This is a genomic window from Planococcus citreus, from assembly GCF_003664125.1.
In the GTDB taxonomy this organism is placed as follows: Bacteria; Bacillota; Bacilli; order Bacillales_A; family Planococcaceae; genus Planococcus; species Planococcus citreus.
In genome coordinates this window covers 1-115343 of record NZ_RCCP01000002.1, presented here as the reverse complement: position 1 = coordinate 115343, position 115343 = coordinate 1, and the positions used below count along the sequence as shown (strand labels likewise).

General features: G+C 48.2%; 121 protein-coding genes, 1 pseudogene and 1 riboswitch (1 of these 123 running past the window's edge). Of the genes and pseudogenes, 73 read left to right on the top strand and 49 right to left on the bottom strand.

The features are described from left to right. Window positions 1-418, top strand: the 3' portion of a protein-coding gene (locus tag DFR62_RS08775; RefSeq protein ID WP_121299827.1) for a disulfide oxidoreductase. It extends 23 nt beyond the left edge of the window; the window shows 418 of its 441 coding nt (coding positions 24-441); its start codon lies off the left edge, out of view; its stop codon occupies window positions 416-418. A 682-nt stretch (window positions 419-1100) separates the two neighbouring features. Continuing rightward, the gene (locus DFR62_RS08765; RefSeq protein WP_121299823.1) at window positions 1101-2069 is read left to right on the top strand and encodes an arsenic resistance protein; all 969 of its coding nucleotides are present in this window, start codon (window positions 1101-1103) and stop codon (window positions 2067-2069) included. Window positions 2070-2495: 426 nt separating this feature from the next. Here DFR62_RS08765 and DFR62_RS08760 read toward each other — a convergent pair whose 3' ends face one another. Both DFR62_RS08760 and DFR62_RS08755 read right to left on the bottom strand, forming a co-directional pair. Then, window positions 2496-3344 (bottom strand): aldo/keto reductase, encoded by an 849-nt coding sequence (locus DFR62_RS08760; RefSeq protein ID WP_121299821.1) that lies wholly within the window; start codon window positions 3342-3344, stop codon window positions 2496-2498. A 72-nt stretch (window positions 3345-3416) separates the two neighbouring features. After that, on the bottom strand, window positions 3417-3848 hold the full coding sequence (locus DFR62_RS08755) for a MerR family transcriptional regulator (protein WP_121299819.1): 432 nt from the start codon (window positions 3846-3848) through the stop codon (window positions 3417-3419). Between the two features lie 339 nt (window positions 3849-4187). On the opposite strand from DFR62_RS08755, the gene DFR62_RS08750 reads away from it, so the two are divergent. Genes DFR62_RS08750 through DFR62_RS08740 form a run of 3 tightly spaced genes read left to right on the top strand, consistent with a single transcriptional unit; the run spans window position 4188 to window position 6805 of the window. Next, a complete protein-coding gene (locus DFR62_RS08750; RefSeq protein WP_121299817.1) occupies window positions 4188-4955 on the top strand; it encodes a cytochrome P460 family protein in 768 nt (255 codons plus the stop codon). 54 nt (window positions 4956-5009) lie between these two features. Next, complete coding sequence (locus DFR62_RS08745; protein ID WP_121299815.1) at window positions 5010-5708, top strand: DUF4405 domain-containing protein; 699 nt, start codon at window positions 5010-5012, stop codon at window positions 5706-5708. Between the two features lie 17 nt (window positions 5709-5725). Further along, window positions 5726-6805, top strand: coding sequence for an alpha/beta hydrolase (locus DFR62_RS08740; RefSeq protein WP_206662497.1), 1080 nt, complete (start codon window positions 5726-5728; stop codon window positions 6803-6805). A 153-nt stretch (window positions 6806-6958) separates the two neighbouring features. Here the strand turns inward: DFR62_RS08740 and DFR62_RS08735 are convergent, their stop codons facing one another. Continuing rightward, window positions 6959-7846, bottom strand: coding sequence for an AraC family transcriptional regulator (locus DFR62_RS08735; RefSeq protein WP_121299813.1), 888 nt, complete (start codon window positions 7844-7846; stop codon window positions 6959-6961). A gap of 169 nt (window positions 7847-8015) precedes the next feature. Between DFR62_RS08735 and DFR62_RS08730 the strand changes: the two genes are divergently transcribed. The 7 genes from DFR62_RS08730 (at window position 8016) to DFR62_RS08700 (ending at window position 14851) form a co-directional block, all read left to right on the top strand. Further along, entirely contained in the window at window positions 8016-8660 is a 645-nt protein-coding gene (locus DFR62_RS08730) for an NAD(P)H-binding protein (RefSeq protein WP_121299811.1), read from the top strand. Between the two features lie 122 nt (window positions 8661-8782). Beyond that, entirely contained in the window at window positions 8783-9709 is a 927-nt protein-coding gene (locus DFR62_RS08725; RefSeq protein WP_206662498.1) for an FAD:protein FMN transferase, read from the top strand. A gap of 72 nt (window positions 9710-9781) precedes the next feature. Continuing rightward, window positions 9782-10240 (top strand): FMN-binding protein, encoded by a 459-nt coding sequence (locus DFR62_RS08720; RefSeq protein ID WP_206662499.1) that lies wholly within the window; start codon window positions 9782-9784, stop codon window positions 10238-10240. A gap of 80 nt (window positions 10241-10320) precedes the next feature. After that, the gene (locus DFR62_RS08715; RefSeq protein WP_121299809.1) at window positions 10321-11487 is read left to right on the top strand and encodes an MFS transporter; all 1167 of its coding nucleotides are present in this window, start codon (window positions 10321-10323) and stop codon (window positions 11485-11487) included. Between the two features lie 33 nt (window positions 11488-11520). Then, window positions 11521-12372, top strand: a complete 852-nt coding sequence (locus DFR62_RS08710; RefSeq protein ID WP_121299807.1) for an aldo/keto reductase — start codon at window positions 11521-11523, stop codon at window positions 12370-12372. Window positions 12373-12944: 572 nt separating this feature from the next. Beyond that, window positions 12945-14267, top strand: a complete 1323-nt coding sequence (locus tag DFR62_RS08705) for a PQQ-dependent sugar dehydrogenase (protein ID WP_121299805.1) — start codon at window positions 12945-12947, stop codon at window positions 14265-14267. Window positions 14268-14566: 299 nt separating this feature from the next. Then, window positions 14567-14851, top strand: a complete 285-nt coding sequence (locus DFR62_RS08700) for a hypothetical protein (protein ID WP_121299803.1) — start codon at window positions 14567-14569, stop codon at window positions 14849-14851. An 85-nt stretch (window positions 14852-14936) separates the two neighbouring features. Here DFR62_RS08700 and DFR62_RS08695 read toward each other — a convergent pair whose 3' ends face one another. After that, window positions 14937-15647: a hypothetical protein gene (locus DFR62_RS08695; protein ID WP_121299801.1), complete on the bottom strand. Its 711-nt coding sequence runs from the start codon at window positions 15645-15647 to the stop codon at window positions 14937-14939. A gap of 300 nt (window positions 15648-15947) precedes the next feature. Here DFR62_RS08695 and DFR62_RS08690 point away from each other — a divergent pair, with 300 nt between their 5' ends. The 9 genes from DFR62_RS08690 (at window position 15948) to cls (ending at window position 22962) form a co-directional block, all read left to right on the top strand. Beyond that, the gene (locus DFR62_RS08690) at window positions 15948-16592 is read left to right on the top strand and encodes a nitroreductase family protein (protein ID WP_121299799.1); all 645 of its coding nucleotides are present in this window, start codon (window positions 15948-15950) and stop codon (window positions 16590-16592) included. 105 nt (window positions 16593-16697) lie between these two features. Next, entirely contained in the window at window positions 16698-17126 is a 429-nt protein-coding gene (locus tag DFR62_RS08685; protein WP_121299797.1) for a MarR family winged helix-turn-helix transcriptional regulator, read from the top strand. Window positions 17127-17155: 29 nt separating this feature from the next. Further along, window positions 17156-17452: a putative quinol monooxygenase gene (locus tag DFR62_RS08680; protein ID WP_121299796.1), complete on the top strand. Its 297-nt coding sequence runs from the start codon at window positions 17156-17158 to the stop codon at window positions 17450-17452. Between the two features lie 97 nt (window positions 17453-17549). After that, window positions 17550-17659: riboswitch (TPP riboswitch) on the top strand. Window positions 17660-17788: 129 nt separating this feature from the next. Beyond that, window positions 17789-18796, top strand: coding sequence for an ABC transporter substrate-binding protein (locus tag DFR62_RS08675; RefSeq protein ID WP_121299794.1), 1008 nt, complete (start codon window positions 17789-17791; stop codon window positions 18794-18796). Further along, window positions 18796-19089 (top strand): thiamine-binding protein, encoded by a 294-nt coding sequence (locus tag DFR62_RS08670; protein WP_121299792.1) that lies wholly within the window; start codon window positions 18796-18798, stop codon window positions 19087-19089. The genes DFR62_RS08675 and DFR62_RS08670 overlap by 1 nt, the downstream gene beginning before the upstream one ends. Beyond that, window positions 19089-19856, top strand: a complete 768-nt coding sequence (locus DFR62_RS08665) for an ABC transporter permease (RefSeq protein ID WP_425273631.1) — start codon at window positions 19089-19091, stop codon at window positions 19854-19856. Before DFR62_RS08670 ends, DFR62_RS08665 begins: the two co-directional genes overlap by 1 nt. Continuing rightward, window positions 19849-20592, top strand: coding sequence for an ABC transporter ATP-binding protein (locus tag DFR62_RS08660; protein WP_121299790.1), 744 nt, complete (start codon window positions 19849-19851; stop codon window positions 20590-20592). The genes DFR62_RS08665 and DFR62_RS08660 overlap by 8 nt, the downstream gene beginning before the upstream one ends. 56 nt (window positions 20593-20648) lie before the next feature. Next, entirely contained in the window at window positions 20649-21383 is a 735-nt protein-coding gene (locus tag DFR62_RS08655) for a YwaF family protein (RefSeq protein WP_121299788.1), read from the top strand. Window positions 21384-21510: 127 nt separating this feature from the next. Continuing rightward, window positions 21511-22962 (top strand): cardiolipin synthase, encoded by a 1452-nt coding sequence (gene cls / locus DFR62_RS08650; protein WP_121299786.1) that lies wholly within the window; start codon window positions 21511-21513, stop codon window positions 22960-22962. A 388-nt stretch (window positions 22963-23350) separates the two neighbouring features. Here cls and DFR62_RS08645 read toward each other — a convergent pair whose 3' ends face one another. Continuing rightward, entirely contained in the window at window positions 23351-24202 is an 852-nt protein-coding gene (locus DFR62_RS08645) for a MurR/RpiR family transcriptional regulator (protein WP_121299784.1), read from the bottom strand. A gap of 131 nt (window positions 24203-24333) precedes the next feature. Between DFR62_RS08645 and gnd the strand changes: the two genes are divergently transcribed. The 10 genes from gnd to DFR62_RS08590 all read left to right on the top strand — a co-directional run bounded on the left by gnd (window position 24334) and on the right by DFR62_RS08590 (window position 33756). After that, the gene (gnd, locus tag DFR62_RS08640) at window positions 24334-25215 is read left to right on the top strand and encodes a phosphogluconate dehydrogenase (NAD(+)-dependent, decarboxylating) (RefSeq protein WP_121299782.1); all 882 of its coding nucleotides are present in this window, start codon (window positions 24334-24336) and stop codon (window positions 25213-25215) included. A 31-nt stretch (window positions 25216-25246) separates the two neighbouring features. Beyond that, the gene (locus tag DFR62_RS08635) at window positions 25247-26590 is read left to right on the top strand and encodes a GntP family permease (RefSeq protein ID WP_121299780.1); all 1344 of its coding nucleotides are present in this window, start codon (window positions 25247-25249) and stop codon (window positions 26588-26590) included. Between the two features lie 63 nt (window positions 26591-26653). After that, window positions 26654-28198 (top strand): gluconokinase, encoded by a 1545-nt coding sequence (gntK, locus tag DFR62_RS08630; RefSeq protein ID WP_121299777.1) that lies wholly within the window; start codon window positions 26654-26656, stop codon window positions 28196-28198. Window positions 28199-28537: 339 nt separating this feature from the next. Beyond that, the gene (locus DFR62_RS08625) at window positions 28538-29425 is read left to right on the top strand and encodes a phosphotransferase family protein (protein WP_121299776.1); all 888 of its coding nucleotides are present in this window, start codon (window positions 28538-28540) and stop codon (window positions 29423-29425) included. A 63-nt stretch (window positions 29426-29488) separates the two neighbouring features. Beyond that, window positions 29489-30004, top strand: a complete 516-nt coding sequence (locus DFR62_RS08620; protein WP_121299774.1) for an NUDIX domain-containing protein — start codon at window positions 29489-29491, stop codon at window positions 30002-30004. 190 nt (window positions 30005-30194) lie between these two features. Then, a complete protein-coding gene (locus DFR62_RS17520) occupies window positions 30195-30485 on the top strand; it encodes a hypothetical protein (protein ID WP_121299769.1) in 291 nt (96 codons plus the stop codon). Then, window positions 30478-30936, top strand: a complete 459-nt coding sequence (locus tag DFR62_RS08605; protein ID WP_121299767.1) for a VOC family protein — start codon at window positions 30478-30480, stop codon at window positions 30934-30936. Before DFR62_RS17520 ends, DFR62_RS08605 begins: the two co-directional genes overlap by 8 nt. Before the next feature lie 44 nt (window positions 30937-30980). After that, window positions 30981-31466, top strand: a complete 486-nt coding sequence (locus tag DFR62_RS08600; protein ID WP_121299765.1) for an NUDIX hydrolase — start codon at window positions 30981-30983, stop codon at window positions 31464-31466. Between the two features lie 15 nt (window positions 31467-31481). Then, complete coding sequence (locus tag DFR62_RS08595) at window positions 31482-31847, top strand: cupin domain-containing protein (protein ID WP_121299762.1); 366 nt, start codon at window positions 31482-31484, stop codon at window positions 31845-31847. A gap of 82 nt (window positions 31848-31929) precedes the next feature. Beyond that, window positions 31930-33756 carry a beta/alpha barrel domain-containing protein gene (locus DFR62_RS08590; protein ID WP_121299760.1) on the top strand — a complete coding sequence of 609 codons (1827 nt, stop codon included), beginning with the start codon at window positions 31930-31932 and terminating at the stop codon, window positions 33754-33756. A 103-nt stretch (window positions 33757-33859) separates the two neighbouring features. Here DFR62_RS08590 and DFR62_RS08585 read toward each other — a convergent pair whose 3' ends face one another. The 5 genes from DFR62_RS08585 to DFR62_RS08565 form a co-directional block, all read right to left on the bottom strand. After that, window positions 33860-35233, bottom strand: a complete 1374-nt coding sequence (locus DFR62_RS08585; protein ID WP_121299758.1) for a vWA domain-containing protein — start codon at window positions 35231-35233, stop codon at window positions 33860-33862. 223 nt (window positions 35234-35456) lie between these two features. Further along, window positions 35457-35933, bottom strand: a complete 477-nt coding sequence (locus DFR62_RS08580; RefSeq protein ID WP_101190321.1) for a DUF948 domain-containing protein — start codon at window positions 35931-35933, stop codon at window positions 35457-35459. Between the two features lie 170 nt (window positions 35934-36103). Next, window positions 36104-36802: a Na-translocating system protein MpsC family protein gene (locus DFR62_RS08575; RefSeq protein ID WP_121299756.1), complete on the bottom strand. Its 699-nt coding sequence runs from the start codon at window positions 36800-36802 to the stop codon at window positions 36104-36106. 554 nt (window positions 36803-37356) lie between these two features. Beyond that, a complete protein-coding gene (locus tag DFR62_RS08570) occupies window positions 37357-38448 on the bottom strand; it encodes an FAD-dependent oxidoreductase (RefSeq protein WP_121299754.1) in 1092 nt (363 codons plus the stop codon). Between the two features lie 15 nt (window positions 38449-38463). Then, window positions 38464-39045 carry a CDP-alcohol phosphatidyltransferase family protein gene (locus DFR62_RS08565; RefSeq protein ID WP_121299752.1) on the bottom strand — a complete coding sequence of 194 codons (582 nt, stop codon included), beginning with the start codon at window positions 39043-39045 and terminating at the stop codon, window positions 38464-38466. Between the two features lie 186 nt (window positions 39046-39231). Between DFR62_RS08565 and DFR62_RS08560 the strand changes: the two genes are divergently transcribed. From DFR62_RS08560 to DFR62_RS08535, 6 genes are all read left to right on the top strand, one after another. After that, window positions 39232-41115, top strand: a complete 1884-nt coding sequence (locus tag DFR62_RS08560) for an FAD-dependent oxidoreductase (RefSeq protein ID WP_121299750.1) — start codon at window positions 39232-39234, stop codon at window positions 41113-41115. Beyond that, window positions 41112-41765, top strand: a complete 654-nt coding sequence (locus DFR62_RS08555) for a TVP38/TMEM64 family protein (RefSeq protein ID WP_121299748.1) — start codon at window positions 41112-41114, stop codon at window positions 41763-41765. Before DFR62_RS08560 ends, DFR62_RS08555 begins: the two co-directional genes overlap by 4 nt. 84 nt (window positions 41766-41849) lie before the next feature. Further along, entirely contained in the window at window positions 41850-43094 is a 1245-nt protein-coding gene (locus DFR62_RS08550; RefSeq protein WP_121299746.1) for an ABC transporter substrate-binding protein, read from the top strand. Beyond that, a complete protein-coding gene (locus tag DFR62_RS08545) occupies window positions 43078-43962 on the top strand; it encodes an ABC transporter permease (RefSeq protein ID WP_121299743.1) in 885 nt (294 codons plus the stop codon). The genes DFR62_RS08550 and DFR62_RS08545 overlap by 17 nt, the downstream gene beginning before the upstream one ends. Beyond that, on the top strand, window positions 43962-44789 hold the full coding sequence (locus DFR62_RS08540) for an ABC transporter permease (RefSeq protein ID WP_121299742.1): 828 nt from the start codon (window positions 43962-43964) through the stop codon (window positions 44787-44789). Before DFR62_RS08545 ends, DFR62_RS08540 begins: the two co-directional genes overlap by 1 nt. After that, a complete protein-coding gene (locus tag DFR62_RS08535) occupies window positions 44786-45853 on the top strand; it encodes an ABC transporter ATP-binding protein (RefSeq protein ID WP_121299740.1) in 1068 nt (355 codons plus the stop codon). Before DFR62_RS08540 ends, DFR62_RS08535 begins: the two co-directional genes overlap by 4 nt. A 498-nt stretch (window positions 45854-46351) precedes the next feature. Here the strand turns inward: DFR62_RS08535 and namA are convergent, their stop codons facing one another. Together namA and proC are read right to left on the bottom strand one after the other, a co-directional pair. Next, on the bottom strand, window positions 46352-47368 hold the full coding sequence (gene namA / locus DFR62_RS08530; RefSeq protein WP_121299738.1) for an NADPH dehydrogenase NamA: 1017 nt from the start codon (window positions 47366-47368) through the stop codon (window positions 46352-46354). Window positions 47369-47532: 164 nt separating this feature from the next. Then, window positions 47533-48336 carry a pyrroline-5-carboxylate reductase gene (proC, locus tag DFR62_RS08525; RefSeq protein WP_121299736.1) on the bottom strand — a complete coding sequence of 268 codons (804 nt, stop codon included), beginning with the start codon at window positions 48334-48336 and terminating at the stop codon, window positions 47533-47535. Between the two features lie 372 nt (window positions 48337-48708). On the opposite strand from proC, the gene DFR62_RS08520 reads away from it, so the two are divergent. From DFR62_RS08520 to DFR62_RS08490, 7 genes are all read left to right on the top strand, one after another. Then, the gene (locus tag DFR62_RS08520) at window positions 48709-49659 is read left to right on the top strand and encodes an MBL fold metallo-hydrolase (RefSeq protein WP_121299734.1); all 951 of its coding nucleotides are present in this window, start codon (window positions 48709-48711) and stop codon (window positions 49657-49659) included. Between the two features lie 87 nt (window positions 49660-49746). Then, entirely contained in the window at window positions 49747-50331 is a 585-nt protein-coding gene (locus DFR62_RS08515; protein WP_121299732.1) for a DUF3221 domain-containing protein, read from the top strand. A 221-nt stretch (window positions 50332-50552) separates the two neighbouring features. Continuing rightward, window positions 50553-51785, top strand: coding sequence for an argininosuccinate synthase (locus tag DFR62_RS08510; RefSeq protein WP_058380735.1), 1233 nt, complete (start codon window positions 50553-50555; stop codon window positions 51783-51785). Further along, window positions 51782-53155: an argininosuccinate lyase gene (gene argH, locus DFR62_RS08505; protein WP_121299730.1), complete on the top strand. Its 1374-nt coding sequence runs from the start codon at window positions 51782-51784 to the stop codon at window positions 53153-53155. Before DFR62_RS08510 ends, argH begins: the two co-directional genes overlap by 4 nt. 248 nt (window positions 53156-53403) lie before the next feature. Further along, window positions 53404-54114: a cytochrome c biogenesis CcdA family protein gene (locus tag DFR62_RS08500; RefSeq protein WP_121299728.1), complete on the top strand. Its 711-nt coding sequence runs from the start codon at window positions 53404-53406 to the stop codon at window positions 54112-54114. 15 nt (window positions 54115-54129) lie between these two features. Continuing rightward, window positions 54130-54453 (top strand): thioredoxin family protein, encoded by a 324-nt coding sequence (locus DFR62_RS08495; RefSeq protein ID WP_121299726.1) that lies wholly within the window; start codon window positions 54130-54132, stop codon window positions 54451-54453. After that, window positions 54446-54952 carry a CcdC family protein gene (locus tag DFR62_RS08490; protein WP_121299723.1) on the top strand — a complete coding sequence of 169 codons (507 nt, stop codon included), beginning with the start codon at window positions 54446-54448 and terminating at the stop codon, window positions 54950-54952. The genes DFR62_RS08495 and DFR62_RS08490 overlap by 8 nt, the downstream gene beginning before the upstream one ends. Before the next feature lie 20 nt (window positions 54953-54972). Here DFR62_RS08490 and DFR62_RS08485 read toward each other — a convergent pair whose 3' ends face one another. Then, on the bottom strand, window positions 54973-55407 hold the full coding sequence (locus DFR62_RS08485) for a DUF2621 domain-containing protein (RefSeq protein ID WP_083509134.1): 435 nt from the start codon (window positions 55405-55407) through the stop codon (window positions 54973-54975). A gap of 118 nt (window positions 55408-55525) precedes the next feature. Between DFR62_RS08485 and DFR62_RS08480 the strand changes: the two genes are divergently transcribed. The 4 genes from DFR62_RS08480 to DFR62_RS08465 all read left to right on the top strand — a co-directional run bounded on the left by DFR62_RS08480 (window position 55526) and on the right by DFR62_RS08465 (window position 56820). Beyond that, a complete protein-coding gene (locus tag DFR62_RS08480) occupies window positions 55526-55744 on the top strand; it encodes a DUF1659 domain-containing protein (protein ID WP_121299721.1) in 219 nt (72 codons plus the stop codon). An 18-nt stretch (window positions 55745-55762) separates the two neighbouring features. Next, window positions 55763-55978, top strand: a complete 216-nt coding sequence (locus DFR62_RS08475; RefSeq protein WP_121299719.1) for a DUF2922 domain-containing protein — start codon at window positions 55763-55765, stop codon at window positions 55976-55978. Window positions 55979-56038: 60 nt separating this feature from the next. Then, window positions 56039-56167, top strand: a complete 129-nt coding sequence (locus DFR62_RS08470) for a YvrJ family protein (protein WP_083509135.1) — start codon at window positions 56039-56041, stop codon at window positions 56165-56167. 95 nt (window positions 56168-56262) lie between these two features. Beyond that, a complete protein-coding gene (locus tag DFR62_RS08465) occupies window positions 56263-56820 on the top strand; it encodes an SCO family protein (RefSeq protein WP_121299717.1) in 558 nt (185 codons plus the stop codon). A gap of 46 nt (window positions 56821-56866) precedes the next feature. On the opposite strand, the gene mscL is transcribed toward DFR62_RS08465, so the two are convergent. After that, on the bottom strand, window positions 56867-57256 hold the full coding sequence (mscL, locus tag DFR62_RS08460; protein ID WP_121299715.1) for a large conductance mechanosensitive channel protein MscL: 390 nt from the start codon (window positions 57254-57256) through the stop codon (window positions 56867-56869). A gap of 148 nt (window positions 57257-57404) precedes the next feature. Between mscL and DFR62_RS08455 the strand changes: the two genes are divergently transcribed. Continuing rightward, complete coding sequence (locus DFR62_RS08455) at window positions 57405-58052, top strand: lytic transglycosylase domain-containing protein (RefSeq protein ID WP_121299713.1); 648 nt, start codon at window positions 57405-57407, stop codon at window positions 58050-58052. Window positions 58053-58335: 283 nt separating this feature from the next. Here the strand turns inward: DFR62_RS08455 and DFR62_RS08450 are convergent, their stop codons facing one another. From DFR62_RS08450 to DFR62_RS08440, 3 genes are all read right to left on the bottom strand, one after another. Further along, a complete protein-coding gene (locus DFR62_RS08450) occupies window positions 58336-58599 on the bottom strand; it encodes a GlsB/YeaQ/YmgE family stress response membrane protein (RefSeq protein WP_068869160.1) in 264 nt (87 codons plus the stop codon). 95 nt (window positions 58600-58694) lie between these two features. Further along, window positions 58695-59237: a cysteine hydrolase family protein gene (locus DFR62_RS08445; protein WP_121299700.1), complete on the bottom strand. Its 543-nt coding sequence runs from the start codon at window positions 59235-59237 to the stop codon at window positions 58695-58697. 339 nt (window positions 59238-59576) lie between these two features. After that, window positions 59577-60446: a site-specific integrase gene (locus DFR62_RS08440; protein WP_121299698.1), complete on the bottom strand. Its 870-nt coding sequence runs from the start codon at window positions 60444-60446 to the stop codon at window positions 59577-59579. Window positions 60447-60700: 254 nt separating this feature from the next. On the opposite strand from DFR62_RS08440, the gene DFR62_RS08435 reads away from it, so the two are divergent. The 4 genes from DFR62_RS08435 to DFR62_RS08420 all read left to right on the top strand — a co-directional run bounded on the left by DFR62_RS08435 (window position 60701) and on the right by DFR62_RS08420 (window position 64934). Then, window positions 60701-61204: a DinB family protein gene (locus tag DFR62_RS08435; protein ID WP_121300270.1), complete on the top strand. Its 504-nt coding sequence runs from the start codon at window positions 60701-60703 to the stop codon at window positions 61202-61204. A gap of 130 nt (window positions 61205-61334) precedes the next feature. Then, window positions 61335-64049, top strand: a complete 2715-nt coding sequence (gene acnA, locus DFR62_RS08430) for an aconitate hydratase AcnA (RefSeq protein ID WP_121299696.1) — start codon at window positions 61335-61337, stop codon at window positions 64047-64049. A 149-nt stretch (window positions 64050-64198) separates the two neighbouring features. Then, a complete protein-coding gene (locus DFR62_RS08425) occupies window positions 64199-64648 on the top strand; it encodes an acyl-CoA thioesterase (RefSeq protein ID WP_121299694.1) in 450 nt (149 codons plus the stop codon). Continuing rightward, window positions 64623-64934: a hypothetical protein gene (locus DFR62_RS08420; protein ID WP_121299692.1), complete on the top strand. Its 312-nt coding sequence runs from the start codon at window positions 64623-64625 to the stop codon at window positions 64932-64934. The genes DFR62_RS08425 and DFR62_RS08420 overlap by 26 nt, the downstream gene beginning before the upstream one ends. A 35-nt stretch (window positions 64935-64969) precedes the next feature. On the opposite strand, the gene DFR62_RS08415 is transcribed toward DFR62_RS08420, so the two are convergent. Both DFR62_RS08415 and plsY read right to left on the bottom strand, forming a co-directional pair. Next, complete coding sequence (locus DFR62_RS08415) at window positions 64970-65266, bottom strand: HesB/YadR/YfhF family protein (RefSeq protein WP_121299690.1); 297 nt, start codon at window positions 65264-65266, stop codon at window positions 64970-64972. Window positions 65267-65287: 21 nt separating this feature from the next. Then, window positions 65288-65878 carry a glycerol-3-phosphate 1-O-acyltransferase PlsY gene (gene plsY / locus DFR62_RS08410; RefSeq protein WP_121299688.1) on the bottom strand — a complete coding sequence of 197 codons (591 nt, stop codon included), beginning with the start codon at window positions 65876-65878 and terminating at the stop codon, window positions 65288-65290. A 129-nt stretch (window positions 65879-66007) separates the two neighbouring features. Between plsY and DFR62_RS08405 the strand changes: the two genes are divergently transcribed. The 5 genes from DFR62_RS08405 to DFR62_RS08385 all read left to right on the top strand — a co-directional run bounded on the left by DFR62_RS08405 (window position 66008) and on the right by DFR62_RS08385 (window position 73451). Further along, window positions 66008-66421: a CoA-binding protein gene (locus DFR62_RS08405; protein WP_121300268.1), complete on the top strand. Its 414-nt coding sequence runs from the start codon at window positions 66008-66010 to the stop codon at window positions 66419-66421. A gap of 117 nt (window positions 66422-66538) precedes the next feature. After that, window positions 66539-68509, top strand: a complete 1971-nt coding sequence (gene parE / locus DFR62_RS08400) for a DNA topoisomerase IV subunit B (RefSeq protein ID WP_101190344.1) — start codon at window positions 66539-66541, stop codon at window positions 68507-68509. Beyond that, window positions 68506-70932 (top strand): DNA topoisomerase IV subunit A, encoded by a 2427-nt coding sequence (gene parC, locus DFR62_RS08395; protein ID WP_121299686.1) that lies wholly within the window; start codon window positions 68506-68508, stop codon window positions 70930-70932. Before parE ends, parC begins: the two co-directional genes overlap by 4 nt. A 160-nt stretch (window positions 70933-71092) precedes the next feature. Continuing rightward, complete coding sequence (locus tag DFR62_RS08390) at window positions 71093-71656, top strand: GNAT family N-acetyltransferase (protein ID WP_121299684.1); 564 nt, start codon at window positions 71093-71095, stop codon at window positions 71654-71656. A gap of 199 nt (window positions 71657-71855) precedes the next feature. After that, window positions 71856-73451, top strand: coding sequence for a long-chain-fatty-acid--CoA ligase (locus DFR62_RS08385; protein WP_121299682.1), 1596 nt, complete (start codon window positions 71856-71858; stop codon window positions 73449-73451). A 47-nt stretch (window positions 73452-73498) separates the two neighbouring features. Here the strand turns inward: DFR62_RS08385 and DFR62_RS08380 are convergent, their stop codons facing one another. The 3 genes from DFR62_RS08380 to DFR62_RS08370 form a co-directional block, all read right to left on the bottom strand. Continuing rightward, window positions 73499-74047 carry a TVP38/TMEM64 family protein gene (locus DFR62_RS08380; RefSeq protein WP_121299680.1) on the bottom strand — a complete coding sequence of 183 codons (549 nt, stop codon included), beginning with the start codon at window positions 74045-74047 and terminating at the stop codon, window positions 73499-73501. Window positions 74048-74087: 40 nt separating this feature from the next. Further along, a complete protein-coding gene (locus DFR62_RS08375; protein ID WP_121299678.1) occupies window positions 74088-74873 on the bottom strand; it encodes an AraC family transcriptional regulator in 786 nt (261 codons plus the stop codon). A 252-nt stretch (window positions 74874-75125) separates the two neighbouring features. After that, window positions 75126-76385 carry a YeeE/YedE family protein gene (locus tag DFR62_RS08370; protein WP_121299676.1) on the bottom strand — a complete coding sequence of 420 codons (1260 nt, stop codon included), beginning with the start codon at window positions 76383-76385 and terminating at the stop codon, window positions 75126-75128. A 238-nt stretch (window positions 76386-76623) separates the two neighbouring features. On the opposite strand from DFR62_RS08370, the gene DFR62_RS08365 reads away from it, so the two are divergent. Together DFR62_RS08365 and DFR62_RS08360 are read left to right on the top strand one after the other, a co-directional pair. Continuing rightward, a complete protein-coding gene (locus DFR62_RS08365) occupies window positions 76624-77019 on the top strand; it encodes a VOC family protein (protein ID WP_121299674.1) in 396 nt (131 codons plus the stop codon). Window positions 77020-77232: 213 nt separating this feature from the next. Then, on the top strand, window positions 77233-78123 hold the full coding sequence (locus tag DFR62_RS08360; protein WP_121299672.1) for a DMT family transporter: 891 nt from the start codon (window positions 77233-77235) through the stop codon (window positions 78121-78123). Window positions 78124-78674: 551 nt separating this feature from the next. Here DFR62_RS08360 and DFR62_RS08355 read toward each other — a convergent pair. Continuing rightward, window positions 78675-79015, bottom strand: a pseudogene (locus tag DFR62_RS08355) (winged helix-turn-helix transcriptional regulator). A 135-nt stretch (window positions 79016-79150) separates the two neighbouring features. On the opposite strand from DFR62_RS08355, the gene DFR62_RS08350 reads away from it, so the two are divergent. Next, window positions 79151-80371 (top strand): MFS transporter, encoded by a 1221-nt coding sequence (locus tag DFR62_RS08350; protein WP_121299670.1) that lies wholly within the window; start codon window positions 79151-79153, stop codon window positions 80369-80371. A gap of 95 nt (window positions 80372-80466) precedes the next feature. Here the strand turns inward: DFR62_RS08350 and DFR62_RS08345 are convergent, their stop codons facing one another. Together DFR62_RS08345 and DFR62_RS08340 are read right to left on the bottom strand one after the other, a co-directional pair. Continuing rightward, window positions 80467-82479 carry an ABC1 kinase family protein gene (locus DFR62_RS08345; protein WP_121299668.1) on the bottom strand — a complete coding sequence of 671 codons (2013 nt, stop codon included), beginning with the start codon at window positions 82477-82479 and terminating at the stop codon, window positions 80467-80469. Window positions 82480-82721: 242 nt separating this feature from the next. After that, window positions 82722-83177, bottom strand: coding sequence for an SRPBCC family protein (locus tag DFR62_RS08340; protein WP_121299667.1), 456 nt, complete (start codon window positions 83175-83177; stop codon window positions 82722-82724). A gap of 106 nt (window positions 83178-83283) precedes the next feature. On the opposite strand from DFR62_RS08340, the gene DFR62_RS08335 reads away from it, so the two are divergent. Next, window positions 83284-83496 (top strand): hypothetical protein, encoded by a 213-nt coding sequence (locus DFR62_RS08335; RefSeq protein WP_121299665.1) that lies wholly within the window; start codon window positions 83284-83286, stop codon window positions 83494-83496. A gap of 67 nt (window positions 83497-83563) precedes the next feature. On the opposite strand, the gene DFR62_RS08330 is transcribed toward DFR62_RS08335, so the two are convergent. From DFR62_RS08330 to DFR62_RS08315, 4 genes are all read right to left on the bottom strand, one after another. Beyond that, window positions 83564-83908, bottom strand: coding sequence for a hypothetical protein (locus tag DFR62_RS08330; protein ID WP_121299663.1), 345 nt, complete (start codon window positions 83906-83908; stop codon window positions 83564-83566). Window positions 83909-83936: 28 nt separating this feature from the next. Beyond that, window positions 83937-84524 carry a histidine phosphatase family protein gene (locus DFR62_RS08325; protein ID WP_121299661.1) on the bottom strand — a complete coding sequence of 196 codons (588 nt, stop codon included), beginning with the start codon at window positions 84522-84524 and terminating at the stop codon, window positions 83937-83939. A gap of 48 nt (window positions 84525-84572) precedes the next feature. Then, complete coding sequence (locus DFR62_RS08320; RefSeq protein ID WP_058380702.1) at window positions 84573-84776, bottom strand: hypothetical protein; 204 nt, start codon at window positions 84774-84776, stop codon at window positions 84573-84575. 197 nt (window positions 84777-84973) lie between these two features. Then, window positions 84974-85339: a nuclear transport factor 2 family protein gene (locus tag DFR62_RS08315; RefSeq protein WP_121299659.1), complete on the bottom strand. Its 366-nt coding sequence runs from the start codon at window positions 85337-85339 to the stop codon at window positions 84974-84976. Between the two features lie 244 nt (window positions 85340-85583). Between DFR62_RS08315 and DFR62_RS08310 the strand changes: the two genes are divergently transcribed. After that, window positions 85584-85859, top strand: a complete 276-nt coding sequence (locus DFR62_RS08310) for an HPr family phosphocarrier protein (RefSeq protein ID WP_121299657.1) — start codon at window positions 85584-85586, stop codon at window positions 85857-85859. 90 nt (window positions 85860-85949) lie between these two features. Here DFR62_RS08310 and DFR62_RS08305 read toward each other — a convergent pair whose 3' ends face one another. Genes DFR62_RS08305 through DFR62_RS08295 form a run of 3 tightly spaced genes read right to left on the bottom strand, consistent with a single transcriptional unit; the run spans window position 85950 to window position 89556 of the window. After that, on the bottom strand, window positions 85950-87878 hold the full coding sequence (locus DFR62_RS08305; RefSeq protein WP_121299655.1) for a PTS fructose transporter subunit IIABC: 1929 nt from the start codon (window positions 87876-87878) through the stop codon (window positions 85950-85952). Further along, window positions 87875-88807, bottom strand: coding sequence for a 1-phosphofructokinase (gene pfkB, locus DFR62_RS08300; RefSeq protein ID WP_121299653.1), 933 nt, complete (start codon window positions 88805-88807; stop codon window positions 87875-87877). The genes DFR62_RS08305 and pfkB overlap by 4 nt, the downstream gene beginning before the upstream one ends. After that, window positions 88804-89556, bottom strand: coding sequence for a DeoR/GlpR family DNA-binding transcription regulator (locus DFR62_RS08295; RefSeq protein WP_121300266.1), 753 nt, complete (start codon window positions 89554-89556; stop codon window positions 88804-88806). The genes pfkB and DFR62_RS08295 overlap by 4 nt, the downstream gene beginning before the upstream one ends. Window positions 89557-89702: 146 nt before the next feature. Between DFR62_RS08295 and DFR62_RS08290 the strand changes: the two genes are divergently transcribed. Then, window positions 89703-89972, top strand: coding sequence for a phosphocarrier protein HPr (locus DFR62_RS08290; protein WP_101805477.1), 270 nt, complete (start codon window positions 89703-89705; stop codon window positions 89970-89972). Continuing rightward, window positions 89969-91681, top strand: coding sequence for a phosphoenolpyruvate--protein phosphotransferase (gene ptsP, locus DFR62_RS08285; protein WP_121299651.1), 1713 nt, complete (start codon window positions 89969-89971; stop codon window positions 91679-91681). The genes DFR62_RS08290 and ptsP overlap by 4 nt, the downstream gene beginning before the upstream one ends. A gap of 46 nt (window positions 91682-91727) precedes the next feature. Here the strand turns inward: ptsP and DFR62_RS08280 are convergent, their stop codons facing one another. From DFR62_RS08280 to DFR62_RS08270, 3 genes are all read right to left on the bottom strand, one after another. Beyond that, the gene (locus tag DFR62_RS08280) at window positions 91728-92450 is read right to left on the bottom strand and encodes a 3-ketoacyl-ACP reductase (RefSeq protein ID WP_121299649.1); all 723 of its coding nucleotides are present in this window, start codon (window positions 92448-92450) and stop codon (window positions 91728-91730) included. Between the two features lie 112 nt (window positions 92451-92562). Then, window positions 92563-93498: an MBL fold metallo-hydrolase gene (locus tag DFR62_RS08275; protein WP_121299647.1), complete on the bottom strand. Its 936-nt coding sequence runs from the start codon at window positions 93496-93498 to the stop codon at window positions 92563-92565. Between the two features lie 99 nt (window positions 93499-93597). Beyond that, the gene (locus DFR62_RS08270; RefSeq protein WP_232787263.1) at window positions 93598-94737 is read right to left on the bottom strand and encodes a M14 family zinc carboxypeptidase; all 1140 of its coding nucleotides are present in this window, start codon (window positions 94735-94737) and stop codon (window positions 93598-93600) included. 386 nt (window positions 94738-95123) lie between these two features. On the opposite strand from DFR62_RS08270, the gene DFR62_RS08265 reads away from it, so the two are divergent. The 4 genes from DFR62_RS08265 (at window position 95124) to DFR62_RS08250 (ending at window position 97904) form a co-directional block, all read left to right on the top strand. Next, complete coding sequence (locus DFR62_RS08265; RefSeq protein ID WP_101805480.1) at window positions 95124-95978, top strand: NAD(P)H-hydrate dehydratase; 855 nt, start codon at window positions 95124-95126, stop codon at window positions 95976-95978. 220 nt (window positions 95979-96198) lie between these two features. Further along, window positions 96199-96819, top strand: coding sequence for a hypothetical protein (locus tag DFR62_RS08260; RefSeq protein WP_121299644.1), 621 nt, complete (start codon window positions 96199-96201; stop codon window positions 96817-96819). Continuing rightward, window positions 96816-97388, top strand: a complete 573-nt coding sequence (locus tag DFR62_RS08255) for a peroxiredoxin family protein (RefSeq protein WP_121299642.1) — start codon at window positions 96816-96818, stop codon at window positions 97386-97388. Before DFR62_RS08260 ends, DFR62_RS08255 begins: the two co-directional genes overlap by 4 nt. A gap of 96 nt (window positions 97389-97484) precedes the next feature. Further along, window positions 97485-97904, top strand: a complete 420-nt coding sequence (locus DFR62_RS08250; protein WP_121299640.1) for a DUF2892 domain-containing protein — start codon at window positions 97485-97487, stop codon at window positions 97902-97904. Between the two features lie 36 nt (window positions 97905-97940). Here the strand turns inward: DFR62_RS08250 and DFR62_RS08245 are convergent, their stop codons facing one another. Together DFR62_RS08245 and DFR62_RS08240 are read right to left on the bottom strand one after the other, a co-directional pair. Next, the gene (locus DFR62_RS08245; protein WP_121299638.1) at window positions 97941-99035 is read right to left on the bottom strand and encodes an acyltransferase family protein; all 1095 of its coding nucleotides are present in this window, start codon (window positions 99033-99035) and stop codon (window positions 97941-97943) included. 211 nt (window positions 99036-99246) lie between these two features. Continuing rightward, window positions 99247-99936 carry an SGNH/GDSL hydrolase family protein gene (locus tag DFR62_RS08240; protein WP_121299636.1) on the bottom strand — a complete coding sequence of 230 codons (690 nt, stop codon included), beginning with the start codon at window positions 99934-99936 and terminating at the stop codon, window positions 99247-99249. A gap of 137 nt (window positions 99937-100073) precedes the next feature. Here DFR62_RS08240 and DFR62_RS08235 point away from each other — a divergent pair, with 137 nt between their 5' ends. Together DFR62_RS08235 and DFR62_RS08230 are read left to right on the top strand one after the other, a co-directional pair. Beyond that, on the top strand, window positions 100074-101075 hold the full coding sequence (locus DFR62_RS08235; protein WP_121299634.1) for an ion channel: 1002 nt from the start codon (window positions 100074-100076) through the stop codon (window positions 101073-101075). Between the two features lie 189 nt (window positions 101076-101264). Beyond that, on the top strand, window positions 101265-101996 hold the full coding sequence (locus DFR62_RS08230; protein WP_121299632.1) for a YqcI/YcgG family protein: 732 nt from the start codon (window positions 101265-101267) through the stop codon (window positions 101994-101996). 46 nt (window positions 101997-102042) lie between these two features. On the opposite strand, the gene DFR62_RS08225 is transcribed toward DFR62_RS08230, so the two are convergent. The 5 genes from DFR62_RS08225 to DFR62_RS08205 all read right to left on the bottom strand — a co-directional run bounded on the left by DFR62_RS08225 (window position 102043) and on the right by DFR62_RS08205 (window position 106128). After that, entirely contained in the window at window positions 102043-103026 is a 984-nt protein-coding gene (locus tag DFR62_RS08225) for a LacI family DNA-binding transcriptional regulator (protein WP_158290781.1), read from the bottom strand. 327 nt (window positions 103027-103353) lie between these two features. Continuing rightward, window positions 103354-104244: an HNH endonuclease gene (locus DFR62_RS08220; protein ID WP_121299629.1), complete on the bottom strand. Its 891-nt coding sequence runs from the start codon at window positions 104242-104244 to the stop codon at window positions 103354-103356. A gap of 123 nt (window positions 104245-104367) precedes the next feature. After that, on the bottom strand, window positions 104368-105150 hold the full coding sequence (locus DFR62_RS08215; protein WP_121299627.1) for a cytochrome c oxidase assembly protein: 783 nt from the start codon (window positions 105148-105150) through the stop codon (window positions 104368-104370). A 4-nt stretch (window positions 105151-105154) separates the two neighbouring features. Continuing rightward, a complete protein-coding gene (locus DFR62_RS08210) occupies window positions 105155-105634 on the bottom strand; it encodes a DUF2243 domain-containing protein (RefSeq protein ID WP_121299624.1) in 480 nt (159 codons plus the stop codon). A gap of 65 nt (window positions 105635-105699) precedes the next feature. Then, window positions 105700-106128 (bottom strand): Hsp20/alpha crystallin family protein, encoded by a 429-nt coding sequence (locus tag DFR62_RS08205; RefSeq protein WP_121299623.1) that lies wholly within the window; start codon window positions 106126-106128, stop codon window positions 105700-105702. Window positions 106129-106497: 369 nt separating this feature from the next. On the opposite strand from DFR62_RS08205, the gene DFR62_RS08200 reads away from it, so the two are divergent. Next, window positions 106498-106695, top strand: coding sequence for a hypothetical protein (locus DFR62_RS08200; RefSeq protein ID WP_058380680.1), 198 nt, complete (start codon window positions 106498-106500; stop codon window positions 106693-106695). Between the two features lie 95 nt (window positions 106696-106790). Here the strand turns inward: DFR62_RS08200 and DFR62_RS17360 are convergent, their stop codons facing one another. The 7 genes from DFR62_RS17360 to DFR62_RS08170 all read right to left on the bottom strand — a co-directional run bounded on the left by DFR62_RS17360 (window position 106791) and on the right by DFR62_RS08170 (window position 114723). Beyond that, window positions 106791-106952: a hypothetical protein gene (locus tag DFR62_RS17360; RefSeq protein WP_158290782.1), complete on the bottom strand. Its 162-nt coding sequence runs from the start codon at window positions 106950-106952 to the stop codon at window positions 106791-106793. A 193-nt stretch (window positions 106953-107145) separates the two neighbouring features. Next, window positions 107146-108660, bottom strand: a complete 1515-nt coding sequence (locus DFR62_RS08195; RefSeq protein WP_121299621.1) for an AbgT family transporter — start codon at window positions 108658-108660, stop codon at window positions 107146-107148. Window positions 108661-108681: 21 nt separating this feature from the next. Further along, window positions 108682-109995 (bottom strand): helix-turn-helix domain-containing protein, encoded by a 1314-nt coding sequence (locus tag DFR62_RS08190; protein WP_121299619.1) that lies wholly within the window; start codon window positions 109993-109995, stop codon window positions 108682-108684. Continuing rightward, window positions 109979-111226 carry a M20 family metallo-hydrolase gene (locus DFR62_RS08185; RefSeq protein ID WP_121299617.1) on the bottom strand — a complete coding sequence of 416 codons (1248 nt, stop codon included), beginning with the start codon at window positions 111224-111226 and terminating at the stop codon, window positions 109979-109981. Before DFR62_RS08185 ends, DFR62_RS08190 begins: the two co-directional genes overlap by 17 nt. Further along, window positions 111219-112532 carry an amidohydrolase gene (locus tag DFR62_RS08180; protein ID WP_121299614.1) on the bottom strand — a complete coding sequence of 438 codons (1314 nt, stop codon included), beginning with the start codon at window positions 112530-112532 and terminating at the stop codon, window positions 111219-111221. Before DFR62_RS08180 ends, DFR62_RS08185 begins: the two co-directional genes overlap by 8 nt. Before the next feature lie 11 nt (window positions 112533-112543). Continuing rightward, window positions 112544-113719 (bottom strand): M20 metallopeptidase family protein, encoded by a 1176-nt coding sequence (locus DFR62_RS08175; RefSeq protein ID WP_121299612.1) that lies wholly within the window; start codon window positions 113717-113719, stop codon window positions 112544-112546. A 212-nt stretch (window positions 113720-113931) separates the two neighbouring features. Further along, window positions 113932-114723, bottom strand: coding sequence for a hypothetical protein (locus DFR62_RS08170; RefSeq protein WP_121299609.1), 792 nt, complete (start codon window positions 114721-114723; stop codon window positions 113932-113934). Between the two features lie 459 nt (window positions 114724-115182). Here DFR62_RS08170 and DFR62_RS08165 point away from each other — a divergent pair. Next, window positions 115183-115343, top strand: a 161-nt coding sequence (locus DFR62_RS08165; RefSeq protein ID WP_279633936.1) for a citrate/2-methylcitrate synthase, incomplete at its 3' end; no start/stop codon positions are given.

Here is a 115343-nt window from a genome sequence, read left to right as displayed (position 1 = left end):
GGATAAAAGGGGCTTCTTGCTGTACGGGGCTTGGTTTGTCTCGTTAATTGCGACGCTCGGAAGCCTGTATTTTAGTGAAATCAAAGGGTTCATTCCATGTGATCTGTGCTGGTTCCAGCGGATTTTCATGTATCCCCTTGTTTTCATTTTGGGGATTGCCACGTTTCAGAACGATTGGAAGGTTGCCCGTTATGTTCTGCCACTATCTGTCATCGGGGGAAGCATCTCGGCCATGCATTACATGGAACAGAAAATACCAGGGTTTGGCGGGGTCCGGCCCTGTGTGAGCGGAGTTCCTTGCAGCGCAGAGTATATCAACTGGTTTGGGTTTATCACTATCCCTTTCCTTGCATTTGTTGCTTTTCTTTTGATTACGAGTGCGATGGTGTTGCTGATTGTGAAGAAAAAAGCAAATTAATATAGTAATTGATAGACAGTAAAAAGCGCTTTTCTCCGAATGAGAGAAGCGCTTTTCAAATTCCTTCATTTACTACCGTCTGTCTGTTAAAGATGCTTTCACGCTCTTCTGGTACTTGAATACTTTCGACCACAGATAGATGGCTAGGCCGATGAATAAGATAGGCATTTGCCAGCCAATTTTATCAGTTACTATAAAATCATATATGGACCAAATAAATAGAGCTCCACTATAAAAAAGAAAACCGATAGTAGAAGACCAATCTTTTGAGACATGTTTAGTTCGTGTCACCTATTCTCCTCCTTTTGATGTTGAAGTAGCTAAGTGCTCATCATTGATACGATATCAGAAGAAACACCAGCAAAAATTGAATGAATTGGTACGTGTCGTTCCTACACTTAACTTTAGTCTACCTGCCTAAGATATCAAACATTTTTTGATATATTGACGAATGAAGATCCTGAATGTATAGGATTTACGGCAAGTATAAAATGAATTTGGGTTTACGTGTTATGGGATTATCGGAAGCTGTATAAACACAAAGAGAGAGAAGAGGCTGTTCAAAGCTTGTTTTCTTTCTCTTTTGTTTGTAAAAGTGCTGGCTTAATTTTTTTGACTTAGTTAATCTTAAGAGGCAGTCGCTCATATAGTTAGTTTTCTCTTTCCGTAAAGGAGTGCCATCATGAACGTATTCGAAAAGTTTCAAACTGTTATCATTTTATCGGCAGTAGGAATCGGACTATTACTGGGACAGGTTGTTTTTTTTGAAACGTATGCAGAGTCTTTCATCGTTCCGTTTTTACTACTGATGCTTTACGGGTTATTTCTAAACATTCCATTGCAGCACTTGAAAGATGCTTTTGAAAATCGCAAGTTCTTAAATACCAGCATCTTTATCAATTTTATCTGGACACCTTTAGTAGCGTGGGGGCTGGGAGCTATCTTCCTTTCTGAGCATCCAGCTCTTTGGATTGGTTTTATCATGCTGATGGTGACGCCTTGTATCGACTGGTACTTGATGTTCACTTCCATAGCCAAAGGGAATATACCCTTGTCCACGTCTGTTTTACCGATTAATTTGATCCTTCAGGTAGTGCTTCTGCCCGTCTATCTATTCATTTTTGCTGGTACGATTCAATCCATTCCGTTATCGACCATTGGAGAAAGTATTCTATTGGTACTGGTAATTCCTTTCGCTCTTGCACACTTGACCCGTTATAGCTTGAGGAAGAAAAAAGCCTTCTTAAATAAGAAGTTGGTCCCTTTTTTCGCTACTGCACAAATCATTTTTTTAGCCATAGCAATCATGGCCATGTTCGCGTCGCAAGGAAATTATTTAATCAATAATCTTGAGGCCATTTCTGTACTAGTCATACCGGTGTTACTTTTCTTCGTTGTTAACTTCGTACTTGCCCAAACTGTAGGGAAAGCCATGAAATTTTCATACGAAGATACAGTGAGCCTAAGCCTTACCATCATTGCACGCAATTCGCCCGTTTCGTTAGCGATTGCGGTCATCGCCTTTCCGGATCAACCCTTGATTGCATTAGCCTTAGTCATTGGTCCACTTATTGAATTGCCCGTGTTAGCGATTGTTTCTCAAGCATTGCTCACTTTAAGGAAAAACAAGCCAGTAAATAATTTCAAATAGCTGTTTGCCGAAAAGCTGTTACTGGCATTTGAGGAATGTAGTGTTTGGCAATTAAGGGAATGCATGAATTACCGCATATTCAACGCTTTATACGGAGTGGCGGGTATGATAAGCTCGCGTGCTATGCAAAGTCACATAGCGCATTCCTTTGCGTGAAATCGTACCCGCAGAGGCTCCGTGTCAAGCGACATAGGGCAGAGAATTTATACATCTAACCGAATATTCTTAATTGCCATTATATACATTTCTTATCTGCCAAATACAGAAAAGCAGAGAGTGATTGGGAAGATAGCTAAGTTGAGTTAACATATGACCGCTTATCGGAAGTACGTTACTCAATGAAAATAGAAAAGCACAGCTAATTAAAATTTAGCTGTGCTTTTCTATATTGACAGAAAGGTTGCTGTTACTCTCTGTTATCAAGTATTAAAAATTTAGTTTGGCATCTGCCAGCATCTTGATCATATTCGGATCGGAGTGGGAGAAAAATTGGCTTTCGCCGATATTTAGGGTTGCAATGGCAGCTTTGTCTTCGTCTGTCAAACTGAAATCAAAGATATCGATATTCTCTGACATACGCTCCGGTTTGGTCGATTTCGCCAATACCACGATATCCTGTTCCATAAGCCAACGGACGATTACTTGGGCGACTGATTTCTGGTATTTCTGCCCGATTTCACTCAGTACTTCATTTTGGAAAATATTATTTTTCCCTTCTGCGAACGGTGCCCAAGCTTCAGGAACGATTCCTTCCGCCTTAATTGCTTCGATCGCTTCCGTTTGTTGGTTGAATGGATTAATCTCGATTTGGTTAATCGCAGGCTTGGTTTCATTAAACAAGGACAAGTCCACAACGCGATCTACAGCAAAGTTTGAGACGCCAATTGCCCGGACTTTTCCTGATTTTTGCAGCTCGTTCATCGCGCGCCATGCACCATAGACATCATTGTAGGGCTGATGAATCAATAACAGATCCACATAGTCCATACCAAGGCGGTCAAGCGAACCTTGGAAAGAATTCATGACGCCATCATACGAGACATTTTCTACCCAAATCTTAGTAGTGATGAAGAGTTCTTCGCGAGCTACACCTGAATTCTTAATGCCTGAACCAACTTCTGTTTCGTTTGCATACGCTTGTGCTGTATCAATATGACGGTATCCCGCCTGAATGGCATCAATCACAGCTTGTTCTGTTTCTGCAGGGGGAATCTGATATACGCCAAAACCGAGAATTGGAATTTCGACGTCGTTATTGAGCTTTACTGATTGCATAGTATTGCCTCCTTAAAGTTTTATTCCCCCTCACCTTAAACTATGGAGTGAACTCCATAGCAAGTCTTTTGTTTAACTTTTTGTATACTGTTTCATTTCCCAAAGTTTCTCAACGCTATCAGGTGTCAAATCGCCATTTTTGAATTGAGTCAAATGCTCATCGTACGTATCGAGCTTATATTTTAATAGAGCACGTATATCGGTCATTTCCTTGATTTTCTGATCAATTTCTTCTAATTGATCTTTCAGTATTTGTTTTTGAGCGCCGGCCACATTCTGCACTTCACTTAATTTGGCGAGGTCCGCAAATTCAATCAGCGATTCAATGGATAGTCCGGCTGAACGGAGGCTCTTGGCCAGAAAGATCCAATTCAAATCATTCGTCTGATAATTTCGGTAGCCATTTTCACCGCGGAGGACTGGAGGAATCACGCCGACACGTTCGTAATACCGGAGTGTATCAATCGACAGGCCAAACATTTCCGCCACTTGTTTACTGTTCATGGTATCGCCTTCCTTAGCTTTTGATAATTTCATCTTACACGCCATTATGGATATTCCCTATTCTTATGTTTTCCTTATGATCAGCTGTACATGGAAATGGAAGTTGAAATCCAAAGGCCGGCAAGCCTTCATATGACGTTTCTTACTTCGTTTGGTAATCACATAAGCCACTTTGACAGGATTAGGCAATCATGCAAGAGAAATGGGATAACGATTATTTTTCGCCTGCTGCATAATAGAAATGTCTATATATTAAAATATTTCAGTTCAGATAGAACAAACCGGAAAGTTATATGCTAAGTGGAATGAAAAAATACCAGCTGAAGAAGGAGACAATGTATGAAAAAATTTTTAGTTCAGCCTTTTATATTAGTGGCGCTCACGCTTGTCCTTATAGCGTGCAGTAATAGGGAGGAGCCAGTGGTCCCACAGGATTCGATGGGGGACGAGACACAAACTACTGACGCCCAAACTTCAGATTCTCAAAATAATCAGGAATCTTCCGCTACAAGCCTAATTCAGTTGCCTGAAAATTATGAGGAAGGTGTGCTCTATACGACTGTGACACGTGGAAGCGCTTTTGAGGAGTTGTTTACGAGCGAAGAAGCAATTGAAGCTGTTCAAAACGGAGAACCGGTGCCGAGCGGTACTGTCATGACGCTTAAGATTTATGAGGATGAAGTGCTCGATCGGATCTTTGTGATGGAAAAACGGGATGATTGGGACCCTGAAATTTTACCTGAACAGCGGAACGGGGAATGGGCTTACCAATCCTTCGATCCTGAAGGTGCCTTAAACGAAGGCGAAGATATTGGCCGGTGCATCTCTTGCCATGCGGGGCAGGAAAATGATGACTTTTTATACAAATTGGATGAAATGAAGACATATGACCTCGAAGCGCTTGCAGGACAGGAGGACAGTGCGGCCTTTCAATTCGCAGACAGCCACTCATCGGGATGGGGTGTGATGGAGGTTGATGCAGATTCAGGCCAAGCTCTGACACAGGTGGCACAGGGAGGAGAAAACCTTTTAACGAATGGTCCTGAATCGCAAAAAGTGGTACAAGATGTTCTTTTGCGGATGTATATCAATGGACTTGAAAGTTAAAAGAGCGCTCCTGATAGAGGCACCCGGCACTCAACAAAGGAAGAGGAGAATTTTGTGAATCGACTTATGATTTTTAGATTAAGCGTGGACCTTTCCATGACCGTGCTTATGGTAGTGGCAATGGCGTATCAAATTACGGGGAATATGATTCATGAAGTAGTTGGCATCTCACTTTTGGGTTTGTTTATTCTGCATAATTTTTTCAATCGAAAATGGTATAAGGCGATTTTCAAAGGGAAATATAATGCTCGTCGCATCCTAGGCGTTGCAGTTAATTTTCTTTTTCTCATATCGATAGCTGTGATTTTAATCAGTTCTGCGCCAATTTCCGCTGATGTTTTCCCTTTTCTTTCTTCTAGCAATGACATGATCTGGCGACAAATTCATGTTCTTACCTCTTACTGGGGCTTTATTTTTATGGCTGTCCACACCGGATTGTCCTGGGCCATGATTATCAATTCTGTAAGCAAAATGACGGACATTAAGCATGCAAGCCGCATGCGGACGATTGTGCTGCGTGTTTTGGCGGTAGTGATTGTTATTTATGGCGTGCAGGTTTCCGTGGAGAGAGATATAGGAGAGAAGCTAACGATCTATAATCCATTTGGTTGGGGTTATGATGATTCAGCCATGAGATTTATAATTGATTATCTATCCATCATGGGAATCTATATCAGTGGGACTCATTATGCAGTGAAGTTTATTCAAAAACAGAATAAGCGCAAGCTTACAAGCAGCACAACGAGCAAGTAAGGTAATGGGTGATTTGTATGGAAGATGGACGTGGTGGATACGTTTTTCTTATGGGGGTGTTCCAAATTAAGCTCAACAGCTTGTTTAACTTGTTTGCTTTATCGCTTATTTTAGTAATGGGAATCCCAGGATGCCAGGTTCAGCCAACCACAGATCCAAGTAAAACTGGATATGAGGAGGAATCTAACGATACTATGCAAAATGATACAGACAAAAAAGAGAATGAGCACTTGACTGTCGATGATTCTATCGGGGATTTACTGGCGCACCCAGCATTTCAAGGGTTTCAAAATCATTTGATGCCGCGGAATGACAGCAACTATGACGAAGCTATGCTCCTTCGTCATGTTGATGGGGTGTTGCCCTATCACAGTCATGTTAATCCCGATACAGTAGTTACTTCCCTTAACTATATGGTCGATGAGATGAATGCAGGTGAAAAAATATTCTATGATTTTTATTCAGAAGATCAAAAACAAGAGGATCAGAGCCTATCAAATACAGGGCTTTTCTTTTTCAGGGGCGATCCTGGAGCGCCTTTCGCTATTATTAGCCCTGGTGGCGGTTTTTCTTATGTCGGCTCACTCCACGAAGGGTTCCCCTATGCAATGGAATTGAGTAAGCGTGGATATAATGCGTTTGTATTAACCTACCGAGTCGGTGGAGAAGAAATTGCCACAGAAGATTTGATTGCAGCTATTTCATACATTGTAGAAAATGCTGAAGAGCTTGAAGTCTCTGTTAAGGATTATTCTGTGTGGGGAAGTTCGGCAGGAGCTAGAATGGCGGCAAATGCGGGGTCATTCAGGGCGAATGGATTTAGTCCTCCTGCTGCCGTTGTGATGGCGTATACAGCGCATCAGAATTTTACTGAAAGTGATCCACCTACATTTGTTACTGCAAGTAAATGCGATAGAATTGTCAACATAGAGGCAGTCAGAAATAGAGTGGCTAACTTAAGGGATGTAGGGATTGACGTTGAATATGTTGAGTTTGACAACGTCGGGCATGGATTTGGATTAGGGACAGGGACGGATGCTGAAGGATGGATTGAAAAAGCGATAGGTTTTTGGGAAATGCAGATGGAAGCTTCTTGATTACTAAAACGAAAAAGCACACCCAATTGCTAGTGCCGCTAGCAATTGGGTGTGCTTTTTTAGATTTGAGTCTTTGCCTGTCAATATGATGGTTTTGAAATGATTTACCCATTCTCTAAATCTTCTCAATGGATAGCATCTAGCGGAAACCCGTCACACCTCACTTCGAATGCGCTTTAAATCCTCTTTTGGTGGAAAGCCGAACATGCGAGAATATTCACGGCTGAATTGTGAGGGACTCTCATAGCCAATTCGAAAAGCAACATCAGTTGCTTCTGTTGCTTCCGTCACTAACAAGCGCCGGGCTTCCTGTAATCTTAATTGCTTTTGAAATTGAACGGGACTCATTGCAGTCACTTGTTTAAATTGCCTATGGAAGGAAGATACACTCAAATTCGCTATTTCCGCCAGATCTTCAATCCGGAACGGCTGATGGAAGTTCTTCATTATATATTGGATGGCATCGCTAATTTGATACGTCGAACTTTCTTCCAGTGCCATTTGTTTTAATGTCGCACCGTGTGGTCCTTGGAGAAGTCGGTAAAGTATTTCCTGCTTGATAAGGGGGGCCAGCGCCAGAATATCGTTCGGCTGGTCCAATAAACGGGCTAATCTGATAACAGCGTCCAATAAAGGACCATCAAGCGGAGTGACAGACATGCCTCGTTTCGCCTTTTCTTTTCGATTCACTTTTAATTGGGAAGCATGTAAAACTGCTAGTATTTCGTTGGATGTAAACTCAAGTTTGATTGCCAAATAGGGAGCGTCTGGAGTCCCCTCTATAACTTGACCGGTAATGGGTAAGTTAACAGATGTTAGAAGATACTCGGAAGGGCCATATATAAAGTTCTCGTGGGCAAGTATGATTTCCTTGGAACCTTGTGCAATGATGCACAGGGAAGGACTTTGGACGCCGTAATGGGGGCCGGTGACTTGGGAGAATCGAGTGAAAAATAAAGAAGGAATTTCAGTTTCCTGTTTGCCGTCTCCGTCGATGTGACGCTCAATCAGCTTTGTAAACTCATCTTGAAATCCAGACATAACAACCTCCTCATTTCTTTTCTTATTAGCCTCATTCTATAGGCTTCAAGCTGACAAGTAAATGAATGTGATAGGAATAGGCAATCATTTGCCATGAATGAGATATCGCTCGATTCACCATATGGGGCATAATTATCCTACGCATTACTGTTTATAAGGGGGAAGCAACATGAAAATTTTAGTTTTAGGTGCAGCTGGACAGATTGCCCGCATGTTAACACGAGAGGTACTCCATCAAACCAGTCATTCACTCGTTCTTTACGCAAGAAACGGGCGTGAGCGTTTAACACCTATTCATGACCTTCGGGAAATGGTGATTGATGGGGATTTTAAAGACAGAGATAAATTGATCGACGCAATGAAAGAGGTGGATCTTGTTTACGTTAATGACATGGGCGATGAAAAAGCAACCCAGGCAATTATGGATGCTATGCATGAAACAGGAGTGAGAAGAGTGATAGCAGCGTCGGTTCTTGGAATATATGACGAAGTGCCAGACACTTTCGGAGAATGGAATAAACGCATGATTGGTGGAAGTCCTAGAATGGATTCGCAGGTTGAATCTGCACGCATACTGGAAAATTCCAATTTAGAATATACGCTATTGAGATTAACATGGCTTTACAACGAAGCTGGAAATACGAACTACATGATTAGCCAAAAAGGGGAACCCTTTATCGGTGCGCAAGTGACGCGACAGGCCGTAACCCGGTTAATTATGGATATCATCGAAGAGGAAAGCGACAGATATCTTCGAACCAGCCTGGGTGTGAGCGAACCGGATACAGATTGGGACAAGCCTTCATTTTATTGAGAAAGACGAACAGTTCTTTAGGAAAATGTGAAGTTGGTCGAGCGTTTTCAAGTCTTTGGATGTATATATGTCAATTGAAGCAAATAAAATGAACGTCTGATGATCGGAAAGGAGGAAGTTGTTTGGAAGAATTTCGAAAAGACGCATCAGAAGGCAGCGGCGGTAATTTCATTTACAAATTTGATGCGATAGGAACCAAATGGGAGATTGAAACAAACGAACCGCTGGCAAGTCGATCGCAGGAAAGTATCCATAAACGTATCGAACTATTCGACTGTACGTACTCTCGTTTTCGATCAGATTCCCTAGTCTCTCAGATTGCTGATGCACCTCAAGGCGGCCGTTTTGAATTTCCAACCGATTCCATTGCCCTCTTCACCCTTTATGATCAGCTTTATACGCTGACAGAAGGGGCTGTTGATCCACTTGTGGGCCGTGACTTGGAACTTCTTGGGTATGATAAGACATATTCATTTAAACAGAAAGTAAATCCCGAACAACTTAAAGCTGAACCTGGAAAACGAGTTAGCTGGTCGAAGGATATCGTGCGAGAGGGGACATTACTCATCACGAAACGGCCACTGGTGATTGATGTTGGAGCAACTGGCAAGGGATACCTTGTAGACATCGTATCCGGTATTTTGAGAGAGGCTGGATTCACGGATTTTGTCGTGGATGGCAGTGGGGATCTTGTTCATTCTGGTGAATCCGCTTATCCGATCGGGCTTGAACATCCATTTGAGCCACAGCTGGTTATGGGTGTAGCTAATTTAAAAAATAGCGCCTTATGTGCTTCTGCAAATAACAGAAGAACCTGGGGAGAAGGATTGCATCATGTGCTAAATGCCCAGACCGGTATTCCGGTTCAGAACGTTGTGGCGACGTGGGCAATCGCACCCGATGCCATGACAGCCGATGGACTTGCAACAGCGCTTTTTTTTACCAGCGGAAAACAGTTGGCAGAGAAGTTCCACTTCTCATTTGTCCGTATGTTTGCTGACGGCAGGGCAGAGTACTCGCAAAACTTTGATGGTGAAATTTTCTTTTAGTGAGAAAAAAATTCAAAATTAATGCGGTTCAATTAATGTGATAAAGCACCTTCACAGGAAAGGGACGATCCTATGCCTTTATTAAATAAAAACATTGTTCTTACTCTCCTTGCGGGATCATATACTTCTTTGATTCTGTCATCCTGCTCACCATCAAGTTCGGATGATATACAACCGGCGCCCGACACCAATGAATCAGAACCCACAACCAGTCAAGATACAGATTATAGAGACGGCGTTTATGAGGCAACGGGTGAATATGGAAATCAGCCGTCGCACATCACCGTTACTGTGAATTTAGAAGATGATAAGATTACGGAAGTCGAAGTTGCTCCTCATGCGACAAACCCGACGTCACTCGACTTACAAGAGCGATTCGCAGAAGCAGTTCCAGCAGTGGTCGTGGGGAAAAATATTGATGAGGTGAACGTAGGGCGTCTGGCGGGTTCCAGCGGGACACCCAATGGATTCAATGATGCGATTAGGCAAATTAAAGAGCAAGCAGAGACTGAGGAAACACCAGCTGATTAATACTGCAACTGACAAAACTGCAAATAGAAAGATGGGAAACAAATCAACAAGGCAGTTTATATAGGGGATGAAACGGCATCATGAATAATACATGGAAAATTTATATATTAAGCTTAATCAGTTTTTTTGTCGGGACATCCCAGTTCGGAATTGTGGGAATGCTGGATAAAATCGCTGCCTCAATTGATGTTCCCGTGTCTACAGCCGGGCAATTGATTACTGCATTCGCACTGGGCAACGCAATCGGAGCGCCGATTGTGATTGTGGCCGTGTCAAAATGGAGCCTGCGCAAACAACTGCTTTTGGCTCTCGCCATTATATTTAGCGGAATCGTTTCGACGCTAGTGACTACAGAATTTCTTCCACTGATGGCGGCGCGTGTGTTGCTTGGAATCGGCACGGGGGTTTTCGTGGTGACGGCTTATGCTGCCTCAGCCAAACTTGCGTCTCCTGGAAAGCAAGGGAGTGCCATGGCGAACGTTGCATTGGGTTTTAGTTCCTCCCTTGTCATGGGTGTGCCAATAGGGCGTGTGATTGCATCCACTTATGATTGGAAGACCATCTTTTGGATTATTGGCATCTTAAGCATAGGCGCTTTGTTTGCTGTTGCTAAAATGATTCCGGATATGGAAAGCGAAGACTCTGTTCCTTTAAGCCAAAGATTGGCTCTTTTGAAAAGCCCACAGCTGGCACTTATGCTGTGCGTCACGTTCTTTGTCTTTCTTGGATTTTCAGTAATAGATACGTATATAACGCCTTATCTGGCAGCTATCCTGCCACAGACAGAACACGGGATAAGTGCCATCCTATTTGCGTTGGGCATTGGGAGTGTGGTGGGCTCTAAGTTCGGCGGACTATTGGCTGATCGCATTGGCACCTTCCGTACATTATTAGGAGCTATGAGCGTCCAAATGATTGCTTTACTTTTATTATCCGCTGATTTTAATTCGATCCTCATCAGTATCCCGCTATTGATGATTTGGGTAATAGCTTGCTGGACATTTGGTCCGACGCAAAATTTCAATTTGGTTTCTCTGGTGCCAGGAGCGTCCAGCATTGTCCTTAGTTTAAACAGTTCCTTCGTACAGCTAGGCTTTGCGGCAGGAGCTGGCATTGGTGGGATGGCAGTAGGAGGCATTTCTGTGACATCGATTACTTGGATAAGTGCAATCTCTGCTGCGTGTGCTCTCTTGCTCTTTATTAGCCTACATTTGTTCATTCATAAGAAATCGATAATCGAAAGCTGAATCTGCATCTATCAACAAACAGGAGGAACTCAAATGCAAAAAGTGATGCTAAATAACAAAGTGGAGATGCCTTTGCTTGGTTTCGGGGTATACCAGATTAAAGATGAAATGGAGTGCGAACAATCCGTCTACGAGGCCATAATGACAGGTTATCGCTTAATTGATACCGCTGCTTCTTATTTAAATGAAGAAGCAGTGGGGAGAGGCATTAAACGAAGCGGTGTGCCGAGAGAGGACCTATTCATTACGACAAAACTTTGGGTGGAGCATACAGGTTACGAACAGACAAAGAAAGCATTCTTTGATTCGCTTGAGAGATTGCAGCTTGATTATTTGGATCTGTATTTAATCCATCAGCCTTTTGGAGATATCTATGGTTCTTGGCGCGCGATGGAGGAATTGTACAAGGAAGGAAAAATCCGTGCCATTGGCGTTTCTAATTTCCATCCGGACCGGCTTGTAGACTTAATTGTGCACAATGAAATTTCGCCTGCCGTCAATCAAGTGGAAACCCACCCCTTCTGTCAGCAAATCGAAAGTCATCAGTTGATGAAAGATAATAATGTCCAAATAGAGTCCTGGGGGCCTTTTGCTGAAGGAAAAAATAGCATGTTTCAGAATGAAATATTGGTTTCAATTGCCCAAAAGTACAATAAATCTGTTGCTCAAGTAATCCTGCGTTGGTTGACACAAAGAGGTGTCGTGGCAATTCCAAAGTCCGTTCATAAAGATCGAATGGCCGAAAACTTTAATATTTTTGATTTTCAATTAAGTAAAGAAGATCTGGAAGCCATTGCGCGTTTGGATACGAAAGAAAGTCTGTTCTTTTCGCATCGTGACCCCGAGATTGTGAAGTGGATTGGGACGCGTAAGCTAGATATTTAGTCTAAATAAGGTCGACGAGTAGTCTTCAGTTAACATATTGCGAGATTATCGGAAGCTACAAAATAGAAAGGAGAGAAGAAGGCGGTAAGCCGAATCTTCTCTCCTTTTGCTATTATCTCCTAAAAAGTACATTTACGGCCATGCTTAATATGGAAACGCATTCGTGTATTCCATAGTTCTGATACTGTAATAAGTTCTGCATGGTGGCAAACACATCTTGATTCATTTTAAACGCATCCGCATAAACACGTAATAGAAATACCCACCTTTGTATTAACTGCCATTTTGTCCTGAATAAGCCCTGATCTTGAAATCATTATCGTAATCTTTGACACAACAAATACATGTTACACCGGTCGTAGAAGTGATTTCTTTATCATAGATTTCTTTTTTTCCTTTAATCATGAAAAAAATCATATTATTTTTCATTTCCAAATAATTATGATGACGTTATTTTCAAAGGTGTTTCATATATTACTTAGAAGATGGAATTTTTAACCAAGTTTTAATACTGGGGTTTTGGGGAAAGTAATATTTAGTGTGTCAAATAGAAAAAAAGGGGAGGAACACTAATGACGAAAAATTCGTGGTCAAGATTAATGTCCCTCACAGTTCTAAGTTCTGTGTTGGCTTTGGGAGCATGTGGCAATGAAGATGCTTCAGACGAAGAGTCAACGAATGACTCTGATGCTACAACAGAAGAAAGTACAGATGAGGGTGCTACAACAGAGGAAAGTGCAGACGAGGGCGCAAATGAAAGTGCAGAAACTGAACCCAAAGTCACTGAGTTTGAACCAGCATTTCCAGAACAAACTAGAGCACCTGCAGTAGAGACTGAAACGGAACTAGATGAGGAAGTTGTTGTTGATGGTCTTGGCGTGACTTGGGGTATGGTAGAGTTTGAACCAAACCGCTTACTTGTGACGCAAAGAGATGCAGCAGAACTTCTTATTGTAAACCTTGAAGATGGTTCTGTTTCAGATCCAATCGAAGGTACACCAGAAGTGAATAACTCAGGTCAAGGCGGTTTGCTTGATGTAGCCGTTGCACCTGATTTTGACGAATCAAGAGCAGTATTCATGACGTTTTCTCAAGATCTTGAAGACGGTACCGTCACTGCTGTCGGTAAAGGTGTGTTATCAGAAGATGAATCCTCACTTGAAGATTTTGAAGTCATCTTCCAAGCAACACCGGCATATGATGGCGACTTACACTATGGCGGTCGTATTATCTTCGATGAGGAGGGCAACCTATTCCTAACAACTGGTGAGCGTTCAGACGATCCAATTCGTGAACGTGCACAAGACTTGGACGCTTACTTAGGTAAAGTCATTCACATTACACAAGATGGAGAGCCAGTAGATTCAAATCCATTTGTCGAAGATGAAGACGCACTGGATGGTATTTACAGCTATGGTCACCGTAATATTCAAGGCATAGACTACAACCCTGAAACAGGAGACTTATGGATTGTTGAATTCGGTCCACAAGCTGGGGATGAACTGAATATCATTGAACCAGCGAACAACTATGGATGGCCAATTGTTTCTTATGGTATCGAGTACACTGGTGAATTAATCAATGATGGTATTTCAGAGCACGAAGCGCAAGGCTTTGTGGAACCAAGATATTATTGGGATCCAACAAGTGCACCAAGTGGTATGTCATTCTATGATAATGACGCAATCCCTGAATGGGAGAACAATTTGTTTATCGGTGGTTTAGCCCCGAACTATATTGTACGTGTCGTTATTGAAGATGACATCATCGTTGGAGAAGAACGACTATTGACTGATGAAGCTCAACGTTTCCGTGACATTCTTGTAACTGAAGATGGCGCGCTTATTGCGAGCACTGATGGCGGTCTGATTTACCAGATTACTGCAGCAGAATAATTTATTATTCTCTAAAAGCATCCACTCTCATATCAGCGTCATTAATTTGAGCGGTATGAAAATATTAAATAAGCAGGCATTCATGTATTCTCATGAATGCCTGTTTATTTGCTGTTTGAATAGATTGAAAGTGTAATGGCTGTAGGAGAAGGGGCTTGAAACCATCAGCAACTCTCATTGTCTTTTATGGTATAATTACCCAAATTACCAAGGGGTTATCGATTGCTTAAATACGAAAACATTTCATTAATAAGGTTATTTATGCTTCGTATTCAGTTTTATGAAGAGGAGGTTTCTTTATGAAATTAACCATCATACTTCTGCGTATTGTATACCTTCCTATAGCTGGACTTTTTATACTTCCCATATCTTATTGGTTTGCAGCTGGCTTCATCTCCGAATATGGACCGGAATCACCTGAAGTTATCTTTCCACTCTGGCTAATCCCCGCTGCAGTGTTCTTGCTCGGCGTCGTCATACAATGTTGGAAAAAGTATTTTTGGTTAGGAATAGGTATTACGGTGTTCTCGTTTATTTTGTTTTTTACAGACATCATTCCTTATAGAGCAATCAATCTGTTTTGAAATGATGGAACCGGTTTATGAAAAAGAGAAGCGAAACTAAACAAGCCCGGCTCAGTTCATAACTGTGCCGGGCTTATTTTGATATCTACCATTCGAACACAAATTTCAGTGTAATCGTAATCGCAGAGTATAGGATGACGGAAATAAGGAAAGTCGGGAAATGCGTGTCCTTTTCGCTCGGCAATTCGTGCTTGAATACGGTGAAGATCATGGCGCCGGAAACGAGCGAGAAGACGATCGATTTGAACAGCGGCGTCAGTTCAGTCGTCAAAGCGACAATCCAGCCGGCGACAATGCCGACAGCCAGTATATAACGACCGTATTTATTGTACTCCACAGGAAACTTCCGCCACGTATCATGGGCGACCGCCATGAAATGCGGACCGATCGCGACGCAGTAGAACAAAGCTTGAACCGCAGATACTTCAAATGACAGCACAGCGTAGGAAACCAGCGCGTTGTAGAAAGCATAGAACACGATGACTGACCAGAAAGTAGAAGTTTGGGAAATGTAATTTTGCTGGATGACGATTTGAATGCCGACAAACAAGACGACGCCGAGAAGGCCGACAAAATAGATTTCCGACTCCATCGTCAACTGTCGGTAAGGTTCTTCGATCGCCGCTTGCTGCTTATGAAGTGTAGGGAGCAGGTAGATGAAAATATACGAAACAGCAAGCCCGCCCGAAAACGAGAACCATTTTATTTGCTTCAGTTTATCTCGAGGCACCAGGACGCTCGCAAAGAAATGGATCAAGATAAATACTATGCCGATCAAGAATGGTATCAACAGCATGACCCAAGCCTCCTGTCAGATGAAATGATCTGATGAAATGGCGAGATTTTGTTAAATTAAAGAATGTTATAGATAACGTAAAATGATTTTCTATATTGTACTGCTTCGTTTAGAAATAATGAAGCCGCTTTTACATAATTTTAGCAAAAAAACTAATCGACTTGGCCTTGACGATTCGCTTTGTAAAACTTTCTGGTTGCATTTTTTCTTTAACGGGTTTATATTGTGTGAGGCATCAATTAATGATGGGTCAATTAATATTCCTCAAAACAATTAGGATAGAAAAAGGAGCAATTTATCATGAACACACTGCAAAACAAAAAAACCAATGATTTCAATGAAATCGTCAATGGACGCCGTTCCATTAAACAATACGATCCGGATGTGAAAATCAGCCGCGAGGAAATGACCGAAATCCTGGAACAGGCGTCCACGGCGCCTTCTTCCATCAATATGCAGCCTTGGCGTTTTGTCGTTATCGACAGCGCAGAAGGAAAAGAAAAGCTTGCGCCGCTGGCATCTTTCAACTTGGAAAAAGTAATGAGTGCATCAGCTGTCATCGCCGTGTTCGGCGACCTCAACAACATTGAGTATGCAGAAGAGATTTACGGAAAAGCTGTAGAACTCGGTTATATGCCGGAAGAAGTGAAAGAATTCCAAGTCGGCTACTTCAAACCTTTGTATGAAGGCATGTCCAATGAGCAGATGAAAGACATCGTGCTATTGGACTCAGGACTTGTGTCCATGCAATTGATGCTCGTTGCCCGTGCATTCGGCTACGACACCAACCCGATCGGTGGCTACGACAAGCAGAAGATCGCTGAGACGTTCGGCATGGACAAAGAGCGTTATGTGCCAGTCATGCTTCTCACGATTGGCAAAGCCGCCAACGAAGGCTTCCAGTCGTACCGCTTGCCGGTCGAGACGACCACGACCTGGAGCTAGCTAGCTGACCTTGAGTATTCGGGATTTATGTATTATATTTGACTGGTCAATGAATAGTGGGCACAGCTATCAATTGACTTCATCGATTATTAAGGAGGTCTTTCAATGCCGTGTTCATTTTCAAAGCAGGAACAAGTGCTGCACCAGTTTAAGGGCCTGACCAATCAGATCAGCCCGAAGTTCGAGCGTTGCACAGGCATCAGTGCGTCGCGCTATGAATTATTGTCCCAGCTTTATAAAGTTGACGAAATCAACCAGTCGACGCTTCAAAAATTGGTCAATATCGATAGCGCCGCGGTCACGCGCCATTTAAAGCAGCTTGAAGCGAGCGGCATGGTCACAAAGCGCAGAAATCCAGAGGATAACCGCGTGATTTTTGTCAGCCTGACCGATGAAGGCCGCGAGCGCATCATCGAATACCGGAAAGAGAATATGGGCTTCGTCAAGCAAATGCTCCATGATTTCACATCTGAGGAAGTGGATGCGCTTAGCGATATGCTCCGGCGCATGCAAGACAATATCGTTGATTATTAACAATACACATTAAAGGATGGCGAAATGAAATGATGATTATCCACGCACATTTGCAAGTAAAACCTGACCAAGAACAAGCGTTTTTAAATGAAAGCAAAATCTTGATCGAAGCGTCACGCCAAGAATCAGGCAATGTTCAATACGATTTGATGAAATCGGTTGAGCGAGAAGGCCATTACACGATGGTCGAAGTATGGAAAGATGCGCAAGCAATCGAAGCCCATAACGCGAGCGAGCATTTCACGGCATTTTCCCAAAAAGCAGCCGGATTCATGAGCGCGCCGATGGAACTGAAAGTCTATAGCGGTGAAGCTGTCCCAATGTAAGAAAAGCTTGTTTGTTTAAACGAGATATTAGGCAATGCTTGAACATCTTGGTGAACTGTGACAAGATAGACCTTGAAAGACAAATGCTAATTTCATAAAACACATGTGGGGGAATCGGTGTTGCCGATTGAGAGAATATCCGTGAGATATTGACCCTTGGAACCTGAACTGGCTAATACCAGCGGAGGGAACATATTCAAATCGGTCTATTCTGCGATGATATGCGCCCAAGGTTTCTATAACCTTGGGCGCTTTTTTGTATCCGCAATTGGATATGTCCCCTGACTCAGCTCCTGAAATCATCTTTTATGAATTCATTCAGAGGGGGAAAACAACATGAAAAAATGGACGATTGCCATTGCGCCGGTATTGCTGCTGGCGGCATGCACAGAAGAAGCAGAAAATCCGGGCAGCGATGTGGCGAATGAACAACAGGAATTACAAGAAGTGACGATGGTCTTGGATTGGACGCCAAATACCAATCACACCGGGTTGTATGTGGCACAGCAAAAGGGCTATTTTGAAGAGCAAGGGCTCGATGTCGAGATCATCTTGCCGGGTGAAGCGGGCGCCAATCAATTGGTCGCTTCAAACCAGGCGGAATTCGGCATCGGCGCACAGGAAAGCTTGACGGAAGCGAGAGTACAGGACATTCCAATCGTTTCGATCGCGGCGCTCATTCAGCACAACACGTCCGGATTTGCATCACCTAAAGACAAAGGAATTGAGTCGCCGAGCGATTACGAAGGAAAAACTTACGGCGGCTGGGGAGCGCCAGTCGAAAAAGCGGTGCTTGGGTCCATCATGGAACAGGAAGCGGCTGATGTGGAAAACGTCGACATCGTCAATATCGGCAATAGCGACTTTTTCACGGCGGTCGAACGCGACATTGATTTTGCGTGGATCTATTACGGCTGGACGGGCATTGAAGCCGAACTGCGCGGCGATGAATTGAACATGCAGTATTTGACGGACTACTCGGACAAACTGGATTATTACACACCGATCCTGATGACCAATGAAAACTTGATTGCAGAAGATCCGGAAACCGTTCGTGCATTCACCAAAGCAGTCTCGCAAGGCTATGAATTCGCCATCGATGAGCCTGAACAAGCAGCTGAGATCTTGATCGAAGCGGTCCCGGATTTGGATCCGGAACTGGTGAAAGCGAGCCAGGAATGGCTGTCGCCGAAGTATCAGGACGATGCAGCGAAATTCGGCGAACAACAAGAGCAAGTGTGGGCGGATTACGCTGCCTGGATGTTCGACAATGGTTTGCTCGATGAAGAACTGGACGTCGAGCAGGCATACACGAATGAATTTTTACCGGAGGAGGAAAACTGATGGGTAATGCATTATTAAGCATTCAAATCATCCCGAAAACGAAAAATGGGGAAGACGTCATTCCGTATGTGGACAAAGCGATCGCCGTCATTGAAAAGTCAGGCGTCCCGTACCAAGTCAATCCATTGGAGACGACGATGGAAGGGGATCTGGCGCAGTTGTTTTCGATCGTCGAGGAAATGAACGAGGCGATGATCGAAAACGGCAGCCCGAACGTCATTTCGCAAATCAAAGTGCTGTATCAGCCGAGCGGCGCATCGATGGATAAATTGACGGAGAAATACCGGCCGTGATGATTATGCGAAAAGGATGGAGACCAGTTCTGGTCCTCATCCTTTTATTGATCATCTGGCAAGTGCTTGTGCCGCTGTTTGAAGTACCAGAGTGGTTGCTTCCGACCCCTTATCAGATCGGGGTGGAAGCGATCAACAGTTGGCCAAACTACAGCGGGCATTTGTTTGCGACGATCCGGTTATCGATCCTCGGCTTTCTCATCGGATCGTCGATCGGCCTTGGCGTCGCGATAATCCTTCATCTCGTGCCGAAACTGCGGGAGACCTTTTATCCTTTGCTGATTTTATCGCAAAACATTCCGATCATCGTGTTGGCGCCGCTATTGGTCATTTGGTTCGGCTTTGGCTTATTGCCAAAACTGATCATCATCATTCTCGTGTGCTTTTTCCCGATCACCATCGCGGCACTTGACGGGTTCAGGCAGACGAGCGGCGAATTGCTGCATTATATGAAAATGGCAGGAGCCGACAGACGCCAGATTTTTTGGAAGCTCGAATGGCCGCATGCGATGCCGTCGATTTTCTCGGGCTTGAAAATAGCGGCGACCTATAGCGTCATGGGTGCCGTCATATCCGAATGGCTTGGGGCGCAGGAGGGCATCGGCGTCTATATGACGCTCGCCTCGTCGTCGTTCCGGACGACGCAAGTATTTGTCGCGATCTTGTTAATCATGTGCTTGAGCATGCTGTTTTTTGCAGCAATTGTGTTACTCGAAAAGCGGGTCATCCGCTGGAAAACGAGCGGGGGAGGGAATTCAAATGGCTGAATTGGCGATTGAGCAATTGACGAAAAGCTTTGACGGGACCGAAGTGCTGAAAGCGTTATCATTGAATATAGCAGACGATGAATTTGTCGCCGTGCTTGGCCCTTCCGGCAGCGGCAAAAGCACGTTATTTCATTTAATTGGCGGGCTTTATGAGCCGGATACAGGAACCATTCTATTGGGCGGCGAGAACATCAAAGGCCAAAAAGGCTCCGTCAGCTATATGCCGCAAAGCCCGTCACTGCTTCCGTGGCGCACCGTGCTGGACAATGTTTTGTTAGGGGCTGAAATCGCCGGTCACAAAGACCAGCAAGCAGCCATTCAAATGATGGAAAAAGCAGGACTGGCAGGGTACGAGCAATCGTATCCGCATCAATTGTCCGGCGGCATGAAGCAGCGCGCCGCCTTTATCCGTAGCCTCTTAAGCCCACAGCCGCTCATTTTGCTGGACGAGCCGTTTTCCGCACTCGATGAATTCACCCGTTCGGAAATGCAGAAATGGCTCCTTGATATTTGGCAGCATAATAAACGCTCGATTCTTTTCGTCACGCATAATATAGAAGAAGCTTTGTTTCTCGCAGACCGCATTCTGGTGTTATCGGAAAAACCTGCGCGTGTCGTCGCTGAGTTTAAAGTGGGTTTCGCGAGGCCGAGAGCAGAAGACATCACTTTGACAGAAGAGTTTCTGCAATACAAGAAGGACATTTATAAAGTGTTGAAGAAAGGGACAGGGGAATAAGGTTTTAAGCGCATATTGAAGTAGTTTTCGAACTGGATACAGAAGGAGGGGCAGCGATGGATACGTGGTTTGGTGCAAGATCCGATTATCCGTTCGAGCTTTTTTCCCTCAGCCATCTAATCGTATTGGCAATCGCCTTAACAGGATTCCTGTGCCTGGTCCTTTTAAGAGACAATTTCGCCGCAAAAGATGCCTTGTTCCAGCAATTGCGCTGGCTGCTGTTTCTTGTGCTGCTCATCTCTGAAGTGTCCTATCAGTATTGGGCCGTCAGCCACGAGTATTGGAGCTTCGATCGTTATATGCCGCTTCATTTATGCGGTGTCGCTTCTATCACCGCCATGATCGGCTTAGTCACTTTGCATCCATTTTGGATCCGCGTATCGTTTTTCCTCGGCATCGTGCCCGCGGCTTTGGCACTGGTGACGCCGGATATGCCGTATGATTACCAGCACTACCGGTTTTGGAAATTTTTTGTCCATCATACCGCCATCGCCTGGGCAAGTCTGTTTTTGGCTTTAGCTATGCCAAGTGCACTTACGTGGCGTTCGGTGTTTTCGGTTTATGGCCTTTTGCTCGTCTATGCCGCGTTCATCGGGTTCTGGGTCAATCCACAGACTGGCTCGAATTATCTTTACCTGTCGCAGCGGCCATCTACCGTCTCGCCCTTGGATTTTTTCGGGGATGGCGTTTGGTATTATATCAATTTATGCTTAGCTGCTTTTTTCTTATTTGCGGCTCAGTATGGGATATTCCGCTGGCTCTTTAAAAAAACAGCTTCTGAAGACAATTGAATCAGGTCATAAACTAGCTGCAGAGGACGGAAATGCTTCCGTTCCCGGCAGCTTTTTCGTTTTTCAATAGAGGACTATTTGCATATTTAGAGAATAGAAGGGGGACATAGCGAAAGGGGTGGCGGGGATGGATTGGGTAGTCGTACTGAGCTGGACATTGAACTCTTTGTTGCTGTTGAACATCGTGCTCGCGCTTGTCATTATCTTCAATGAAAGGCGGGATGCAGGGACTACTTGGGCATGGCTATTGATTTTGTTTTTCTTGCCGATTCTCGGGTTTATTGTCTATTTGTTTTTCGGCAGGCATTTGACCAACAACAACTTTTACAATCTGAGCGAAGACGAACAATCCTATTACACGCGGCAAGTCGATGCTCAAGTCCAGCGCATCCAGGCAGGGGAAACAGAATATGATGAAGAGCTGCTGAACAAATACGAGCAATTGCTGATCATGAATTTGCGGTCGTCCAAATCACTCGTCAGCTTCTACAACGAAACCCGGATATTCTCTGAAGGCAACGAGAAATTCGACACGATGATCCAAGACATCAGCAACGCGCAGGAAGAGGTCAATGTCCAATACTACATCATCAAACGGGATGCGCTCGGCCAGCGGCTATTCGATGCCTTGCTCGAACGTGCCAAAGCCGGAGTCAAGGTACGGCTTCTCTATGATGCAGTTGGGTCGAAGAGTTTAAAACAATCGGATTTCAAGGAATTGATCGAACATGGCGGCGAAGTGGAAATCTTTTTTCCGTCCAAATGGGGAATCAATTTCCGCCTCAATAACCGCAACCACCGGAAAGTGTGCATCATTGACGGGAAAATCGGATATATTGGCGGATTTAATGTCGGGACGGAATATTTGGGTGAAGTGGAGAAATTCGGCTATTGGCGCGATGTTCATTTGCGCATAGAAGGAGACGTCGTCCATCATATCCAAGACCGTTTTGTGCTGGATTGGAACTACGCCAACCAATACAAGAACCGAGACGACATCTTTTGTTTTCCACCTCACCAAATCAGACATTTCTCGCCGATGCAAATCGTCACGAGCGGGCCGAATTCGCACACAGAACATTTGAAAAACATGAAAATCAAAATGATTTCGTCGGCAAAACGTGAAATCTACATCCAGACACCGTATTTCATTCCTGATAAAAGTTTTATGGACGCCTGTAAGATGGCCTTGCTGAGCGGTGTCAAAATGCATATCATGATCCCCGGCAAGCCAGACCATCCATTTGTCATGTGGGGATCTTGGTCGTTCCTCGGCGAACTGCTCGATTACGGGGCGGACGTCTATTTATACGATCGTGGTTTTTTGCACTCTAAGACGCTGACGGTGGACGGCGAGATTTCAACCGTCGGGACCACGAATCTGGATGCCCGCAGCTTCCGCTTGAATTTCGAAATCAATACACTGGTGTTCAACCGCCGGATTGCGCTGGAACTCGAATCTCTATTCGAATCGGATATGGCCGATTGCCGCAAATTGACGAAAGAACTCTACGCACAGCGCGATTGGACCATCAAGCTGCGCGAAGGTTTTGCCCGCCTGTTGAGCCCGATTTTATAATTTGTGATAGTTACGTGTGGAATGTGGGTTGAAGAAGTCTCCTAATCCAGTACGAATTAAAATAGGATTGTTTTTTCTACATTCAAAATTCAATGATCTAACTAAGTATTTGGAGAAGCGTTCGCTCGTAAACCCTTCTGCTCAATAATGCTGCGCATTACTTTCGCAAAGATAATGTCTCCCGTAGGTCGACCTTATCTTTCCAGTGGTAAAGCGAGACGACCGAGACCCCGGAAGGCGCCTAGCGGCTGAGGAGGCTTGGGCGCGAGCCTACGGAAAGCGAGCGGTAAGCTTCGGAAATTACAACTTCTTACCTTTTTCGACAACCTGAAAAAGCTGAAACCACTTTAGGTTTCAGCTTTTTTTATTTGTCCAAAATCCCCAACGCCTACAAGCGCTTCTGCGACATGGCTTCGCGCATATGGCGCAGCGCCGTCTTGCCTTCGTCACCACGGGCGATCATGACGTTCGTGTAGAGCGCATCGATCAAGCTGAGCTGCGCGATGCGGGAAGCGAGGGCTTCTGAGCGGAAATCCGTTTCTTCCGACAAGGTATACAAAACAATATCCGCCTCTTTGGATAATGGCGATTTGGCGAAATTGGTCACGCAGACGATCGTCACTTCTTTTTCCTTCAAGACGTGAAGCACTTCGAGGACATCGCGCGTGCTGCCGGAGTGTGAGATGACAATGGCCACATCGCCTTTGGTGAGCTGGGATGCGGACATAAGTTGGAGATGGGCATCCATATTCATCGCCACATGAAGGCCGAGCCGGACGAATTTATGATAGCCGTCCATGGCGATCATCGCAGATCCGCCGTTTCCGAAAAACTCGATCTTGCGTGCAGACAGCACTGCTGCGACTGATTGTTTCAAGGCATCTTCGTCGATGATCTGCAAGGTATCTTCGAGTGTCTTGATATTGGAGCGGAATACTTTTTCTGCCACTGTTTTTACTTCGTCGCCTTCTTCGATCTGTTCATGGATGTCTTTTAATGGCGCGACAACTTCCGCAGCCAAGGCGATTTTGAACGCTTGGAAGCCTTTAAAGCCGAGGCGCTGGCAGAAGCGGAAGACGGTCGATTCTGCAAGCCCGAGCTCATCGGCAATTTGGTTGATCGTCAAATGGATGATGTTGCGGGGGTCATTTAAGATGTAATCGGCGATTTTCTTTTCCTTTTCACTGAAATTGCGGTAACTGCCACGGATGGCTGCCAATGCGAATTGTTGTTGTTTCATTCTGCCACGCCTCTTTCTGTTGCTTGAAGTTTTTTTATATTTCTATCATAACATGCTTGTATGCGGAAAAATATTTGATATACTGAATCCAATAAGGAAAAATATTCTTTTATTCTACAGGAGGTTTTAAAATGGAAATCGGAATTATCGGTTTGGGCAAGATGGGGAAGAACTTGGCACTCAATTTAACAGATCATGGCCACACAGTGGTAGGGCATGATGCAAACGCCTTGGAAGTAAGCGATTTCAAAGTGGCTGGATCGCTCGAAGAATTGGTGCAGAACCTTCAGGCGCCGCGTACGGTATGGTTGATGGTGCCGGCCGGAGAAATTACGGAATCGGTCATCGCACAATTGGTACCACTATTGGATAAAGGCGATACCATCATCGATGGAGGCAACTCGAACTATAAAGAATCAGTGCGCCGTGCAGATGAATTAAAAGAAAACGGAATTTATTTCTTCGATTGTGGAACAAGCGGCGGAACAGAAGGCGCACGCCACGGCATTTGCGCGATGATCGGCGGAGATGAAGAGAAATTTAACGACATCGAACCGCTCTTCCGTGACATTTCAGTCGAAGGCGGCTATCTATACGCTGGCAAACCAGGCAGCGGGCATTTCATGAAAATGATCCACAACGGCATCGAGTACGGCATGATGCAATCGATTGCTGAAGGATTTGATATCCTCCATAAGAGTGATTTCGATTATGACTATGAAAAAGTGGCCGGCGTCTGGAACAACGGCTCGATTATCAGTTCTTATTTGATGGGCTTGACGCAAAACGCCTTCTCGAAAGATGAAAAGCTGGATGGCATCAAAGGGGTTATGAACTCATCAGGTGAAGGGAAATGGACAGTGGAAACGGCACTCGACTTGAATGTGCCTGCACCGGTCATCACGATGTCGCTGATGATGCGCTACCGTTCTCTCGAAGATGACACGTTTACAGGAAAAGTGGTTGCGGCACTGCGCAACGAATTCGGCGGGCACGCAGTCGTCAAGAAATAAATTATTGCTTATCTGAAGAGGGGGAAATCACATGGATGGTTCAACATTAATTATCATCGCGGTCGCAAGCATTTTCGTATTGCTGTTTTTGGTCATGCGCACGAAATTGCACGCGTTCGTCGCGTTATTATTGGTAAGTTTACTGCTCGGCATCGCGGCGGGCATGCCGCTTGGGGATGTTATTCAATCGATTCAAAACGGCATGGGCGGAACACTTGGCTTTGTCGCAGTCGTCGTCGGCCTTGGCGCCATGTTCGGAAAAATGCTGGAAGTTTCCGGCGGTGCTGAACGCTTAGCAGCTACATTGATTGCGAAGTTCGGAGAAGATAAAGCACCGTGGGCACTTGGTGTGACAGGTTTCATCGTGGCCATTCCTGTATTTTTCGATGTCGGCTTCATCATTCTGGTGCCGATCGTCTATAGCTTGGCGAAAAAGACCGGAAAATCGCTTTTGCATTACGGGATTCCGCTATTGGCTGGTCTTGCAGTTACACATAGCTTCATCCCACCAACTCCGGGACCGATTGCCGTTGCGGAACTGGTCGGTGCAGAACTTGGTTGGGTCATCCTATTCGGGGTGCTTGCGGGGATTCCTTCCATGATTCTAGCAGGACCTGTTTTTGGACGCTACATAGGGAAGCGTATTCATTTGACGATTCCGGATTATATGGATATTAAAGAACAGGAATACGACAAAGAATTGCCAAGCTTCGGCATGATCATTTCCTTGATCTTGATTCCGCTTGTGTTGATCTTGTTCAACACCTTGTCAGCCGTCGTGTTGGATGAAGGGAACCAGATCCGTGAGATCTTGACTTTCCTTGGCCATCCATTCGTCGCCTTGACAATCGCTACAATCCTGACGTTTTTCTTCCTTGGCACACGCCGCGGCTATTCGCGCCAGGAAGTTCAAGACATTGCCACGAAAGCACTTGAACCTGCAGGGATCATTATCCTTGTCACAGGGGCTGGCGGTGTGTTTAAACAAGTACTGATCGACTCAGGTGTAGGCGATGTGCTCGGCCAAATGATGGGCGACTCTGCGCTTCCGCCGATTGTTTTGGCATTCTTGATCGCTTCGGCAGTCCGTGTCGCACAAGGTTCTGCTACCGTTTCCATGGTAACGGCTGCCGGATTGATCGCACCGCTTCTGGAAATTACCGGAACAACTGGCCCAGCACTTGGCTTGATCGTTATTTCCATCGCTGCCGGCGCTACGGTCTTGTCTCACGTAAACGATTCCGGCTTCTGGCTGGTTAACCGCTATTTTGGAATGAGCGTCAAAGACACCTTGAAATCCTGGACCATGATGGAAACCATCATCGGCCTCACCGGATTCGTGGTAGTATTGATTTTGAGTTTCTTTATTACATGATTTCAGAAAAAGAAAAAGGAATCTTTCCTTTTTCTTTTTCTGCTATAAGGAAGGAAGAAGAACATGCCTGAACAATCCTATTATTTAGGGGTCGACATAGGGACCACTTCCACAAAAGCCGTCCTATTCAATAAAGCGGGAGAAATCAAAGATAGCCATACGGTTTTCTATCCCTTGCACACACCGAACCAATTGACTGCCGAACAGGATCCGGAAGAAATTTTCCGCGCCGTCCTGACAGCTGTCCGGGAAACCTTGAGAAAAAGCGACATCAGCAAAGAGTCATTAAAGCTCTTGTCGTTCAGCTCGGCAATGCACAGCCTGATTGCGGTGGACGCTCAAGGAGAACTGTTGACCAATAGTATCACTTGGGCCGATACGAGAAGCTCGAAGCACGCGAAGCACATTAAAGAAAACTTGAACGGTCATGACATTTACTTGCGGACAGGTACGCCGATCCATGCGATGTCACCACTGTCGAAACTGTTGTGGCTGCAGGATGAAAAACCGGAGATCTGCCAAGCTACTGCGAAGTTCATCAGTATCAAGAGCTATATTTTCCACAAATTCTTCGGCGAATACGTCGAAGACCACTCGATCGCTTCTGCTACTGGCTTGTTCAATTTGGAACAGCTCGACTGGGACCAAGGCGCACTGGATGTATCTTGTGTCACGGCAGAGAAATTGCCGCGCCTCGTGCCGACGACTGAGCAATTTACAGGAGTCGCCCCGGAGTTCGCTGCGTTCATGGGCATTTCCGAAGACGTCCCTTTTGTCATTGGGGCGAGCGACGGCGTATTGGCCAATCTTGGCGTCAATGCCATCGATCCCGGAGTCATTGCGGTGACCATCGGAACGAGTGGCGCCATCCGCACGGTATCGCCAGTGCCGAAAACCGACCCGAAAGAGCGGACTTTCTGTTATGTATTGACGGAAAATCATTGGGTTATCGGCGGCCCGGTCAACAACGGGGGAATCATTTTGCGCTGGCTGCGCGATGAATTCGCGTCTTCTGAAGTAGAAACGGCAAAACGCCTCGGAATTGATACATACGATGTATTGACGAGGATCGCTGCCAACGTCAAACCGGGAGCCGACGGGCTATTGTTCCATCCATATTTGACAGGGGAACGGGCTCCGCTATGGGATGCCAATGCCAGAGGGTCGTTTTTCGGTCTCAGCATCCATCACCAGAAGCAACATATGATCCGCGCAGTTTTAGAAGGCATCGTCTTCAACTTGTATACCGTGCTACTTGCCGTTGAGGAATTGACAGGAGAGCCCGCACGCATTCAAGCGTCCGGCGGTTTTGCCCGCTCTGAGTTGTGGCGTCAGCTGTTGGCCGACGTCTTCGACAAGCCGGTCATCATCCCGGAAAGTTTTGAAAGTTCCTGTCTCGGTGCAGTGGTCCTCGGCATGTACGCCACAGGTGAGATCGAGGATTTCAGCATCGTCTCTGAAATGATCGGCAGCACCCATACGCATCATCCAGAAACGGAAGCGAGCAATATTTACCGTGAACTGCTTCCGATCTATATCCGCTTATCGCGTTTGCTGAAAGAAGAATACGAAAGCATTTCCGATTTCCAGCGCAAGCATATGAACTAACGATAAAACCCGAAGCCATTGCGCTTCGGGTTTTTCTAATCCGCCGATTAATTGATTATATAGTCGATCGATCTTTTGTGGAAAAATTCTGAAAACGAGACGAATCTTAAAGAGCTTTTGATATACTAATATTTACAAGTACAGGTGCTTGCTGGGATCACTTAATTAATGGCATCCGCAATGGTAGATATTATGAAACTCATTTTATTATTCGATTCACAAGCTGTCGGTAAAAATGGTCAATAAGTATTTAATGTTTTTAGAAAATCGCTAGCCGTCCTGTTAGATATCTGGACAAAAAGAAGTTTAAACATGACTAAGAACTGAGGTGGGTGATCCATGCTGAATCAGGTGTTAAAACAATTCAAGCTGCAAGTGATTTCCGTCGACGAAGTCGAAGATTCTTTCAGTTCAACGGTTTACAAATGCACCTTACAAAATGGCGAATCCGTCTTTTTGAAAATCCCGTATACCCGTGCGAAATATGAGCGCGAGCTGGCCGCCTATAAAATCCTCGCTGAACATGTCCCGATTCCAAAGCTGCTCGATCATTGGGCGGGTGACGATAGCTGTCCAGGGGCTTTTCTGCTGGCCGAACTGAAAGGAAAGCCTTTGTCCGCAACAGCTTCTCCGGAAATCGCCTATCAAATCGGCGCCATGCAAGCGTCTATGCATCAAATCAAACCTTCTAACACAACCGCACCTGTCGCCATACAAAATGAATTCCCCAATTGGCATGAATTTATCGAAAGGCAGTTTTACAGCTTCGCGGAAGATGTGAAAGAAGTATTGGATGAGGATTTATATATGGCTAGCATACGGAAGTTTGAGCAAATGAAAGGGGAGCTTCCAGCACCAGACGGGCCGAGTTTTGTCCATATGGATTTCCGGCCAGCCAATATCATTGTGGAGGAAGGTCGGGTTTCCGGCATGATCGATTTCGAAAGTGTGCGCTTCGGTTCGACGGAAATCGATTTCACTAAAATTCACCGTGATTTTTTAAAGTCGGATCCTGCCTTGTTGAGTTCTTTTCAGAAAGGCTATAACAGTATCCGGCCGATGATCGATTTACGAGCCGTTTTGCCTTTTTACCGGTTTATCGATGCCTTTAACAGCATCGGCTGGAGCCAGCGACGTGGACTGGAGAAGAATTTTGCATTCTATGAAGCCAATTTGCGCATTTTGAAAGATATGCTTCAGGGAGAGCAGCTCGAAAACAAAAGCTAAACTTTTAAAAATCCGGAAAAGCTGGAAAATGTCATATCTATCCGTTTGGAGGATGAGAGATTCGTGAGAAATCAAACTTATGTCATTTGGGATGGCCAGACTGTAAGCCTGACCTGGCAGCCCTATAAACCACTCAAAGAAAACGACATCGTGACAAGTGTTCATGGCTACTGCTTTCTAGATGAAAAACTTGTGCTTGTTCAAGTAAAAGGGCGAGGATTTAATGTTCCCGGCGGTCATGTGGAAAAAGGGGAAGAGCCTGAACAGGCATTGCGCCGTGAAATATACGAAGAGGCATACATAGAGGGCGATTTTACTTATATCGGTGCGATTAAAGTGGACCATTCAGAAAATAGGGGGTTTATGGAGAATGGAAAATACCCGAAAGTTGGATATCAACTATTCTACCGAATGGACATTACAAAGTGTTTTCCATTTTTGCGTCAATTCGAGACCACCGCGCGCATTTGGGTAGAGTCCGAAGAGGTTCCGTATGTGATGAATGATCATGAGTTAGCGCTATTAGTATTAAAAGAAGCAGTGGCGAGCAATCGAAAGCTGGTTTCAAATAGTGAGTAAGGAACAGCATTTACATAAAGAATTTATTGGTCTTTGTAAAAGCTTCAATAAAGAATTTCGCATCATTCCCGTTCTATATGGCTCTCTAGTTCTCGGAAAAGCCGCAAAAATGGATTTCTCTCCTCAAGATATTGATATGCTAGTTCCCTTCGTTTATCTCAATGAACAGTAGAGCGCGTTGGAAAACCTAATGGAACGGATCGGTTATTCGGTGATTGATTATCGGGAGCATGAATTTAGTGATGGCTATAACCAGGTGGGGTTTTCATTCATTGAGGATTTAGAGGTTTTTGCAGGGGTCGACCATAGAAGTTTGAAAAAAGTACTGGAAGATGGAGCGGAATATTACGCGTTAAGTTTGGATGATTATTTAAAAATATATACAAAATCATCTATAGACGGATACAGGAGAACCAAGAACCACGGAAAAGACTTGAGAAAAATAGATATTATAAAAAAGATAAAGGAGGCAAATCATTAATGGCCTTTACGAAGCGCATTTACCGGTCAGGGATTTAAAACGCTCCATTGAATTCTATACTAGTTTGGAATTGGAACTTGCTTATGAGACTCCGAAGCTCGCTTTCTTTTGGATTGTCAAAGGGCAAAGTTGGGTGGGCTTATGGGAAACGGATAAAGTGGAAACGCCTTATCATCCTTCGCTTCGCCATATCGCTTTTCATGTGGATATAGGAGCGATCCGCAACGCGAAGGTTTGGCTGGCCGACAGAGGAATCGAAGGGCGAACGGCTTTCGGTTTTTCACCGGAAGAACAACCAGTGATCTTGCCGAACCGGCCATATGCCCACGCAGCAGTTTATTTTCATGACCCGGATGGCAATTCACTGGAATTTATCGCACCGCTAGATTTCAAGGTTGAGGAAGAATTCGACATGATGTCTTTGGCACAATGGGATCAAAAGCACGTATAGAAAATGTTTAGCTGAGCAAGCAGAAAACTACGGGAGGGCATCACATGTTGAACTATATGTTGTGCTTGATTCGAAATGGTGATAAGATTCTGCTCCTGAACCGGGAGAAGCCGCCGCAGATGGGGATGTGGAATGGCGTCGGCGGAAAAATCGAGCCCGGCGAAACGCCGCTTGAAAGTGCCATCAGGGAAACCTTTGAAGAGACCGGCATTCGATTGACAGATATGCTGCATGCAGGAAATGTTCTTTTCACGAATGAAAGCAGCCGTCAAGGAATGTACTTGTTTATGGCGGATTTGCCGGAAACACAAGTTTTGGCTACGCCTCTCGGGACCCGAGAAGGCATATTGGATTGGAAGTCAATCGAGTGGATCCTGCAAAAAGACAATCGCGGGGTAGCCGCTAATTTACGTGCCTATCTGCCTTCGCTGCTAAAGGGTGATTTGAAATTGGAACATTGCTTCATTTATAAAAATAGGGAAATCGCTGAATACACAGCGGCAGCACTTTCAGAACCAATAAAAGCTTAGAGAGGAGTGGATTCAATGAATTTCAAGTCGATCAATTTCAATGAAAAACTTTTGAAATTCGACGATCTATGGTCGCCGAAAGTCATCGCAGAAATGAATGATTATCAATTCAAAACCGTGAAAGTGCAAGGGGATTTCGTCTGGCATAAGCATGAAGAAACTGATGAAGTGTTCATTGTGTTAGAAGGAGAACTAGCCATTGAATTTCGGGACGGAAAAGTGGAATTGAAAGCAGGCGAAATGTTTGTCGTTCCAAAAAATACAGAGCACAAGCCATTTGCGAAAACGCAAGCGAGCATCTTGCTGGTTGAACCTAAAAGCGTCGTCAATACAGGCGATATTCAAAGTGGGCAGACGGCAGAAAATGATGTGTGGATCTAAACGGGTTTTTCATGAAATTTACGCTTTCGTTGCGTAAAATGCGGTAAAATAACAGCATACTTTGTTTTAGGACGTGATTTTCTTGCCGGATTGGACTTATCATACGATGTTTGAACCCGCACTTTCCCGCTTGCCGGCAAAAACCGGGAGAGAATTTATCCATAAAGGCATGCATCGGATCGCCTCGATTCCCGGCGGAAGCAAACTCATCGAATATTTGGGGCACACGGCTCCAGCCAAGCAGCTGGAAGCGGAGATTTTCGGGTTCAAGATCGCCAACCCCGTCGGCTTGAGCGGGAAAATCGATCCCTTGCTTTCCGGAACCAAGGCATTCAGCCATTTGGGAACGGGCTTTATCGAGATCGGCCCGGTGTCGTGGGAGCCAGTGGAAGCAGGTTCGCCGGCATTCACCGACTCAAAAGATAAGTTGCTGTTTCCATACCATCTGGAATCACCCGGTCTCAAGCGAACGATCGAGAAGCTCGAGAAGCTAAAGCCGTTCAGTAAGCCGATTTTCATCCGGATAGGGAAAAGCGGTTCTTTTGAACAAACGCGTTCTTTATTGAACAAGCTGTCTGCATATGGAGAAGCTTTTATCATTGAAGAGCCGTTCAGCGAGGAGCAGCGGCAGTCTTTAAAAGAAGCAGTCGGCAGCAAGCCGCTATTATGTGCCAGTTCAGCGGATGAAATCGATTCAGCTGTTATGGGACTGGCAGCTAATGAAACATACATAGACGGAATCGTCATCGATGAACTGGGAATAGACACGGGCGAAGGCATAGAATATCCGATCGAACAAACTGGACTGCTGGCTGAACAAGTGTCTGCCATTCGGCAGCACAGTACAATTCCGATCATCGTCTCAGGCGGAATCGCTGAACCGAAAGACGCCCTGGCTTTATACGGGGCAGGAGCGGATTTGGTGATGCTCTCTAGCGGCTATGTCAGGACCGGCCCCGGTTTGCCGAAGCGCATCAATGAAGGATTGCTGGATCAACGAATAACGGCGCCTCCTGTGTACGATGGCTGGATTTGGCATTGGCTATTCGGATTGTTCATGTTCCTCGGCGGGGCAGTGGCAATGCTTGTCAGCATGACCATCGTCCTCATGCCCTATGACGAGGCATTTTTGAACTTATCGAGAGAAGAACTCATTGCGATCAATCCGAATATTTATCATTTCATGCAGCATGACCGGATGACCGTAGCCGGTACGATGGTTTCGGGCGGCATTCTCTATATGCAATTGGCAAGGCATGGTGTCCGTTACGGCCTAGAATGGGCAAAACGCGCGATTCACATCGCAGGGGTATTAGGGTTCCTCGGTATTTTATTATTTATCGGATTCGGTTATTTCGACTGGCTCCATGGCATTCTTTGGCTTGTTCTACTGCCATTTTTCTGGAAAGGCTACCAGGCATCCAAAAACCATAGCGAACATTCGTTTTCGCGCAACCGCACGAACCACCAAGCCTGGAAACGCAGCTTGTGGGGCCAGCTGGCGTTTGTCGCACTTGGATTTGCGCTCGCAGCAGCCGGGCTTGTCATTTCGACAATCGGCGTGAACGGCGTTTTCGTCCAAACTGACATCGCCTATATTTGCATGAGCCCTGAACAAATCGCTGCCATCAACGAACGGCTCATTCCTGTAATCGCGCATGACCGGGCGGGGCTTGGCAGCGCCTTGATCAGTGTGGGGCTGCTTGTGTTGATGCTCGCGTTATGGGGATTTCAGGAAGGGCAGCGATGGGTCTGGTACACGTTCCTGTTCGGCGGGCTGCCGGCGTTTGGGGCGGCTATTATCATTGGCTATACGAGCTTTATCCATATCCTGCCGGCATATGTAGCCTTATTGCTGTTCGCAAGTGGATTGATCTTGTACCGGAAATTCTTTTTTTACGAATCATAATTCAGCTCAAAAAAAGACAGCCAAGTGGCTGTCTTTTCATATTCCTGACCATTGTAAGTACCAAAGAAGTCAGCAGATTCGTAAATTTAAAAACGGCTACGTTTCAATCGCCGTCTTCCCGCAACTCTTCACGTTCTTCTTTTGCTTGATCCCGTGTTTCTTTTCTATGTTCATTGCCGCCACTGCGGAGTTCTTTGCGCAAATCCGTGGCAGTGTCTCTTGCAAATTGCCTCAAATCAATGGCCGTTGCACTAATCAACTTGCGAACTGCCGCCCCGTCGATTTTCGCGGTATCTTCCAATTCATAGGTCAGTTCTTTGAATCGGGTTTCTTCGTCATATGTCGCATTAATGAATTCGGTCTCCTGGTCGTACAATTCGTTGATTCGTTCGGTTTCGGATTTGTACACTTTATTTAGATTCTCGGATTCCCATTTGTACCATTCGTTAATGATTCTCGTCGTTTCCTTCTCAAAAAATGCTTTTAGCTCCTGGTCATTGCGCACGGTGGAATAAGTGCCGTCGCCAGCATCAGCTACCTCTTTCAATTGTTTCTGCCCATCATTTTCTACGTCGAAACCGATGATGTTGACAATCGCTTTTGCGCCGGACTGGTTCAATTGTTCCGCCTGTTTTACCGGGTTGCCATTGCACGTCTCCATGCCATCGCTCACCACATAGATCAAGTTTTCAGACTCGCCACTTGCTTGGTCACCAAAATGATTCTGTGCGGAGGCCAAAGCAGAGGCAAGGGGAGTCCAGCCGGCGGGTGAGAACGAATCGAGCGCAGCGGTGAACTGTTGTTCATCGAATTCGCCCAATTCGTACACTTCTTCAATCGCTTCGCAGGACTGTTCTTTATCCGCGGCTTTATCTGTCCCTTTATGGCCGTATACGGTGAGAGAGACATTTGCCGAGTCAGGCAGTCCACTAACGAAAGAACTGACTGTCTCTTTTGCGGATTGAATTTTAGGGATACCGCCGACATCGCCTGCCATGCTACCGCTGGAGTCAAAAAGAACTGCAATATTAACTTGTTGTTGTTCAGGCGATCCTTGTCCATTCACTTCGCCCGGCTGTGCGCTTGCCGATTCAAAAGACGTATCGACATTGGAGATAAATTCCTCGAATTCCCGGTAATCTTCGCCGGCCAGTGCCAGCATTTCCAAATAAACAGCTTCTGCTGATTGGTCTTCAGTCTGATCTGCCATTTGTTCCATCACGGCGTCTTTCTCATAGTGTTCACCGCTATACGGTGCATTTGCTAAGTCCAGCTTCAATCGCTCTTCAATCGTTGAAAATTGAAGCGAAGCCGTATTATCGCCTGTATTGTTTTCTGCAGCCGCATCTTCCGTGGCAGAAGGGGAGTCGCCGGCCGTTTCTTCTCCTTGCTGTGCATTGTCATCTGCTGCAGAGCAGCCTGCCAACCAGATAAGCGTTGCGGGAAGAATAAATAATTTGTTCATTTTTTTGATCATGTGTACAGAAGCACCTCCAGGTCAATGTGAAAAATCCATCAATGCCGCTAATAGAGTGGGCGGCGTATTTGTATAATGTAAATGGTAATATATTCATATTATCTTTTTATTAATTTGTATTGTCAAATTGAGTATGTATAAATAAACATCCGTTTAGTCGTAAAACATTAAAAAACCCCTTTCCGTAATCGAGACGGGAAGGGGTGAGCTGTTTGCAAAACAATTAATAGGTTTTGATTTGTTCTTTTCGGACGGTGGATTCTGGATTATAAGCTTGATCTTGGCTTTTCTTCTTATCCAAGTATTTCATCAAGCCGGCTGCGTTATTACTGTACTGGTTGACTTGGAAACGGTTGGCAGGGTCGTCTTCGACTTTTTTCGAAATGCCCGACGTGATGCTGCGGACCACCGAATTCATATCGATGACTGAATTGATCGTTCCTTTCGCCCCGTCGACCAGGACGGCCACTTTCTCGGATTTTTGTTGGATGTCTTCTTTCAATTCATTTGTCGTGTGCTGCAAATGAGTCGTTTCAAGCATCAGCTTGTCCATGCGGCCTTTCAAGTTATCTGCCGAACCTTTCATTTCTTTCATCGGCTCCTTGATGCCGGATAGCAGCATCACGACACCGACGACGGCGACGATCAGGCCAAGGACAATGATTCCTAGTGCTATGTAAAGCCAAATTATCGGGTCCATATAAACTTCCTCCTTTTTCGTTTGTGTATTAAGCCATACCCGTTTTAGGCAATCTTTAACACAAAACTAAGGAGAGCGTTTAATCTCGGCGGATCCAATTTTTTGGGGGAAAACTTTAAAGTTGTATGTACCAACCGCTTATTCATAGAGAAGATTTTGCTTTATTTCAATTACCGAGGGTCAGCGGATAGGATGAACGCAATGTATCCGACGTCTTGGCTGAAATTCCAGTCCATGAAAACTTCATCGATGTTCCTCTGTAAAGAGTGGTTCAAGGGGGCAGCTTTGAGAAGCTTCCGTTCAAGAGGGCGTTTGGTCAATTTGAGGATTTCAGAGAAGCCCCCCTCTATTAAAGCTTTTTCAATCCCTACCAAAATGCCGCTGCGCTTCAACAGCAATGTTCGATTGCTCATCCATAATGTCTCGATGCTGTCCGGTATGCGCCCGGCTTCTTCACTGACGCGTTCTACTTGTTTATGGAAAATGTCGCGCTCTCCATCTTCCGGCCACCCTAATGGATCTACGAGATGATCATCACACATCACGCCGATAAAGATGCCGCTTTTCAGCGCCAAGTTCCAATCGGCATATAACTCGGTGAATTCCAGCTGGGTGATAGTCAAAAGTTCACTTAAAATTTCAGGCTTCAAGGCATTGAACATGAAATCTCTTGTCTCCAATACGCGTTTGCCTTCTTCTTGGTCGAGTAAAATCTTTTCCATAGGACTGACAAACCCTCTGAAATGAATCGTGATATAGGGCCTTTTGATGGTGACGTAAACAGAAGCAGGCCCTTTTCCAAAATGCTGGCGGAGTAGGTTAGAAATATAGCCTGAAACTTCTGATTGAATTGGTCTTGCTTCCTGCATAATAACTGGCTCCTTCCCGGCACGCGACGGCCGGCTAGTTCTTTGCTTTTCACTCGCTCTTCTCAGCGTGCAAAAAAAATTTTTTTAACTGCAGTTCTTCATTCCGTTTAAATCTTTAGAGAAATCAAACAGAGGGAGGAGGCTTTATTGGGTAGAGGGAATGAGAAATCCAACTGTTGCTTGTATTCAACCGATTCAAACCGGGGATATGAAATAAAAAAAGACGCCAAAAAGAATGATTCATTCTCTTTGGCGTTATTCCCAGCTCTATTGTCAGGTATATACTCTGCGCAATTCCAATATGGCAGCCCGTGCTGCATTTTTACAGTTCCATTTAACTAACTGCAATGAAGCCCGCTAGATGTTCGCGGGAGATTATTCAACTACTGTATAAAGAATTATAGCGAGAAAGGGGGAAAATTTCAAGATGCTATTGCGGAAAGGCGCTTGCCTTCCGTACTGGGTAAAGAAGGCTTTCGAAAAGCAATGTTGAAAAGCCACTAGCGATTCCGGCATTCTGTTAGCTTTTCCCTATCATGGATGGAAAAAAGAGCTTATTTATAAATCGCTTGATAGGACTTCATGAACTTCTTGTCGATAAACTGCTTAAGTTTCCATGGGAGTTTGCCATGCATGCTCCAATGTCCATAAGTCAAGAACGCTTCGCCACCGCCCGTGGAGAGGATGGCGACATAGCGTTTTTGCGGAATGAAGGCCGATAATGGATTTCCATCGAGGAAATTCAGTAGATTGCCCCACAACACGGGGCCTTGGCGAACCGCATAGACGCCGTTTTTCGCAAGGTCCGGATAGCGGTCGATCGAGACGCAATCGCCGGCACCAAAGACTTCGGGGAAACGAATCGATTGAAGTGTCTCACTGACAGCCAAAAATCCGGCACGGTCGACCGGCATGCCTGAGCGCTCGAATAAGGCAGGGCTTTTCGGGCCAGTCAGCCAAAGCACGTCTGACTGGGGATAGGAGGCACCGTTGCTTGCAATGACGGACGTTTCGTCGATGTCTTCTATTTTTACATTTGTGAAAAAAGGCAGCGATTTTTTCCGTGCAATCGCCTCGAGTTTTCTGGAAGCGGCCGCTCCGTGAGCCGATAGCAGCTCACCAGAACTGAACAGTAACGTATCGGTAGGAAAATGCCGCCTCATTCGCCAGGCGTGTGTAGAGAAGGCCAATTCCACGCCCGATGCGCCGCCTCCAACAATGACGGGCTTGGCGGATTTTCGGAACTTCATTAATTGATCCGGAAAATGGTAATTGGGCTTGATTGGCGAGATGTGCTTCTTCAGCGCTTCCGGGCTATTCATCTGTGACCCGATGTCGAAGGACACTGCATCATAAGGATAGATCTCGCCATGTTGGCCCGTCAGTGTACGGGATTCCGGGTCGATGGCGCAGATGGTATCTTGATAGAAAGCCGCGCCGATTTTTTCAGCGAGCTGATTCAAGTCGATGCGGATCTCATCCAATCCGTAAACCTCTTCAGTGAATCCTGAAAACATCCCTGAATAATATTGATGCACCGCAGGCGAGATGAGCACCAATTGTACATCTTCCCGCGGCTTTTTTGCGAATTGTGCAAGGGCGTGCAAATGTGCATGGCCGCCCCCAACCAAGACGACAATTTTCATATTAAACACTCCAATCTAGGACAAAATCCGCTTGGCTTCGGCCATGCGCTGAAAAATGGTGAAAATCTGAACGGCGATAAACAAAAGGGTGATTGCCGTCAAATAAGGAGAAAAGACGATCATCAACGTAAACAAGATAAACCCTTCTGTCCGTTCCGCAAGCCCAGCTTGATAATAGAACGATTTCATCCCTTGTTTTTCGGACAATGCTCCGACGGTCAAGAAGACAGTCATGGCGACGATGATCGATGCGCTCAATAACAATAAAGCCCACATCGAATCCGGAAAGCGGAAGGCAAGGCCGAGGATAACGCTGATTTCCACCAATCGGTCAAAACTGATGTCGAGGAGCGTTCCCCAAGGAGAAGGTTTTGTTTTTCTCGCCATCGTCCCGTCGACTACATCCAAAAATCCGGATAGCCAAAGCGCAATGAGTGCCAAAACCGGCTGGTCCAGATAGATGAAGACACCCGATGACAGACCGATGGTAAATGCCGTCTTGGTCACGCCATCAGCTGTCCATCCTTTTTTTAATAAAAAATCGGCCGTCTTGTCAACAAACGGTTGTACATGTTTTCTGGCATATGTATCGAGCATATAATTCACCTTTTCATGTAAAAGATATTCTAAGTATAAAGCATATCACCGTTTACACCCCCCACAGAACTCTTTAGACTGAGAGGATTTTTTATAAGCAGACTATTCGAGGGTAAATAAGGGTAAGTGTATAGAAGTCTTTGTTAAGATATATTTAATTCAGGATTAAGAAAGGATTTGACGGATATGACCAAGAAGTATGATATCGCAATTATCGGAGCGGGAGCAGCAGGCCTAACAGCCGCTTTTACAGCCGCAGGATTTTCGAAAAAGACCGTGCTGATCGACAAGAATCTGCCAGGCGGGGAATGTACATGGTCCGGCTGCATCCCGAGCAAATCGCTCATCAATATCGCGAAGGAAGTCCATCACGCCAAAAAATATTCACCTGAGCTGAAAGTCGATACATCAGAAGTATTGAAAGATATTCAAAAAGTCATTCAAAAAGTATACGCCGGTGAATCGCCGGAAGTGCTGAAGGAATCCGGCATCGATTTTATCAACGCTTATGCCATATTTACTGGGCCGAACACCTTGGAAGTGGAAGGGGAAACGATTGAAGCGAAAAAAATCATCCTCTCCACTGGCTCCACTCCACTGGTGCCGCCGATTGATGGCTTGAGTGAAGTGGATTACCTAACCAATGAATCGATCTTCAAATTGGCCTCATTCCCGGAAACGATGACCATTCTCGGCGCAGGCCCGATCGGTGTCGAAATGAGCCAAGCGCTCAACCGTCTTGGCGTTAAAGTGACGCTGGTGGAAAAATCGGATCGCATCTTATCCAACGATGACGAAGAACTCGCGCTGATGATTCAGCAGCGGCTCATCGAAGAAGGCGTCACGATCCATGCTGGCGCAACAGCGGTAAAAGCTGCTCAACATGGCGGTCAAATTGAACTGACAGTCGAAAAAGACGGCAAGGAGATCACTGTTTCAAATGAAGGGCTTCTCGTTGCGCTCGGCCGCCAAGCGAATGTCTCCGGCTATAACCTGGAAACTGCCGGTGTCGAGTACGATAAGAAACGCATCCAAGTGGACGAACATATGGAAACGACCGCCAAAGGCATCTATGCCATCGGCGATGTCGTCGGCCCTTATCAACTATCGCATATGGCGAACGCCCAAGGCATTACCGCGACGCAGAACGCCATTTTGCCGATCAACCGCAAAATGAATTACGACCATGTGACCTGGTGTACATACACAGACCCGGAACTCGGCCACTCTGGCTTGTCCGAAGCACAGGCACGCGAACAATACGGCGATTCAATCCGCGTCTATGAACATGATTATGCGGATATCGACCGTGCCAATACGAAACAAGGCTCGATCGGCAAAGTGAAGATCGTTCTCGATAAAAAAGGCTATATTCTCGGGGCGAGCATTCTGGGCGATCGCGCTGGTGAAATCATCAGCCAAATCCAGACACTCAAAACACTTGGTATCAATATGGGTAAATTATCCAGTGTCATCCACCCATATCCGACCTATAGCGAAGTACTGGTGAAAATCGGCAAGAAAGTCTATGTCGATAACCTGCTCAACCAACCAGTCGTCAAAACCTTCAATAAAGCAAAAGCGGGCGAGTTGCCTGTCGAAAAAATCGGCTTGTACGGGGCTGCAGCAGCGGCAGGGCTCGGCATCGCCAATATGGCCATCCAAAATAACACCAAACCAAAACTTGGCGTTAAAAATGGCCGACTTAAGGAAATGCCTTCCACGCCTAATGCCGTTTCGTCGCAAACGACTGTACGGGACAAATTCGTTCCAGCATGGCCGTATAATGGCAGCAAAGAGCAAGCGAAAAAGAACTTGATCGGCATGTTGAAAGGCTATGAAGGCATCCGAATCGTACAAGTGAATAATGATTATGTTTATGCAATTGCCACGACTAAACTGATGAAATTCAAAGATGACATCGAATTTTACTTTAATGACGCAGCGCAGCAAATTGAATTCCGCTCCGCCTCACGCGTCGGTTATTCAGACCAAGGGCTTAACCGCAAGCGCTATGATGAGATGAGAAAACGTTATTCAAGTATTTCGACACACACCCGTAATTCATGAGTAAAAAGCGCATTGCTAAATGGCTGCTGGTGGCTGTGGCCATCGGCTTGGTCATCTGGCTCAGCCGTTCCGTTTTTGACGTGGAAGCGGAAGATCTTCGCAGCTGGATTTTATCGTTCGGGTTATGGGCGCCTGTCATTTACATTATCGTTTACACCATCAGGCCGCTGATTTTCTTCCCGGCCTCGGTGCTATCGATTGCCGGTGGCTTGGCTTTCGGTGCTTGGATGGGAACCTTTTACACCATCATTGGCGCGACTTTGGGGGCAATGCTGTCCTTTCTTGTCGCAAAGGTGGTCGGCAGAAGCATCGTTACAAAAGAGTGGACAGGAAACGCTGCCAAATTTCAGAGGCAAATGGAACAGAATGGCTTTTTGTATGTGCTGCTGTTCCGTTTGATCCCGGTCATCAATTTCGACTTGATCAGCTATATGGCGGCGATTGCCAAGGTGCGTTTCGCTTCGTTTGCCTTGGCGACTTTGATCGGCATCATTCCCGGAACCTTCGCCTATAATTTTCTCGGCAGCAGCTTTGTCAGCGGCAACCCGAAAATCATTGTAGCGGCGGTCGCCGTTTTCATTATCTTGACAGTCGTCCCGATTTTGATCCGCAACCGCTGGAATCAAAAAAACGGCAGCAAACCGGATTGATTGCTCGCGATAAGCGAGGCTCCCTGTTGATGCTTGATTGAAGATACAGAGAAGTAGCATAAAAGGAATTAGGAAGTGGAATTAATGAAAAAATATCCAATAGCGTCATTGGGCATTCTGGCACTCGCCTTGTCAGCTTGTTCATCCGGAGATGCAGGAAACGCAACCGATGCAGACAGCTTATTGACAGATGACTGGGGCGTTATTCAAGACGCGGCGCAAGGGCAGGAAGTCAATATGTACATGTGGGGCGGAAACGATAACATCAATACTTATTTGGATGAATGGGTCGCGCCGCGCATGAAAGAACAGCACGGCATCGAGTTGACCCGTGTGCCGATGAATGACGCGCAAGACATCATCAACCAATTGCTCGACGAAAAAATAGCTGGGAAAAGCGACGGCAGCATGGACATTATCTGGATCAACGGCGAGAACTTCAAAGCCGCAAAAGACAACGACTTGCTGTGGGGAGATTTCACCGGACAATTGCCGAATTTCAATGACTACATCGATTCCGATGCACCGGAAGTTTCACAGGATTTCGGAGAACCGGTGGAAGGCTTGGAAGCACCATGGGGCAAGGCGCAATTCGTGTTCGTGCATGATGAAAGTAAACACGAAACCCCGCCGAAATCGATGGCTGAACTCGCCGATTGGGTACAGGAACATCCGGGACAGTTCACATACCCCGCACCGCCTGATTTCACGGGAAGTGCTTTTGTCCGCCAGGTATTGTATGAAACGACTGGCGGACACGAGCAGTACCAGCAGCCCGCTGCCGAGCTTGAAGATTTGGAAGAACGCCTCGAGCCGATGTGGCAATACTTGAATAGCATTGAGCCATATTTATGGCGCGAGGGAGAAACGTATCCGGAAAGCCTGGCAAAACAAGATCAGTTGTTTGCGAGCGGTGAAATCGGCATGACCATGAGCTACGATCCGGCGCTCGCTGCGAGTGAAGTGTTGAAAGGACGATTCCCTGAGTCGACCCGTACCTATCTATTGGACGGGGGAACACTCGCGAATACGCATTTCCTGTCGATTCCGTTTAACGCTTCGGATAAAGCAGGGGCGCTTGTCGCGATCAATGAACTAATGTCGCCTGAGGCGCAAACCGCTAAATTATCCCCTGAAAACTGGGGCGATTTGACGGCGCTCGAATTGGAAAAACTATCGCCCGAACAGCAACAGGCGATGAATGAAGTAGATCTCGGGAAAGCGACCCTTTCAATAGAAGAATTGGAACAAAATCGCTTGCCTGAATTGTCTTCAGATTATATCGACATCATTGAAAAAGGGTGGACGGAACATGTGGCGAAAGAGTAAACCGTATCTTTTGCTGCTGCCGGCCGCTGGCACGATCATCCTCCTGTTTTTCGGGGGGATTTTTGATGGGCTGCTGAAAAGCTTCGGCTATTTTCCGGCAATCGGGGAGACGGAATTGACCTTTGCAGCCTACGACAGTCTCTTGCATTCCGGCTCTTTTTGGGAATCGATGGCGCTCACATTGCGGATAGCGGCGCTGTCTTCATTGCTGTCGGCAGTCATTGGGGCGCTCGTTGCTTTGGCTTTGTTTTTTCTCAATGATTCCATGAAATCCGCGTCGCCGAAGGCTTGGCATCGCTTATTCCAATTGCCGTTGACCATACCGCATCTGGTCGCTGGCTATATCATCGTGCTGCTGTTCACCCAAAGCGGATTTGTATCGAGACTCCTTGCGGCATTTGGCTGGATTGACGACATCACGGATTTCCCAGTGCTCGTCAATGATCCATTCGGGTGGGGAATCATCCTCACTTACGCTTGGAAAGAAGCGCCTTTTGTGGCACTTATGCTGTATCCGGTGCTGTCGCGGATCCATGGCTCCTGGCGTGAAGTGTCGCGCGTTTTCGGTGCGGGCAATTGGCAATTCGTCCGGGAAGTGGTCGTGCCGGTCATGATGCCGGCGTGGGCGATTGCCACGTTTATCGTCTTTGTGTTTACTTTTTCCGCTTTTGAAGTACCTTATCTGCTAGGTGTCACTTATCCAAGTGTGCTGCCGGTTTATTCGTACCAGCTTTACACAAGCGGCACGCTTTCGGATCGCCCCGAAGCGCTTGCGGTCAATATGATTCTCGCGGCTATCACGATTTTACTGGGTCTAGTGGCGTATTACTTCAGTAAGCGCTGGAATGTGCTAAAGGGGTGGGGCTAATGAAAAGACATCCACGCCTTCTGTCCTTGTTTGTCTTCATTACATTAATCATTTTCATTATCGTGCCATTTGTTCCCTTGCTATTATCGAGCCTGTCATTCGGCTGGCGCTGGCCGGATGTGTTGCCTGAGTCATGGAGTTTTCGTACGTGGGAATATGTATTAAATGACGGGCGAACCTGGCAAGCGGTCGGGATCAGCTTATGGATTGCCTTGATTGTAACAGCCGTGAACATCTTACTGGCGATCCCGGCGGCCAACGCGTTGGTGCGTTATCCAGTCCGCGGCAGATGGTTGTTCGAAGCGATCATTTTTGCGCCGATCATCATTCCGCCTTTTATCTCAGTCATGGGAATCCACTTGACCTTTTTGCGGCTCGGATTGACCGAAACCGTTGTTGGGGTTGTGTTGGCGCATATCGCGCCGACTTTGCCGTATATGTTCCGTGCGGTCATGATTAGCTATCAAACTTTATCGGTTGATTGGGAAGACCAAGCGCGCATGCTGGGAGCGCGTGCGGTGCCGCGATTCTTTCACGTCGTGCTGCCGCATCTGTTGCCAGGCATATTAGCAGGCGCAAGTTTAAGCGTCTTGATTTCCTTGAGCCAATACTTGATCACCTTCATCATCGGTGCCGGTCAAGTAGTTACCTTGCCGATTTTGCTGTTCCCGTTTGTCAGTGGAGGAGACCCAGGTATTGCCTCGGCTTATTCATTGCTCTATGCAGCCATTGCCATTGCGGCTTTGGTTGGAATGGACGCCGCTTTAAAACGTTATTATCAACTGAATAAAGCCTCACAGGGTCAGGCGAAAGGAGTGAAACCGTGAGTGATTTACGCATCATCGATATAGAAAAGCGGTACGGAGCCGTACAGCCGAAAAACGATGCGTCGTTCATGCTTCGCCCGGTCCGGCTGTCCATTCGCGAAGGAGAGTTCTTCTCACTGCTTGGGCCTTCCGGCTGCGGCAAGACGACTTTGCTGAAATTGGTTGCTGGCTTATTGGAGGCAGATGGCGGGGAGATTTGGATAGGGGATAAAAACCTGACAAATGTGCCGCCTGAATCGAGACAATTCGCGATGGTGTTTCAGCAATCCTTGCTGTTTCCGCATAAAAACATTGAAGACAATGTCGCTTTTGGCTTGAAAATGCAGAAAGTCGGCAAAAAGCAGCGCTTGAAAGCTGCCCGCGATATGCTCGAACACGTGGGGCTCAGTGGATTCGGCAGCCGTTTTCCGGATGAACTGAGCGGTGGGCAGCAGCAGCGCGTGGCACTCGCCAGGGCCTTAGTGGCGAATCCTCGCGTCTTATTGATGGACGAACCATTCAGCGCGCTCGATCCGGGGTTGCGGGAAGAAATGCGCGAACTGTTAAGCCGAATCCAAAAAGAATTTCGTGTCACCGTCTTGTTCGTGACGCACGACCGCGATGAAGCTTTTGCGTTATCCGACCGGATCGCGATCATGGGCGAAGGGGCATTGCGCCAAGTCGGCAATGCGAGAGAATTATACGAACGCCCCGACACGACAACGGTTGCTGCTTTCCTTGGCTTGCGAAACATCTTGAGCGGTGCGCTGGAAAATGGCCGTTTCGTCTCTTCGGATGGATTTCTTGAAGTGGATGGCATCAGCCAGTTGGCAGATGGCGATTATTTTATGGTCATCAGGCCAGAAGCGATCAAAACGGCGGAAAGTGATCAATCAGGCCATGTCCGGATTCAAGGCATCGTCCAGGAAATGAAATACTCGCGCGGCATGTACAGCCTGAAAGTGAGAGCAGGAAACCAGCTGCTGGAATGTTTGTTTACTACTGCCCAAGCGGAAAAAACAACCGTCGGGGAAGCGATCAATTTGCTGGTGGATATGAAGGAAGTCCGTTTTTTGAAAGAATAGCATCACTCAAGTGAAAAGCCCCTTGCCATCAACGCGGCAAGGGGCTTCATAATTTTCTAGCTAACGGGAGCCTCTGACAACATAGGCATCATTCCGGAAAGCGCTGAGTGCAATTGGGTTATTTTTACTGATTATTTTTACAGTTATCAATAGAACAGGTGTTCTGTTTGTGGTAAAATAAAGGTACAGCTGCATGAGGGCGGTTTGGCCATTCCCTATAGAAAGGGGGTGGTAGCATGACCATGGCAGAAGCATTTTCGCTTGTGTTCACGAGTGTCGGGTTGACGATCAGCGCATTGACGCTTGTCATATCCTTGATTCTGGTCATTCCGAAAAAAAAATAACCGTCCCATTGGCGTGGGCTGACGGTTATTTGATAAACCTATAGTGTCCAGCCGACCGCCCTCGAAAGGCGGCATGCAGCTGGCCGGATGCATACAGCATCCGGTTTTTTTCGTTACTTTCAGTATACTAAATTACAGCTATTTTGCAACTGTCTCATATCCAACCCCGCTCATAAGGCACAGGAGCTTCGATATCGGCTCCGAGCGTCTGAGCGGCAGTGTAGGCCCAATACGGGTTGCGCAGCAATTCGCGTGCCAGGAAGATGAAATCGGCACGGCCGTTTTGGAGAATTTCTTCAGCATGGCGCGGCTCCGTGATCAAGCCGACAGCGCCGGTTGCGATTGGTGTCTCTTTTTTGATCGTTTCCGCAAAATTCACTTGATAGCCAGGGAATACTGGAATCTGTGCCGGCACGACAGCCCCTGAACTGACATCGATCAAATCGACGTTCTGCTGTTTCATCCATTTGGTCATCTCGACGTATTGTTCAGGCGTCATGCCGCCGGCTGAGTAATCTTCTGCCGAAATGCGCACGAACAAGGGTCCGTCCCAAACCGAATTCACTTCATCCAATACGCGGCGCAGCAGGCGGTAACGGTTCTCGCTGCTGCCGCCGTACTCGTCAGTGCGTTGGTTGGTCAAAGGAGATAAGAACTGATTGATCAGATAGCCATGGGCTGCGTGGATTTCGATGACGTCGAATCCGGCTTTTTTGGCGCGTACAGCGCCATCCCGGAACGCTTGGACGGTGTCATCGATTTCTTCGATTGTCATTGCTTTCGGTGTTTTGTATTTATCATTGAAGGCGATCGCGCTCGGTGCCTGGATTTCGCCGTCGACTGTCGCTTTTCTGCCGGCATGCGCCAATTGGATGCCGGTTTTCGCGCCATTCGCTTTCATCAAGCGGACGATTTCCGCTTGTCCGTCGATATGGGCATCGTCCCATATGCCGAGGTCACGGGAAGAAATGCGCCCGATCGGCTGGACGGCAGTGGCTTCAGTGATGATCAATCCAACGCCGCCGACTGCGCGCGTAGGGTAATGGACACGATGCCAATCGGTCACATGCCCGTCTTCTTTATCGCTTTGGTACATGCACATCGGGGCCATGACGATGCGGTTTTTGAAATGGACTCCCTTAAGCTCGAATTCTTCGAAAAGTTTTGCCACGTGAAATTCCTCCTTCAGTCTCTATACAAGAGATTAGTATACCGGAAAACCTGCGGGCGTTCGATTCGAAAGCCTTGCTTGACCTGCTTCTTTAGCGATGAAAACATCGGGGTAAACAGAAACACCCCGCAAAAGCTGTCGCTTCTGTGGGGTGTGATGGGGTTTTATTCGAATTCTTTCCCGAGTTCGCGGGAGCGGTTAGCAGCCGAAGTGACGCAGTCGCCGACGATGCGCTTGAAGTCGTTATCATAGAGGGCTTGAAGACCGGCTGCTGTTGTGCCGTTCGGGCTCGTGACGCGTTTGCGCAATTCGGCGAAATCTTCCTGCTGGAGCATTTCCGCTGCGCCGTCGAATGTTTGGCGCACCAGTTTCTTCGCATCGGCAGAAGACAAACCGTTGTCGATTCCAGCTTGCACCATGGACTCAGCGAAATAATAGAGATACGCCGGGCCGCTTCCGGCAATGCCAGTCACTGCATGCAATTGGTCTTCTTCCACGACCGTCACGCCGCCGATCGACGACAAGAGCTTTCTCAGCAGGTGTTGCTGTTCTTTAGTGACGAATTTGCTCCAGGCGACGCCTGTGGCCGACTTGCCGATTTGCGCAGAGGTATTCGGCATGGCACGGGCAACAGCGAAATCGCCGACATGTTTTTGGATCGTGTCAATCGAAACGCCTGCCGCAACAGAAACGATGACGGTATCCCCGGTCAATTTTTCGCGGATGCCTTTCAATGCCACTTCGACATCTTTCGGTTTCATCGCGAGCAGGATGAAATCAGCATCTCTCAGTTCGGTCTTGTCGTCGCACACAATGTTAACGCCGTATTCATCATGCAAAAATTCCAAACGGTCCTGATCTGACCGGTTCATGACGGAGATTTCATCGGGTTTCATAATTCGCTTATTGATCCAGCCGTGGATCATGGATTCGGCCATCGATCCGGCCCCTACACATACAATTTTCATACATTCCACTTCCTTTTCTCAAAATAAAAAGCGCAATCATCCCTGTTATTCCAAGGACGAAAACGCTTGTTTCCGCGGTACCACCTAAGTTTGCACATTTGCACAACTCGATATCCTTATCGCGGACAGACGGCCGTGTTTGCACGGCAGCTCAGAAGCAGGTTCAGGAAGGGAGCGGGGGTGCGGCGTTTCAGCGTTGGCGGCACTCTCTTGTACCCATCATCTTCCGTACTAATCTTCATCTACGCTTACATATGTTATTAAATTATAAGTAAAGAAATTTTATTTGTCAAATCGGCCAGCTGGCGTGACGGGGCTTGCCATTCAAGGTATGATAAGTGAATAGACATTCATTTTAAGGGAGTGGGAATGATGGAACCGATCAAAATCACTATCCCGACGCCATTTGCCGTCGGAGATGTCAATTCTTATTTATTGAAAGGCGACGCGTTGACGTTGATCGATGCCGGACCGAAAACACCCGAAGCCTGGGAAGCGCTCAAGGCCGGATTGAAAGCGGCGAATGTCGCTCCTGAAGACATCGAGCAAGTGGTTTTGACGCACCACCACCCGGATCACGCAGGATGGGTCGACGGCTTCGACGCCGCCAAATTGTACGGCCATCCATATAACGATCTATGGCTGCGCCGGGACGAAGCTTTTTTCGATTATCATGATGCGTTCTATCAGGAGCGTTTGAAAGAAGAGGGAGTGCCGGGTGATTTGATGTTCTGGATGAAGAAGATGAAGCGGCCGCTCAATTTAATGGGCAATCGTCCGCTCGATATGGCGATCAACGAAGGCGATGCGATTCCGGGCCACGCGGACTGGCATGTCATGGAGACTTTGGGGCATGCCCAGAGCCATCTGTCGTTCTGGAATCCGGAAGAACGCACGATGATTGGCGGCGACCACGTCATCGCGAAAGTGTCATCGAACCCGCTCATCGAACCGCCGTATAACCCGGAAGAAGGACGCCCAAAGTCTTTGCTGCAATACAACGCCTCCCTCAGCCGGCTATTGAAGATGCCGATAGAGGTCATTTACAGCGGCCACGGGGAAGACGTGCGCAATGTTCATGAACTCGTTTCCACACGGCTCGAAAAGCAGCACTTGCGGGCGATGAAAGTGCTCGCCATGCTCGACCGGTCAAGCGAGCAGTCGGTTTACGAATTGACACAGCAGCTGTTTCCGCATGCCTACGAAAAAGAGCTCGGCCTGACGCTTTCCGAGACGATCGGCCAAGTCGATTACTTGCTCGAAGACGGCTTGATTGAAGAGCGATTGAACGACCGGGGCATTTTCGTCTACCGCCAGGCTTAATGTACAGAGTTGCATGCCTAAGCTTCAGCAGGTAAACTGAAAATTAAGAGTTGCAACAAGAATCTAAGCGTAAAGGATTGGGATAAAGTGAAAAAAGCTAGTTTATTTCTTGCAGGATTCCTGCTATTGGCAGGTTGTTCAGATGATGCCGCACCGGCGGAGCCGGCAGGCAATGAAGAAGAACCGGAAATTGCAGTTGAACAAGAGGGCATGACGGAAGAAGGATTCATTACGCAGATCGGGGATGGACGCATTCTCATCAATAGCATTTACTTCGCTATTCCGGAAGACGTCGAAGTCCAGTTTGCAGAAGGCGGGGAAACAACAGAAGCCGTTATCAGCGACTTGCGCACCGGCATGAAAGTCAAAACCGATTATACAGGGCCGCTAGAAGAGTCTTACCCGATGCAAGGCGAAGCAGAAAAGATCACGATCTTGCAGGACGAAGAGTCCCAGCGGCAATCGGAAGCTTTGCAGGCCTTTATCAATGAAGAGCAGTTGTCCAAACTCATCATTTTGGGACAACCCATCGTGCGCGGCGACGAGATCGGATTTTTATTCAATAATATGGAAACTGGTGATTTAACGGAAGTGCGCATCGATATGAATACATTGGAATATACAATGGGCAATGAAGAAGAGGAAGAACAAGCAGAAGACACCGAGGAATAAGCCGGCAGATCCCGGCAGCAGAAAACCCGGATGGCAGTGAGCCGTCCGGGTTTTTGCATGCACAGAAGTTGTTCTTTCTATAGAAGAAACATGGTTTTTTTGCATATTTCCTAAAAAACATGAAAATTTATGCGCGTCTTCTCTTGCGTTATAAAAAATGCCATGTTATTATGTGTATATTCATCGCATATAACGCATAAAAATACAGGAGGTCATATTATATGAACAAAAAAATTGTACTCGCATACTCAGGTGGACTAGATACATCGGTGGCCATTCCATGGCTCAAATCACAAGGCTATGACGTCGTCGCTGTTTGTCTCGACATCGGAGAAGGAAAAGACTTGGACTTCATCAAACAAAAAGCGCTGCAGGTCGGAGCGGTCGAAAGCTATATGATCGATGCCAGAGACGAATTTGCCGAAGACTATGCACTCATTTCGCTTCAAGCCCATACATTATATGAAGGCAAATACCCACTCGTTTCTGCATTGTCGCGTCCGTTGATTTCCAAAAAACTCGTGGAAATCGCAGTAGAAAGCGGCGCGACGGCTGTTGCCCATGGCTGCACAGGAAAAGGCAACGACCAAGTTCGTTTCGAAGTTTCCATCAAATCGTTGAACCCCGACCTTGAAGTCGTCGCACCTGTTCGCCAGTGGGGCTGGTCGCGTGACGAGGAAATCGCTTATGCCAAGCAGCATGACGTGCCGGTTCCGGTCAACTTGGATTCGCCATTCTCCATCGACATGAACCTATGGGGCCGTGCCAACGAATGCGGCATCCTCGAAGACCCTTGGGCAACACCGCCAGCAGATGCATATGATATCACCAATGCACTGGAAGACACGCCGGATACGCCGGATATCGTCGAAATCGAATTCGTCAAAGGCGTACCGACGAAATTGAACGGCATCGACTATAAATTGACGGATCTGATTTTCGAATTGAACCATGTCGCAGGCAAACATGGCGTCGGCAGAATCGACCATGTGGAAAACAGACTGGTCGGCATCAAATCCCGTGAAATCTATGAAGCGCCAGCAGCGATGACTTTGATCGCCGCGCATAAAGAACTTGAAGATATCACTTTGGTAAAAGAAATGGCTCATTTCAAGCCGGTCATCGAGAAGAAAATGACGGAATTGATCTATGAAGGGCTTTGGTTCTCTCCACTGCGTGTCGCACTTGAAGCATTCCTGAAAGAAACACAGGAATTCGTCAACGGCACCGTGCGTGTCAAACTATTCAAAGGCCATGCCATCACGGAAGGGCGTAAGTCACCGAACTCCTTGTACAGCGAAGAACTGGCGACGTATTCAACAGATGATACGTTCAACCACGAGTCTGCAGTCGGATTCATCGAGCTATGGGGCTTGCCGACAGTCGTCAACTCTAAAATCAACAAGAAAGAAGTTGCGGTCACGGCACAAGTCAAAGAGGAGGTACAGCTATGACCAAACTGTGGGGCGGTCGTTTCCAAAAGACAGCTGAACAGTGGGTCGACGAGTTCGGGGCTTCCATTTCCTTTGACCAGAAATTAGTGCTCGAGGATCTCCAGGGCAGCATGGCGCATGTCACCATGCTGTCTTCCTGCAAGATCCTGCCGCAGCAAGACGCTGACTTGATCTTGTCAGGGCTTCAGACGCTGCAGCAAAAAGCGGAGAACGGAGAACTTGAGTACAGCGTATCGAACGAAGACATCCACTTGAATTTAGAAAAACTCCTGATCGATGAAATCGGCCCTGTCGGCGGCAAACTCCATACCGGCAGAAGCCGCAACGACCAAGTAGCGACGGATATGCACCTGTATCTAAAAAACCGCGTGACGGAAATCATCGAGCTGATCGAAGGATTCCAGTCGGCGATCGTCGAGCAGGCAGAAACGCATGTTGAGACGGTCGTGCCGGGGTATACCCATCTTCAGCGCGCGCAACCGATTTCATTCGGCCATCATTTGATGACCTATTTCTGGATGTTGCAACGCGACAAAGAACGCATGCAGGAATCCTTGAAACGCATCGATGTGTCGCCTTTAGGAACAGGAGCGATGTCCGGGACGAGTTTCCCGATCGACCGCGAACTGTCCGCTGAACTGCTCGGCTTCTCAGGGGTCTACCAGAACAGCTTGGACGCCGTCAGCGACCGCGACTTTATCCTGGAGTTCCTCAGCAACGCATCGATGCTTATGATGCACTTATCACGCTTTGCAGAGGAGATCATCCTTTGGTCGAGCGAAGAGTTCCGTTTCATCGAACTTGACGATACCTTCTCGACAGGCTCGAGCATCATGCCGCAAAAGAAAAATCCGGATATGGCGGAACTTGTACGCGGCAAGACAGGACGCGTCTATGGCAATCTATTCGGCTTGCTGACGACTTTGAAAGGCTTGCCGCTTGCCTATAATAAAGACATGCAGGAAGACAAAGAAGGAATGTTCGACACGGTCCATACCTTGATGGGATCTTTGCCGATCTTTGAAGGGATGATCCGGACGATGAATGTCAACACCGCCTCTATGGAAAAAGCGGTGAACTCCGACTTCTCGAATGCGACGGAGCTCGCGGATTATTTGGCGGCGAAAGGCATGCCGTTCCGCGAAGCGCACGATGTGACCGGCAAGCTGGTCTTCACGTGCATACAGCGCGGCTATTATTTGAAAGACCTGCCGCTTGAGGATCTCCAGGCAGCCAGCCCGCTCATTGAAGACGATATTTACGAAACCTTGCTTCCGCAGACGGCCGTCAAACGCCGCAACTCACTAGGTGGCACAGGATTTGATCAAGTACATCATCAATTGGGACTAGCCAAGAAACTCATCGGGTGATCATTAGTCCATTTATATGCGCGCTTGTTCTGTTCGGTACAACAGGCAAGTTACTTGCGCCCGGCTCTCTTCCCCCTAAAGAGAGCCGGTTTTTTTATGGCGTTATGGCCCTTTGCGTGTATCCTTAACATATAGGGCGAAAGCGTGAAGATTATGGAAATGTCCATAAAGATTTCACAGGCAATTTGGCGGTTTTTGCGCACTATCTCTGATAAGATAGAGTTCGTGAGAGAGAGGAGCGTGTTCGAATGGCAACCGATATTAATTTACTTTTGGCTTTCGGTGCCGGATTCTTGAGTTTCATCTCGCCATGTACATTGCCTTTGTATCCTGCCTTTTTATCTTATATTACAGGCATGACCATGGATGAGATTAAAAATGACCGAAAAGTAATGCAGCGCCGTGGAATGTTCCATACTTTATTTTTCCTATTGGGCTTTTCCACCATTTTCATCGCGTTGGGCTTTAGCACATCGTTCTTTTATGAATGGTTCGTGCGCTACGATGAATTGATTCGCCAAGTGGGCGCTTTGTTCATCATCATTTTCGGACTGATGATCGTTGGGGTCTTCACGCCGAAATTCTTGATGCAAGACCGCAAGTTCTCGTTCAAGAATCGGCCTTCCGGATTTTTGGGCACTTTCGTTATCGGCCTCGCGTTTGCGGCTGGCTGGACGCCATGTACCGGACCGATCACAGCGGCAATTTATGCGCTCGCTGCGGCCAATCCCGGATCAGGCATTTGGTATATGCTCGCCTACGTACTCGGCTTTGCGATTCCATTTTTTGTTTTGTCGTTTTTCGTTACCCGCCTCGGCTGGCTGCGCAAGCATCACAGCACGATCATGAAAGTCGGCGGATTCATCATGATCGCGGTAGGGGTCTTGTTGTTCTTTGACGGCATGACATACATTATCCGCATTTTGAGCCCGATTTTCGGGGATTTCCAAGGATTCTAAAAAGTAGGTGACGAGATGGAAACTATTTCTTCAATGGATCAATTCCAACAGAAAATAGAAAGCCGCGAATCATTTCTGCTATTCGTCAAAACCGACCATTGTTCGGTATGCGAAGGGCTGAAACCGCAAGTCGAAGGATTGGAGCAGGATGCATCCATTCCGTTCTATTTGGTCAATGCAGCGCGCGTTCCGGAAATCGCCGGGCAGTTGATGCTGTTCACGGCGCCTGTGGTCATTCTTTTCAAGCAAGGGAAAGAACAGCTACGTTTCGCCCGTTTCGTGCGCATGGATGAACTGGAGAGCCGCCTCGGCGAATTGGAGGCAGAATTGGATGGATGAATTATTCAATAGCATCCCGCCAGCCGTTTTCTTGGCCGTGACGACCATCGGCGCGCTCATCATGGGTACGCTCGCAATTATCGTCCGCTCGAAATCGGCAAAAAAACCGGCCTCGGTCAAAAAGATCATTTTGCCGCCTTTGTTCATGTCGACCGGCGCCTTGATGTTCATTTTCCCGTTTTTCCGGGTGGCGCCGCTGCAAATCGCTGAAGCGCTGCTCGTCGGTGCTTTGTTTTCGATCATCCTGATCCGCACGTCGAAGTTCGAAGTGCGTGATGGGGAAATCTATTTAAAGCGCTCCAAAGCGTTCGTCTTCATTTTGCTCGGGTTATTGCTTGTGCGCCTGCTGGCGAAAGTCATCCTGAGCTCGTCGATTGATGTTGGGGAGCTTGGCGGCATGTTTTGGCTACTCGCTTTTGGCATGCTCGTGCCGTGGCGTCTTGCGATGCTGCGCAAATACCAATTGATCGCAGGACAAAAAAACGCTGTTCCCGAATAGGGAGCAGCGTTTTTTTATGGTTATTGTTCGAAATATTGCTCATATGGCGTGACATCGATTTCGAGTTCGGCCATTTTTTTGCGCAAAAATTTGTGGTCGCGTTTTGGCGTCGCTTGGATATAGCCACGGATAATGTGTTGCATTTCCATTTTCTTGGCTTTTTCCTCCAGCAGGATCTCGCCGATGCGCCCTGCGATTTTTTGTTTCGCTACCGGGCGGAACAGGTCCGGCACCGGCTGTACGAGTTCGTTCAATAGCTCTTTTTCTTCGGCTCCCCATAGGTGGATCGTCTTTTCTACGTAGTATTCTTCCCAGTTCAGATCCGATAAGCCGTCTTCTTTTGGCATCGATTTCAGGAATTTCCGGAACATAAAATAGCCGCCGATCGCGAACAGCCCGACCAGCACAACGACCCAGAACAATATGAACCATAAAAACCAGCCTTCTAATTCCACTTCGTCTCACCTCAATCATTCTCTCTACCATTATAGAAGCCCACGAAAAAAAATTCACCTGAAATGTATCCTTTTTTCGTGTTTATGTCTATATAGCGAATGAAAGGGGGTGAGCAATATGGCATTCAGCGATTTTAAGAACGCAAGCATGCGCTTGACGTTTGACAACGGGCTTGATGAGCAAGGGCGCTTGAAGCGCAAAGTGAAGGCGTACCAAAACGTGGCGGAAGCGGCTACTGCTGATGGGATTTTCCAGGCAGCGCAAGTGTTGGAAACATTCGGCACGAAACGGCTTATGGAATTGGAGAAAATCTCCGGTTCAAGCATCTACCAATAATGAGGAGGAGTGGGACACATGGCAAAAACATTGGAATTGATTTTTGAAACGGCCGCAAACAAAGCGGTCACCTTGACGGTCGATGAGCCGAGGGAAGACTTGACGGCGCAGGAAATCATCACCGGCATGCAGACGATCGTCGATCAAAATATCTTTGAAGTCGGCGGATTGCCGTTTGCGCTCGCTAAAGGCGCACGTGTCGTCGAACGCAACGTCGTCGAATACGAAGTTTAATGAACAGGGCCTTCCCGCAAATGCGGGAAGGCTTTTTTTAGAAAGAAAGGAGGCGCTTCGATGCAGGAGTGGATGCAATGGATACAGGAACTCGGATTTCCGATATTCGTTTCGTTTTACCTGATGCACCGTGTGGAAGGCAAACTTGTCGCGATACATGACGCGCTCATTACGATGAAGACGCCGTAATTCACAAAGTTGTGATTTCTGAAGTGGTAACCTGGATTGTTTTCAAGCCCTTGTTCGGCTATGATATAGGCAGTTACGAGAGTGGGGGCAATCATATGAAGTGGAAATGGGCGGTGCTTCTGTCAGCGCTGATGCTGTTTCTCGCAGCATGCGGCGCGGATGTGGTCGAAGATTTCAATTATACCGACCACCGCGGCGAACAAGTAAGCAAGCAGCAATTGGAAGGGACGCCTTGGCTGGCGACATTTGTCTTCACGAATTGTGAGACGGTGTGCCCGCCGATGACTTTCAATATGGCTGACTTGCAAAAGGAAATGGAAGCGAAAGGCTTAAGCGACTACAAAATTGTCGCATTTAGCGTAGACCCAAAAGAAGACACGCCGGAAAAAATGCAGGAATACTTGTCGCATTACCCGATTCCGGATGAAAGCAAATGGCATTTGCTGACGGGCTATTCGCAAGATGAGATCGCGGAGTTTGCGACGAAAAATTTTAAATCCTTGGTCAAGAACGACCCGAACAGCGACCAGGTCATCCACGGCACGTCTTTTTACCTGGTTGACCAAGAAGGGGTAGTCGTTGGCAATTACGACGGTTTTGAACAAGTTCCGACAGCGGAAATCATTGAAGACATGCAGAGACTCTCACAATGAAAAAAGAAAAAGCTGCCGATAGACTCGGCAGCTGAAGGGAAACCGGTCATTGGCCGGTTTTTTCTTTTGACAAAAGATCGCGAATTTCGATCAATAGCTCTTCTTTTTTATCGAGCACTTCCGGTTCTTCTTCCGCCGGCACATCTTTTTGGCGTTTCATACGTGTAAATAAACGAATCACCATGAATATAGAGAACGCAATGATGAAAAAGTCGATGACGGATTGCGTGAATGCGCCATAGCGGAGTTCGGCCCCATTAAAAGTATAAGTCCAATCCTCGACACTGAATCCGCCAAGCAGAATCCCCACGGCCGGCATGATGATGTCTTCGACAAGCGAAGTGACAATCTTCCCGAACGCCGCACCGATGACTACCGCAATCGCCAAGTCCAGCACATTGCCTTTCAAGGCGAATTTCTTGAAATCTTCCCACATAGGCTGTTCCTCCTTTCTGCAGTTGTCATTATACATATTCTCTTCAACTAAAATTTCTCCTGCACCGGCCTCTAAAAACTTTCAGCAAATGGGCAAAGACCTGCGGGCTATGGTAAACTGAGGCAAATGAAACTATAGGTGTGAACATATGAAACAGAAAAAACGAAAAAAACCTTCGCTTCTTTTGAGGTTCCTCTTTTTATTGATGCTATTTCCTGCGGCGATTGTAGCTTTCACGCTTGTCGCGGTGGTGGCGTATTCCTATTACGGCGATACAGTGAAGGAAACGGTGCAAAAAGGGCAGGACCGCGTATTTGAAGTGCCGTTTCCGGAAGATAATATTACGCTCTACCAGGAAGCGGCAGACCGTTACGGAATTCCTTGGACATTATTGGCCGCACACCACCGAATTGAAACGAAATTCTCGACGATGGATCCGTTGTTGTCGCCGGTCGGGGCAGAAGGGCATATGCAGTTCATGCCCTGCACGTTCGTGGGCTGGAGCCACCCGACCTGTTCTGGACAGGGGCAAGGCGAAATACCGGAAGCGGACAAGACCGACCCGGAAGTCATCGCGAAATACGGGGGATACGGGGTGGATGCCGACGGCGACGGCGTAGCCGACCCGTATGACCTGGAAGATGCCCTCCACAGCGCCGCCAATTATCTGGCGCAAAACGGTGCGGCAGAAGGGGATTTGGAGCGGGCGATTTACCGCTACAACCATAGCGATGAATACGTGGAAGACATCCTTCATTATTACGGGCGTTTTGAAGAACAATATAATAATTCATAAAAAAAAGAGCGGACCGGAGTCCACTCTTTTTTTTAAATTGTTGAAGAATTCTATGAAACGCTATAAATTAGAACGATGATTGCTTCTCTACATTTATAAATATTTGGAGAAGCGTTCGCTCGACTCCTGTGGGACTAGCGGGTTTGAGAGACCCCGCAGTGAGCGTAGCGAATGAGGAGGCTCGATTCCCGCCCCACGGAAAGCGAGCGATAAGCTTCGGAGGATTCGCCTTCTTAACTTTTTCGATAAAAAAAAGAGTGGACCGAAGTCCACTCTTTTTTTATTATGCGCGTTTGCGTCCTTTGTTCATTGATCCAAGGATCAAGCTAAGAACGAAGACGAAGATCAATGCGCCGATCAATGCCGGGATGATTGCTACGTCCCAGATGACTGGCCCCATGTCTCCTAGGAGCAAGCCGCCTAGCCATGCGCCGATGATACCTGCAATGATGTTACCGATGATGCCGCCAGGAATGTCTTTCCCGAGGATTAGGCCGGCTAGCCAACCGATGATACCGCCCATAATTAGATATAAAATGATTCCCATGATTTTTCCAGCTCCTTCAAAATGTTTTATTGTTATGAGTGCTACACTCTAGGTATAACCACATTCAGGACTTTTAAAACATGGAACAGTAAAAATTATCGTATTTGGGCGCCTAAAATAGTTTCAAAGTGCCGCATGGCATAGCGGTGGCCAGCATCATCGAAACTTGCGACGGCCTGTTCGTGGATGACAATTTGGAATCCTTCATTATAGGCATCAATCGCCGTATGCAATACGCAGATGTCTGTGCAGACACCGATGATATGCACTTCTTCGATACTGCGTTCCCGCAACATCAGTTCAAGGCGTGTCCCGGCGAACGCACTATAGCGGGTTTTATCCATCCAGACGATATTCTCGTGATGGCGGTCGTATACATCCTGGAGACGGCCGTATAACTTGCGGCCATCCGTCCCTTTGATGTTATGGGGCGGAAACAGCTTGGTTTCAGGATGATAGGGGTCATTTTCTTCGTGTAAGTCCACAGGCATGACCACAAAATCGCCGTTTTCAATGAACTGTTCCGTAATGAAGCACACCGCTTCCTCGATTTCCTGCCCCGGGGCACCGCATGTCAACGCGCCGTCTTCCGCGACAAAATCCACTGTATAATCCACTACCAGCAATGCTTTTTTCATTTCAATCGCCTCCTGTTTTTTCTAGTATACCTGTTTCCATACGCACTGTTAACGAATGTGAAAATGAGAGAGGATGTTGCGGTTAAATATCTTGCCAATATTCTGAAAACTAATTATAATAAACAAAACAGAAAAGGGGTGTGTTCCATGCAATATGAAAACTTGGAAAAACTCAACAAACAAGGGCTGTGGTTCACGGTCATCCACACACTCATCATTTTCAGCTTTGCGCTCGATTTTGGTTTTTTGGCCTAACAGGCGCATAAACAGAAAAGCAGCACACGAAAATTAAAACGAATCGATAAAAATCCACCCGTTCCAATAGGAACGGGTGGATTTTTATGCGGGCGGATGGGCTTGGCGTTTCATGCGCACGAGTGAATCCTTCAACATGCGGGAAGCGGATTCGAGGGAGACACCGAGGATTTCCTGGATCTCCTCCAGATTCTTGTGTTCGACCGCATACAGATGGTGGACGTAGGCAAAGCGGATGTCACCTGAACGCATCGGGGCGCCGACAAATTCGGCAAGTGCTTCCGTGTAGTCGGATAGCGAGCCCATCTGAAAATTGGTGAATTGGTCTTTTACTTTCGATGACAGCAGAAAGGAAGTGCCGCGCGTTTTCGCCCGTTCGATCCCTTGTTCCATCACTGCTTCTTCGTGTTCATCGAAATGCAGCGTGCAATGATAACCGTCTTTCTTTTCGACGTCCAGATGGAGGCCGTCTGCGTCATTTAGGAAATTATCGATGTCGATTGTCACCATATCGCGAAGGCGTAACCCTCTTAAATAGAAGACGTAGAGCAGTTTGGCATTGAGCGGCAGTTTTGCGGACTTCAACACGTCTGGTTTCTTATCCAAAAGATGGCCGTAGTCGACTTCGATGTCATGGGGCTTTAAATCAAGCTTATGGTTTAATTTGAATTTCGGCATGAAGTCATTCGGGATCTTGCCAATCTGCCACATATAATCGAACCAGCGGCGGATGTAGATCAATTTGCGGTTCAAGGTGCTGTCTTTGATGCCGGCTTCTTTTTGTTCCAATAGGAATTGCTGGATGTCGGAGGGACGGATTTCATGAGGCTCCACCGATTTTTTATAGGTCTTTCGCAAAAAGGCAAAAAGCGCTCGGATCAATTGGACTTCATGGACAACCGTGTTGGGGCTGATGCCGTTATCCAATCTGTATTTTTCATAACCGTATGGCATGGACATTCACCTCTCTAACTAGGTTTTATTCATTGTACCAGTTTTTAGGCAGAATAGAACGCACTTTCCCTTGTGGCACAAGGAAATGACTGAAAAAATTCTTTATTCATTCATAAGTAACAAACTACTTAAGGATATTGTAAAAAAATCAAAACCAGCCAACAAGAAGATCAAAATGGAAAGGAAAAAACGAATGATAATCGACAAAGAGGGTATAAAGAAAGATAATGGGAAATAGAAATGAGGTGCAGCAAGTGCGAAACGAAGAAAATGCAAGAATCCGCCATACGATTTTAAAGAAAGTCGAATCATACGATGACCAGGCGCTGAATGAAAAACCGTCAGAGAACGAATGGTCTGCCATGCAGATTTTGGATCATCTACATAAGATGGAGGAGGCGATTACAGCGGGCGTTGCTAAAACAGCGGAGAAGAATCAACGAAAAAAAGCGATGAAGAAACCAATTCAAGTCTCAGTCAGCCGCAAATTGAAAGTCGATGCGCCCAATCATACGGTGCCGGAGGACAGGTTTTTCACGTTAGAAGAAATGAAAGAGAAGTTGAACACCTCCAGAAACCGCCTGTATGAAGTCTACACGCATACCGATGAAGAGACGCTAGAGAACAATTCCATGCCGCATCCTGTTTTCGGCGATGTGCCGCTCGTCCAATGGTTCCCGTTTATCGGCTATCATGAGAAACGCCACTTGGCTCAACTGGAAGAGACCTTAAGTAAAATCGATGAGAAAAAGAAATAGTCATTAGGAAAACTTATCGAAATGTATAATTTTAATGTAATTTACTTATGCACATTGTTTCGGTATGATGGAAGAGGAGAAAAGACGCGGTAACACGCCTTTTCAGAAGATTTAAAGGAGGAACACGATTATGGCAAAGAGCAGTTTGCACAACAGCCGCACGTCGTTCGAGCTTAACGGCAAGACGTATAATTATTATCGTCTCGCAGCACTCGAAGAAGCGGGGATCGCGAAAGTATCTCGCCTTCCGTACTCTGTAAAAGTACTATTGGAATCCGTATTGCGTCAGCACGACGGATATGTCATCAAAGACGAACATGTAGAAGAACTAGCAAAATGGGGCAAAGACGCGAACAAAGAAGCGGAAGTTCCATTCAAACCTTCCCGTGTCATCCTTCAAGACTTCACCGGCGTACCGGTAGTTGTCGACTTGGCGGCGCTTCGTTCAGCAATGGCTGAAATGGGCGGCGACCCGGACAAGATCAACCCGGAAATTCCAGTTGATTTGGTCATTGACCACTCGGTGCAAGTTGACCGTTACGGCACTGAAGATGCACTGCGCGCGAACATGGAACTTGAGTTCGAACGCAATGCAGAGCGTTACCAATTCCTTAACTGGGCTCAAAAAGCTTACGACAACTACCGTGCGGTTCCACCAGCAACAGGTATCGTTCACCAAGTAAACCTTGAGTACTTGGCGAATGTTGTCCACGCCATCCCAAATGAAGACGGCACATTCGAAGCCTTCCCGGATACACTTGTCGGTACGGACTCCCATACGACAATGATCAACGGGATCGGCGTACTTGGATGGGGCGTCGGCGGAATCGAAGCGGAAGCAGGCATGCTCGGACAGCCTTCATACTTCCCGATTCCTGAAGTTATCGGCGTGAAAATGACTGGCGAACTGCCAAACGGCGCAACTGCGACGGATTTGGCACTCAAAGTCACTGAAACTTTGCGTAAAAAAGGCGTAGTCGGCAAATTTGTCGAGTTCTTCGGCCCTGGCGTTACGACATTGCCGCTTGCAGACCGTGCAACGATCGCCAACATGGCACCGGAATACGGCGCAACTTGCGGATTCTTCCCAGTGGATGAAGAAGCATTGACTTACATGCGTTTGACTGCCCGTACAGAAGAGCAAATCGCTGTCACAAAAGAATACTTAAAAGCGAACGATATGTTCTTTACTGTCGACAACGAAGATCCGATCTACACGGACCTTGTTGAAATCGACTTGACGACAATTGAACCGAACTTGTCCGGCCCAAAACGCCCACAAGATTTGATTCCATTGTCGCAAATGAAAAAAGAATTCAACACGGCAATTACCGCTCCAGAAGGCCCGCACGGCTTCGCGTTGGACCAAAACGAAATCAACAAAACAGCGACCGTTAAATTCAACGACGGCAAAACAGCTGAAATGAATACGGGCGCTTTGGCGATCGCTGCGATCACATCTTGCACAAACACGTCCAACCCGTACGTTATGCTCGGCGCTGGATTGGTTGCGAAAAAAGCAGTTGAAAAAGGCTTGACGCCGCCGCCATACGTGAAAACGTCATTGGCACCAGGTTCGAAAGTCGTTACAGGCTACTTGAGCGATTCTGGCCTTCTTGACTACATGAACCAAATCGGATTCAACTTGGTCGGTTACGGCTGTACAACATGTATCGGTAACTCCGGCCCGCTCCTTCCTGAAATCGAAGAAGCGATCGTTGAAAACGACTTGCTCGTTTCATCCGTATTGTCCGGTAACCGTAACTTTGAAGGACGCATCCACCCGCTTGTAAAAGCAAACTACTTGGCATCCCCAATGCTAGTTGTAGCTTATGCACTTGCCGGTACAGTGGATATCGACTTTGAAGTGGACCCAATCGGTCAAGACCAAGATGGCAACGATGTATTCTTCAAAGACATCTGGCCTTCAACTGAAGAAGTGAAAGACGTCGTGCACAACACGGTAACGCCTGAATTGTTCCGTAAAGAGTACGAGCATGTCTTCACTGAAAACGCAGAGTGGAATGCCATCGAAACAAACGACGATTCATTGTATGCATTCGATGACAACTCTACGTATATCCAAAACCCGCCGTTCTTCACAGGCATGTCGAAAGAACCGGCACCGATCCAGCCGCTATCCGGCCTTCGTGTCATGGCGAAATTCGCTGATTCGATCACGACGGACCACATTTCTCCTGCAGGCGCAATCGGCAAAGATACACCAGCTGGATTGTACTTGCGTGAAAACGGCGTTGAGCCGCGTAATTTCAACTCTTACGGCTCCCGTCGCGGTAACCACGAAGTCATGATGCGTGGTACGTTTGCGAACATCCGCATCCGTAACCAAGTCGCACCAGGCACTACTGGCGGCTTCACGACATTCTGGCCGACTGGCGAAGTTATGCCGATCTACGATGCATGCATGAAGTATCAACAGCAAGGCACTGGCCTTGTGGTTCTAGCCGGTAAAGATTACGGCATGGGCTCTTCCCGTGACTGGGCTGCTAAAGGAACATTCCTTCTAGGCGTCAAAACAGTCATCGCGGAAAGCTATGAGCGTATCCACCGTTCGAACCTTGTGATGATGGGCGTCTTGCCGCTTCAATTCGTCAACGGCGAAAGCGCTGATTCTCTTGGTCTGACAGGTCACGAAACAATCAGCGTCAACTTGTCCGACGATGTGAAACCGCGCGACGTACTGACGGTCACAGCTACTGCTGAAGATGGCAAAGTCACGGAATTCAAAGTCCTCGCACGCTTCGATTCTGAAGTGGAAGTCGACTACTTCCGTCACGGCGGCATCCTGCAAATGGTGCTCCGCAACAAATTGCTAGAAGCATAAAAAATAAAAAGGCTGCCTTCGGGCGGCCTTTTTATTTTGAGAAGAAATCCCCACAAAGGATCTCGCAAGCTGCGAGAAAAACAGCTTCAGGGCCTTGTGCTTTTTGATCGCAAGGCATGTCCTGTATACTAGAGGAGAGGTGAAGGAAAATGTACATAAGCGAAAAAGAAATTGAGATCCGCTACGCGGAAACTGACCAGATGGGTGTCGTCTATCACGCCAATTACTTGATCTGGCTCGAGCTCGGGCGCACCCAATTGATCGAGGATCTCGGGTTTACGTATGCGGGCATGGAATCGCAAGGATTCTTGTCCCCGGTGACGGACATCTCCATCCAATACAAAGCAGCGCTGCGCTACGGGCAGAAAGCGCGCGTCAAGACCTGGGTGGAGTCTCACGGCCGCTTGCGGACGACATATGGCTACGAAGTGCTCCACGAGGATGGCACACTGGCTGCAAAAGCGACGTCAGAGCATGTCGTGGTGAAAAAAGACAGCTTCCGTCCCGTTCCACTGGCGAAAGTGGCCCCTGAATGGGATGCCAAATACAAGGAAGTGGTGAGGGGGGCAGAAGATGGCATTCGGAATCCGACGACCTGAATTGGAGCGCTGGAAACAGGATGTGCAAGACGGCCAGATCTCTTTTCTTACCCATTACTGGGTAGACCACCGATTCCCTGGCTGCAGCACAGTCACGAAAGTGGGCTGCAGCGACATCGATAAACTTGCCGACTGGGGCAGCCGCTACGGCTTACGGCGTGAATGGCTGGACTTGCGCAATGACTATCCGCATTTCGACTTATTCGGCGACCGGCAAGCGGAAATCCTGGAGGCGGAAGGCCGCTTGGATCAATTGAATCGATTAATCAAAAACGAAAATGAATAGATTTGAATAAAAAAGAAGCATTGCGCAAAATTGCGTCATGCTTCTTTTGGTTCGTATGAATACCTTAATTCACCCAATTCGTCATCAACGGTAACGTGCAGGTCGTGTTCGTCGAAATACCAATGGTCGGCTTCTTCTATAAAGTACAGCACGTCTCCTTCTTCGAGGCGGACCACCGCTTCGTAAGGACTATCTTTCGTGACGCCTAACGAAAAGCCCGGCTGCAAACCAGCGCCTCCGTAGCGGACGAAAAACCGCACCGCTTCACCGGCCTCGACTTCCATTTCGTTATGGAACCAATCTCGTGCATCTTTGCTCAAATGGATCTCCATGCAAACACGTCCTTTCGGGTTCTACCACTTGATCTTCGGTTCGGTGCCTGCGCGTATACGCGCAATGTTCGCGCGATGCCGGTAAATAATGAACGTGGCGAGTGTGAAAATGACCGCCATGAACAGGTAATCACCGGTATTGATCGTGTAGATGATCGTGTAGATAACCGAGACGACAGCCAAGATGATTGACGACAAGGATACCATCTTGGTGATCTTCAACGCAATCAACAAGACCGCGACGGCCAGTAAAAACAACGGCCATTGATACCCAAGCAAAATCCCGCCGGATGTGGCCACCGCTTTGCCGCCTTTAAAGCGCGCAAACAGCGGGAACATGTGGCCGATGACCGCGACGACGCCGAGAATCAGCGGGTGGACATCGGTCACCATGACGAGCGGCAGCAGCGTCGCGGCGGTGCCTTTTAAAATATCCAGGATGGTGACGACAAAACCCGCTTTCGGCCCGAGCACGCGGAAGGTGTTGGTCGCCCCTAAATTGCCGCTGCCCTTCGTCCGAATGTCCGTATTGTAAAAAAGTTTTCCGATCCATAGCGCTGAAGGGATGGATCCGAGTAAATAAGCGATAATTACCGGAAGCAAAATGTCCATGATTGACTCCTTTGACGTACACTGTTTTCTTTTCTACAGTTTACCATGACCGAAGACACAGAAGCAATAGATGGCGGATTATTCAACAAACGGCCCACTTTCATGTATGATAGACTAAAAGGACAGGTGATTTTGTTGAAAAACCCAGACCGCACAGAAATCAAAGAAGTGCTCGACACGGCTAAAACCATTGCGGTGGTAGGCTTGAGCCCGAACCCGATGAGAACCTCGTATATGGTATCCAAAGCGATGCAAGACGCCGGCTACCGCATCATCCCGGTCAATCCGATGGCGGATGAAGTGCTGGGGGAGAAAAGCTACGCGGCGCTTACGGACATTCCGGAACCGGTCGACATCGTCAATGTATTCCGCCGCAGCGAATTTTTGCCGGCCATTGCCGAAGATTTTCTTAAGATCGAAGCCCCGGTGTTTTGGACGCAGCTGAACGTCGTTGATGAAGAGGTCTTCAACCGCCTCCACGCCGCCGGGCATACGGTCATCATGGACCGTTGCATCAAAGTCGAACATGCCATCCTGAAATAGCAGTTTTCACGAAGGGCGCCTAGCGCTCTTTTTCTATGAACATTGACAGGAATGCCTGGAATGGCATACGATTAAAAGAAGAGAGTATACGAACAAATGTTTGTTGGAGGGAAATAGATGGCTAAAACGAACAGCAATGCATACAACGAAGAAGCGATCCAAGTTCTAGAAGGGCTGGATGCTGTACGCAAACGCCCAGGGATGTACATCGGTTCGACCGATGCCCGCGGGCTTCACCACTTGGTCTACGAAATCGTCGACAATTCCGTCGATGAAGCGCTTGCGGGATTTGGCGACCGCATCACGGTGACCATTCACGAAGACAATAGCATCAGCGTGCGCGATTATGGCCGCGGCATGCCCACCGGAATGCACAGAAGCGGCAAACCGACACCGGAAGTCATTTTGACGGTGCTCCATGCCGGCGGGAAATTCGGCCAGGGCGGCTACAAGACGAGCGGCGGGCTTCACGGCGTCGGCGCATCTGTCGTCAATGCCTTGTCGAGTTTTTTGGAAGTGACGATCCACCGCGACGGGCGCAAATACCGCCAGCGTTTTGAAAACGGCGGCAAACCCGTCACGACTTTGGAAGAGATCGGCAAAACGAAAGAATCGGGCACCTTGATCCACTTTCTGCCGGACGAAAGCATCTTTAGCGTATCCAAATACAATTACGACACGCTGAGCGAACGCTTGCGTGAATCCGCGTTCCTCATGAAAGGCATGAACATCGAGTTGATCGATGAGCGCAGCCAAACCGGCGAGAGCTTCTTTTATGAAACCGGTATCAAAGCCTTCGTCGAATACTTGAACGAAGAAAAAGACGTGCTCCACAAAGTGGCGTATATGGAAGGGCAGAGCGACAGCCTCGAAGTCGAATTCGCGTTCCAGTTTAACGACGGCTATTCCGAAACGATCCTGTCGTTCGTCAACAACGTCCGCACACGCGACGGCGGGACGCACGAAACCGGCGCAAAAGCGGCAATGACCCGCGTATTCAACGATTACGCACGCAAAATCAATTTATTGAAAGATAAAGACAAGAACTTAGAGGGCTCCGACATCCGCGAAGGCTTAGCGGCCATCGTCTCGGTGCGCATCCCGGAAGCGTTGCTGCAATTTGAAGGCCAGACCAAGAGCAAACTCGGCACAAGCGAAGCCCGCGGTGCCGTTGATGCGGTGATCTCCCAGCAATTGATGTATTTCCTCGAGGAGAACGCCGAACACAGTGCATCACTCGTCCGCAAAGCAATACGGGCGTCTCAGGCGCGTCTCGCCGCACGAAAAGCGCGGGAAGATGCCCGAAATGGCAAAAAACGCAAGAAGTCCGATACTTTATTGTCCGGCAAATTGACGCCGGCGCAGTCGCGCAACGCCAAAAAGAACGAATTGTACCTAGTCGAGGGCGACTCGGCCGGCGGTTCGGCCAAGCAAGGCCGCGACCGGACATTCCAGGCGATCTTGCCGCTGCGCGGAAAAGTCGTCAATACCGAAAAAGCGAAACTGGAAGAAATCATGAAAAACGAAGAAATCGCCACCATCATCCACGCGATCGGCGGCGGCGTGTCTTCCGACTTCTCCGTAGACGACATCGCTTACAACAAAGTCATCATCATGACCGATGCCGATACCGACGGCGCGCATATCCAAGTGCTGCTGTTGACGTTCTTCTACCGCTATATGAAGCCGCTCATCGAAGCCGGCAAAGTGTTTATCGCGCTGCCGCCGCTCTATAAAGTGTCCAAAGGCGTCGGTAAAAAAGAAGTCGTCGATTACGCCTGGACCGAAGCGGATCTTGACGAGTCAATCAAGAAAATTGGCAAAGGCTATATGCTCCAGCGCTATAAAGGTCTCGGGGAAATGAACGCCGACCAATTGTGGGAGACGACGATGAACCCGGAATCGCGCACCTTGATCCGTGTGACGATCGAAGACGGCGCGCGCGCCGAACGCCGCATCACGACTTTGATGGGCGATAAAGTCGAACCGCGCCGCAAATGGATCGAAAACAACGTCGACTTCGGCTTGGAAGACGACAGCAACATTCTCGAAAATGATTTGATTCACGCTGAGGAGGAACTCGTATGACACAAACCGAACGTTTCCAAGATCTGCCCTTAGAAGAAGTCATCGGCGATCGGTTTGGCCGCTATAGTAAATACATCATCCAGGACCGCGCGCTGCCGGATGCCCGCGACGGGCTCAAACCGGTACAGCGCCGCATCCTCTATGCCATGCACCACGAAGGCAATACCAACGACAAAGCGTTCCGGAAATCCGCCAAGACGGTCGGGAACGTCATCGGCAACTATCATCCGCACGGCGATAGCTCCGTTTACGAAGCGATGGTGCGGCTCAGCCAGGACTGGAAAATCCGCCACATGCTCGTGGAAATGCACGGCAACAACGGCTCGATGGACGGGGATTCCCCGGCCGCGATGCGTTACACGGAAGCCCGGCTTTCCGCGATTTCCGGCGAATTGTTAAGAGACATCGAAAAACGCACCGTCGAATTCATCCCGAACTTCGACGATGTGGACGTCGAACCGACCGTCCTCCCGGCGCGTTTCCCGAACTTGCTCGTCAACGGCTCGACTGGGATCTCTGCTGGGTATGCAACCGACATCCCGCCGCATGCGCTGCACGAAGCACTCGATGCTGTCCTTATGCGCATCGACAAGCCGGATGCGACAATCGATGAATTGATGACCGTCATCAAAGGCCCGGATTTCCCGACCGGCGGAATCATCCAAGGCGTCGAAGGCATCAAAAAAGCCTATGAAACGGGACGCGGCAAAATCGTCGTCCGTTCGAAAGCGGCCATTGAACCGCTCAAGGGCGGCAAAGAACAGATCGTCATTACGGAAATCCCATTTGAAGTGAACAAAGCGAGCCTCATCAAGAAAATCGATGACCACCGCTTCGACCGCAAACTCGACGGCATTTCCGAAGTGCGCGATGAATCCGACCGCACGGGCCTGCGCATCGTCATCGAATTGAAAAAAGAAGTGCAGGCAGCCGGCATCTTGAACTATTTGTACAAAAACACCGACCTGCAGATCAGCTACAACTTCAATATGGTGGCGATCCATCACCGCCGCCCGACGATGATGACCTTGCCGACGATGCTCGATGCCTATATCGAACACCAAAAAGAAGTCGTGACGAAACGCTCGGAATTCGACTTGCAAAAAGCGAGCGACCGCATGCACATCGTCGAAGGTTTGATCAAAGCGTTGTCGATTCTTGATAAAGTGATCAAGACCATCCGTGCGTCCAAAGACAAACGCGACGCGAAAAACAATTTGATCGCGAAATTCGAGTTTTCGGAAGCGCAGGCAGAAGCGATTGTCTCACTGCAGCTTTACCGACTGACGAATACCGATATCACCGAGCTCAAAAAAGAAGAGGAAAGCTTGCGCAAATTAATTGCCGAGTTGACTGGCATCTTGACGAGTGCGACGAAATTGAAAAACGTCATCAAAAAGGAATTGCAGGCGATCCGCAAGAAATTCGCGGAACCGCGGCGCTCTGAAATCGAAGAAAAAATCGAAGAATTGACCATTACGCGTGAAATCATGATTCCAAGTGAAGAAGTGATTGTCACCGTCACGAAAGAAGGCTATGTCAAACGGACGAGCACCCGCTCCCATGCGGCTTCGAACGGCAAGGATTTTGCCATGAAAGACAGCGACCACCTGTTGTTCGAAGGCAATCTCAATACGCAGCATACGGTGTTGATCTTCACGACCGGAGGGAATTTCGTGTTCCAGCCCGTCAATGAACTGCCGGACATTAAATGGAAGGACCTCGGCCAGCATTTGTCGAGCATTGTCACGCTCGATTCCAACGAATCGGTGCTCGCGGTGTTCCCGTTCGAAGATTTTGAACAGGATGCGACCATTTTGACCGTCTCCAAATTCGGCCAAGTGAAGCGTTCGGCGCTGAAAGACTACCAGGTGCAGCGCTATTCACGCGCCATCAAGACGATGAACTTGAAAAAAGGCGACGACATGATCTTCGCAGGACTCGCGACGAACGAAACCGAATTGTTCCTGGCGACGAAAATGGCGTACGGCGTCCGCTTCCCGCTCGAAGAAGTGCCTGTAACAGGGCTTCGGACTGCGGGCGTCAAAGGGCTCAACTTAAAAGAAGGCGACGAAGCGGTGTCTGCGGTCATGATCGACGCGGAACAGCAGCCAGATCTCGTGCTCGCGACGCAGCGCGGAGCCGCCAAAAAGATGAAACTTAGTGAATTTGAAAGCGGGAGCCGCGCCAAACGCGGCGTCATCATGCTGCGGGAATTGAAATCCAATCCCCACCGGGTGGTTGCCGTCATTGGCACAACCGGAAAAGAAGAGATTCTGCTCGAAACCGCCAAAGGCTTGCGCATCTCGATTGCGCCTGGCCGCCTGAAAGCGGTCGACCGTTATTCCAACGGCTCTTTTATCGTAGACGAAGCCACAGACGGCGCCGTCACGGCAGCTTACTTAGTGCCCGCTACTGAATAATTTTAAAAGGCGTTGAATGAATAATTCATTCAACGCCTTTTTTTGTTGTAGGTTTATCCATTCATTGAAAAATGCTGAAATAATTACTGAATAACGTATTGAATTCATTCTTTTTGACCGCACCAAAGCCCAGATGAATCACCAAAAAGGAGGCGTGTATATGACGATACTGGAAACCGAACGGCTGTGGTTGAAGCCTTATCAAGCGAATATGGCAGATAGCGTTTACGCCGTAATTAAAAAACGCGAAATTGCCGATACGATGCTGATGATCCCGCATCCGTATCCAAGAAAGCAGCTCGATGGCTGGCTCGACTATGTTCAAAAAAGCTTTGACATCGGCCAATCCTTTGAATACGCGGTCTTTACGAAAGACCAGCCCGCCCGCTATATCGGCAATTGCGGATTGGTCGCCGTGTCAAAAGCCCATCACTCGGGAGAAATCGGTTATTTTATTGATCCCGGCGAGTGGAAACAGGGCTATGCGACAGAAGCATGCCGAAAAATGCTGGAACTGGCCTTCACCGAACACGGCCTGAACCGCGTATTCGGCCGCTGCCTCGTGCGCAACCCTGCCTCAAGGCGAGTGCTTGAGAAGGCGGGCATGGCCTTTGAGGGACGTTTCAGACAGGAGTTTTTCATGAACGGTGCCTATGAAGACATCGATTATTTGGCGCTGCTGAAACAGGACTACGGCGCGCCGAAACAAGACACGCCGTTTTGAGTGCCGCCACTCCTCTCGAAGTCGTCAGCCGCCGATGCGAAATGGATTAGTTCATAGCGAAAGAAATTGTGCTATAACACAATTTCTACATTGTTTCATTTTTCCGCCAATTCCGAAACTTCCGTTGACAGCCCGTGTCCGGCTTTCTATACTTGATATATAACAGTTGGACACAAGAGACACGAGAGGGGTTTTCGAAATGATCGTACCATTGACACCGCTGGACTGGAAACGACGCGCGGTAAAGTATTACCCGGAGAAAGTAGCCGTGATCGACGGAGACAAGCGTTTCACGTACAAGGAGTTTGCCCGCCGCTCCGACCAGTTGGGGATTGCCCTACATAATGCAGGCATCAAGGAGAAAGACCATGTCGCCGTGATGCTGCCGAATACCCATTATATGCTCGAAGCGTTCTATGGCATCCCGCCGCTCGGAGCGGTCATCGTGCCGCTCAATTACCGTTTGTCTGCCAAAGACTTGGGCTATATCATCAAACACAGCGACGCGAAGATGCTGATCGTCGATGCGGAATACGCCAAGATCATTGAAGACATTCAAGGCGACTTGTCGATTGAGAAATACATTATCGTGCCGGCTGAAGGGCATGAGACAAGTCTTGCGGGCGTCGGCTACGAGGAATTTATCGGAGCGGTCACAGACGATGAACAATTGCCAAACGTCGAACTCGACGAGAACCAGATGCTGTCGCTCAATTACACGAGTGGCACGACCTCAAATCCAAAAGGCGTCATGCAGACGCACCGGACGAATTATTTGAACGGCGCGAACTTCCTGCATCATTTGGAGATCAAATTTGACGATGTTTATTTGCATACTTTGCCGATGTTCCACACGAACGGATGGGGCGGTGTCTGGGCGATCACAGCAGCAGGGGCCACACATGTGTGCTTGCGCAAAGTCGACCCGCCGCTGATTCTCGATCTGTTTGAAAGCCATGGCATCACCTCCTTATGCGGCGCGCCGACGGTCGTCAATATGCTGGTCAATGAACCGAAAGCCAAACAGATCGAATTGAAGACCAAAATCCGCATGGGCACGGCCGGTGCGCCGCCTGCTGCGGCACTCATCGCCAAGGCCCAACAAACGCTCGGCCTCAACATGATGCACGTTTACGGGCTGACCGAGACTTCGCCATTCATTTTGTATTGCGAATGGAAAAACGAGTTCGACACGCTGGATGCCGATCAACAAGCGAGCATCAAGGCGCGCCAAGGCATTGAACTGGCCTTTAACGGCGAAACGAAAGTCGTCAACCAGGAAGACGGCCGGGAAGTCGCCTGGAACGGCAAGGAGCTCGGGGAAATCATCACCCGCGGCAATGTCGTCATGGCAGGCTATTACAAAGATCCTGAAAAAACCGCGGAAGCGATCCGCGACGGCTGGTTCTATACCGGTGACCTCGCCGTGACGCATCCGGACGGGTTTATCGAAATCCAAGACCGCATCAAAGACATGATCATCTCCGGCGGTGAAAACATTTCGTCCACCGAAATCGAAGGCGTGCTCTATAAGCATCCGGCGATCGCAGAAGTGGCGGTCATTGCCGTACCGGACGAGAAATGGGGCGAAGTGCCAAAAGCGATCATCGTCTTGCACAAAGGCGCAGAAGTAACCGAGCAGGAAATCCTCGACTACACGCGGGAGCACATGTCGCGCTTCAAAGTACCGAAATCGGTCGACTTCGTGGAAGCCTTGCCGAAGACGGCAACCGGCAAGCTGCAGAAGTTCCAATTGCGTGAAATGTATTGGGGCGGCGGCAAGAAAGTCAATTAAGGCATCTAAAAAAGCGAGAACTCCTCAACCGGGAGCTCTCGCTTTTTTTAATGGGGCATATTCTTTTTCGGGAAGCGTTTACGGATCAACGCAATCAATACCAAAATCACCAAGCAGAGGCCGAGTGCGCTATACAACAGGGAGCGCGGCAGCCACAACACCAGCCCGAACGCGACCGCAATTTCAATGGCCACTGCCGGCAATTTCCCGAGCGAACTCGCCGCTAAAAAAGCGTGCGCCGAAATCCGTGTCAAGGCAGCGCCTGCTGTGACGGCACCGGATGGGACAAATGGCAAGATGCGCAGCGCCAACACTGCCCACCAAATGCTTACAGGGGATTGATTGCGGAAAAACCGGAACCAGGAACGCTGTTGCCACGCATCCGGGATATGTTTCGCCCCGTAGCGGTACAGCCAAAACCCGAACAGTGCGCCGATCATCTCCCCGCTGATGGACAATGCACTGCCGCCGATCAACCCGAAGCGGTCGAGGTTGATTGGGGTGATGAGAATGCTCGGGATGAACCCAAGCGTGCCGATGGCGATATTGGCGATTAACAATAAGACGAATTCTAACGAGCGGAGCAACCCTTCCATTAGCGCGTCACCTCATTATTTACGGGCAAGAAAGAGGTGCTCATCGCTTGGCCTCGAGGTTTTGCTGCTGCTCGCGAAACCGTTTCGGCGTGCTGCCGCTATGGCGTGTAAAAGCAGCGTGAAACTGCGTCGCGCTCTTATAGCCGCAGAGCCCGGCAATGTCCGAAACCGATTGCTCTGAAGTCAGGAGCAGCTGCCTGGCGCGCTCCATGCGGCAGCTGATGACAAATTGCAGCGGCGTCTGGCCGATCGACTCCTTGAAATGGCGGCTGAAATGGAATTTGCTGAGGCCGGAAGCGGCAGCGATGGATTCAAGTGAAAAGGGTAAATGGCAAGTTTCTTCCATTTGATGCAAAATGCGTGCCGTTTTGGAAGAAGCCGCCATTTGAGCCGGGGCGCTTTGTGGTGTGGCTGCAGCATACAACCAGTTCAGCAAAAGCTGCACTTGTCTTGACGAAGCAGGACTCGCTTGGTGCAATTCACGGCCCAGTTCGTCCATCACGGCAACGAGAAAAGCAGGATGAGCAGGATAAGTGAAACAGATCGTGTCATTTGCTGACTCAAGGGGATGCGTAACCAGCAGTCTTTGATAGCGCTGTTCACTGCTTGAAGCAAAAGACAGTGCGTGCCATTGGCCAGGAGGAATCAGCGCAAGTGCTCCTGCGCCGAGCGTTAGGCATTCAGCGTTTGCGGTGAGTTCGAGTTCACCTGACTCCACCCACAGCCATTCTGCCAGTTGCTGGTGGCGGTGGAGCGGAATGTGCGCGGACTGTCCGGTCGCGACGCCCTTTGATTCAATAGCATGCAATTCAAAATCACGGGTCATGTTCAGCCAACTTTCAGAAAAAGAATATGTTTATTATAGCAAGAAACGAGAAAAAGAACGGAAAATTGTCGGGGGAAATACCGAAATCCGCTCCATGAACCGCAAGAATTGATAATTCCAGCGAATTTCATTTAACGGACTGGCCCATTTTCTAAAAAAAGCGAGTCATATTGCGTCCTGTTTCGCTTCATGCCCATAAAAAAGAGGCTTCCGATGAACGGAAACCTCTATAAAAAGCAAACTGTAAATGTTCTAGCACACCGAATCGTTGGATTTCGGGACAGACAGGCCGAACAAAGGCCGCAAGTAAAGTGCGAAGAATGTACCGGCGAGTGCGAGAATGCCCCAGATATAGCCATGGAGGCTAAATGAGGCGATGCCGCCGAAATATGCGCCGATGTTGCAACCGAACGCGAGCCGCGCTCCGTAGCCCATCAGCAAGCCGCCGACAACGGATGCCCAGAAATTGCCCATCGTGATTTTGGTGAACTTGAACAAGCCACCAGCTGCTGAAGCGAGAAAGGCGCCGAGGATGACCCCGAAGTTCAACACAGTCGTGGAGTCTGCAAAAATGGACGATTCGAGCATCGCTGCGTTCGCGCCTTGCCAGTAGCCCCAGCTTGCGACGTCCACGCCGAAGAATTGAGCAATTTTCGAGCCCCATAACGCGAATGCGGACGTGATGCCCCAAGGTGTGCCACGCGTCATTAAGGTCAGTGCGTTCAATACCGCAAGTGCGATCGCTGCGGCGAACAACGGCCAAGAGCCGCGGAAAATGCGTTTCCATCCTGTCGTAGTCGGAAGCGGCGCCATTTTCGGTGCACGTTTCTTTTTCTCGATAATTAAGGTGATCCAGGCGATGAGCCCGAATAACGCAATTGACACGAGCCATGCGCCGCCGTAGCCAAGCCCTGTAGACGTGGCCAGTGACACCGGTTCAAAAGCCGGCAAATCTTCTGTCCAAAACGGCAAGTGATACGCGCCGATGGTCGTTCCGATAATAAAGAATAATAGCGTAATAAACATGACCGAACGCCCACCGCCGATCGCATACAGCGTACCGGAAGCACAGCCGCCGCCGAGCTGCATGCCGATGCCGAAAATGAACGACCCGACCACTAAGCTCACACCGACCGGGGAGACGTAGCCCGATACACCGGTGCCGAAGAACGAATAGCCATACGCCAGAATCGGCGCGAACAAAGTCACGGCCACCGCCAGCATGAGCATATGCGAGCGCATCGCCTGGCCATTGCCGACCGACATGAAGCGGCGGAACGCAGAAGTAAAGCCGAACCGTGCATGGAATAAGGTATAGCCGAGCAACAGCCCGATGCCAAGCAGCACGGTTTGTGCAATATGCTGCGTGGCGAGTAAATACACCGTCAATAACGCCGCGACCGCAATACCTCCGGCAATCAAGGCTTTCTGCGGTGCGTTCAAGGCGGTCGTGTCGCGGTAAACGGGATCGTTTACTTCATTGACGGGTTGGACCCGTGTGCTAGTCGTCATATAAAACATCCTTCTCTGAGTGATATAGTAGGGAATAAAACATTATATTAAAGGAGCGTTTCGGGAAAGTCAACGGAGCGGCTTTCAGCTAGCAGGGAATTACGAAGGTTTGTAGAAGAAGGGCCGGGGAATAGAAAGATAATACTTCTGCGGACTGCTGCTAGTTGGTTCTGGAGAAAAAAGTTGCTCAATGATCCGGTCGATTGTTGTATTAGGAATGAAAGCGAGGTGAAGCACCATGGATAATCGGTTGTGGATCAATTTGCCGGTGAAGGATTTGCAGGCGGCCCAGGCCTTTTATGAACAATCCGGGTTTTTGCTCCCAAAAACGGATTCCAGCAATGACCAGCAGGCGGCGTTTTATTTAGAGGGCCAGCAACTCTATGTAATGCTGTTTCCTGAAGAAAGCTTTGAAGCTTTTACGCAGCAAGCAATCGCCGATACATCGATCGGTTCTGAGGTATTGTTTTCGCTATCCGCAAAAACCCGCGAAGAAGTCGATAACTTCATGTTCCGCATCGAACAGGCAGGCGGCACCGTCTTTGCGCCCCCGGGTGAACGAAATGGCATGTACGGAGCGGGGTTTTCGGATGTGGATGGACATCGCTGGAACTTTCTAGTGATGGATATTTAATTCGTACGCTTCATAATGATGTAAAACCGGAAGCGCCTCCTCGTGTGCGGTTCCGGTTTTTGCTGTGGGATGGAATTTAGCTGCAAATGAATAGCGGCAGATTTCAAAGAAAGGGAGGAAAATGAAGCGGAATTGCGGTACGATGGATGAATAGACCAAAAGTTTTGACTAATTCTGGATGAATTTTATCATGCAGCTAGGAGCGGGTGTCCTGTGAACAATAAATTCCTTTTCGCGTTTCTCGTCATCGTCACCACCAGTTTGATGGGTTCTTCATTTGCGGTCGGCAAAATCGGCCTCGAACACGTCTCGCCGCTATTGTTGGTCGGGATCCGTTTTACGATTGCGGGCATCTTGATGGCCATATTCGTCAAGCTGTTCAAGCGCAAGCACCCACGGCAGCGTTCCGAATGGCTGCACATTCTCGTCATCGGCTTTTTCCAGACCGCTGGTGTCATGGGCTGCATTTTCCTGAGCCTGCGGACGATCACGGCCGGGGAATCCGCCATTCTGACGTTCACCAATCCTTTATTGGTGGTGATTTTTGGCACAGTCGCTCTCGGCATACGCTACCGCATCGTTCAATGGGGAGGGGTGCTGCTTGGGTTTTTCGGCGTCTTCATTACGATGGGCAGCCAAGTGAACTTGGAAGTCGGCACCTTGTTCGGCTTCGGCAGTGCCGTGTCGTGGGCAATTGGCACGTTGTTGATTAAGCATTGGGGCATTCGGCTCGATACGTGGGTGCTGACGGCGTATCAAATGCTGTTTGGTGGCTTGATCTTGCTGATGGCAAGCAGCTTATTGGAAACCCAGCGACTGGCTATCAATACTGAATCGCTGTTCATCATTTTTTGGCTGGCAATTCCGGCGTCGATCATCCAGTTTGCGATTTGGTTTTTCCTGCTGCAAAACGGCAATCCGGGGAAAGTAAGTGCATTTTTATTCTTGGCGCCATTTTTTGGTGTCATCTCGGGATGGCTGATCTTAGGGGAGCAGGTCGGGGTATCGCTGATTGTTGGCGGTGCATTGATCTTTACAGGCATATTCCTAGTGAATTGGCCGGAAAAGCGGCAGGAAGCGGCAATTCCTGGAAAAGCCATATAAAGGAGTACGATAGCGGATTTATGTGAATAACAGATGCTGTAGATCAATAACAGGCGGCAACCAAATCAAAACTGCAGCTAGGAGCCAGCCGGAGCGGTTTATGGCAACTGAAAAACCGACGGAACCAAAAGACACTGAATGATTACGGAAATACAGCGATGCATAAATGAACCACGGATTCATCAGCAGGCTGACGACTTACGAGTCGAATTGATTTGCGAGAAGCTGACAATCAATTAAACCCAAACCGGAACGGCTGATCAACAGCTGAACCGGTTTGGGTTTTTAAATTCACATATTATTTTAATGAACGCGGCGTTCTTAGATAAAAACCGATAAAATCATTCAAACAAACGAATCGCTCAGCGAATAGAAAAACAGCCGGTTTCACTGTAAATCTCGGTTTCGTCTCACTGTTATGAGTATACTTATTAAATGAAACACAACTTCCTATAATTTATATTATGTAAACTAGAACTTAAAAAAGGTTTGACGAGTGTTCAATCGGTCTCCCTCGTCCGTATCTAGTGTTGCCTGAAACTGGTTTGAGTTTATATCAAATTCTCGTTCTGCACTCCGGATTTCTCTCGATGTACTTTCTCGGTTTGTGTCTTCCCCAAACGCTGCAACGAATCCAAAATGCCCTGCAAGCTCCAGCCGTATTCGATTAGTTCGTATTCGAACTTGGTTGCAGACGATTCGATTGATGACTTCATCAGCTTCAAGTTCACGCAATTGCTGCGTCATCATCTTCTGTGTGATTTTGGCATCAAAGCCAAAGTTCACTCGTTCTTTTCGTGCCATGCGTCAAATGACAGAGAATCACCGTTTTCCATTTGCCGCCGATTACTTCCAACGTGGCTTCCACTGAAATATTGTATTTTTTCACCATGTCTTATCCCTCCAATAGGCACTAAAAAGTACCTACAGCACTTTAAAGTACGTACTTCCTTTTAAAAACCTCGTCATCCATACTAGCATGTATCGAACGAAATCGATCGATAAAAACGTTTTTGGAGGAGAAAAAATGTCTGCATCACAAAAAAGAAGCAATTTCGCTTTATTGGCATTGGCGCTTAGTGCCTTTGCCATCGGCACCACCGAATTCATCAGTGTCGGCTTGCTGCCGTTGATCGCCGAAGATTTAGGGATTTCCGTCAGCACGGCGGGTTTGACTGTGTCATTATATGCACTCGGTGTCATGGTCGGCGCCCCGGTACTGACCTCTGTCAGCGCAAATGTGCCGCGGAAGTCTTTGCTGCTATGGATTATGGTCGTCTTCATTATCGGGAACTTGATTGCGGCAACAGCCTCGACTGTCGGTGTTTTACTCGCGGCACGAGTCGTTTCCGCATTAGCGCACGGCGTTTTTATGGCGATCGGCGCCACTATTGCGGCGGATCTGGTACCCGAGAACAAGCGAGCTAGTGCGATTGCGATGATGTTCACCGGCTTGACGGTGGCTACGGTGACCGGTGTCCCCTTCGGCACTTTCCTGGGCCAACAGTTCGGCTGGCGCTTCGCGTTCATGGCGATTGTCGTGCTCGGTGTTGCTGCATTGATCGGCAACGCTTTACTCGTACCGAGTGATTTGAAAAAAGCGGCGCGCACCACCTTGCGTGACCAAGTCAAGCTGGTCACCAATGGGCGCTTGCTGTTGGTCTTTGCCATTACGGCGCTCGGCTATGGCGGCACGTTTGTCGTCTTCACCTATCTGTCTCCCTTGCTTCAGCAAGTCACGGGCTTTGCAGCTGGAACCGTTACAATCATCCTCTTCGGGTACGGCATCGCCATTGCAGCGGGCAATACGATCGGCGGCAAATTGGCCAATCGCAACCCGATTCGGGCATTATTCTATATGTTCTTGATTCAAGCTGTCATCTTGCTCATTTTGTCGTTTACAGCCCCTTTCAAAATCGCCGGCTTGATCACCATTCTCTTGATGGGCTTATTCGCGTTTATGAACGTTCCAGGTCTTCAAGTCTATGTGGTCATGCTCGCTGAGCGTTACGTGCCGAGCGCTGTAGACACAGCTTCTGCCATCAATATTGCCGCCTTTAATGCAGGCATCGCAATTGGAGCGGTGCTTGGCGGATCTGTAGCAGATTCGATTGGCCTGATCCATACGCCTTGGATCGGTGCAGTCATGGTCTTTGTCGCCGTGCTGCTGAGTGCCTGGAGCCGCAGCTTGGAGCAAGGTACTGAGCGAAAGGCTTCAGCTGTTGTCCGGAAATCCGCCACGACGTAATAGAGTTCATCCACTCCATAAAAACCCCATCCCACAAACAATTCTGGGATGGGGTTTTTCGCTTTATTTTCATTAGACAAATACGATTCAACCAGTTATTTGTACTGATTGCTGCGTTTCATGTCCCGAATGGCTTGAATCGACAACCTAACGAGCAAAATGACGCATAAGAACAGCCCTCCATATGCGGCAGTATTCAAGTAAATCGCGTACACCGTATCGATGAATTGGGCGATGGCCAATAAGGCGGCTGAGATAAACCCGAATGTAATCCCCGACATCAACAAGACAAACCTGGAGAATAACTGCATGACGAACCCCGAGTTGTGCTTATCGGAAAACACATCGTGGTGCAAAATGATCTTGCCGCCTTCTACGCGCCGGATCAATTGATCGATGCGTTTCGGCAATTTGGCGACTTCCGGCAAAATCAACACCAATTCCTCTTCGATCCGTTCTTTTGTGGCGAGCGGCTGTTTGAACGGTTTTTTCAACACGGATGTCTTGTATTCTTTCGCAAAGCTTTTCGCTTCCGTGAACATGTCGAATTTCGGGTCAATGGTGTGCAAAGTGCTGTCAAGGCTGATCAACGACCTGAGCGCGATTCCGACGGATGGATAAAACGCTAAGCCGAATTCACGGGTGACATCAAATAAGGAATGGATCAATTCTGCGGTCGGTATGCGGTCGACATAGGAAATCTTTAATAAAATTTCCCCGATGGCTTGTTCAAATTTCGCCCCGTCGAGCTTCTCGCCATTTTCCACCAGCTTTCTGACGGCATCATGGACGATGCTTGCATCGTTTTGCTGGATGCCGATGATGAAATGATTGAGCGCTTCTTGCTGAGGCGCTGTTAAGCGACCGACCGAACCGAAATCAAGCAAAATCGGTTGGCCGTCCGTTTCATCAATAAAGATGTTGCCAGGGTGCGGATCGGCGTGGAATATGCCCGAAAACAGCATTTGTTCCAGAAATGAAAATAGCACCGTGCGCCCGAATTTTTTCGGCTCGACAGTAAAGTGACGAAACACTGCATCTCCTTTGGAAATGCTTCTGCCTTGGAAATACTGCATGACGATAATCGTTGAGTTGCTGTATTCCCTATAGACTTTCGGGATCTTGACTTGATTTTTGCTGTCTTCCAAGGCATTGCTCACTTGGATCATATTGCGCATTTCGATTTCAAAGTCGATTTCCTCGCGCAAACCATTGGCGAAGCCGACCGCCAGTTCACGGAATCCGATGTTCTGCGCCCATGTGGATTTGCTGGACACCCACTCGGCAAATTCCACTAAAATGTCCAAATCATCCCGCATGATGGCGCTCACTTCCGGGCGCTGCATCTTGATGATGACTTCTTCATTGGTCTTGCGCAGCACGCCCCGGTGAATCTGGCCGATCGATGCTGAGGCGAGTGGTTCTTTCTCGAGTTTGGAAAACACTTCTTCAATGGGCTGTGTCATGGATTTTCTCAGGATTTCGGTCACTTGTTCTTTCGGCAAGGCTTTGACATTTTGTTGCAGCTGGCTCAGTTCCTCGATGAAGACCGGTGCGAACAAATCCGTCCGCGTCGACAATACTTGGCCGAATTTGATGAACACGCCCCCGGCTTCTTCAAGCGTCCTGCGGAAAGCGACCGCAAGCTCCCGGTTGTTTTCGCGATGCCGCGCATACTTCAAGGTGCTGGAAATGCCGTTCTTGACTGCAATCTCCAGTACTTTGCTTAAGCGTTTCTGGCGTCTCCAACGGCTGCGCAGCCTTTTCCAGATAAATTTGCGGTTCGTGATGCGTTCACCGCGGTCGCCAAGTTCGATCGGGTCGAATAATTCGAGGATCAAGTAAAACAGCATCGAAATCATCAACATGCTGCCGATCCAAATGACGGTGCTGGTATCTGTCAACATCGTCGCGAATGCATCATCCATGAATTCGGTATAACGTAAATAGGAATACCAATACACAAATGTTGTCAAGACAATCCCTAACACAACAGATAATATCCGTTTTGTGAAATTCACTTTCGACCCCATCAAACGGCCGCTGACGAAATAGATGAAAATGGCGATGACCAGCATTTCTGCAATCATCCGTACATATATGACCATTCGCGGACTCCTTTCCCTGCGCCACTAAACCTGCAATGAATTATCGGTTCGTCTTTTGTTGGAACAAAACTATTGTCCGTCTATATAAGTAGTTTCGAGGTATCGTCAAGCCCTTCCTGCTTTTTATCCTCAGTGAATGGATTTTGATTGTTGGCGGTTTTTTTCTTTTTTACGTTATACCTTATGTAGTTAATTACATTTATTTTTTTTATTCGTCCATTTCCTCTTCAAACCAGGCTTTTTTAGCTTTCACGTTCGGCTCGTTCCTTGACCCTGTTCATAAAATTCAACACGGTATTCCGTGCCGCCTTTTTGCTGCCTGCCAAAAGCATCATCTTCCCTGTGACGCTCATCCCTTTGTTTTGCCCTTCATAAATAAAACGCGTGCTTTGTGATGACTCTTTTTCCAAACTGAACGCATAGCGCACTTTGAACATGTGCCCCATCTCAAAAGCCGTCTCCCGGTATTTTCTGTCGGGTTCATCCACATAGGATAAAGTTTCAACAATATAGCGCTGCTGCTGTTTGCCCTCTGTATACACTTGCGCGTGTTTAGCGCCTGTGGCATTATTCTCCCCTTCGAGCAGGTCATGCGATTCCACTTTTGGCATAATGCGCTGGATTTGCTCGTCCTGGAACAATCCCCAAACCCTTTCGATCGGTGCATTGATAATCATTTGCTCTTTCCATTTGACCATTTTTCTCATCCTTTCATGAACTCTTTTCTACAATTCCCGTAAACACTTACTGCTGCCCTTTGATTCCGTTACAATGGAAACAGCAAAACGATTATGGAGTGATTTGATGAGAACCTCAACGATTCTGTTTATTTTTCTACTGGTGATGCATCTATTGACCGTCCTCAACACCTTATTGTTCGGCGGCAATTTAAATGATCTTGTGTTCTGGTTCAATTCCGCCTTATTTATGGCGGCGCTGGCTGTGTTTGTTTACCGTCGCGGCATATTCGATGCCAAGGAAGCGCCTCCGTCCGAACCTGCCAAAAAACGCAAATGATTTGGTGCCATCAGCAATTCATCGATACCCTGTAAAACACCGCCTGAAATGGGCGGTGTTTTTCCATTCAATTCTTTTCATATGACTGAAGAATTTCTTCACATTTACCGGATAGCACGCCCGACCCAGCGAAGCCTTGCAGCAAGCCTTTGACAGTCAAGTTCGTGAATTTATGGCCCAAGCCTGCTGCCTGCTGTGCAAAAGCCTTTACGTCGCCGCTATAGCCGCGGATCAATTGAGTGAATTCCTGGAGTTCAGCTTTTGATAAATCATGCACCACAATGGCTTCATGGATAGTCGGCTCACGCATTTTATCTTCCAATATCTCCCCAAGCAACGCCAATAAAGTGCGGTTGTGAAACTTCAGTTTTTCAATTTCCTGATGCAAGCTTTTCAGTTCAATTTGTTCCATGCGTCAAGCTCCTTTTAGCTTTTTGCAATCACTTTGCCTTCGCATCCAACACTTCAAGATGGTCAATGAAGTTATATTTTTGGATCTCCCAGCGCTCGCTGGCATACGCCAAGTGGTTCATGCCCCCATTTTGCAAACGGGCTTCACCGTCGTATTCCCCGTGCGCCAATTGTTCAAGGATGGCATTGATGACGCCTCCGTGTGCCACGACGAGCACACGTTGGTTCCCGAAGCGTTCATTGAGCTGAGAAAGCCCGCTCGACAGCCTGCCGTGGAATTCTTCTAGCTGTTCCTGGCCAGGATAATTTTTGTCCGGATACAAGCCGTAACGCTCCTCTGCTGTCATGCCTTCTGCTTTGCCAAAATGCTTTTCCTGGAATTCTTCCATTTCAAATACCGGCAAACGCATCGTTTCATTGATGATCGCCGCGGTCTCTTTGGCGCGCTTGAGCGGGCTCGTCACGATGACGTCCCACGCTTCTCCCGTCAGGTGAGATCCACACGCGCGTGCTTGCTGCTTTCCTGTCTCGTTCAGCGGCACATCCGTCGTCCCTTGGATGCGGCCGATTTTATTCCATTCTGTTTCTCCGTGCCGAATCAGGCAGATAATCGTCATCGTACTCTACTTCCCTTCCGTTGCTAATTGATTCATTACTGCTAGCCATCAATCTTCGCGTTGTTTTGTTTTGCGTTGTTTGCTCCAGCGCCAGAACATGATCGCTTCCCCGATTACCACACCGATCGCCCCTGCCGCGACCAATGTCGATGTATCCGGGTCATCGTTGATCAAAAATGCAATTACGACGCCCACTACAAGCCCGCTCAGTAAAACGGCATATGCATTTTTGCGTGATTTCAGATAATCCACTGTCTCGCACCCTTTCTTGTTGCTATTATTCCATCTTGCCGAAGTTTTCTTGAGAACGCAAGAATTGTCAGCATCCAGTTGCCTGTACTGGTATATTGTCTTGGATGCCTTTTTTTAAAATTATCCAATAACCTTATGTAGTTTAATACATGTAAATTGACGGAATCAACATCAAAAAAATAGAGCCCATTTCGGCTCTATTTCGTTTCAACCACGAACGATGTCATTTTTGTTATTTGCAGCTCGCCGTCTCCTTGCCATTCATAAAAATCGCAATAGCAGTATTTCCGTTCCCTGTCATTTCCGCCTTTTGCGGTCATGACGCCTTTTACGGCACCTTCCTGCCCTGCGGCAATGATGGTATCGACCTCAAACGCCATCTGTGTATAATCCTGCATCCCGAAAGCCGCATCCACTAATGCCTGTCTTCCTTTTAAAGGCATTGTCCCGACCATGATCCATTCCACATCGTCTGAAACATGCTGTTCAATGAATTCTTTTTTGCCGTTGAAAAAAGCATCATTGAAATCCCTTAAAAAGTCGGTGGTGCTGCTCGTCTTCATTTTTTTCCCTCCCTTATGCTGTCCGTGCGATAATATTTAATGAATAATCCATAAATTTTTATCTGAATATTCAACTTATTTACATTTTACTCTCTTTCTGCCTGTCTGACTAGTGTCTGTTGTTCCATTTTCCAATTTGTTTTCACCACTTTGGTCCATCCTTTCAAGCCTGTGCTTAACAAAGGCGACCAGAAAACCTTATAATGGAGAAATGCACATCTGCATAAAGAGGAGAAGACAACAAATGGCTAAAAAACAGTTTTTCATTACTGCAGAAGAAGGCTTGCATGCGCGTCCCGCTGCAGCACTTGTCAGTGAAGCGAACCGCTTCCAATCAGAACTATCGCTCGAATTCAAAAACCGGACTGTCAACTTGAAATCCATACTCGGCGTCATGGGGCTTGGGATTCCGACCCGCTCCGACATCACGATCCATGCGGATGGACCGGATGAACAAGAAGCAATTGCCGGCACATCCGCCCTGTTGTTTGAAAAAGGCATGATCGATGCCGATCAATGAACACTTTTGGCTTTAAAGAGAACTATCGCTTGCTGTTTCCTCTCCATCAAAAAATGCCATCCGGTGATAGACCGGATGGCATTTTTTCATTTATGCAGCTGCCGTAATATTTTTCTTCAACAAGCCGACGAGGATCGCTGTTACAAACGAACCAGCGAGGATAGCGATCAAATACATCAAGATGCTTGCCATTCCCCCATCCACTAAGCCGATGACGAAGACGCCGCCGTGTGGTGCACGAAGCCCGATATCAAACAGCATGACCAGTGCTCCGGTTGTAGCCGCCCCTGCGATGGCCGACGGGATGACCCGGGCCGGATCGGCTGCAGCAAACGGGATGACGCCTTCAGTGATGAAGCTCGCGCCAAGAACATATGCCGTCTTGCCCGCTTCACGTTCCGGCTTAGTGAATTTCTTCTTGAACATCGTTGTTGCAATGGCCAGTCCAAGCGGTGGGACCATGCCCGCTGCCATGACCGTCGCCATGAAATTGAAGTTCTGTGCATCAAGCATGGCGATGCCGAATGTATAAGCGGCTTTGTTGACCGGTCCGCCCATATCGACTGCCATCATGCCGCCAAGGAGAAGTCCGACGAGAACCAGGTTGGTGCCGCCAAGGCTTTCAAGGAAAGCGGAGATTCCAGTATACACTTGAGTCAAAGGAGGGTTGATGAGCATCATGATGACCCCAGTGATCAGAATGCTGAATACCGGATAGAACAACACCGGTTTCAATCCTTCCAAGCTTTGCGGAATGCCCGAGAACACTTTCTTCACGAGCAGCGTTACGTAACCGGCAAGGAAACCAGCGATCAAACCGCCGAGGAAACCGGAACCGCCGCTAGCTTCTTCAACGCCTGTGACCGTGATTGCAAGCAAGCCGCCGATCATCCCTGGAGCAAAACCTGGACGGTCAGCGATGCTCATCGCGATGAATCCGGCAAGGACAGGAACCATTAAGAAGAACGCCGTGCCGCCGCCGATGGTTGACAGCATCGCAGCAAATTCATTGTATTCCGGGCTATCCGGATCTGCTGCATTGATGCCAAAGAAGAACGACAGGGCGATCAAAATACCGCCGCCGACGACGAATGGCAGCATGTTCGAAACACCGTTCATCAAATGCTTGTAGAACCCTGATTTCGGCTCTGTGCCGGCATCCGCGTCTTTGGTGCGGTCATGCTTATAGACAGGCGCATCTTTTGCTAGTGCGCGGTCCAAAAGCTGGTCCGCTTCGTAGATCGCTTTGCCTACTTGTGTCTGGATGACGTGCTTGCCATCGAATCTCGCCATTTCGACTTTCGTATCGGCTGCAACGATGATGGCATCCGCTTCAGCGATTTCTGCATCGGTCAAGCGGTTTTTCACGCCGCTCGATCCGTTCGTTTCCACTTTCAAGTTGATGCCGCGCTCTTTCGCACGCCCGTTAAGCTTCTCAGCCGCCATATAGGTATGTGCGATGCCTGTCGGGCAAGCGGTGACTGCCAGGATCTTGCCGCCTGCAGCGGGTTCTGCTGTGCCGGCAACCGTTGCGCTGTCATCTGCTTGTTCCGGCCCATCCACTTCCGCTTCTTTCGCAGAGACGATATCGAGCACTTGCTGTTTCGACTCGGCTTCTATAATATTGACGCGGAATTTCTCATCCATCAAAAACGTTGCGAGGCGCGATAAAGCTTCCAGGTGATCATCATTTGCCCCGGCTGTAGCCGCGATCATGAAAAACAGCTGTGCAGGCTGTCCGTCCAGCGATTCGAAGTCAATGCCGTCAAAAGAACGGCCGAACGCAATGGCAGGTGTTTTGACCGCTTCGGATTTTGCGTGGGGAATGGCAATTGTATCACCGATCCCCGTCGTGCTTTGTTCTTCGCGCGCCAGGATATCTTTCGTGAATTGCTTTTTGTCGTTCAATTTCCCGGCCCGGTCCAGTTGCCCAGCCAGTTCGTCCAATACTTCCCGTTTGGAACCGGCTTTCAGATCCAGAATGATGGTGTTTTCCGTCAATAATTGTGTAATTCTCATTTTGTCACATCCTTTTCTTCGAATGGGGTTACGGTCACTTCTGGGAGCAATTGTTCCACATCTGCCTGCTCGCATAAATCGGTCCGAAAAGCAGTGGCGCTTCCGCTGGCGACGCCGTATTGGAACGCTCTCTCAGGGTCTTGATGCTGAATATAGGAAGCGATGAATCCAGATACCAAGGAATCTCCCGAGCCGACGGTGTTGACGACTTTGCCTTTTGGCACTTGGGCTGTGTAGCGATATTCACGGGAAGCATAGATGGCTCCCGCCCCGCCCATGGAGACGACGACATGTTGGACGCCTCTTTCCACCAGCCGGCTGGCATAATGGAAAGCTTGTGCTTGGGTAGTGATTTCGACTCCGAACATCTCTCCCAGTTCATGCTCATTCGGTTTAATGAGGACAGGCTTCGTGTCCAGTAATTCCTTCAGCGCAGGGCCGGACGTATCGAGCACGAAATGAATGCCCCGCTCCTGGCAACTGTCTGCCAGGTCCTTGAAGAATTGGGTCGGCACCGATGACGGCAAACTGCCCGCCAAGACGAACCAATCGCCTTGTGCCATAACGGCAATTTTTTCTTTCAGTTGTTCCAGCTGCGCTTCCTTTAGCATCGGGCCAGGCCCATTCAATTCAGTTTCTTGGTCGGTCTTGATTTTGACATTGATCCGCGTAATGGCGCCGGTGTCGATAAAATCGGTCTCGATGCCTTCTGCGTCCAGAAACTCTTCAATAAAGCGCCCTGTAAAACCACCAGCGTATCCGAGCGCCCGGCTTTTTAGGCCCAAACGGCTGAGTACGCGCGAAACATTGATGCCTTTGCCGCCGGGGTAATAATACACTTCATCCGAACGGTTCAAGGCGCCGCTTTCAAAATGCGTTAAATACGCTGTGTAATCAATGGATGGTGCGAATGTGCATGTGTAGATCATTGTGTCACCACCTTAATAGTCGTTTGTCGTTCGATTTCTTCCAATGCCTCATCCGGCAAGCCGTCGATGATGAGTGCAGACCGGCTTAAGTCGAAGATATGCGCAAAACTGACTTTGCCGTATTTGGATTGGTCCGCAAGCACGTAACAGCTTCTGGATAATTCCCCGGCCCTTCGTTTGACGGCCGCTTCTTCGGGGTCCGGTGTCGTAAAGCCATGGACCGGGTGGATCCCGTTGACGCCGAGAAAGCTTTTATCGAAACGGTAATTCTCCAGCGATTGGGTGGCCTGCGGACCAACTAAAGCACCCGTGCGCGACTTGATGAATCCGCCCGTCAAATAGGAAGTGATCCCATGCTCGATCAAGGCTTCCAGGTGGCTCAAGCCATTGGTGACAACGGTTACATCTTTATCTGTTAAAAAAGGGATCATTTGTGCCGTCGTCGTCCCTGCATCCAGGAACAGCGAATCGCCTGTCTTGACGAGCGAGGCCGCATAGCGCGCAACCAGCTGTTTTTCCTTGAGGTTCTTTGCCGCTTTATCCGACAGACTCGGTTCCGGCACATTCGGAGCGATTCGGCTGGCGCCGCCAAAAACGCGTTCCAGCTTCTGCAATTCCTCAAGTTCCGTCAAGTCCCGGCGAATGGTGGATTCGGAAGCCGCGGTCAATTCAACCAACTCCTGGATTTTGATGCTCTGCTTTTCCTTTAAAAGGTTTAAAATCAATTGATGCCGCTCCGTCGTCAGCATTCCTTCACCTTCTTTTCTTTTCTGATTAAATAGATAATACTTGAAATCGTTTTCAAAATCAATCATAATCATTCATAAGCAGTCAAATTCATTCAAAAGTGAATGAATCCCGCTCAAATACACGCATATTATAGGAGGAACTCATCATGGTAGAAAAACAATATACAATTACAGACGAAGCAGGCATCCACGCTCGCCCGGCATCCGCACTGGTCGGTTCGATCTCGAAATTCCAATCGGACATCACGCTCGGCTTCAACGGCAAGCAAGTCAACTTAAAATCGATTCTCGGCGTCATGTCGCTCGGCATTGCTTCCGGGTCAACCGTGACGATTGCTGCGGACGGAACGGACGAAGAAGAAGCGATGGCTAAAATCGACGAAGTGCTGAAAGCGGAAGGGATCTCCAACCAATGACAAGCCCTCTCTCCGGTATCGCAGCCTCCACCGGGATCGCCATCGCCAAAGCGTTCCGACTGGAAAATCCGGAATTGACCGTCGAACAGCTGCAAGTGGGCAATCCTGCAGAAGAAATCGCGCGCTTTGATGCGGCCGTTGCTCAATCGGCCGCCGAACTTGAAGTCATCCAGGAAAAGACCGCACAGCAGATCAGCGACAAGGAAGCCGCGATTTTCGGTGCTCATTTGCTCGTCTTGAGCGACCCTGAACTGATTGGGCCGATCAAAGAGCGCATTGTAACTGATAGCGTCAATGCGGAATTTGCGTTGCAGGAAACAAGTGATATGTTCATCACGATGTTCGAAGCGATGGACAATGACTATATGAAAGAACGCGCAGCCGACATCCGCGACGTCCGCAAACGCCTGCTGTCCCATCTGCTCGGCGTGAAGATCCAAGACCCGAGCATGATCGATGAGGAAGTCATCGTCATCGCAGAAGATTTGACACCTTCCGATACCGTCCAATTGAATGCCCAGTTCGTCAAAGGCTTCATTACCGACATCGGCGGGCGCACTTCGCATTCGGCCATCCTTGCACGCACCTTGGAAATCCCGGCAGTGGTCGGCGCACAAAACGCCATGGCAACGATCCGCAATGGCCAAACGGTAATTATTGATGGCTTGGAAGGTAAAATCATCGTCGATCCTGACGCAGCGACTATCCAGCAGTTCGAGCAGGAAAAGTCAGCCTATGACGCCCAAAAAGCTGAATGGGCCAAGCTCAAAGATGAGCCGACGATAAGTGCCGACGGGCAGCATGTGGAACTTGCCGCCAATATCGGCACGCCGAAAGACCTTGCCGGCGTGCTCGAACATGGCGCAGAAGGCATCGGCCTTTACCGCACCGAGTTTCTCTATATGGGAAGAGACACCTTCCCGACAGAAGACGAACAATTTGACGCCTATTCTAAAGTCTTAAAAGGCATGAACGGCAAGCCGACTGTTGTCCGGACGCTCGACATCGGCGGCGATAAGGAACTCACGTATCTGGACTTGCCGAAAGAACTGAATCCATTCCTCGGCCTGCGCGCAATCCGCTTGTGCTTAGAGATGCCGGATCTCTTCAGAACGCAACTGCGTGCCCTATTGCGCGCAAGTGTACATGGCAATTTGAAGATCATGTTCCCGATGATTGCAACGGTAGAAGAATTCCGCCAAGGAAAAGCAATGCTTGCAGAAGAAAAGGCCAAATTACTGGAGGTGGGCATCGCAGTGAGCGACTCAATCGAAGTCGGCATCATGGTGGAGATTCCTTCTACCGCCGTTATGGCGGATGTCTTCGCCAAAGAAGTGGATTTCTTCTCCATCGGCACGAACGACTTGATCCAGTACACGATGGCTGCAGACCGCATGAACGAACGGGTGTCGTATCTTTACCAGCCGTTCAACCCAGCAATCTTGCGCTTAGTGAAGATGGTTATCGACGCCGCCCATAAAGAAGGAAAATGGGCAGGCATGTGCGGCGAGATGGCCGGCGATGACATCGCCATCCCGATTCTTCTCGGGCTCGGCTTAGATGAATTCTCCATGAGCGCTTCTTCTGTCTTGAAGGCACGTGCGCAGATCAGCCGTTTGTCTAAGCAAGAAATGGCTTCGCATACTGGCCACATCCTTGCGCTCTCGTCTTCTCAAGAAGTGGAAGCGTACGTTAAAGGAATCAGCTAAAAAAACCCCTGAACGCCAAAAAGGCATTCAGGGGTTTTTCGTCTGGTCAAAATGGGTTGGTCGCCCATTGTTTCGATAAAGGGATAAAGATCCGCGGATTCAATTTCAATTGCGAAACGATGTATTCCGCGATGTCTTCCGGCTGCATGAACTTCTCTTTTTCCTGTTCCGTTTCATTGCCGGAATCAGTCATGCCCGTCACGACACGGCTCGGTGCCAAAGCGAAGACACGGATATTGTCAGGGCGCACTTCCTGCATCAAAGCCTCGCTCATGCCGAGCACCGCGAATTTCGATGCGCTATAGGCGCTCGAGCCTTTCGTGCCTTTGAGTCCTGATGAAGAGGAGATGTTGACGATATCGCCTCCCTGTTTTTCCACCATCTGCGGAAGCACCGCTTTGGTCATGTGGACCATGCCCATCAAATTGATATTGAGCATATTTTGCCAATCCTCGGTCTCGAGTTCCATGAACTTGCCGTATTTCCCGATTCCTGCGTTGTTGATGAGGATATCGATCGTGCCGAGTTCGTCGGTCAATTTCTGGACGGCCGCTTCAACTTGCTTTGGATCCGACACATCCGCAACCGCAAATGCTGCGCGGCCACGCAACGAACGGATCTCCTGCGCCAATTGTTCGATTTCTTTTTCGGTTCTGGCGATCAGCCCGACGGCCACGCCTTCATTGGCCAGTGCTAGGGCGGTTGCCCGGCCGATGCCGCGCCCTGCTCCTGTAATGATTGCTGTCTTTTCCGTTAACACTTGTGCCACTTTATTTTCCGCCCTTCAGGTAAATGAATTTTCTCTGCCCTAGTCTTTGCCCCTAAACGGGCGGCGGTAAACCGGCTGTTTGCCTGAGGGCGACATTTTTTCTCCAGCCGCCTTAGCCTTGTCTATGGAAATAATCCAATAGGCCCTGTGCGCTGACCTGTAAGTCCATCTCGATATAAGGCATCACGCGGTGCGGCTGTTTGGCGCCTTTTTCCGCCAGCTGCGCCATAACCGGTGCCAGCAGACGTTTTGCCAATTGATCTGCGGATTCTTTGTTCTGATAGGCCACCGCTCCTTCTTCAACAAACAACTCTAGCCATTCCAGCACCTGCTCTAGTGCTGCATCAGGGTTATGCGCAGCGCCGAAATGCCCGAAATAAAGCACATCGAGTTGCTGACTTTCCATTCGTTCGATGGATGCCTTCATCGCCTCCGGGTCGAATTGGTTCGGTGAGGTGGACGGCAAGTAAAAGTCGATGCCGTCTTCAATCAGCTGTGCATAACGGATGCCGGCCGTATCCCCTACGAAAAACCCATTCGATACCGGGTCTAAGATGCCGAAATGATGCTTGGCATGGCCCGGCGTATCCCAGAACTCAAGCGAACAGTCCGGACCGATTTGCAGCCGGTCGCCTTCCGTTTTGATAGCGATGCGGTGTTCGGGCACCGGAACGATCGGATTGAACAGATCATCGAATTTGTCGCCGTATACTGCGCGTGCGCCGGCGATGAGTCGGCTCGGGTCTGCCAGATGCCTGGCGCCTTTCGGGTGCACGATGAGCGTCGCGTTCGGGCAGTCCTGCAATAATAAGCCCGCTCCACCGGCGTGGTCGAGGTGGATATGGGTCACGATGATGTAGCGGACCTCATCGAGTGAAATGCCGAGTTCTTTCAATCCTTGTTTCACATGCTCCACCGACGGGCTCGGACCTGTTTCAATAATGGTCAGCTGCTGTTCCATGATGACGTAGCTGCCTGTTCGCTGTTCCAGGCCGAGATCGAAACCATCGATCAACTGAATGCGGTCGTTCAACTTGCTGATTGCCATGCTGGCACCCCTTTCTGTTTGTCTTCAGTCTACCAAAGCTCTTGCTTGCCCCACAACTCGGCACATAAAAACGCCGCCAGAATTCGGCGGCGTTTCTCATCAATTGCTGGATGGGCTATAGGAAGTCAATGGAATGTCTTCATAGTCTTCCGGGTCCAATGAATAGACGCTGTCATCGGCTACCCCTTCGACAATGGCCGTCAAGCCGCGCTCTACCGATTTGACCAATTGGCCTTTTTCTTTCTGCCCAAGCGACTGGGTTTGGCCGCGTACTTCAAACAACACGGTGCCGCTGCCATTCAATGCATAGCTGCCAAGCGCTGTGCCCGGCAAATCGAGCCCTTGTGAATAAAGCGAGATATTGGTGAATTTCGAATTGCCGTAGGACTGCAGCTCCTCATACGCCGCCACATTCAACTGGCGTGAAAAATCATAATCGTATTGGTCTGCATAGTCGCTGTATTTCGCCCCTTCAGCACTGGATGGGTCCGGAACGAATTGGGCGGACAGCGATAATGTGACTGGATCTGGCGTGCCATCGACATAATACATCCCTTGATGATGCAGGTCGATAAAGACGTCGACGGTGCCGTATTCTGCTTGCAATGATTTATAGACGTCGCGTGAAACTTGGGCTTCTTTCGTGATAAACCAGCCCGGTTCGTTCGATGCCCCAGGGAAATCTTCGGCTTGTGGTACATAATCCAGGTCTGGGTTAAAGTCGCGGTTCACATCAAAGCCTGGATTGGCGCCGTAATCATAGCTTTGGCTGACGCCGCGGTCTAAATAATTCCATGATGGCGTTGCAGCGGCGAGTTCGGGATAATCCGCCACGACATCGCTCCATGTCATGCTATTGCGGCGCTTATCGCCTTCTGAGGCATCTGGGTTCATCATCGGCATGAAGACGATCGTCACTTCATCGCGCAAGGCTTTAGCCGCTTTCGAGTTGCCAGATAGGGTTTTCAACATATTCAAAATGGCCACGGTGCCTGTTTTTTCGTTTCCGTGAATCTCACTTTGGATCAGCAGCACTTTGTCACCCGTCCCGACAGTCGCAGTATAAATATCGCGGCCTTCGAATGATTGGCCAGCAACATCAACAGAAACTGAGCCTTTGCTATTGGCTTCGATGCGTTGGAGTTCTTTTTGCAGCTCCGCATAATCGATAAACCCGGAAATGGCATTGTCGTGATGGTGTTCAGTCGGCTGTGCAGGTTCTGCCGCTTGCACTGGCATCGCAAGCATGGCACAAAGCCCCGCCATGGTCATTGTCTTGAATATGTGTTTTTTCACTATCCCCACTCCTTTTAATTGAATAGGCTGAGTATAGCAAAGCTTGTTAAGCTTGCCTATAGTTGTCAGAAATTTCAGTCCTTTGGATATATAATCCACAGCGCCAACCGTCCTTCGCCCGTTACCATTGCCGGAGAGCAAATTTTGAGCTCGCTGATTTTCATTGTTTCGTGGGACGAAATACCCGCAGCATCCAGTTGAAGGCTGAAGATATTCATCAGTAAAAAACTGGTCCCTCCGTCAGTTTCTATAATTGGCGCTTTTGGGTTTGCCTATTGCCCTGAATCGGCTACAGTTATACCATCAAGGAAGAAACTGGAGGTTATCATATGAACGATCCACAAATCCCGCAAGACAGCATCATCTGGTCGCAGGAAATGGTGCGCAGCACATTGCCAAAACGCGCACAAGACAGCCATAAAGGCGTGTTCGGCACTGCGTTATTAGTAGCTGGAGGCCCGGACATGCCCGGGGCTGCCTTGATTTCCGGGCTCGGCGCGCTAACAAGCGGCGTCGGAAAATTGGCAATCGGGACTTACCGCGAAACCATCCGCAGCATCGCTCACGCGGCGGCCGAAGCGACGTATGTGCCAGATGCGCTGATCCATATCGCCAATGGCACCCATTCACTCACTTCCTATAAAGCCATCGCATGTGGGCCTGGCACCTTACCGGATGCAGTGACCGAAGCGGCTATTGACAGTTTGCTGAATTCACCTGCCCCTCTCATACTCGACGCCGGCGCATTGAGTGAACGAAGCTATGTGAAAAGAAGCGCACCGCTCATCTTGACGCCGCACGCCGGTGAATTCAGCCGGATCTCAGGATATTCAACAGACCAGATGGCCGAGTCTCCCGGTGCATGTGCCTCGGCATTTGCCATGGAGCATGACTTGACCATCGTCTTGAAAGGCCCCCGCACAACAATCGCTTTCCCGGACGGCGAACTGTTCCACAACCCGACAGGAAATGCCGCGCTTGCAAAAGGCGGCACGGGCGATATGCTGACCGGCATGATGCTCGGCATGCTGTGCTGTCACGAAAACTGGCGCCATGCCGTCTTAAATGCCGTCTACTTGCACGGTGCCTGTGCGGACGAATTCATCAAAACCCGCTCCCCCCACACAATGCTTGCACACGATATCGCAAAGCTGCTGCCGGAAGTATGGAAACAATACGAGTGATCCTTTGTTCAGAAAATCGTCACACGTGAAATAGCCTGGCTGTGAACTAGTTCGCAGCCAGGCTATTGTTCATTTATTGGATAAAACTGCTCACTATTTTGACAATCAAAAGAGATGAAAAGCTCATACTTTCCGCTATAATGGAAATCGCCAGGCATAAGATTTTCAATACGGACGGAGGTATCTTTATAATGAATAGACACCGGGCGGGACAAAGTTAGTGAACTATGTTCGGATACTTCACTTGACGGTGCCTGCGGTATGGGTTTCTGTGCTGTTGGCAGCCGCTGCAGTAAGCTTGCTGATGCGCGCCGCGATTGGGCATAAACCTGGCGAATGGTACTGGAACGCTTTGGCGCTTTACATCTTGACGTGGAAGCTCAGCTACATCGTTTTCAATTTACAGCATTTTCTTGACATGCCTTTATCGATTCTTTATTTCAACGGCGGGTTGTACGGCCATTTGCTCGCCATAGCATTGCTTATCGGCTATTTGGCCCTGGCACAAAGAAAACAGGCTGCTGTGGCGGAACAGGCTGCCACTGCCTGGTTATTGTTTTTTCTGGCGTATCAGTCCATCCTGCAATATTTTGACGCCGAGTTTGTGCAAGCAGCCCTTCAAACCGCTCTTTTCGCAGCAGCTATCGTGGCCATCCGCGTGCTGGGAAAACGGCCAGACGTTCCGAACAGCTTATTGCTTGCCGCATTTTTCACAGTGGAACTGCTCATCCTAAGCGCATTTGGCCCACTAGTGACTTGGCAAAATGCGACACTCATTATTGTTGCCGCATTCACGGTCGCCATGTACATACGTCTTGAACAGAAAGGACCGAGCATATGATAAAAAAAGCCATCATCGGCATATTGCTGCTTGCAGCGATCGCCATCATTGCCATCAATTTTTTTGAAGAAGATGCTCAGCCAATCGACACGAGCGAATCCGCCACTTCCGCAAGCGCACAAGATGCGCCACTTGCCGAAGGCCTCTCACAAGGGCAGGTAGCTCCCGATTTCACATTGACTGACCAAAATGGCGAAACGGTCAAACTATCCGATTACCGCGGCAAAAAAGTCATCTTGAACTTCTGGGCGACCTGGTGTCCCCCATGTCGAGCTGAAATGCCGCATATGCAGGAATTTCACGAAAACAACGCAGACGGCGATGTCGTTATCCTGGCAGTTAACCTGACCGCACAAGATAACGGAGATGAAGCGATTCGCTCGTTTATCGATGAATTCGGTTTGACTTTCTCCATTCCAATGGACGAAACCGGAAGCACCGCCCAAACGTATCAAATCCGTACTGTGCCGACAACGTACATCCTCAACACGAAAGGCGAAATCGCCCAAAAAATTGTCGGCCCGATGGATGAACAAATCATGAAAGACCAGACAGATAGCATCGACTGAGTTTCTCTACAAGGCTTGCATGAACTTAAGGGTTTAAAGAAAAGCCATTTGCGGAATACAAGTAGCAGGACTTGCAATGAAATGGAGGATTTTTTCATGGAACTTGATTTAGCTAAAGAACAATTGCCATCGACACAATCTAAAGTGAACGACCACACACCTGACCACATCAATCAGCAAATCGAACGGGAAACGGAAGCTTCGGTCAATTACTACAAGCGCCAAGGCGAAAGTGAAATCCGGGCGCGCATTAACGAGTTGGACAACGAATGGGACACTGAACGCCTAATGAAAGTAAATATGGCATCCGTTGCAGCCCTTTCCACTCTTTTGGCAGTAAAGGGCAACAGGAAATGGGCGCTTCTAGCGGGAGCGTCAAGTGCAGCCATCATTCAGCACGCGCTGCAAGGCTGGACACCGGCGATCGTCATTTTCCGCAAATTGGGCGTCCGCACCGTCGATGAAATCAACCGTGAAAAGAAGGCTTTGCAAAATTTATTGAATAAACCTGAATAAGATAAAATCCCCTAAGCCTTAGCGCTTAGGGGATTTTTAAGTATTTTTCGTCGCGGCGTCTGTATCACTTGGCGCCACAACAGGTGTTTTGTTTCGCTGCAGCCAGCCTTTAAAGATTCGGTGCAGCGGCAGTTCGAGCTTGAAATGCGCCAAAATCCCGAAAAACATCATCAAAGCCACGAGCACCAAGCTCATGCCGACATTGCCCAATACTTCATGCAAACCGGCTTGATCCATCCATTCAGAGAATACATCGAGCACTACATTATGGACGAGATAAATCGCAAATGCGGCATTGCCAAGTTGATGAAACGCGTTCGGAATATGGATATCCTTTTTCAAATCGACCACGCCAAGCCCAATCAACAACAACATGATCGAGATGCTGGAGCTCATTTCAAAACTGACTTCCATAAACGGATTTATCGCATTCATCCATGTCACAGGAAAACCAACCAACCCACAGGCGATGAACAGATACCCGATGATGACCGGTATGTTGGCGTGGAGAATGAGCCAGGCACAAAATACACCCGCTATGAACATTAAATTATAGGAAGCAAACAGAAAATCGAACAGAAAATGATCGATATAGACAATGCCGATGACACCTACAAGTGAAAGGATGCCCCAGGCGGCGAACAGTATCTTCCCGAGCAGGCGCGGGCTTAAAAACAACACGGAAAACATCAGATAAAAATAAACGGTATATTCCAATGACCAGGCCACGATCAAGAACGGGTCTTGCCATTCAGGATTCGGGACTAGGAAAATCGAAGTCAAAATGACAGCCATGTCCCGCTCCGCCCCCGTTGCAAACCATGGGAAGAGAAATGCCAGGAGTAGAAACACCAAGGTCACAACCCAGTACAGTGGATAGATTCGAATGAAGCGATTGATCAGAAAATCCGATAATTGGCCTCTTTTTCCGAATTTTCGTCGGTAAATATAATAAGCCATGAACCCCGACAAGGAAAAGAAATAATAGACGCCACCGGTCAGCGGCAAATACGCCAGGTTCCAAATGTTAAACCCGTAGTAATCCATCATGGTCGTCGATAAATGGTGAAGCATGACCAATATCGGCACCAATGCCCTGGACAATTGGATCAGCACCAGCTTTCTTCTCATGCGTCCCACCCCTCTATTGCAAATTCAAACACTCGACAAAAGACCTAATATAAATCATGAGACTCATCGGAATTTAAAATTTATAGACATAATATACCACGTTCCTTTAAAACCACAAGCATTTTCTCCCACTGCCTGCTAGAGCATCTAGCGCTGGCATATTTCAAGCATCAAAAAAACCCGGAAACCATTAATGGCCCGGGTCTGGTCGTTAACGACGGTCTTTTACAACCGCTATGCCAGTTGTCTGCAAGGTTTCCAGCAGCAATTGATGCATGATCGCATAGCCTTCTTCATTCGGATGGATCGAATCCAGCCAAATGGACGGCACTTTCCCCATTTTCCGCGTGTTCGTGACGATGACGCCTTTCGCGCCGATTGCCGAATTCCACATGCGGAACAGCAGGTTGGTGAAACCGAAATACTGCACTTCTTTTTTCATCGAATTATATAAGCTATTTTGGACAATCAATACTTGATTGTTGCCAGCTTGAATATGCCCGTAAATCTCCAACAAATTGCGCCGGTATTTCTTTTTCAATGCAGCAAACTGGCGGATCAATTCACTTGCGCCTCCATCCTTGTATTGACGCAGCAAATCGTTGCCGCCGATATTCAGCAGCACGAGATCGGCTTGAGCCAATTCCGACTGCCAATGATCGGCCCGCAGCCGTTCGACGAGGCCATCACTCGTCAATCCATTGATGCCGAAGTTCAGCACCTCGCTAGCCGGAAAGCTGTCTTCCAAATGTCTCGCAATTCCGCCCTTTGTCCCGTAACCATACGCTACGGAATCGCCGAGAATGACGATCTTATCTATGTGTCGCGGCCTTGCCGCATTGCGTTGTTTACGTCTGAGTGCCTTTTGATAAAGGGCACTCGACCGGAAATTCTTGCCCAATCTTCTGCACGCCCCCCTCGCTTTCGTATCTCTTCATTTTAGCATATCTGCTTGTTTCTTTTCCCTTTTCACGCTTATATGCATAACCTATAGGGGTGGAAGGGTATGGACAAGTAGAACATAAAGGAGGGATGTTGGTGGATCAGTTTTATCTACTTATCGGCATCATCATCGTCGTCCTCACACTGATCGATTTCATCTGGACGACTTTATGGGTCGATGGCGGCGCCGGCCCATTGACCCACAAGCTCACTTCCGCCTACTGGACACTCCATAAGCAAGTGAGCCGGAACAATTCGAAATTCCTAAGCCTCGCGGGGCCGATTATTTTGGTCTCCACCTTGGCGACATGGATTTTCCTATTATGGGCGGGCTGGACGTTCATTTTTGCCAGTTCCGACATGATCGTCGATACCAAAGACGGTGGGCCTTTGTCGTGGGTTGAATATGCCTATTATGCAGGCTACTTGATTTTCACGCTCGGCAACGGTGAGTTCTCCCCGGATGACGGCATCTGGCAGATCGTAGCAATCTTTGCGACCGGCACCGGCATGCTATTCATTACCTTCGGGGTGACTTATTTGCTGCAAGTGCTGAGCGCCGTGTCAGAAAAACGCTCGCTTGCATCGAGCATCAGCGGCATTGCAAAAGATCCCGCTTCCTTTGTCAACAATTCATGGAACGGGAAAAATTTCGACAACCTTAATCTATTGCTCGATACGTTCGCGAATGAATTAAGCAATGCCGTGTCGAAATACAACGCCTACCCCGTACTCCATTATTACCGCAGCTCGACGCATGACCGATCGTTGCCAGTCAATATCGTTGTGTTGGATGAAGCATTGACTTTTTTACAGCACGGCATACCAAAAGACATTCAACCCAATGCCTTATTGATGCAGGAACTCTCAAGCAGCATCACCAGTTATTTGGACACCTTGCATAGCTCCTCAATCGACGCATCCACGGTAGTCCCGCCCCATCAAGTGCTGGCGAATCTCGATGAATCGATTCCGACCGTTAACGCAGAATCCTATGAAAAGACAATGGAATCACTCGAACTACGCAGAAGAAAGCTTCTGGGGCTTGTGGAAATGACGGGCGAAGCATGGCCAGGCACAGCAAACGATCTTGAATGAATCGATGAATGAATCACAACGCCTTGGCTAAATAATCGGATAGATCGACGTGAAGAAAGCGCAAATTCCTGGCGCTTTTTTCATTTCCTATTTTTGTCGTTCTTCCCAATAAATTAAAATAAGGTGTTTCAATTAAAAGCATTCAGGGAACAATTTGAAGGATGAGATTTTGAAATTGGAGGCTAAGTAATGCAAACGAAGATCCCTGCTTTATTGACAAAAGAAGATTTCACAAACCGCAACGACTTGCCTGGCTGGTTGCTGCGCGAATACAAAACCTTTCATGAGACGGTGACGGATAAGACTTTCCCGTGCTATTTCGGCAGAAGCGGCGAGTTGAAAGGCGAGCTGCGCTATGCATACATAAGCCAAGACGATTGGTCAAACCTGCCGGGAGCCGTGGCGGAATTCTTGACTCTGTTCGAAGATCCGAAACATAAGCGGCATGGCTTGTTTGTGTTCGTGGAACCATTTGAATCTGAAGGGCCGCTCGATGCTTACCGCAAGCAGTTCTGGGAAATCCTGCAGTATCTTCATGATATGGATGATACCGAATGGCCCGAACAAGCGCCGCGTGATCCTGATCATTATTTATGGGATTTCAACTTCAAAGGGGAACCCATTTTCATCTTCGGCAACGCGCCTGCCTACAAACAACGGCGCACCCGCCACCTCGGCAATTCGATGGTGCTCGGGTTCCAGCCGAGAAGGATCTTCGAAGGGCTGACAGGGACTGAAAAAGGCGGCATCATGTCGCGTGAAAAGGTCCGGGACCGCGTCGAGAAGTGGGATGAATTGCCGACCCATCCGGATATCAGCCATTTTGGCGACCCTGAGCACAATGAATGGAAGCAGTTCTTCATCGGGGATGATGTTGAGCCGGTCAAAGGCAAATGCCCGTTTTCACATAAGGAACTTTAATTAAAAAAGCGTCCGTACAGTTTGCTGTACGGACGCTTTTTTATGGTTAAGCTTTGCTTTTTTGCCGCTCTTTAAATTTTTTCACCGTGTTGCCCTTGCTAAGTTGCAACTCGTCCTCGGCAGCTGGCATCGCCGTTTCACTTCCTTCGATCTGCTGAAGCAGGCGATCCACCACTTGCTGGGCAAATGGCTGTGCAGCGGATGGCGGCTTGACGGCCGTCAATTCAGCGTCATCCCCTTCAGGTTCCCCCACTACCACGATGCTGATGTCTTTTGGCACTTTGAATCCAGCGCTTTTCAAAGAATCGAGTAATTGCAGCCCGTCTTCATAGCTCGCGGCAACAAACGCACTGGTCGGTTTTTTAAACGCACGCAATTCAGCCGCAATGGCATCGAAATCCGTTGGGCTTTGTGTCGAATGGATGCGTTTTTTGCGCAGTTTCAATTGATGATGCGCCAAAGCTTCATAATATCCTTGAAGCCTTTCGCTGCCATCCGGCAGATCTCCCCCGACCCAAGCGATCTGCTGGTGGTCTTTTTCAGCAAGATGGCTAGTGGCAAGGTATGCCGCTTTACGACCGTCAAATGGTTTCCCTTCATCCACTGCTTCTTCGGCTTGCAAATAAGGACTTGCTTCTTTCAAATATTCCTTCAGTTCAGCAGGAAGGCTGCCGATGCCGATGACGCCAGCAACTCCTTTTACTAAAGCCTTGCTGTCTTCCATCGATTCATTTCCAGTCAATGCATGGCCAGTCAGCTCGTAGCCCGATGCCTGTGCCGATTCGGTAAATTCGCGCAAACGGGCGAATTCAGCAGGCGCGCAATCCTCTGCAAACAGGACGGCGATACGTTTTGCTGGCTCTGCGTGTTGTTCACTAGCGGCGCTCGCATTTCCGTAATCCAATTCAGCTAAGGCTTGCATCACTTTGTCGTAGGTTTCCTTTTTAACTTGCTCTGGCCGATTCAATACACGGGACACCGTCGTTTGAGAGACTCCTGCATGCTTTGCAACTTCTGTGGTCGATACCATTTCTGTCACCCTTCCCATTCATTCATTTATTGAATATACTATAACACATTTAACCAAGATATTCAGGGATGGTTTCAAAAAATAACGGAGATGAATGACTCGAGGGATGCGCCGAATAACCGAAAGCTCCTGGTGAATTTAGAATATTTACAAACGAATAAAGTTATTCATAAAATATGGTAAATTTTTTTCGTTATTATTCAATACACAACCACTTAGTCATTTATTCATATATTATATTTGTCTAACTAAATTTTTATTCAGTCCCCTCAAATGAATAAATATGAATAGAAAAAGGCGCTCAGCATTCGCTGCACGCCAAATTCATTATTCACCTACGAAAAAATTGTTTCGATGCCATCTGAAAAAAGCCGTATTCGAATCCTTCGCTGCGATGCGCATATTTTTCTTCAAACCATAATGGCTCGCTTGTGGTTGAAGGGTTGCTGACATTCTCAGCGTACCTACGCCGGTAAAGGAAATTTGGCCGCTTTCATAAAGCGCTGCGTGATTGGCGCATAATAGCACCCCATTCGCTGGGTTGATCCGTTCTGCATCAGTGCTGTCTTTCCATGGCTTGCTGTAGGCCGCTTTCAGCAATGCAGGATTATCGAGGCTGCATAGGGCACATTTATTTCCCCACCGCTCCAACTGCACTGTTTTAAACTGCCCCTTCAAGTCCCTGAACTTTCGCCGCAGCAAGAATTCGGAATCCATCATCCAGGCTGTTAAAGAATTGTATTTCTCTTCACGCACAGCGTCGTAAACAAATTCCAATTGCTCGATATTGCGCCATTTTGAAGACGATAATAATTCCAAAAACACCAACGCCAACGCTTCATTGCACGGGTATACATAACCGGAGTTGCCGTTGCCGTCCGGCTGGAAAGCGGAATACTTGATTGGCAAATGTTCCGCTACCATTTTGATGCACGACGCAATTTCCAATGGGTCATCCAGTTCCAAGTATTCACAAGGCGCAATCCACTCAGCTTGTGCAGTACCTGATGCCTGCTCGCGCGCATCTTCCTGGATGGTGCCTACCGCAACCAGTGCCCCCCGGACATAATGAAAGGTCCGATCCCCTTTTTGCAATGATTTTACCCGCTCCCACGAATGTGGCGTGGTTCCCGATTTATCTTTCATAGGCGCCCGGACAATTCCAAGTCGCTTTTCTTCTCTGTAGGTTTCCCCCTGCATAACGATGTAGCTATTCATTACGTGCCTCCTGACAATTGCTTTCTTCTATTCTACCATCATTTTGCCGTTTTCGCCCGGTGCCACGGCAAACAAACCAAATCATGGCCAAGAAAAAAACCATCTCCTAGAAGGAAATGGTTTTCAAATCGCACGGACGATTCGACCAGGGGCGGTGGCTTTATACCAGCTATAGCAAAAAAGGATGATAAGGGCCAGGTCGATAACATCTCCGCCATAGTACATGATTAGCGCTCCCATTTCTCCGTCACTGGTCGTGATTCCAGCAGGTGGCATGGCGTAAAGCGATTTCGCTAACACTTTATGGCTTGCTAGCGCCATAATCAAGACCGCTGCGCGCAAACGGAACGAATGTCGATGGGCAGTCAGGTCGGTATATAGAATCGACCACGTGAACATATAGCCTGCCAACAAAATATGAATATGGACCAAAGCGTAAACCCCTGTCGATTGATGCATCAAGACGAATAAATCCGTTCTATACAGAATAAACAAGCCACCGAAATTCAACAACGCGGTGCTGGCGGGATGGCTTGCGACTGCAATGAATCGACTATTCAATAGGCGGCTCAGGCGCCGTGCGGATGTGGTCGGCAATCCTCTCATCACCAAAGTCAATGGTTTGCCGTGCAACAATAATAACGGCGCCAGCATGCCGAGCAGCAAATGCCCGGTCATATGGGCGGAAAAGCTGGTATGCGCTTTGTCCGCTAAAGGACCGACTAATGAAGCGCCTGCTGCGATCACGCCAGCAAACCAAAATATGTAACGGTGCATGGGCCATTTTCTATAGCGTTCGTTGGTCCATATCGAAAGCATCGGGTAAAACATCAGGGCCCAGGCAAGCAACAACGCCGCTGTTAGTTGAAACCAAGGTTCTATGGAGCCGAGGTAATGATGTATCATCGCTTTATGCGGACCGCCTTTCCTTGGCGGATTTTGCAAGGAACAACCCCGCAATGAGCAAAGCAGCGCCAAACAAATTCCAGCTCAAGTCATAAGGCCACAATTCGACCTGATAGCGGACTTGGTGGGTCCTGAACACCTTATGGTCTATGATCCCGTCAAACAGCTGGAAAGCCCCTGCGCCCATAAGGGCTGAAGCAATCCAATACCGCATGCGGACCGCTTGCCGCCTTCTCAAGTCTGCAAACATGAAGAGCCCGCCGATTGCTGCAAACCAGGCAAAAGAATTCAACAAACCATCTGCAAAAATACCGATTTGCGGTGTCGCCAAATCATAGAAATGATGCCATTGAAGCAATTGGTGGAAGATGACTTCATCGACGAAGGCCATAGAGCCGATCCCGAACAAAATGCCGGACCAAAAATTCCTCTTTTGGAGTGTATGGGCCGTTTCATCTGTGATTGCTTGTTCCTTACTTGCCATATATGCCCCTCCTTCTTACTCCGCTATTCTTAGCTCAATGAAAAAAGAGCCTCTGGCCGGGCTCTTTACTCGATTTCGATGCGTTTGCCATTGCCGGAGTCTTTTTCTTCCGGCTTTGGCACAGTTAATTGCAAGACACCGTCTTTGAAGTTTCCTTTAATGGCTTGTTCATCGACATCGCCGACGTAAAAGCTGCGCTTGAACGAACCAAAAGAACGTTCTTTACGGATGTAATGGCCCTCGTCTTCCGAAGTTTCTGAGCTTTCTTCTTTTTTGCCGCTGATCGATAAATAACCGTCTTTAAAATCGACCTGGATGTCATCTTTTGAGAAACCCGGCACGTCGACCACCACCTCATACTGCCCATTCGCTTCTTTTACATCGACTTGCGGGTAATTGCTTTCCTTGAAGAATCGGTCAAAGAAATCCGAATCCAAATCGCTTTGGAACAGTTTCGGGAAGAAATCCTCCCGTTTTCTGGGCATGAACTTCATCAGTCTTCCTCCTCGATCGCAGATTATTTAAACCAAGGCCAGAGACTCTTCGCTATAATTGGTGCTGTTACTGTGAATTATAGGGGGTTTTCACAAAAAGTCAACCAATTTTTTACCAATTACCAATAGTTTGACGAAAGCTTTCATAACTCTCCTCTACTGGCAAAAACGGCCGTATTATTCCTTGTCGCAGACTCGGCAGCACAGTATTTGCGCTAGTTTTTTATCCCATTTGGATTACTTATAGGTTTTGGACAGATGATGGGTTTAAAAAAACACGATTACAGGAATACTACAGAAAGCATATGTGTACTACTCATAATGATTTCCCTGTTATAATGGGAGATATCACTGAAGGAGATGATAGCGATGGAAATGGGTACGATTAAAGGTTCGAGCATGATGGTGAAAGTAGTGCGTTCACTTATGGAAGAAGGCTGGTCTTTTACACCGAACGAATTGGACATCATCGTCCGCGCCGAGCATCCTGAAACTGGCGAATCCATCTCCTTCCCTTCATTCGGGAGCTTGAAAATGTGGCTTTACGAAAAAGGGCTTAGCTATTAACTGAAAAAGCTACCCCTCTGCCGAATCGGCAGCAGGGACAGCTTTTTTTGTTGGTCATTTCAAGTTGATTGGCGGCAATTCGGGTCGCGTACAGGTTAGACAGACGGTTGAAGAATTGCCGGCTTTTTGCATAGCGAAGCATTGACGCCTTGTTTTCGCAGTTCGTAAACGATGGCGTCGTTGGTTTTTCTGCACGCTTCATACGATTCATCGAACATCCTTTTTAAGTGCTTCATTTGATTGGATTGACGGTTCATTCGACACACCCTCCACTCGGATGACTTCCTAGTCCAGTATACAGGGCAACTATGAACAAACTATTAACAAATGGAAAAAACTTTTTAAATAAGCGGTTTTTCTTAATCCGCGCCACGTAAGTCCCTGCCTATTCACCTTCTCGAGTCCTGGCTTTTTAAAAAAATCCGCCTGCAAAAAGGCGGATTTTTTCTTTTACATACGCAAGCTGATCCCAGGGCCGATTGGCAGCCCAGTCAATGCAAAGATGATCATCATAACCAGCCATACCCCGAAGAAGATGAGACTGTACGGCAACATCAAGGAAATCAAGGTGCCGAGTCCCGCTTTTTTGTCGTATTCGCGCATGAAGGCGAGCACAATCAAAATATACGGATTGAGCGGCGTAATGATGTTCGTCGATGAATCCGCAATGCGGAATGCCAATTGGACAAATGCGGGATGATAATCCAGCAGCATGAACATTGGGATGAAGATCGGCGCCATCAACGCCCATTGTGCGGAGCCGCTGAAAATCAATAGATTCAAAAGGGCTGCAAGGACGCTGAAACCGACCATGACTGGCAAGCCCGTCATATTGATGCTCGTCAAGAATTCCGCACTGTTGACGGCGAGCCAGATGCCCAGGTTGCTCCAGTTAAAATAACTGATAAACTGGGCTGCGGCAAAGATCAAGACGATATAACCGGACATGTCCTTGATAGCATCTCCCATATAAGCAGGAATATCTTTAGATTCAGTGATTTTCTTGACCGTGATGCCGTATGCGACAGCCACTGTAATGAAGAAGAACAGGATGATCGGCACGATGCCAGATAGAAATGGCGACGGGATGATGCCGCCGTCTTCGTTTCGGACAGGCGAGCCTGGGAAGAACAGCAGCAAAGCGATCAAGCCGATGTAAACGGCACCTGCAATCACGGCATTCAATAAGCCTTTGTTTTCCTGTTTCGTCACCGGTTCAAATGAATTATCGGCTTTGCCCGTGTATTTGCCAAGGCGCGGCTCGACCAATTTTTCGGTAATGATCGCCCCGACAATTGCCATGACGATGACCGATGCACTCATGAAATACCAGTTATCGACCGGCGTTACGACCATGGTATCGTCGATGGTTCTCGCAGCTTCTGTGGAAATCCCGGATAGCAGTGCGTCTGTACCGGTAATCAGGATATTCGCGGTGAATCCTGCGCCGGTTCCGGCAAAACCTGCCGCAAGTCCTGCGAGCGGATGCCTCCCGACAGAAGCGAAGACCATTGCCGCAAGCGGCGGCACCAAGATAAAGGCAGCGTCTGAAGCCAAGTTCCCCATGATGCCCGTGAAAATGACTGCGTAAGTGATCAGTGATTTCGGTGCATTCAAGATGGATTTTTTGATGGCGGTCTCCATCAGCCCGACTCTTTCAGCCAAACCGATCCCGAGCATCATGACGAGCACGAGCCCGAGCGGCGCAAAGCCGGTGAAGTTATTGATCGTCTCTGCCAGGATATAACGGATCCCTTCCCCTGAAACGATGCTTTGAATCGCCAGTTCCTCGCCCGTTCCCGGATGGACAACGGTCGTCCCGAGTGAACTGACCAGCCAGGACAGCAAAACGACAAAAACTGCTAAGTATACAAAAATGAAGAATGGATCGGGCAAGCGGTTGCCCCACTTTTCAATAAAATTCAAAAATCCTTTTTTGTCTTGTTGTTCTGTCGGTGTTGCCATTCCCATTCCTCCCTTTTTGTTTTATGCACCGAATAACAAACGGTACAATTTCCGCGGCCGGCCGCGACGCCCGGCTTCTTCCCCCGCCACTTCGGCGAGGCCGATGTTCTCGAGCTCCGTTAAGATCCTGCGCGCATTGCGTTCTGTACTGTTCATCCATTGCGATAATTCCAACGCGGTAAGTTCGTCTTTCGCATAATGCCTAGACAAGGATTCAATGCGGGCGATAACGGTCTGGCTGATTGCTGCGCCTTTCAGCGATTCCTGCCACTTCGATTCGGAGCTGCGGCGGCTGTAGCGGAGACGCTCGCCTGATGAGTTGATTTCCGTTACTTTTCCACCTTCGTCGATATTGATGACCACGCCGTTCTCTTTTTCTCGGGCGTAGTCAAGCGCCAGGCGGACATTCTGCTCCGAGTCCGTGACGGTCCGGCCATAGCCGATGCCGATCCGCACCTGGAACTTGCTGTTGGCAAAAATCTCTTCCTTCAGCTCTTCCGGATGATGTGATTTGCTGTAAAGTTCCAATTCTCCGCGAGTCGTATAGATGAAGTAGATGCCATTGCCCATCCCGACTTTTGAGCCTTTGACTTCTTCGGCAAAATCGATGAGCACACGGTTCATCGCCAGTTCCTGGCGTTCAATCTTGAACGGCGTCTTGCGTTGCTGCGCTTGGCTCGGGTAGATGATTTCGATGCCAATCATCGCCAATTGCTTCATGCGGTACAAATCCGACAGGCTTCTTTCCTTGATGACTGAAATCGCGCGGTGGGCAGCCAGTTCCGATACGCTAATCCGGTATACCGGCACGCCGCGCTCCTTCAAGCCGCTATAAGCGGCGTGTACGCAAGTGAGCGCTGCTTGAATGTGCCCGGAGCGGTACAGTTTCTCGTGGTAATCGATCAATTCTTCTGCTGGGATATAGCCGAGCTCCGGCGCGGTATGGATCTCCAATTTTTCCAGATCAAAATCCTTGAGCATTTTCAGCACTTCGCGGCGTGGAACCGAATCGACGCTGATGCTCGATAACACAGCGCCTTCTTGCATAAAGGCATCGAGCATCGTTCCGAGCAGGCTTGACCCATGCAGCAAAATATAATCCGCATGATCCGCATCGATTAACTCTTCTTTTAAAGCAAAATGATAAGGCGCTGGGCCTGAAAAAAGCCAATGGCCGATGCGCGCTGAATGTTGGTTGATGATGTTTTTCGTTTCTTCCGTGTGCTGGTAAATGAAGGGGATGAGCTCGATGCCTTCTAAGCTGCCCGCCGCTTTCATCGTTTCATTGACCGAATCGTTCGGCCCGATCAGCCCGACTTTAACGTTTTCCGTCATGTCCAGTGGCCTCCATCAAGAAGCGGGACAATAATTCGACGCCCATCTTCAAATCTTCAGCAGTGGCAAATTCGTCAGGGTGATGGCTCAGCCCATCCTGGCAAGGGATAAACAGCAAGCCGCTTGGCCAAACTTGCGCCATGTTCATGACATCATGGCCTGCGCCGCTGTCCATCCGATGCGCCAAATAGGCTTCGTGGTCGCCGGCATCGACCAATTGCTGGGCGATACCGTCATCGAGCAACACGGATGGATTGTCAACGAGCACTTCGATATCGATCTTTACGCCTGTCGTTTCTTCAATGCGCTTCACTTCGCTCCGTATGGCATCTGCCATCTTCTTTTTCAGTGAATCATCCACACTGCGGATATCGACGCCTGCCGTGACGGTTTGGGGAATGACATTCATTGAATTCGGCGATGATGTCAAGGTTGACACGGTCGCCACCAATGATTTGTCGTAAGCATCGTTCATTTGAAGCGCCGTCTCCTGGACGAACGAAATGAACGGCGCGGCAGCTGCCAGCGCGTCTTGCCTTTGGCCCATCGGCGTCGTACCCGTGTGTCCCGCTTTTCCATTGAACGTGACCGCTAAGCGGACGGGGCAAGCGACGCCTTTAACGACTCCATAATCTTTTTCATGGTTGACGATATGCATCCCTTGTTCGATATGCAGCTCGACAAAGCATTGCAAGTCGTGTTTCGAACGCTTCGCATTTACTAGGTCTTGCCACACAAACCCTTGGCTTTCGACCGCTTGCGCGAGCGTGATGCCGTGCTGGTCTTCGAGTGTGCCGATGGACGGATCCAATATTCCGCTCATTGCTTTGCTGCCGATTGTCGAGACCCCAAAACGCGACGATTCTTCCGAACGGAAGCAAATGACTTCGATCGGGCGCTGCGGTTTAAAATCGGCTTCCTTCAACATCTTGATGGCCCCGAGCCCGCATACGACGCCTGCTCCGCCATCGAACGCACCGCCGTTTGGCACAGTGTCGAGGTGGGACCCTGTTGCTACTGCCGCATGCCCGCCTGCAACATTCCAGCGGGCGATGGCATTTCCTGCGGCGTCTTCTGAAACAGCGAGCCCCAGTTCTTCGGCGATCGCTTTAAAGACTTCGATAGCCTCTGTTTCTTCCGCTGTATAGCCTTCCCGCGTAAACCCTTGCGGCTGGATCAGTACATCACTTAAATTCATCCGTTGCAATTGCTCAACCAGCCAGTTATTCACGGGTTTCGTCCTCCTTCAGCAAATGATCGGTCGTCCGGATCAATGTTTCCAACCCTGCCGTCAATGCCTGTTCCTCGTAATCAAAACGCGGGTGGTGATGGCCGGCCGGCAAGGGGCTGGCGAAAATCATGAAAGTCGCTTTGCCGCCGCGTTCACGGACGCGCTCGATCATATACGTGACATCCTCGGAGGCGCCGATTGGCAAGTACGGCACAATATTCAATTTAGACGCGGCGCAGGCACGTTCCACGATGGCGGCGAACTCGAGATCTGCGTCAGCAGAAATCGCTTTTCCCATATGCTCGATTTCCAGTTCAACATCAAACATCGCTGCACTCGCCTGTAGGATGCGCAATGCATTTTCCTGCATGTATTCATCCAACTCGTTGGTCTCGCCCCGCGTCTCGATTTCCATCAGCGCTCGATCGGCGATGATATTGCGTCCCGATCCTGCGTGCAAGGTGCCGACATTGACGCGCGTCGCCCCGTCTTTATGGCGAGAAATGCCGTGCAAATGCATGGTGGCGGATGCCGCTGCGAGCAAAGCATTGCGCCCTTCGTTCGGCTCCAATCCGGAATGCGCCGATTTGCCTTTGAATTTCGCATTGATTTTGGAACTTGCCAAAAACTTGGACGTGGCTGCGGCGACGGTCCCGGACGGCAAATCGTGTATGCCGACATGGCCGCTCAGGAAATAATCGGCATCGTCCAGCCAGCCTTTATCGACAACGGCCTTTGCACCGCGCCCACCTTCTTCTGCCGGCTGGAATAAAATCGTATATTTGCCCCGAAGATGTTCTTTTTCTTTTGCTAGGTATTCAGCGAGTCCGAGCCCGACAGCGGCATGCCCATCGTGGCCGCAGGCATGCATCATGCCCGAAATATCCGAGCGGAAATCTTGCTTAGCCGGAACATGGCCTGAGGTATCGTCTTCTTCAATCGGCAAGGCATCGATATCAAAGCGATAAGCGAAATTCGGCCCTGGCTTCCCGGTATCGAGTACAGCAGCAAGCCCGGTATGCCCGCCTTTCATCCGTTCCAGAAAATCAAGCGGGATGCCATAGTCGAGCGCGCGTTGTTCCTGCTGTTTCAAAAATTGCACGTCTGGCACGCCCATGCGTTCATCGCTCGTTAAAAAATCGGTGCCATAAAATAATTCAAAGCCTTTACCGGCCAATTGTTCGCTTAACTCATACGTCGTCACATATTCCGCAAATCCAATTTCGGGATATTGATGCCGTTTGCGCCGTTGTTTGATGAGATGCGGTTCGATTTCTTCCATAAACCGCTCGATAGCATCTGCCATGTCCATTCCTCCTAGTTATTCAATTCCGCGAGCACATCAAGCGCCGCCTGAGCCATCAGGCCGGTCCCGATCGACAATGCTTGTTCATCGATCATAAAGCCCGGGTCATGAAGGGGCTTTTGGGTCTCTCCGACTGATGTGCCGAGCCAGTAGTAAACGCCTTCGTATTTTTTCAAGAAGCGCCCGAAATCTTCGCCTGCCATGCTTCCGATCACTTCTGGAGCAGATTCAGTACCTAATTGCCTCTTGGCAGAGTCACGAACCACTTCAGCCCAGCGTTTCGTATTGACAGTCGCCGGATAGCCATCCGAATAATCAATTTCACACGAGCCGCCCATCATTTCAGTTGTGCCTTTGACGACTTCGTGGAAGCGTTTTTTCAATAATTTCTTCGTTTCGTCTGATAAGGAACGGATTGTGCCTTCCAACACCACACTATCTGCCACGACATTATAACGGTAGCCTCCCGAGATTTTTCCGATCGTGATGACACCAGAGTCCATCGGGTTGGCGTTTCGGCTAATGATGGTTTGGATAGCAGACATCACTTGGTTGGCGATGACGATTGCATCAATCGTTTGATGTGGCATCGATGCGTGGCCGCCCGCTCCATGAATCGTGACGTGAAAACGGTCAGAATTCCCCATGATCGCCCCGTCAATGACGCCGACTTGACCGGCCGGAAGTCCAGGCCATACGTGTTGTGCCAATATGACGTCCGGCTGGTACCGTTCGAACACGCCGTCTGCCATCATCTGATCCGCACCGCCAGTCGGCGCATTTTCTTCGGCTGGTTGGAAAATGAGCAATACCGTACCCGCAATTTTATCTTTTTGTTGCTGGAGCAATTTCCCAACTCCCAATAGCATCGCTGTATGTGCATCATGGCCGCATGCATGCATTTTTCCATCGACTTTGGATTTAAACGGAACGTTTGCTTTCTCCGTAATCGGCAAGGCGTCAATATCGGCGCGTAACCCGACCGTTTTCCCGGGCTTGCCCCCTTCAATGACGGCCAGTACACCCGTTTTCGCATATCCAGTAAAGTAATGGATGCCATATTCATCGAGCTTTACTTGTATTTTTTTCGAAGTTTCCATTTCTTCTCCGCTCAGTTCAGGGTGTTCGTGGAGATCCCGGCGGAACGCACGTATTTCTTCAAATAATTCTTCTGCTTGTTGTTTCATAGCTGTCACCTGCTTTTCGTATTTAAGGAAATAAACCTTAATCATTCCGTTAATAGAAAGTGTACCGTACTTGCCTTATGAAATGCTACCCCCATTTTGATTTTTCTGAATATCCTTTCAATGAAAAAAGAAGCCTCCGCTGCTGCGAAGGCTTCTTTAAAATTTGAACTATCATGGGATTACTGAACGTTTTCAGAGTATAGAAAGGAAAATCAGCCATATAAAGCCGCAAGTTGATTTTTACGCTGCTCGATGACGGTGAAAATCTCACTATCGTGTACTTCGTTGTATTTGGTGCCAAGCGTTTCCAGGTATTCCGCCAGTTCGGCGTAAAGCTTCTCATAGATTTCCATAAAAGCAGGCTCGGTGAGTTCTCCGATCGTTTTCATAAAATCATCCACCTGTTCTGTATCACCCGCTTGCCTCATGACATACAGCTCACTTAAGGTATGGATCAAATGGCGGAATGTGCCTGTAATATATGGGGTAGAAAAACTTTCTTCCTTTTTCGCCAAGACAAACGGCAAGCTTCTCAAAAACATATCCGCCGATCCTTCCAGCCCGTGCCGGATTACCGAACTATGGACTTGGCAGAAATATGTTTGCCAACATTGGTAACTGTCGCTTTTGTCCAACTCCTGCCATTCGGCGTGCCTCCGGATGTCCATATTTTGTTTAAAATGCTCGATCGCCTGGCCCAGGACGAAGGCAATCAAGGGGATGGTGTCGTCTCCCGATATTTCGATGCCAATGATGCTTTTGACGCCAAACGGATGATGGACGGCTTTCTTGCCGTCAAATTCATCGTCGATGATGCCGTATTCAGTGAAGATCGCATGGCTGAAATCTTTGCGCTCATTGTAAAAGAAAAGAAGTTCAATTTTATCTTTGAAATTAAACGGTTTATACGCTGTTTTCGCTTTTTTCACCATCGCCGGAATATCAATTCCCGGCTCTCCATCCATTAATTCAATATAGCGGATCCCTTGTTCCGTAGTTTTCAATGGTTTAACTCCTTCTGTGTATGTCCATCTTTCTCCATTTTTCAAGTCATTTCCATTCTCAACTGGTTAGCCCTATTATAAGAAAAAACTTTTCAAAAACACAAGCAAGAGCTTTTTCCCTTTTTCCGTAAAATATAAACATTCCCGTGGCTAAACGGAGTGATCGGACGCGCTGGCACCTTTGAACTCTCCATAAGCTTAACTGTATCATTTGTTGCGGATTTTTTTAATCATTCACTCTTTCAAACTATCAATTAACTGCCTCAAGCCGTTTTTCGGTGTTTCAGCTCATCAACCCCTGCCGTTTGCTTATTTCCTGTAAACTTACATAATAATCAGTTAAATCCGGTCGTCCAAGGTCAGGTTTTATTTTTTGAAACCAGATGAAAGCGCTTTAAAAAAGCGGCGCTTAAAGTCCCCGACCGGCAACCAGAATGATCAAAAAGGAGAGATTTTTTTATGACAGCAACAACAAAAGGTTTAGAAGGTGTAGTCGCAACTCAATCGGCGATCAGCTCGATCATTGATGACACACTTACATACGTCGGCTACAATATCGACGATCTGGCGGACAACGCCAGCTTCGAAGAAGTGATTTACCTGCTTTGGCACCAACGTTT

Coding starts and splice junctions, on each gene's coding strand:
- DFR62_RS08765 (WP_121299823.1), top strand. CDS start 1,101: ATGAACGTATTCGAAAAGTTTCAAACTGTTATCATTTTATCGGCAGTA.
- DFR62_RS08760 (WP_121299821.1), bottom strand. CDS start 3,344: ATGCAATCAGTAAAGCTCAATAACGACGTCGAAATTCCAATTCTCGGT.
- DFR62_RS08755 (WP_121299819.1), bottom strand. CDS start 3,848: ATGAACAGTAAACAAGTGGCGGAAATGTTTGGCCTGTCGATTGATACA.
- DFR62_RS08750 (WP_121299817.1), top strand. CDS start 4,188: ATGAAAAAATTTTTAGTTCAGCCTTTTATATTAGTGGCGCTCACGCTT.
- DFR62_RS08740 (WP_206662497.1), top strand. CDS start 5,726: ATGGAAGATGGACGTGGTGGATACGTTTTTCTTATGGGGGTGTTCCAA.
- DFR62_RS08735 (WP_121299813.1), bottom strand. CDS start 7,846: ATGTCTGGATTTCAAGATGAGTTTACAAAGCTGATTGAGCGTCACATC.
- DFR62_RS08730 (WP_121299811.1), top strand. CDS start 8,016: ATGAAAATTTTAGTTTTAGGTGCAGCTGGACAGATTGCCCGCATGTTA.
- DFR62_RS08720 (WP_206662499.1), top strand. CDS start 9,782: ATGCCTTTATTAAATAAAAACATTGTTCTTACTCTCCTTGCGGGATCA.
- DFR62_RS08715 (WP_121299809.1), top strand. CDS start 10,321: ATGAATAATACATGGAAAATTTATATATTAAGCTTAATCAGTTTTTTT.
- DFR62_RS08710 (WP_121299807.1), top strand. CDS start 11,521: ATGCAAAAAGTGATGCTAAATAACAAAGTGGAGATGCCTTTGCTTGGT.
- DFR62_RS08705 (WP_121299805.1), top strand. CDS start 12,945: ATGACGAAAAATTCGTGGTCAAGATTAATGTCCCTCACAGTTCTAAGT.
- DFR62_RS08700 (WP_121299803.1), top strand. CDS start 14,567: ATGAAATTAACCATCATACTTCTGCGTATTGTATACCTTCCTATAGCT.
- DFR62_RS08695 (WP_121299801.1), bottom strand. CDS start 15,647: ATGCTGTTGATACCATTCTTGATCGGCATAGTATTTATCTTGATCCAT.
- DFR62_RS08690 (WP_121299799.1), top strand. CDS start 15,948: ATGAACACACTGCAAAACAAAAAAACCAATGATTTCAATGAAATCGTC.
- DFR62_RS08685 (WP_121299797.1), top strand. CDS start 16,698: ATGCCGTGTTCATTTTCAAAGCAGGAACAAGTGCTGCACCAGTTTAAG.
- DFR62_RS08680 (WP_121299796.1), top strand. CDS start 17,156: ATGATGATTATCCACGCACATTTGCAAGTAAAACCTGACCAAGAACAA.
- DFR62_RS08675 (WP_121299794.1), top strand. CDS start 17,789: ATGAAAAAATGGACGATTGCCATTGCGCCGGTATTGCTGCTGGCGGCA.
- DFR62_RS08670 (WP_121299792.1), top strand. CDS start 18,796: ATGGGTAATGCATTATTAAGCATTCAAATCATCCCGAAAACGAAAAAT.
- DFR62_RS08665 (WP_425273631.1), top strand. CDS start 19,089: ATGATTATGCGAAAAGGATGGAGACCAGTTCTGGTCCTCATCCTTTTA.
- DFR62_RS08660 (WP_121299790.1), top strand. CDS start 19,849: ATGGCTGAATTGGCGATTGAGCAATTGACGAAAAGCTTTGACGGGACC.
- DFR62_RS08655 (WP_121299788.1), top strand. CDS start 20,649: ATGGATACGTGGTTTGGTGCAAGATCCGATTATCCGTTCGAGCTTTTT.
- cls (WP_121299786.1), top strand. CDS start 21,511: ATGGATTGGGTAGTCGTACTGAGCTGGACATTGAACTCTTTGTTGCTG.
- DFR62_RS08645 (WP_121299784.1), bottom strand. CDS start 24,202: ATGAAACAACAACAATTCGCATTGGCAGCCATCCGTGGCAGTTACCGC.
- gnd (WP_121299782.1), top strand. CDS start 24,334: ATGGAAATCGGAATTATCGGTTTGGGCAAGATGGGGAAGAACTTGGCA.
- DFR62_RS08635 (WP_121299780.1), top strand. CDS start 25,247: ATGGATGGTTCAACATTAATTATCATCGCGGTCGCAAGCATTTTCGTA.
- gntK (WP_121299777.1), top strand. CDS start 26,654: ATGCCTGAACAATCCTATTATTTAGGGGTCGACATAGGGACCACTTCC.
- DFR62_RS08625 (WP_121299776.1), top strand. CDS start 28,538: ATGCTGAATCAGGTGTTAAAACAATTCAAGCTGCAAGTGATTTCCGTC.
- DFR62_RS17520 (WP_121299769.1), top strand. CDS start 30,195: ATGGAACGGATCGGTTATTCGGTGATTGATTATCGGGAGCATGAATTT.
- DFR62_RS08600 (WP_121299765.1), top strand. CDS start 30,981: ATGTTGAACTATATGTTGTGCTTGATTCGAAATGGTGATAAGATTCTG.
- DFR62_RS08595 (WP_121299762.1), top strand. CDS start 31,482: ATGAATTTCAAGTCGATCAATTTCAATGAAAAACTTTTGAAATTCGAC.
- DFR62_RS08585 (WP_121299758.1), bottom strand. CDS start 35,233: ATGATCAAAAAAATGAACAAATTATTTATTCTTCCCGCAACGCTTATC.
- DFR62_RS08580 (WP_101190321.1), bottom strand. CDS start 35,933: ATGGACCCGATAATTTGGCTTTACATAGCACTAGGAATCATTGTCCTT.
- DFR62_RS08575 (WP_121299756.1), bottom strand. CDS start 36,802: ATGCAGGAAGCAAGACCAATTCAATCAGAAGTTTCAGGCTATATTTCT.
- DFR62_RS08570 (WP_121299754.1), bottom strand. CDS start 38,448: ATGAAAATTGTCGTCTTGGTTGGGGGCGGCCATGCACATTTGCACGCC.
- DFR62_RS08565 (WP_121299752.1), bottom strand. CDS start 39,045: ATGCTCGATACATATGCCAGAAAACATGTACAACCGTTTGTTGACAAG.
- DFR62_RS08560 (WP_121299750.1), top strand. CDS start 39,232: ATGACCAAGAAGTATGATATCGCAATTATCGGAGCGGGAGCAGCAGGC.
- DFR62_RS08555 (WP_121299748.1), top strand. CDS start 41,112: ATGAGTAAAAAGCGCATTGCTAAATGGCTGCTGGTGGCTGTGGCCATC.
- DFR62_RS08550 (WP_121299746.1), top strand. CDS start 41,850: ATGAAAAAATATCCAATAGCGTCATTGGGCATTCTGGCACTCGCCTTG.
- DFR62_RS08545 (WP_121299743.1), top strand. CDS start 43,078: ATGTGGCGAAAGAGTAAACCGTATCTTTTGCTGCTGCCGGCCGCTGGC.
- DFR62_RS08540 (WP_121299742.1), top strand. CDS start 43,962: ATGAAAAGACATCCACGCCTTCTGTCCTTGTTTGTCTTCATTACATTA.
- proC (WP_121299736.1), bottom strand. CDS start 48,336: ATGAAAATTGTATGTGTAGGGGCCGGATCGATGGCCGAATCCATGATC.
- DFR62_RS08520 (WP_121299734.1), top strand. CDS start 48,709: ATGGAACCGATCAAAATCACTATCCCGACGCCATTTGCCGTCGGAGAT.
- DFR62_RS08510 (WP_058380735.1), top strand. CDS start 50,553: ATGAACAAAAAAATTGTACTCGCATACTCAGGTGGACTAGATACATCG.
- argH (WP_121299730.1), top strand. CDS start 51,782: ATGACCAAACTGTGGGGCGGTCGTTTCCAAAAGACAGCTGAACAGTGG.
- DFR62_RS08500 (WP_121299728.1), top strand. CDS start 53,404: ATGGCAACCGATATTAATTTACTTTTGGCTTTCGGTGCCGGATTCTTG.
- DFR62_RS08495 (WP_121299726.1), top strand. CDS start 54,130: ATGGAAACTATTTCTTCAATGGATCAATTCCAACAGAAAATAGAAAGC.
- DFR62_RS08490 (WP_121299723.1), top strand. CDS start 54,446: ATGGATGAATTATTCAATAGCATCCCGCCAGCCGTTTTCTTGGCCGTG.
- DFR62_RS08480 (WP_121299721.1), top strand. CDS start 55,526: ATGGCATTCAGCGATTTTAAGAACGCAAGCATGCGCTTGACGTTTGAC.
- DFR62_RS08475 (WP_121299719.1), top strand. CDS start 55,763: ATGGCAAAAACATTGGAATTGATTTTTGAAACGGCCGCAAACAAAGCG.
- DFR62_RS08470 (WP_083509135.1), top strand. CDS start 56,039: ATGCAGGAGTGGATGCAATGGATACAGGAACTCGGATTTCCGATATTC.
- DFR62_RS08465 (WP_121299717.1), top strand. CDS start 56,263: ATGAAGTGGAAATGGGCGGTGCTTCTGTCAGCGCTGATGCTGTTTCTC.
- mscL (WP_121299715.1), bottom strand. CDS start 57,256: ATGTGGGAAGATTTCAAGAAATTCGCCTTGAAAGGCAATGTGCTGGAC.
- DFR62_RS08455 (WP_121299713.1), top strand. CDS start 57,405: ATGAAACAGAAAAAACGAAAAAAACCTTCGCTTCTTTTGAGGTTCCTC.
- DFR62_RS08450 (WP_068869160.1), bottom strand. CDS start 58,599: ATGGGAATCATTTTATATCTAATTATGGGCGGTATCATCGGTTGGCTA.
- DFR62_RS08445 (WP_121299700.1), bottom strand. CDS start 59,237: ATGAAAAAAGCATTGCTGGTAGTGGATTATACAGTGGATTTTGTCGCG.
- DFR62_RS08440 (WP_121299698.1), bottom strand. CDS start 60,446: ATGCCATACGGTTATGAAAAATACAGATTGGATAACGGCATCAGCCCC.
- acnA (WP_121299696.1), top strand. CDS start 61,335: ATGGCAAAGAGCAGTTTGCACAACAGCCGCACGTCGTTCGAGCTTAAC.
- DFR62_RS08425 (WP_121299694.1), top strand. CDS start 64,199: ATGTACATAAGCGAAAAAGAAATTGAGATCCGCTACGCGGAAACTGAC.
- DFR62_RS08420 (WP_121299692.1), top strand. CDS start 64,623: ATGGCATTCGGAATCCGACGACCTGAATTGGAGCGCTGGAAACAGGAT.
- DFR62_RS08415 (WP_121299690.1), bottom strand. CDS start 65,266: ATGGAGATCCATTTGAGCAAAGATGCACGAGATTGGTTCCATAACGAA.
- plsY (WP_121299688.1), bottom strand. CDS start 65,878: ATGGACATTTTGCTTCCGGTAATTATCGCTTATTTACTCGGATCCATC.
- parE (WP_101190344.1), top strand. CDS start 66,539: ATGGCTAAAACGAACAGCAATGCATACAACGAAGAAGCGATCCAAGTT.
- parC (WP_121299686.1), top strand. CDS start 68,506: ATGACACAAACCGAACGTTTCCAAGATCTGCCCTTAGAAGAAGTCATC.
- DFR62_RS08390 (WP_121299684.1), top strand. CDS start 71,093: ATGACGATACTGGAAACCGAACGGCTGTGGTTGAAGCCTTATCAAGCG.
- DFR62_RS08385 (WP_121299682.1), top strand. CDS start 71,856: ATGATCGTACCATTGACACCGCTGGACTGGAAACGACGCGCGGTAAAG.
- DFR62_RS08380 (WP_121299680.1), bottom strand. CDS start 74,047: ATGGAAGGGTTGCTCCGCTCGTTAGAATTCGTCTTATTGTTAATCGCC.
- DFR62_RS08375 (WP_121299678.1), bottom strand. CDS start 74,873: ATGACCCGTGATTTTGAATTGCATGCTATTGAATCAAAGGGCGTCGCG.
- DFR62_RS08370 (WP_121299676.1), bottom strand. CDS start 76,385: ATGACGACTAGCACACGGGTCCAACCCGTCAATGAAGTAAACGATCCC.
- DFR62_RS08365 (WP_121299674.1), top strand. CDS start 76,624: ATGGATAATCGGTTGTGGATCAATTTGCCGGTGAAGGATTTGCAGGCG.
- DFR62_RS08350 (WP_121299670.1), top strand. CDS start 79,151: ATGTCTGCATCACAAAAAAGAAGCAATTTCGCTTTATTGGCATTGGCG.
- DFR62_RS08345 (WP_121299668.1), bottom strand. CDS start 82,479: ATGGTCATATATGTACGGATGATTGCAGAAATGCTGGTCATCGCCATT.
- DFR62_RS08340 (WP_121299667.1), bottom strand. CDS start 83,177: ATGGTCAAATGGAAAGAGCAAATGATTATCAATGCACCGATCGAAAGG.
- DFR62_RS08335 (WP_121299665.1), top strand. CDS start 83,284: ATGAGAACCTCAACGATTCTGTTTATTTTTCTACTGGTGATGCATCTA.
- DFR62_RS08330 (WP_121299663.1), bottom strand. CDS start 83,908: ATGGAACAAATTGAACTGAAAAGCTTGCATCAGGAAATTGAAAAACTG.
- DFR62_RS08325 (WP_121299661.1), bottom strand. CDS start 84,524: ATGACGATTATCTGCCTGATTCGGCACGGAGAAACAGAATGGAATAAA.
- DFR62_RS08315 (WP_121299659.1), bottom strand. CDS start 85,339: ATGAAGACGAGCAGCACCACCGACTTTTTAAGGGATTTCAATGATGCT.
- DFR62_RS08310 (WP_121299657.1), top strand. CDS start 85,584: ATGGCTAAAAAACAGTTTTTCATTACTGCAGAAGAAGGCTTGCATGCG.
- DFR62_RS08305 (WP_121299655.1), bottom strand. CDS start 87,878: ATGAGAATTACACAATTATTGACGGAAAACACCATCATTCTGGATCTG.
- pfkB (WP_121299653.1), bottom strand. CDS start 88,807: ATGATCTACACATGCACATTCGCACCATCCATTGATTACACAGCGTAT.
- DFR62_RS08295 (WP_121300266.1), bottom strand. CDS start 89,556: ATGCTGACGACGGAGCGGCATCAATTGATTTTAAACCTTTTAAAGGAA.
- DFR62_RS08290 (WP_101805477.1), top strand. CDS start 89,703: ATGGTAGAAAAACAATATACAATTACAGACGAAGCAGGCATCCACGCT.
- ptsP (WP_121299651.1), top strand. CDS start 89,969: ATGACAAGCCCTCTCTCCGGTATCGCAGCCTCCACCGGGATCGCCATC.
- DFR62_RS08275 (WP_121299647.1), bottom strand. CDS start 93,498: ATGGCAATCAGCAAGTTGAACGACCGCATTCAGTTGATCGATGGTTTC.
- DFR62_RS08270 (WP_232787263.1), bottom strand. CDS start 94,737: ATGCCAGTGCAAGCGGCAGAACCTGCACAGCCGACTGAACACCATCAC.
- DFR62_RS08265 (WP_101805480.1), top strand. CDS start 95,124: ATGAACGATCCACAAATCCCGCAAGACAGCATCATCTGGTCGCAGGAA.
- DFR62_RS08255 (WP_121299642.1), top strand. CDS start 96,816: ATGATAAAAAAAGCCATCATCGGCATATTGCTGCTTGCAGCGATCGCC.
- DFR62_RS08250 (WP_121299640.1), top strand. CDS start 97,485: ATGGAACTTGATTTAGCTAAAGAACAATTGCCATCGACACAATCTAAA.
- DFR62_RS08245 (WP_121299638.1), bottom strand. CDS start 99,035: ATGAGAAGAAAGCTGGTGCTGATCCAATTGTCCAGGGCATTGGTGCCG.
- DFR62_RS08230 (WP_121299632.1), top strand. CDS start 101,265: ATGCAAACGAAGATCCCTGCTTTATTGACAAAAGAAGATTTCACAAAC.
- DFR62_RS08225 (WP_158290781.1), bottom strand. CDS start 103,026: ATGGTATCGACCACAGAAGTTGCAAAGCATGCAGGAGTCTCTCAAACG.
- DFR62_RS08220 (WP_121299629.1), bottom strand. CDS start 104,244: ATGAATAGCTACATCGTTATGCAGGGGGAAACCTACAGAGAAGAAAAG.
- DFR62_RS08215 (WP_121299627.1), bottom strand. CDS start 105,150: ATGATACATCATTACCTCGGCTCCATAGAACCTTGGTTTCAACTAACA.
- DFR62_RS08210 (WP_121299624.1), bottom strand. CDS start 105,634: ATGGCAAGTAAGGAACAAGCAATCACAGATGAAACGGCCCATACACTC.
- DFR62_RS08205 (WP_121299623.1), bottom strand. CDS start 106,128: ATGAAGTTCATGCCCAGAAAACGGGAGGATTTCTTCCCGAAACTGTTC.
- DFR62_RS08200 (WP_058380680.1), top strand. CDS start 106,498: ATGGAAATGGGTACGATTAAAGGTTCGAGCATGATGGTGAAAGTAGTG.
- DFR62_RS17360 (WP_158290782.1), bottom strand. CDS start 106,952: ATGAACCGTCAATCCAATCAAATGAAGCACTTAAAAAGGATGTTCGAT.
- DFR62_RS08195 (WP_121299621.1), bottom strand. CDS start 108,660: ATGGCAACACCGACAGAACAACAAGACAAAAAAGGATTTTTGAATTTT.
- DFR62_RS08190 (WP_121299619.1), bottom strand. CDS start 109,995: ATGACGGAAAACGTTAAAGTCGGGCTGATCGGGCCGAACGATTCGGTC.
- DFR62_RS08180 (WP_121299614.1), bottom strand. CDS start 112,532: ATGGCAGATGCTATCGAGCGGTTTATGGAAGAAATCGAACCGCATCTC.
- DFR62_RS08175 (WP_121299612.1), bottom strand. CDS start 113,719: ATGAAACAACAAGCAGAAGAATTATTTGAAGAAATACGTGCGTTCCGC.